Origin of the sequence: Chitinophaga barathri (assembly GCF_003807585.1) — a bacterium.
Classification (GTDB): Bacteria; Bacteroidota; Bacteroidia; order Chitinophagales; family Chitinophagaceae; genus Chitinophaga; species Chitinophaga barathri.
This window is the reverse complement of sequence record NZ_RMBX01000008.1, coordinates 230,686-346,028: the sequence shown is the minus strand read 5'-3', so window position 1 is coordinate 346,028 and position 115,343 is coordinate 230,686. Positions and strand designations below refer to the sequence as shown.

Below are 115,343 nucleotides of genomic sequence, written 5' to 3'. Positions count from 1 at the left end.
GCTGGTAACCGATCTCGTTTGTACTGGTCACAACCGGGTTGTCTCCGTATTCGATGTCGGGGCCGGGCAGTCCGTTGGGCCAGCGGGCTGCTTCGGTGGGCCTTCCGCGCAGCAGCGCGCGGAAGATGGAGCCGGCGCTGCGGGGTGGGAAATTACGGTCTTCCAGCCTGCCCGCGAGATCAAGTTTGATAGTTAGGTACTTGTTCACGTTTGCGTCGAGGTTCACGCGGGCATTGTGCTGGCGGTACTTGGTGGCGCTGTTTTTGAAAATACCGTCCTGGAAAAGCGTGCCCATTGAAACGTAATAAATGAATTTGTCCGAGCCGCCGCGAAGGCTGAGGTCGTGGCGGTTCTGGCCGCTAAGCGGTTTCACCACTTCGTCCACCCAGTCTGTGTTCGGGTACTGCCATGGGTCTGAGCCGTCCGCGAATTGCTGGATCTTGTCTTCGGTAAAACTGGGCTGGTCTCCCGCATTGACGTTGATCTCATTCACAATGCGCGCATACGTGGGCGCATCGGCCATTTTGGGCATACGGGTAGGTTGGGTGAAGCCCTGGTTGAAACTATAGCTCAGCAGGGGTTTCCCGGTTTTACCGCGTTTGGTGGTGATGAGGATAACGCCGTTTGCCGCGCGGGACCCGAAGATGGCTGCGGAAGCATCTTTCAGCACGGAGATGTTTTCGATGTCATTCGGGTTCAGGCGTTGGAAGCCGTCCCTCGGGATGCCGTCGATCACTACCAGCGGGTCCGAATTCCCGTAGGTACTGCGGCCGCGGATGAGGATGCGGGAGCCGTCGTAGCCGGGCTCGCCGCTGCTGTTGATGGCCATAAGGCCGGAAACGCGCCCTACGAGGGCGTTGGATACATTCACGGTGGGCGCCTGCTTGATCTCAGAGCCTTTCACCGTGCTCACGGACCCGGTTTTTGTTACTTTTTTGGTAGTGCCGTAGCCGGTCACCACATACTCGTCCAACTGTTTTTCGGTTTCTTTCAAAAGGATGTTTACCGCCGTGAGCCCGTTCAGCGGAACCTCCTGGGTTTCATACCCGATGAATTGCAGCACCAGTACGGCCTGCGGGTCCACATCGGGGAGGGTGAATACGCCCTTTTCATCCGAGGCCGTACCTTTCGAGGTGCCTTTTACCACTACGGTCACGCCGGGTAAGGAAACGTTTTTGGCGTCCCTGATCCTGCCTTTTACCGTGATGTTTTTTGCGGATGATTGTTGGGTTACGTTTTGTGCCTTGGAGACGGGCATGCCTCCGGCAAATAAGGCGAAAGTGGCCATGAGCATGGCCCCGCCATAACGTGGAATGGTTTTCATAACTGTAACGTGTTGGGTTGGGTTAAGAAATGGTAACGTTCGAAATTATCCAGTCAAGTTATCTAGATTTTCATTAAATATTTTCTAAAATAAGCGTACAAAGTACCCGGCCCTTTAAACAAACTAGTGTCAATCCGACACTTTATAAAAAAATATTAATATGCTATCAGGAGCGGTTGCCCGGGTTATGGAAAGATTTCACGCTAAAAACCGGTAACTTAGAATACAGAATTCACCGGCTATGAAAAGGAAACCCCTGGCTGCCTTTGTCATTTCGTTACTGATATTCGCCGCCTGTAAAAAAGAAACGAGCTTCGAGGAACCTTTCAAAGGCAACACCTGCGATTATGCGCCGTATACAACAGGTTCTGTGTTTGAATACGAGATGGTGGATGTGGCCACGGGAGATACGCTGGATTATACGCTCCGTGTGGAGGGCGATACGGTGTATAATGGCGAGGATTTCCGGAAACTGACCGATGATTTTACCGGGGAATATTCCCTGTTCCGATGCGGCGGCGGAAATTACCAGCAGCTGCTGGATGTTTCGGCCATCCCCAATGCACCCGCCGATCCCATCAAGACCGATTACCTGAAAGATAACATGCGGCTGGGCGAGTCCTGGACGGAGCTGCTGCCCGTCACCCTACCCGTTATTGGTGATGTGAACATCAACATCGCCTATACCATTATTCAGAAAGGAACGGGTAAAACCGTACTCGGCGTGCAGTTCAGCGAAGTGATCGGCGTTCGTATGGAAGTGTCGGTCCCGCCGATATTACCGCCGGAAACACTCACGACCAACTATTATGCAAAGGGAGTGGGGCTGATACAGGTGGACAGGTTTGAGGATACCACCTATCTGAAAACCTACACGATCAAATAACTTCCGAGGAAATCATTTTGCATCTTTCCACATCCACAGGTACCGGCAGGCATGTGACCTGTATGGCGACCAGCGCGCGGAGAGCGACTGGAGTTTCGCACGGTAAGCTTTTTTATCGGTGGGGTCCAGTTTATAGAGTTTGGTCATGGCCTGCTGAAGCCCAAGATCATCCATGGCAAACACATCTTCGCGGCCGAGATAAAACATCAGCAGCATTTCCACGGTCCATCTGCCCACGCCTTTGATCTGTGTGAGATAAGTGAGCACCTCGGCGTCTTCCATCTTACGCAGTTTTGTATCCGTCAGTTTTTCTTCCACCACGAAGCGGGCTACGTTGTGCACATAACTCACCTTGGCATTGGAAAGCCCGATGGAGCGGAGGGTAGGGGCCGGGGTATCCAGGATCTGCTGCGGGCGCGGTTCTTTACCACCATATAATTGAAGGAAACGTTTGTAGATCACGTCAGCCACTTTTACCGACAGCTGCTGGCTCATGATGGAAGCGATCAGTTTCAGCGCGATGTTCTTTTTGACGGGTATCTCGCTCAGCGGCGCGGCGATAATGTTTTTGAACTTTTTGTCTTTACTGAGATGGGCGATATACACATCGTGGGGTGTCATAATCAGTATTTAAAAGGTTCTCCATATAGCAGGCCCAGCAAAGGCTGGCCCACGGCGGTAAGCGTCTGGCGGTCTATTACAGCAATATTGTCGTTCGTAGTGTGATGATGTTCCATCAGCTCGCCGCTGGGGCGGGTGGCAATGATGTCGAAAGTGGGTACTTTCAGGATGTTGTTCACGTAAGTGTGATCGTCTTCGATATAAGAGGGGCCGTTGCCGGGCGTTTCATACCGGAAATATTCCGAAAACCCGCTTTGGTGCGCTACTTCCCAAAACAATTTCATCTGCGCGGCCGCGTATTGCTGGGAAGTGCCTTCCATGTAAAAACGGGCATTGCGCGCGCCGACCATATCCAGCAGGATGCCGTAAGACGCGGTATAACCGGGCACATGCGGTGTACGCGCCCAATATTGGGTACCCATGCAATAATCCTCGCCGTAATCCTCCACATCCGTGAAGAGGATATCTATGCCATAACCGGGCTTTTTAGCCTTCAGGTGGCGCGCAACTTCCAGCAGCACAGCTGTGCCGCTGCCGCCATCGTCCGCCCCGTCAAAAGGCTTCTTTTTATCAAATGCGTCCTTGTCCGCAACGGGCCGAGTATCCCAATGGGTCAGCAGCAGGATGCGCCTTTTTTCGGAAGGGTTAAAGGAGGCGATGATATTGATGCAGGGGAGATTTTTACCGTCGGCATTCACATTCACGCGTTGTACATACACGGTATCCGCCAGGGGGCGCAGGCTGGAAATGAGCCATGTGGCGCAAGCCGTCTGTGCCTTGGTGCCGGGTATGCGCGGGCCAAACGCCACCTGTTTTTCGATGGAGGCATAAGCACTGTCCGCCGAAAATACCGGCGCGGCAACTACTGGTTTGTTTTCAGCAGCGTCCGTGGCCGCGGGTTGTTTGTTGCCGCTGTTGCAGGCCGTAAGCACGAGGGCGGCCCAGAGAATGTATTTCCGCATTATTTATTCAATGGCGTATGTGACGGTCCCGTCCTTTTCATCTTTCAGCTGGATGCCGATGGAAAGCAGCTGGTTCCTGATCTTGTCTGAAGTGGCGTAATCCTTTTTGCCTTTGGCTTCCTTGCGGATGTCTATCAGCAGTTGCAATACACCGTCCAGCTTGTTGCTGTCTTCCGGTTTTTCAGGCTGAAGGCCCAGTATGTCGATCATGTAGGTGTGCCAGGTGGTTTTCAGCAGGTCAAAGGTATCCTGGCTGATCTCGTGCATTTTGATCTGGCCGCCGCGGAGGGAATTGATCACGGGGGAAAGCTCAAAGAGATTGGCCAGCACTTTGGCGGTGCCGAGGTCGTCATTCATGGCGGTGGCGCAATCGCGGCACCATTCCTGTACCTGTTTGTCCAGCTCTTCGTTGATGCCCGCGCCATTGCTGCTGTAGCTGAGCTTTTCCAGTACTTCGTAGGCGTACCAGAGGCGGGCAAGACCTTTTTCCGCGGCCTGGAGTGCTTCGTTGGAGAAGTCCAGTGTGCTCCGGTAGTGGGTCTGGAGAATGAAGAAACGGATGGTCATGGGACTGTAGCCTTGTTCTAGTAAAGGATGGGTGCCGGCGAACAGTTCCGTGAGGCGGATCACGTTGCCATAACTTTTGCCCATCTTTTTCCCGTTGATGGTGATCATGTTGTTGTGCACCCAGTAACGGGCCATCATTTCACCGTGGGCAATTTCGCTCTGGGCAATTTCGCATTCGTGGTGGGGGAACTGGAGGTCCATACCGCCGCCGTGGATGTCGAATTGTTTGCCGAGATATTTGCTGCTCATCGCGGAGCACTCGATGTGCCATCCGGGGAAACCTTCGCCCCAGGGGCTGGGCCAGCGCATGAGGTGCTCGGCCGGCGCTTTTTTCCAGAGCGCGAAGTCTACTTTATTTTTCTTTTCATCCTGGTTTTCCAGCTCGCGGGTGGTTTCCAGCTGATCTTCGATCACGCGGCCGCTGAGGATACCATAATGATGATTTTCGGAATATTTTTTTACGTCGAAGTAAACGGAACCGTTTGCCTCATATGCATAACCGTCCGCCATGATCTTTTTGATCATTTCGATCTGCTCCACGATGTGGCCGGTAGCGGTGGGCTCTATGCTGGGTTTGAGGGTGTTGAACTGCTCCATGGCCCAATGGTAGAGATTGGTGTATTTCTGCACCAGCTCCATCGGCTCCAGTTTTTCGAGCAGCGCGCCTTTGGCGATCTTGTCTTCCGCGGCGCGGCCTTCTTCTTCAAAATGGCCCGCATCGGTGATGTTGCGCACATAACGCACTTTATAACCAAGATGCAGCAGGTAGCGGAACAGCACGTCGAAGGTGATGAACGGCCTGGCATGCCCCAGGTGCGATTCGCCGGATACAGTGGGTCCGCACACGTACATGCCCACATGCCCGGGATATAACGGAGTGAATACTTCTTTTTGTCGGCTTAGGGTATTGTGTAGTTTTAGCTGTTCTGACATATCAATTGGTTCGATCGGCGAATTTCGGATTTTATCACCCTAATTTCGAATTTTTTAGTCAAAAGGAGCACACAATTTACGAATGGCGGCTGTCAGCGGTTTAGCCGCAGGTTCGTGATGACGGGATAATGGTCGCTGAGGCCGGAATGGATCGTTCGGAAACCTTTTACGGTAAAGGCCTTGTCCGCGAAAATGTAATCTATCCGCAGTGTAGGTGAAATGCCGGAGAAAGTGCGCCCGATACCGCTGCCTTTTTGGAGGAAGGCGTCCTGGAGGTTGCCTTTTACGGTGAAGTAGGTGTAAGATGCGGGCGTATCGTTAAAATCCCCGCAGACGATCACGGGGTGTGGGCTGGTCCTGATGAAATCCGCTACTATATTGGCCTGGCGGCTGCGGCGGATGTATGCGTCGCGCATTTTGTAGATGATGCCTTTGGCCGCCACCAGCCCGGTATCTTCCCGTTTCCTCACCTTTTCGATGCTTTCATAGTCCTGCGCGTTGAAGCGGTAAGATTCCAGGTGCATATTCACGATGCGCACCGTGTCTTTCCCTTTGAGCACGTCCGCGTAGATGAGGCTTTCGCCCAGCGGGCCGGAGGAGAGCTTTACTTTGTCCGCTTTCAGGATGGTGTAACGGGAAAATATGATCGTGCCCCAATGCTGGCTGCCGCCACGGTTAAAATCGCTGGAAAAAAAACGGTGCGGCATATCCATCACCCGGCTGATGTCTTCGCGGTTATTAAAATCCCCCGGTTTTTCCGAGGTATAAAAGTCCTGGAGGCAGAGCACATCCGGCTGATGTTCTTCGATCAGTTTAAAAATGCCTTCGCGCACGGGTTTGCTGTCTTTTTTGGCGTAAAGGCCAAACAGGGCTACGTTATAGCTCATGACATTAAAGGTGCCTTCGGGTTTGTTTTGCGTTTCCCAGTTGGACGGCCAGCGCAGGGCAATAAAGGCGGACACGGACTTCCAGCCCAGCAGCAGCGCGATCAGGGGAATGAGGGCGTATTTCGGATGGAAGATCAGCCAGAATATCATAAAAAGCAGCAGCGCGATCAGCAGGAAAGGAAACCCGAGGGTAATGAAACTGATCGGCCAGAACCTCACCGGTGATATAAAAGGCACCAGGCAGGCAAGGAGAAAAAACAGAACAACAACAATGTTCACCGTAAGGAAAAACCCTTTTGTAAAAAGTCGTAAAAATTTCAACAAACAAGATATTTGGCCGCTATAAATTTAACGCATTAAAAGACAACGCGTTAATAAATTTAAACCTTCGTTGTGGAACAACCGTTTTTGTATTTGAATTCGTTTTATTGTGTGACGAATCAATGTTTCAGTGATAAACGCGCCATGACGGGGAAGTGTTGTAATCCTTTTTTGCGGAAGATCGAAAAGTCTTCCACGGCAAACTCCCGGCCGGGAAGCACGTAGTCTATGCGAAGGGTGGGCGAAAGGGCGGAAAACGTCCTCCCGAATCCGGAGCCCTGCTCCAGGAACGCATCCTGCAGCGCATTGCCGCGAATGGTGCGGTAAGTGTAGGAAAGGGGGATATCGTTAAAATCGCCGGTTACCACCAGGGGATATTGGCTCTTGCTGATCTCGGCGGCCATGATCTGCGCCTGGGTCACACGGTTGGCAAAGCTGCGGCGCATTTTACCCATCACGGATTTGATCTTTCCGCCGTCTGGGCTGCCCACGGCCTGGTAGTCTTTGCCGTTCAGCCTGTAGGAAGAAAGGTGGCCGGTAAGCACCTGCACCGTGTCCCCATGTACCAGCAGCTTCACTTTCAGGAGATCTTCATTGCCTTTATAACCCCCGTTGAAGGCGATGCGCGCGGTATCGATAATGGGGAAACGGGAAAAAATGGCGGTGCCGTAATGCCAGGTAGTCCATTGAGTATAGTGTTCGGCGAAATAATAATAAGGGTAAGCACCGTTGCTGAGGATGTTTTCCAGGTGCGGCTGCTGGTCCGGGTGCTCATTCGTGTAAAATTCCTGTATACAAAGCACATCCGGCCGGGCCTCCCGCACAATTTGATAAATATGTTCCCTCACCCGGGGAGTTTCCTTGTAGCCCAGCAGCCCCATGGAGCTGGAGTTGAAGCTCATGACGGTGAAAGATTGCGCGGTGTGTGTTTTGCCGGTGTTGAACAGGTTAAATCCCCAGGTTACGCCGATGCCCCTGAATGAAACGATGAGGGCGAACACGGAGATCAGCCAGTATTTTTTACGGACGATCAGCCAGCCGGGAATAAATATTACGGAGAGCACCCACAACAGCGGGAAAGCGAGCCCGGCAAAACCGGCGGGCCAGAATGAAGCAGGATTTACCATCGGTAAAAAAGCCGAACAGATCAGGCCGGCGGCGATGATCACATTTCCATACAGAAATAAACGGCGGAGTATAGCAGGCATGGGTTTCAATGGGGTCTATTGACGTTTACAAACGCTAATATACTCCTACGATCTGAGATTTTGTTTGAAAACCGGGTTAATTCTCGGTATCCTGTTCCCTGCTGGCACGTATCAGTGTTTCCTTTTCCTCGGGGCTGAGGCTCTGGAATCCCTGTTCATTGATCTTGTCCAGCAGTTCATTTACCTTATGTTCAGGAATATGCCCTACTCTCACATAAGGAACGGGATTGGCCTTGCGGGCCTGTTTGTCCGATTCCAGCATTTCTTCGCGGAGACTCGCGGTATCGGCTTTTGAGTGGAAAATATGGGAGATGTTGAAGAAAAAAGTGTTGATGCCAATGGCCCAGTTATGCCCTTTTTTGTATTGGGCGATAAACATAAAGCCCATGAAAGCGCCGCCCAGGAGGAACATCAGCGAGGTCATGCGGCCGCCGCCGGTGAGCACCGCGGTGATGTGAAGGCCGATATAAATAAGGGTGATGATCCATACGGGAATGCCGCCTTTCAGCAAAAGCGGGAATACGCGGTTGGTGGGGGCCAGGGTGGTGAGGCCGATAGCGATGGCCATTACGCCGGCTCCCGCGCCCATTATACCGGCTCCTGCGCTGGCAAGGGGTTTCAGGGCGGGCACGAGGTTCATGCCGGTTACATAAAAGACATAACCGCAAAGGCTGCCGAAAATATATAAAGGCACTACCAGCCGGAAGCCGGAAAACTGCTGTAACAGCGAACCGAAACAGTAAAGCCACACCATATTAGAGAAAATGTCCCAGAATGCGGTATGCGTGAACATGGCGGTGAGCAGGGTCCACGGTTTGGTGAGGAGGGTCATCGGCTGGGCTGACACTACCGTATTATGCAGGATGTCTCTGTCAAAATCCGCGATGGTGAAACCTTCCATCTGGTAAATGATCTTGATAAAGTACAGCAGGATATATACGGTAACGTTCAGGAGCAGTAGCTGGGTAACCATATTCCTCTCTTCCCCTAGAGACAGTCGGGGCATCCGTTCTTTTTCGGCCACTTCCATGGTTCTGGTGTTTGTATACAAATTTAAGATTTTGTGCTCAATAAAAATCCCGCCGGTTCCGCTTGTTCCAAATCTTCAAAAGTATGTAAGCAAATAACACGCCACCCAGGTGCGCAAAGTGGGCCACGTTGTCCCCGCTGGAGTTTTTGAACCCGAGGAACAGCTCCATGAGTATATATCCGCCGATAAAATATTTTGCTTTGATGGGGAACGGAATGGGCAGAATAAAAAGGTAGCTGTTGGGAAAAAGGTATCCAAAGGCGAATAAGACACCGAATACCGCACCCGAGGCTCCAACTGTAGGGATATTGCGGTACAGCTCCACGAAATTGGAGAGGTACAGCCTGGCTCTGAACACCATGTCGCCGGATTCGGGAGGCATGGCGGACCAGGCATCCCGGAAGCTTTGCATCGGGTATTCCTTTGCACCTTCGGTAATTGTGAAATTCTCGAGCCCGTATTTGTCATAGATCTTCACAAAACTGTCAAACGAGGGATTCACATTAAAATCCTGGATGGCCGAAGTAAGCCGCACATTGTCAATAGTCAGTACGCCCAGGTGGCACAAAGCCGCGCCAATGCCGCAGACCATATAAAATATCAGGAAACGTTTAGGGCCCCATCGGTTTTCGAGGGTGGCGCCAAACATCCACAGGGCGAACATGTTAAAAAACAGGTGAGGAAAGCTGCCGTGCATGAACAGGTGGGTAATGATCTGATGCGGGCGGAAAAGATCGGAACCCCAGTAGTGCAGGCCGAACATTACATCGAGGTCCACCTGCAGAAGAGGTTTTAGAGAAACCTGTGCAAGGAAAACCAATCCGTTTATGATAAGGAGATTTTTGATCACGAGGGGCAACATCTCAAATCTCCCGGGCCTGAATTCACTCATTGCGTGTGTACTTAATCGTTATGGTTACTGTTACGTTTCTCTGCTTTTAATACCTGCGCTGCAGCAGCGCCACATTTTCAATATGATGGGTATGCGGGAACATGTCCACTGCCTGTACTTTTTCCACGGTGTATTTTTCGTTCAGCAAGGCAAGATCTCTTGCCTGGGTAGCCGGGTTACACGATACGTATACGATCCGGGGTGCCGCCACTTCCAGCAGTTTTGCCGTCAGTTTTTCGTGCATGCCCGCCCTGGGAGGATCTGTAATGATCACATCGGGTGCGCCGTGCGTTGCAAAAAATGCATCGTCGCAGATATTGATCACATCCCCTGCAAAAAACGTGGCGTTATTCACGCCATTGGCCGCCGCATTCTCCCGGGCATCGTCTATCGCCTCGCTGATGAGCTCTATCCCCACCACTTTGGCCGCCTGCCGGCTCACAAATATACCAATGCTGCCGGTTCCGCAATACAGGTCATACACGGTTTCCGTACCGGTAAGCCCCGCAAACTCCCGGGTAATCCGGTACAGGGCCTCGCCCTGGTAAGTGTTTGTCTGGAAAAATGATTTGGGGCCTATTTTAAAGATAAAGTCCTCCAGTTTTTCCTCCACATAGCCTTTCCCGTAGAACACGCGGGGCTCCAGGTCAAAGATACTGTCATTCTTTTTCGGATTGATGGTGTAAAGGAGGGTAGTGATGGCCGGAACCTTTTCCAGCAGGTGATTCAGCAGGGCTTCGCGTTCTCCTTTATCTTCATGGTGGATCACCAGGTTCACCATTACTTCGCCCGTGGTACAGATGCGCAGCACCAGGTTGCGCAGCCAGCCCGTTTGCTGCCGGATGTCGAAGAACGACAGCCCGCGCGCTTCCGCCCAGCTGCGGATGGTATTTTTAATAAGGTTGGCCGGCTCTTCCTGCAAATGGCAGGTTTGAATATCCAGCACCTTATCGAAAAGTTTGGGTATGTGAAACCCCAAAGCGTTGCGGCGGGGCCAGTCTTCCCCGGCGGCGCGTATTTCTTCGTCCGTCAGGTAGGCTTTATTGGAGAAAGTGAATTCGAGTTTGTTCCGGTAGCGCCTTGTTTCCTTCGCACCCAGGATAGGGGGCATGGAAGGCAGCTCGAGGTGACCGATGCGGCGCAGATGATCTTCCACCTGCTGCTGCTTGTAAGCCAGCTGTTTTTCATACGGCAGCATCTGCCATTTACAGCCTCCGCACAGCCCGAAGTGGTCGCAGAATGGAGTTACACGGTCAGGAGATTGGGTGTGGATGCGGATGGCCTTGCCTTCGGCCCAGTCTTTTTTACTTTTACTGAGCTTTACGTCCACCACATCGCCGGGCACCACGCCGCCTTCAATAAAAACAACTTTACCGTCTACCCGCGCCAATGCCTTGCCTTCAGCAGCATAAGCGGTTACGGGCACATTTTCCAGAACAACATTTTTTTTCCTCACGGGTGCAAAGGTAGGACGGTTTTAGTTACTTTTATTGCACCTATGCAAAAACTGCTATATCTTCTTATTTGCTGCCTTGGTGGCGCTTCCGCCCTGCATGGACAGGGTTATAATATCTCCGTACAGCTGAAAGGATACACCGGCGGAACCGTATACCTGGGTCATTATATGGGGAAAACCACCTATGTGATGGACTCCGCGCAGCTCAGCCCGGCCGGCACAGCCGTATTGAAAGGGCCTGAAACCCAGCCCGGGGGGATTTACCTGGTCGTATTGCCGGGCAAACAAAGGTATTTTGAAATACTGCTTGATAAGATCCAGACCTTTTCGATCGTAGCCGATACGGCGAACCTGATCACAGGCACTGAATACCGCAATTCGCCGGACAATGCCATGTTCAGCGCATATAATAAGTTTATTGCCCAAAACTCGGCGGAGATCCAGCAGAAGCTGGGCGAGGCCCGCAACGCGGAAGATTCCGCCAAAGTGCGGCCGCTCATGGAATCGTTCAGCAAACAATTGAACGAGTACCGGGCCAAAGTAGTAACGGAGCAACCACAATCCTTATTGGCAAGCATTTTCAAAGCCATGCGCGAGCCGGTCATCCCAGATATGCCCAAAAAAGCGGACGGCTCCCTTGACTCCACCTACCCTTACCGCGTATATAAAAGCAATTACTGGAAAGATGTGAACCTGGCGGATGGCAGGCTGGCGCGCACGCCCGTGCTGGAAACCCGCCTGGAACGGTACTTCAACCAGCTGGTGGCGCCCGTGCCGGATTCCGCGATCGTGGATGCGGACGCGGTTATCGCCAAAACAAAAAAGGACAAAGAAAGCTTCAAGTTTGTATTGTGGTGGATCACGCGTAATTATGAAAACTCTTCCATCATGGGAATGGACGCGGTGTTTGTGCACCTCGTGGAGAAATATTACATGAAAGGGGACGCTTACTGGCTGAGCGAAGAACAGAAAAACAAGATCGTTGAGCGGGCGGTGACCATCGCGCCGAACCTGATCGGGCAGCAGGCCGCGCAGCTGGTATTGCAGGACACGGCCTCCAAACGCGCCTCGCTGTACGATATCAAATCAAAATATACCGTAGTGGTGTTCTGGGACCCCACCTGCGGGCATTGTATCACGGAGGTGCCTAAACTGGATTCCGCATTCAACGCCAGCTGGAAGAAAAAAGGGGTGGTGATGTACGGTGTAAGGACGGACGGCACCAAAGATGAGTGGACAAAGTTCATCAAAGAAAAACATCTCAACGGCTGGATACATGCCTGGGACCCGGAGTACAAAAGCAATTACCGCAAGTTCTACGATGTGTATGCCACACCGGTAGTTTATCTGCTGGATGAACATAAAAAGATACTCGCAAAACGCCTTGGCGTAACACAATTAGATGAATTCCTTCAACGTGAATTAAACGGAAAACCACAGCAGTAGCCCTTACAAATTATTCATTTTCAACATGATAGGAATGTCAATTTGCCCTTTGGCACGTTCTTTGGATTTGGTACGTCATCACCAAAACTAAGGTTATGACGAAAAAGATTGTTCTCTCATGTATGGCTATCGGTTTATCCGTAGCTGCAATGGCGCAGGTCAGAGTAGGTGTAAAAGGCGGTTGGAACATCGCTAATGTTACCAACACCAACAGCGGCGGTGTAGACAACAGCCGCTCCTTAAATTCTTTCCATGTAGGCGCTATCGCGGATTTTCCGCTTTCTGAAATAATCTCTATCCAGCCGGGGGTATTTTATACCGGCAAAGGGGCTAAGATAGAAGAAGGAGAAGCCGGCAGTGCTGTTTATTACAAAACAACCACTAACCCCCAATACATCGAAATTCCCGTAAACTTCGTAGGTAAAATCCCCGTAGGGCAGAACACCAGGATCTTCCTTGGCGCAGGCCCCTATGCGGCATTTGGCGTAGCCGGCAAAAACAAGTATGAAACGACTATCGCGGGTGTGCACACCAGTGGGGAGTCCAATATCAAATGGGATGACGATACCCCGTTGAACGCCGGCGACCCCAACCAGGGTTTTGACAAATACAAACGTTTTGACTACGGTGGCAACCTGCTGGCCGGTGTTGAATTCAGCAACTTCCTGGTATCCGCACAGTATGGTATGGGCTTCGGTAAACTGTATTCCGGTTCGGACGACAGCCGTGACGACAAGAGTAAAAACCGTGTGTGGAGTTTCTCCGTAGGTTATCTTTTTGGAGGCACGAAGTAAACAATTTTGCCCGAAGAGAGTTTTTTATAGGGACACCATTTCATCCTAATGCATATATATATTTTTAAAAACAAAAACAGAACATGAAAAAAGCACTCTTATCCGTTGCTGCCTTGCTGATTGCCGGCGCTACGTTTGCCCAGACAAAATTCGGGATTGTAGCAGGCCCCAGCTGGTCAAGTTATACTGAAAAAGTTGGCGGAGATAAGGAGACCAGTGATCTTCTGACAGGATTCAGAGCCGGTATTACGGCGGATCTTCAGCTGGCAGATGAATTTTACATCCAACCGAGCCTGTTGTATACCGGCAAAGGCGGTAAGGACGAAATACTTGGTTTTGACACCAGGCTCCGCATTAATTACCTTGAGCTGCCCATCAACTTCATGTATAAACCCGAAGTGGGCAACGGCAACCTGTTTATTGGCCTTGGACCTTACCTTGCTGTCGGCTTAAGCGGTAAAAATAAAACCGTGTTAGGCAACAATTTGGTGGAGAACGACATTGAATTTGGAGACGAAATCGACGAAATAAAGAGATTTGACGCCGGTGCAAACTTCCAGGTAGGTTATGAACTGCCCATGGGCCTCAACTTTGGTTTGTTCACAGACCTTGGCCTGATTAACCTCCGTGGCAACGGGGACAGCGACAATTCCTTCCGGAACACCGCTTTTGGCGTGAACGTAGGATATAAGTTCGGCGGACAATAAACCGCATTTCATCGCAACTATCGGATAGACCGGTGGGTTATGCATAAAGGTTAACCTGAATGCATTTCCCGCCGGTTTTTTTTATGCCCATGGATGAACAATACGGCACACTTCAATGTTAATTTTCTCGCCGTGATCCATGAATACCGACAGCTCAGTGTTAATTTCCGATGAATCCCACCATTTCATTTCCAACAGATTGTGAATTTGAGGAAGTTTGCAGTATGTTTGCGCCGCATATTTTAAGAATGCGAGAGACTGATTGTGTAAGAGCGCTTAATATACCCCGTTGCTTTCTCCAATAGCTCAAGGATCCCCTGTAAAAAAATCATTTTATGAGAACTATTGCCTTGTTGCTTGTGGTCTTACTCGGCTGTATTATCCCGGCATCTTCACAGGTCAGCCTGGGTATCCGTACCGGCTATACGGCATCAAACATGTATATTTCGGGCGAAGCGCCGGGAGATCTTGCCAGTTCCCATAGTTCTATGGAGACGTTTCATGGCTGGCACCTGGAGTTATTGATAAACGTTCCCCTTGCCCCCGGTCTTTATTTCCAGCCCGGTTTCCGTTACGTCACCAAAGGCACGGGCCTGAAAGAAACCACCGATCCCAAAGCCGGGCTTTCCGGGGTGTATATGCCCCGGGGAAACAGCCTCAGGCTGAATTACCTGGAAATGCCGCTGAACGTCGTGTATAAATACCCGTTAGGAAAAGGCCGGATCACCGCGGGCCTTGGCCCTTACATCGCACTGGGGCTGAACGGCACTTATACTTACAACATCATGCAGGACGGGCGCACCCTCACAAAACACTCAAAGGACGTACAGTTCACCCGCAAAGACAATGACAACCTCGCCGTATTGAGAATGCATCCCTGGGATGCGGGGGCTAACTTTGCGGTAGGATACGAATTCGAAAACGGCCTGATGCTGGGAGCCAACTACAGCCTGGGCATGACGGACAACGACCGCAGCGAGTTCACTTCCAGCAAAAACAGGTATGTGGGCCTCACCCTCGGATTTCTTTTCAGCAGGGAAGATTACTGATAACTACCTTTTACTTCAGCCTTCATACCATTTTACCATTTCTTCTCCTATAGTGACCCTATAGCGATCTTATAGCGATCCTATACCGATCGTATAGGATGGGGTTCAGGAAATTTCATCACCACTTTCTGCTTCTATCGGGGCATGGCTTTGATATGTCCTTACCAGGGGGCTTTAACTCCCCTCTAGCCGGCCTCTTATCTCCCTCAAACCTTTATCTTACCGGCCTCTCTTCCCCCTGTAACAGGGGTGTAAAAGCGGGGTAAAAGCGTTCTAACCCCGTTGACGCAGCGTCAGGATGGAGGTAAAAAGCAATTAAGATGATGAGAGTACCGGGGCCGTGGGAGTTCAAAATATAACGTCAAAAAAATGCCGTCTCGTTATTGGAGGCGGCTTTTTTTTGATGCCAATAGGGGTAAGTTATTTTACCCGCGTCATAATATCAGCAATACATCACCAATAAGTTCTAAACAAAGGTGTGACAGTTATAGGGAAATTATACCATTGCGTGTCAACGCAATGGTTTTTTTATGTGTTTGCGGGAAAGATGCCTAGATCACCGCGGAAACCACCTGCTGGATCACATGCGGTTTGCCCAGCGTGTAATAGTGCAGTACGGGAGAGCCGGCGGCTTTCAGTTCTTTGGACTGCTGTATCAGCCATTCGGTGCCTACAATTTCCACGTCCTTGTCCGTCTTGCATTTCAGTACTTCCGTAGCCAGGTCTTCCGGCATATCCACATGGAAAGTACGGGGGAGTATGGTAAGCTGCTTACGGGTGGTAAGCGGTTTCAGGCCCGGGATAATGGGGACAGTGATACCGTTCTCGCGGCATTTTGCCACGAAGTCGAAGAATTTTTTGTTGTCGAAGAACATCTGGGTGACGATATAATCGGCTCCGCCCTCTACTTTTTTCCGGAGGTAAGCCATATCTGTCTGGAGGTTGGGGGCTTCGAAGTGTTTTTCGGGATAGCCGGCCACGCCGATGCAGAACTTGGTTTTGATACCGCCCATCAGGTCGTCTTCCAGGTAAATGCCGTTATTCATGTTCAGCACCTGCTGAAGCAGCTCCTGCGCATAACGGTGGCCGTTGGGATGAGCTTCAAAGAAGGTCTCGTTTTTGGGCGCATCCCCGCGCAGCACCAGTACATTGTCTATACCGAGGAAATTGAGGTCGATAAGGGCGTTTTCCGTCTCTTCCTTGCTAAACCCGCCACAGATGAGGTGGGGCACGGCGTCGATCTGGTAATGGTTCATGATGGCGGCGCAAATGCCTACGGTACCGGGGCGCTTGCGGATCTCCACCTTGTCGAATGAGCCATCCGCGCGTTTCTTGAACATATGTTCGCTACGGTGATAGGTCACATTGATGTAAGAAGGCTTGAACTCCATCAGCGGGTCCAGGTGGTCATAAATAGATTCAATGCTTTTACCTTTCAGGGGTGGCAGGATTTCGAAGGAGATTAAAGTTCCCTGTGCCTGCTTAATATGTTCCGTAACTTTCATATATGGAGTTATCTTTAGAAAACCTCGCAAAAATAATATATCCCCTACTATTTATCTAATAGCAAATAAATGGTTAAAATAATTTATCTGAGCGGGTGAAACCGTTGTCCATTCGCCGATTTTATTATTTTTGCTAAGATTCAACTTATGGCATTAAGAATACATACGCAGCAACTGGTTAAGCGTTACCGGACCAGGACCGTGGTAAATCACGTGTCGGTGGAGGTTACGCAGGGTGAGATCGTGGGCCTCCTGGGGCCCAACGGGGCGGGTAAAACCACCACGTTCTACATGGTGGTAGGTCTTATTAAGCCCGACGAAGGGGAAGTTTTCCTCAATGATCTGAATATTACCAAGCTGCCTATGTACAAACGTGCGCAGATGGGGATAGGCTACCTGCCGCAGGAAGCCAGCGTATTCAGGAAACTGAGCGTGGAAGACAATATTGCCGCCGTGCTGGAAATGACGAAGCTGAAAAAGGCGGAACAAAAAGAAAAACTGGAGACGTTGCTCAGCGAATTCCGCCTGCAGCACGTACGGAAAAGCCCCGGGGACGTACTCAGCGGCGGCGAACGCCGCAGAACGGAGATCGCCCGCGCCCTGGCCGTAGACCCGAAGTTCATCCTGCTGGATGAGCCCTTTGCCGGCATCGACCCCATTGCGGTGGAAGATATCCAGGGCATCGTAGCCAAACTCAAATACCGTAATATCGGCATCCTCATCACAGACCATAACGTGCAGGAAACCCTTTCCATCACAGACAGGGCGTATTTATTGTTTGAAGGCAAAATCCTCAAGGCCGGCACCGCTGAAGAACTGGCAGAAGACGAACAGGTTAGAAAAGTGTATCTTGGCCAGAATTTCGTTCTTCGCAGGAAAGATTACCTGGACGAAGCAGCTAAACAATAATCACTATCAAACCCTAGTTAAAACCTGGTATGAAGATTTTAAGTCCAGCGCTGTCACAACTAGCCAGATTAAGGATGGGGCGCATCGAGCACTTTATGCAATACCCGCTGCAGGTTCAGCAGCAGGTGTTCCAAAACCTGCTCAGCGCGGCCCAGTACACCGAATTTGGCAAACAGTACGGCTTTTCCAATATTTTTAAAGTAGACGAGTTCAAACAAAGGGTGCCGGTACACAACTATGAATCCATCAAACCTTATATCCAGCGCGTGATGGAAGGCGAGCAGAACGTGATCTGGAACACACCCATCAAATGGTTCGCCAAAAGCAGCGGCACCACGGCAGACAAAAGCAAGTTCATCCCCGTATCCGTGGAAAGCCTTGATGAATGCCACTACCGCGCCGGCCGCGACGTTTTTTCCCTTTATTATAACAACTTCCCTGACTCAGACGTGCTCACCGGCAAATCGCTGGTGATCGGCGGCAGCCACCAGGTGAATAAACTGTCCGCGGACAGCGACAGCTATTTTGGCGACCTGAGCGCCGTGATGCTGCAAAACATGCCTTTTTACGGCAACCTCGTACGCACCCCCGATCTTTCCATCGCCCTGATGGACGAATGGGAAGAGAAGATCGAACGCATGGCGCAGGCCGTGATCCATGAAAACGTCACTTCCATAGCCGGTGTGCCCACCTGGACCATCGTGCTCATCAAACGTATATTTGAACTGACCGGCACGGACAACCTCGCGGAAGTCTGGCCCAACCTCGAAGTGTACATGCACGGCGGGGTGAGCTTCACGCCTTACCGCGAGCAGTTCAAACGCCTGATCCGCAAGCCGGGTATGAATTACCTGGAATCCTACAACGCATCCGAAGGATTTTTTGCCGCGCAGGACGTGATCGGCGAAGAAGGCCTGCTGCTGTTCCTGAACCATGGCATATTCTACGAATTCATGCCCATGGAGGAATATGGCAAGGAATTCCCCCGCACGCTGCAGCTCCACGAAGTGGAAGCCGGCAAAAACTACGCGCTCATCATCAGTACAAACGGCGGCCTGTGGCGTTACCTCGTGGGCGATACCATACAATTCGTGTCCATGGCGCCTTACCGCATACGCGTGAGCGGCAGGACGAAATCTTTTATCAATGCTTTCGGCGAAGAGCTGATCGTGGACAATACAGATAAAGCCATCGCGCAGGCCTGCGAAGCTACCGGCGCGATCGTGAATGACTATACCGCGGCGCCGATCTACTTCAGCGAAACCGGGAACGGCGGCCATGAATGGCTGATCGAATTTGAACAGCAGCCGGCCAACCTGGAGCAGTTCATTACCGTATTGGATGGAACGCTGAAGTCCATCAATTCGGATTATGAAGCCAAACGCCATAAAGATATGGCGCTGTGCCGCCCCACCATTCACGTAATGGCGCAGGGCACTTTCACCGAATGGCTGAAAAGCAAAGGAAAACTAGGCGGGCAGCATAAAGTTCCGCGTTTGAATAACGAAAGGAATGTACTGGAGGAAATTCTCCGGTTTGTCGGAAAACACTAGGCGGAGGGATAATTTCTATTAACTTCGTCCATCATACTAAAGCTAAAACCTATCAGACAAAAATGAAATTACTTAACAACAAAGTAGCCATCGTAACGGGAGCCAGCCGCGGAATTGGTGAGGCTATTGCGCTGAAATTCGCAGAAGAAGGCGCCAATGTTGCTTTTACTTATGTGAGTTCGGATGAAAAAGCAAAAGCCCTGGAAGCCAGGCTGATCGAAAAAGGCGTGAAAGCAAAAGCTTACAAAAGCAATGCCGGCATATTTGAGGACTGCGAAGCGCTGGTGAACGATGTGGTGAAAGAGTTTGGTACAGTAGATATCTGTGTGAACAACGCGGGTATTTCAAAAGATAACCTGCTGCTGCGCATGAGCCAGGAGCAATGGGATGAAGTGATGGATGTGAACCTGAAAAGTGTGTTCAATATGACCAAACTGGTGATGCGCCCGATGATGAAAGCCAAAAGCGGCAGCATCATCAACATGAGCTCTATCATCGGTATGAAAGGCAACGCCGGCCAGAGCAGCTACGCCGCTTCCAAAGCCGGTATCATCGGTTTCTCCAAATCCATCGCCCAGGAAATAGGCAGCCGGAACATCCGTGTGAATGCCGTAGCCCCGGGTTTCGTGGAAACGGACATGACCCATTACCTGAAAGACGGCGAAGGCGCTAAAGTTTACCTGGACAAAATTCCCCTGGGTAAATTCGGCTCCCCGGAAGACATTGCGAACGTATGCCTCTTCCTCGCATCCGATCTGTCCGCTTACGTAACCGGCCAGGTACTCAGCGTTTGCGGTGGATTAAATACCTGATCTTTTTTCGACTGAAAATAAAAGAAGGCCATCTCATCTGAGATGGCCTTCTTTATAATAGGATTTTAACATTTCTTATCCTATATCACTCGTATATCTTGCCTATATCTATCCTATATGCTCCGTATATCCTGGGCTTATGTGAATAAAGTACCGGTTTAGAATTTTTTCCCCGCAACCTCCACCCGGAAGGTTTCGATACATTTCCTGTCCTGCAGGGTTACAAACACGGTTTTACCGTCTTTCCCGCCAAACACAAGATTGCTGCATGATTTGCCTTTCAGCGGGATTTCCCGCAACTGTTCCCCCGACGGAGAAAGCACTACGATCGTGCCTTTGCCGTAACGGGTCAGGTAAAGATTACCTGTTTTGTCGCATTTCATGCCATCAAACCCGTGATCCGGGAATTCAGCGAAGAGCCGTTTATTGGAGATATTGCCCTGCGCGTCCACATCAAATTTCCAGACCTTGCGCTGCGCGCTTTCATTCACATAAAGGGTCTTTTCGTCCGGGCTCAGCTCGATGCCGTTTGTAGTGCCCATGTCCGCCGCCAGCAGCGTCACTTTCCCGCCTTTGTCCACGCGCCAGAGCTGGCCGGTGCTTTTTTTCCAGTTGGGATCCGAAGCAAAAACCTGGTCCTTGCTGTTGATGCAAAGGTCGTTTGGCTGGCTGAACCGATCGGAATGAGCATATACGGAGATCTTCCGTGTTTTCATATCCACCTTCAGCACGTTGTGCCCTTTGAAATCCGCCAGCAGCATGTCTCCTTTGGAGGTAAACTGGATGCTGTTCGCAATGCTGCTGTCCGGCAGGGTGACGAACACTTCGCCGCTTCCGTCTTTGGTACTGATCCTGCCAATGGTGCCGTCTTTGAGGAAGTTCACCACATAAAGATTGCCCGCCTTGTCAAAGTTCGGGCCTTCGATATTGGTGGAGAACATATTTTCTTTGGTCAGGTCTTTGGCGGTGTACAGCGGTTCCTGGGCGCAGGCGGTAGCCGTGGCAAGTAGCAGCAGGGCGGAGGGTATACGTTTCATTCCGGGAAATTAATTTTTTTCGTCGAAAAAGTTAAATGCCCCTAATTTGCAGCCCGTATGATTCACGTATCAGATATAAAAGACCTGGAAAGGCTCACGATCCATAAAGTGGGAAATGCGTCCAATGAAGACCCCTTGGTGCTGTCGCAGCAGCCGCTGGAGCTGAAGGACGAAACCATCGGCAACCTGCTGCTGAGTTATTTCATCCAGCCGTTCACCAACAACGCCGAGTATTTTCGCTTCACCCACGATGCGGACCTGCACCTGAACGAGGTTTTTAAATATTGCAGCCTCATTTTCGGGGATAAGGAAAGTTTCCAGGAGCAATCCGTCAACATCGCCAAACATCTTTATAAAGTGTCCACCCACCCGAAGATCAAGGGCGGGGAACTGTATATCGTTCATTTTTCTCAATGCCAGGTGGATGGGGAAGATGTGGAAGCCATCGGCATATTCAAGTCCGAGAACCGCGATACCTACCTGAAAGTATTCCTCAGCGACGAAAACTACGAGCTGAACTACGACGACGGTATCAATATCAACAAGCTGGATAAAGGCTGCCTCGTGTTCAACATCGGGCAGGAAGACGGCTACAAGGTGAGTATCGTGGACAGCAACAGCAAAAATGAAGCGGTGTACTGGAAAGACGCGTTCCTCCAGGTGGAGCGGAAGGCCGACAGTTATCACCAGACGGAAACGATGGTGACGCTTTGCCAGCAGTTCATCCAGCAAAAGCTGCCCGAGGAGTTTGAAATGAACCGCGTGGATCAGATCGACCTGTTAAAAAAATCCGCGACCTATTTCAAGGAAAAGGAACAGTTCCAGATGGATGAATTCGCGGAAGAAGTGCTGGGTCACCCGGATGCGGTGGATGCTTTCCGCAATTACCGCGAAAACTTCCGCGACGAAATACCTGATGAATTTGATATCTCCAACCCGGCCGTAAAAAAGCAGCAAAAGTTCTTCAAGAGCATTCTCAAGCTGGACAAGAACTTCCACGTATATGTACATGGCAACCGTGAAATGATCGAGCGGGGGTATGACGAAGAACGGAATATGAATTATTACAAGCTCTATTTCCAGGACGAAAAGTAGGATCAGTAATTCAGTTGCCGGTGCATTTTTTCAAGATCATGCATGGCTTCCAGGATTTGTTTGTCGTACCTGTTGCGGCCTTCGTGGAGGGTTTGGTAGTTCCAGGTGAAAAGCTGTTTGCGGGTGTTGTACAGCTTGCGCAGCAGCTTGTTCTGTTGTTTTGAATCAATGCTGAGCGAGAGCCTGTCGATCTCATCCATGATGCGGAGGTTCTCATCCATGTAATAAATGGAGTAGTTCTTCAGCCATTTCATTCTTTCTTCATCGTTCCGGGCGTGATATACCCCCGAGGCCAGGATATAATTCTCGTCCAGCCTGGCCCGTTTGGCCATATAATCCGTCACATCCCTGGGCAGCAGCACATACACCGCTGAAATGATGACCAGCATTAACGCTGTGGCCAAGGCCGTGCTGCGCACCATTACACTGCGGGTGGCATTTTTCTGAAGACCGGCATAAAGCAGCTGAGCCAGCAGCATGCCCGCCAGCAGCCCGCCGATATGCGAGGCATGGTCGAAGTTGGTGGAAAGGAAGATGGTGGAAAAACTCAGTACGATATAAAGCCCGATGCTGGTGAGCAGCGCCCTTCTTTCGCCTGGTTCCAGGAAATGATGCAGGGATAAGGTAAGAATGAAACCGAACAGGCCGAACACCGCGCCGGACGCGCCGAGGGTGGGCGTGATGTCGTACCACCAGAGGCTGCTGAGGCTGGCCATGATGCCGCATAAGATATACACCAGCAGGAACCGCCAGCGGCCGAGCAAGGGCTCCAGGTAGATGCCGCAGACCATGATGCCATACATGTTGAAGAAAAGGTGAAGTACGTCCGCATGCAAAAACGATGATGTAACCAGCCGCCAGGGCTCGCCGAAAAGCGTCAGCGGTTTGAAGCTGGCGCCGGCCCGCTCCAGTACGTCCTGGTGGGGCGCCCAGCCGCTGCTTTCCGGGAAGAGCCATTTATTGGTGAGCAGTAAAAAGATAAATACGTTCAGTACGATGATGATAGGCGTAATAAAATAACCCTTTACCGGCCTGAATACCTGCATGAAACCGGCTACCACCGGCCTGCTGCGTGTGAGATGGATTGTTTCGCCTTCCGGGCGGATGCGGTGCTGCCGTTCTTCGTATACCGTTGTTAAAGTTTCCCCGGGAGTTTCCGCTGCAATTGCAGCAACAGCTTTCAGCAGGCGTTTAATATTCTGCCTGTTCCTGCCGAAATCCAGCACCTGTACGCCGGTGGAGACGCTGAACAGGTTGATCTCTTCAGGGGTAAAACGGATGCTCACCTGCTCGTTCCAGGAGCGGAGGCTGAAATTGGTAAATGCGGTGATACTGTTGGACGTTACTTCGCTGAGCTGCCAGCCCATTTTTTCCACGGCCAGCCAGAAAATAACAAGCTGTTCCGCGGCGCTGCGGTTTTCAAGGAAGTAGGTGGTGCCGTATCGGGGAGGAAATCCGATCATGATGGGATAATAAACGTAGAGACGCTACAAAGAGCGCCTCTACTATATACGGTACAATAACAGTTTTATTGTTTGTTATCCGGTTGTTTATTGTCTGGTTTCCGCGGGGGGCGGTTCCGGTTCTGGTTGCGCTGGCCGCCTCCACCACCTTGCTGTGGCGGTTTGGGTCCGCCTTCGCGCGGTTCGCGGGGATTCTGCTCGCCGCCTTGTGGCCTTGGTCCGCCTTCCCTGGGCTCACGTGGTTTCTGATCTCCACGGGGCTGGTTTTCGTTGCGGGGCGGGCGCTGTTCCCTCGGTTCACGGGGCTTTTGTTCGCCGCGTGGCTCGCCGCTTCTTTCGCCGCGGGGCTTCTGGTCACCGCGCTGCTCGCGTGGTTTCTGGTCGCCGCGTGGTTTTTGTTCCTGTCTTGGAGGACGGTCGCCTTGCGGGCGCTGCTCCTTTTGAGGGCGTGCCTGCTGCTGGCCTTGCGGTGCGCCACCGGACTGCCCGGGCTGCTGCTGGTTGCCGCCGCCTTTAGGTTTGTCCTTCTGGTGATGTTCTTTATGTTTTTCCTTCGTTTTCTGTTTACGTTTCTGCGAAGCTTTTTCCAGCGAGCGGAGGCTGATCTGGCCCACGACGTCCGCAAACCCGAGGTCCACGTCTTTGTTGGGTTTGGAGGTCACCACCTCAACGGCTTTCAACTCTTCCGGCTTGACGCCCTGCCTGTTCAGCTGGCGTATTTCCTTCACGCGGGTGATGGTAAGCGGGTATTGTTTATTGCTGTTGTCGTAGGAATACCACATGAGGTTCTTGAAAATGTCGCGCTTTTGCAGGGTTGCATTGCCGCCGGCAGTTTCAATCATATCGCAGTCGTCCGGGAAGTCTTTCAGGGCGTCCAGGTAGGTATCCAGTTCGTAGTTGAGGCAGCATTTGAGGCGGCCGCACTGACCGGATAATTTGGCCTGGTTGATAGAAAGGTTCTGATATCTTGCCGCGGTAGTGTTCACAGATTTAAAATCCGTGAGCCAGGTGGAGCAGCAAAGCTCGCGGCCGCAACTGCCGATACCACCCACTTTCCCGGCTTCCTGGCGGGCGCCGATCTGGCGCATTTCCACCTTCACCCTGAATTCGGAGGCATATATCTTGATCAGTTCACGGAAATCGACACGGTCATCAGCCGTATAAAAGAAGGTAGCCTTACGGCCGTCCGCCTGGATCTCCACTTCTGCAAGCTTCATTTCCAGGCCTATGCTGCGGGCGATCGCCCTGGCTTTAATAAGTGCTTCGGTCTCGCGTTTTTTGTTATCGGACATGCGGTTCATGTCTTCAGTGGAGGCGCGGCGCAGGAGTTTTTTCACTTCGGGAGTATCTTCCACCCGTCGTTTTTTCATCTGCAACTTTACCAGTTCCCCGGTAAGGTTCACCATCCCCACGTCAAAACCGCTGACCCCTTCCACAGCCACCATTTCGCCCTTCTCGAAAAGCTGTTTGGTGGAGTTTCTGAAGAAATCTTTGCGACTACCGTTATTAAAACTTACTTCTATGATGTCAAATGGTGCTAAACTATCAGTCAAGGGAATGTTGGACAGCCAGTCAAATACGTTCAACCTGTTACAACCTCCGCTGCTGCAACCTCCATTACTCTTGCATCCCGCCGGCTTCCCATCCGCACCCGTACCACATCCGGCACAAGCCATATTATTTTGGTTTATTATTTTAAAAAATAGTCATTCCTGCAATCCCAAGTCACTAAAAGTACATATTTACTTCCAGATTCACAAAGACGTACAGGGAAATAAGGGCCAAAGGTACGGTAAATAGTTGACAGCTATACCGGCAGAGGCCGGCCCTTAAAGATGTACTGGAGCCTTATAGACAGCGCATGGAAGAGTATTTTACCATTCGCGTTCCGTTCGATATGGTAATAAGCATTGTCCAGTTCTTCGGTGATCTGCTCCATCTGACCAAGATTCGCCAGCTTCCTGAGTTTCTCCGCAAAGTCCACCTCTTCGTCCGAAAAGGCCAGCTGGCTGCGGTCCATGTACTGCACACGCAGGCTATGCTCCAGCACGTTGATAAAATACCGGAGGAACTGCTTTTGGTTCTCGCGGCCCATTTTGGCGCTGGCAATATGCTCCACCCAATCCTGCAGGCCCTGCCTGTTTTGCATAAAAATGCAATTCAACCAGGTACGCAACAATTCATGATAATCGTTTTCGGCATGTTGCAGCAATTGCAAAGCCTCCCGGTAATTGCCCGAGGCAATGGTTGCAATCTGCCTGGCCCGGGGCTCAGGCACCTGGTTGCGTTCCTTCAGCGCATCCACGACCTCCTGTTTGGAAAGCGGGTTGATCCTGACCAGCTGGGTGCGGGAAAGGATGGTGGCCAGTATCTGCTCCTGGTTTTCCGCCACGAGGATAAAAATGGTATTGGCCGGCGGCTCCTCGATCAGTTTCAACAGGCGGTTGCCCTCGTTGCCGAGGTATTCCGGCATCCACATGAGCAGGATCTTGTAATCGCTTTCAAAACTTTTGAGGTTCAGCTTGCGGATGATGTCGGAACATTCGTGGGCGGTGATGTTGCCCTGTTTATTTTCCGCGCCGATGAACTGCAGCCAGTCATAGGCATTACCATAGGGCTGCTGCGCGATGTATTCCCGCCATTCCGTGATGTAATCCGTGCTCACGGGTTTGTCTCCGGGCTTGCGGGGGATTACGGGATAAGAGAAGTGAATATCCGGGTGAATATACTGTGCTGCTTTTTTGCAGGCGGAGCATTGCCCGCAGGCGTCCTGCGGCTGGCGGTCTTCGCAGACGAGATATTGTGCGAACGCCAGCCCGACGGGTAACCCGCCGGCGCCTTCCGGGGCCAGCAGTATCATGGCGTGGCTGAGGCGGTTCTGTTCCACGGCGTGCAGCAACTGGTGCCTCGCCGCTTCCTGCCCTATGATATCAGTGAAAAACATAGCCGTAAAAATACAGCATTATTATTGGATGGACAGAAAACACACTTTGCTGAAACCGCCGTGCATTTTCATCGCGGGATTCACGGTTTCCACATAGTAGGACCCTGAAATAGTGCGGTTTATCACGTCTACTTCGAAGATGGTGATGGAGGAAGTATCGGTGGTGAGGAACTTGTAATCCTTTCCGTTTTTAACTCCCAGCACTACTTTGCCGGATGAGGCATTCACCTGGCGGGTGGAAAAGAGATAACTGCCGGTATGCAGGCTATCGTGCTGAAGGCCCGCACTGTTGTACCCGGCATCCGCCACGTTCAATACGACCCTTACACTGTCTTTAAAATATGCCTCTATGCTCAGGAGTTTTAAGTTCTGATTGCGTAACATGTTGGCACTAAGTAGTTTAAGGGAATTAACACCGTTGCTGTCCGCCAGGTTAAAAGCAGCTTTTTCACAATTCAGCAATGCCGCGGGATCGTAATCGGAGCAGGCTGAAAACAATAAAACACTGCAGCCAATGGCTGTAAAAAGTTTCAGTAGAATTTTACGCATATCCGGTTAGTGTTTTTCTATCGCTTCGATCACTTCCGGCGAAGAAGGCTGTGTGCGGGGCTTAAAAACAGCCACCAGCTCACCTTTCTCATTCAGAAGATACTTCTGGAAGTTCCAGGTCACTTCTTCGGGAGATAATTGTTTGGCCTTACTTTCGGCTATCAGCCACTGATACAGGGGATGAATGTCCGAGCCCTTTACGGAAACTTTGGCCGCCATCGGGAAAGTCACCGCATATTCTTTCGAACAGAATGCCTTGATCTCTTCATTGGAGCCCGGCTCCTGTCCGCCGAAGTTATTGGCGGGGAACCCTATGATGACCAGTTTGCCCTTGTATTTTTTATATAATTTTTCCAGCTCGGCGTATTGCGGGGTGTTGCCGCACATAGAAGCCGTATTCACGATAAGGATCTTTTTCCCTTTGTATTTTGAAAAATCAATTTTGCCTCCTTCCAGCGCATCAACTTTAAAGTCGTACACATTGCCAAAAGCAAAGGAGAAAAAAATGGAGAGCAGTGCTAATTTGAACATGATCTGGATATTTGGAGTATGAGCGGTTTGAATATGATTACCAGGACATAAAGATAGCTATCCTGACGGAATTTGAAAGTGAACTTACTATTTCCCCTGCTGCAGATAATTTTCCAGCGGCAGGCGGTTTGTGAGGGAGCGGGCCAGCGTCATCTCGTCCGCATATTCCAGCTCTCCGCCGAAGGCGATGCCTCTCGCTATCGTGGTGATTTTCACGGGGTAATCCTTTAGTTTTTTCGACAGGTAATAGATGGTGGTGTCTCCTTCGATGGTGGGGCTGAGGGCCATGATGACTTCTTCCACGCCCTGCTGCTGCACTCTTTCCACGAGCGAGTGGATCTGCAACTGGTCCGGCCCGATGCCGTCAATGGGGGAGATGATGCCTCCCAGTACATGATACACGCCGTTGAACTGCTGGGTATTTTCGATGGCGATCACATCGCGGATGCTTTCCACCACGCACACCACCTGGTTGTTACGGGAAGCGTTTGCGCAGATGCTGCAGGTATCTTCGTCGGACACATTGTGGCAATACCGGCAGAATTTGATCTGGCGGCGCATACGGGCGATCGTTTCAGAAAACAGCTCTACCTGTGCTGTATCCTGCTTCAACAGGTGCAGCACCAGCCTCAGAGCGGTTTTTTTACCGACGCCCGGCAGCCTTGCAAATTCATTTACGGCATTTTCAATCAATGCAGAGGAGAAGATCATTATGCAAAATTACGGATAAAGGCTATAGTTTGACCGATGGGCTTACCGTCCAGTTCTTTTTGATGTTGATAGGGTCCTTGAACGAAAATACGGTTTCGGGCTGCTTCCTGGGCACACCGTAATAGACGCCCGTATCCCAGGCGCCGTTTTTATTCCGGTCCACGATCACCCTGATCTGGTATTCACCCGGCTGTATCAGGCCTTTTTCCCATTTGCCGTTGCTGATCACGCCGGAATATTTGATCTCCGTGCCTGAAACCAGCTGTATCACAAACTGGTAGCTGGTATCCTCGGCGGGGAGCACGTTCCGGGCGCTGTCGCTCACGGTAAGGGCTATTTTAACGGTACCGTAGTCATCCAGGTCTTTGGCCTCGAAGGTAACAGTGTCCGTTTTGGCGGTCTGAAGGCCGGAGGTGTCTGTGGCAAAACCGGCGGGAAGAATGAGTTCGTAAGGTTTGCCGGGTTTCCAGCTGTAAACGAGCTTATACGCTTTTGCGGTTGTATCGGCCTGGTGGAGGGTGAAAGCTACTTTTTTGCGTGTGGTGTCCTCATACAGCCCTATCTGCGCGGAATCGAGGCTGCGGATGGGGAAATTGAAGGTCATGGTGAGAGAGTCGCCCAGTTCCTGCTGGCCCCCGTTGAGGTCAAAACCAACCTGCAAACGCGGTTTGCGGGGCTTTTTATCCTTGTCCTTTTCCGGCGGGGCCTGGGTCACTTCCGGCTCTTCTTCCAGCTTTACGGTATCTATTTCGTTGAACAGCGCCAGGTTCATGTCGGACATGTTTTCGCTCAGCCTTACCAGGCTGTCCGAAAATGCGATCAGCTCCTCCGGCTGCGTATATTGGTAATCCCGGTCTTCTTCTTTTAACGCAAAAAGCCGGTAGGTGCCGGGTTTCAGGTTCCTGAAGCGGTAACTGCCGTCGCCTTTGGTTTTGGAGAGGTACAGCGGTTTTTCCTTGGACACTACGGAATCTTCGAGGTTTCCGTACAGCATCACCGCCACGTTACTGTCCGGTTTGCCCGTTTCGGCGATCAGCACCTTGCCCGTCAGCTGGAGGGAGTCCATATAGGAGCCGGTGGACACCACGTACTGGAAATCCTCGATAGGATTACGCTCGTTCACGTCCTTTATGGCGTCGCCGAAGTTAAAGGTGTAAGTAGTATTGGGCTGAAGGGAATCCTTGATCTCCAGGGTCACCACGCGAAGTTTGGCGGTGATCACCGGGGTCCGTTTCATGGTAGGGGACACAATGAGCTTTTCGATCACATTGTCCAGTTCCACGAACTCATTGAAATGGAAAACAACCTTGTTCGAGTTGAAATTCAGTGTGGAATCCAAGGGGGAAACATTGACCAGCCTGGGCGGCAGGGTGTCCCTTGAGCCGCCTCCCGGAGGTACGATATTCGCGCATTGGGTAAAAAAGCTGCACAAAGCCAATACGATCAGTGAGCCTATCCAGCCCCGCATGTTCTGATTCATGAGTCCTAACCTGTGAATTAAATTATTTGCAAACTTACTGTTTGTTGTCCATTATTCATCTTCCTCCTCTTCCACGAGGGAATGCAGGGCTATTTCCAGCTTGTTGTCCTTCACAAACCCGCACCATTTGCAATCTTCCTTGCCGCAGCCGGTATAAAACTCCTTGTTCTGTATCCTGATCCAGCTGTCTTTGATCTGCTGGGTGACCGTGGTGATATCCTCGGGGAGGATCGCGATCTTTTCCCGGAAATACTCCTTTTGTTTGTCGGGCTCAATAAAATCAAATTCCGTGCTAACTACCTGCCAGTTCTTCTGTTTATAATTATCTAACAAAATTTTATAAAATACCGCCTGGCGCCAGTAGTCCCCGCCATTTGGGTCGCGCTGGTTCGGGCGGTCAAATTTGCGATAGTTGTTTTTCGTCTTTTCGTAATCCCCGGTTTTGTAATCCACCACGTTCACCTCGTTGCCGTTGAACTCCAGCTTGTCGATCTTGCCTTTGAGCGGCACGCCGTTCACCACCACGTTCCTTACATTCCGCTCGATGCTCACCACCGTGTTCCAGGTGTGAATGTATTTATCATAATATGCGCTCAGGATGTCTTCCCCATATTCCATCCTTCTTTTAAAGGCTTCTTTGGTAAAACATTCCCGGTTGCGCAGCATGCTGTATTTGAAGTCTTTAACAAACTCCTCCCTTGGCGGGAAAGCGTTCCGCTCCTGCATTTTCTGAAAGAGTTTTTCCAGCGCAAAGTGCACCGCGGAGCCGAATTCCGTGTTTTCTGATCGGCCTGAAGGCACCCGCACGAGGTTCTGGTAATAAAATGAAAGCGGGCAGCGGAGGTAATTATTCAGCGCGGTCACGTTCATGGTAAAACCGTTCAGCAGGGTGTCTATGAACAGCTGGTCCACTTTTTCGATCTCGGGGGCCAGTTCCTTGCCGTATTGCAGGGCTTCGAACTCAAATAGCTTTTCCTCTGGCATTTCCACCTTGTGCTGGGGAAGGATGTGGGCCTGGAGGATTTCGCTGATGAACATGCTCGGTTCCAGCGGTTTGCCATCCTGCCGGAACTCGGGGTAGCTGATGAACAGGTGTTTTTCCGCGCGGGTAATGGCCACATAAAAGAGGCGGCGCAGTTCCTGCTCGTCCGTGGACGTGGCTTCCGTTGTAAACACCGTGTCCGGGAAGGAAAAACCGGCGGCGCTTTTTTTCTTCTTTTCCCAAAGATGGGAATTGGTGCCGGCCACAAACACATATTCAAACTCCAGCCCTTTGGCGCCATGGGCGGTAAGGAGGTTCACGCCTTTTTCGTTGCCGGATACCTGGACCAGCGGAATGGCCAGGGAATTGCTTTCCATGAGGTCCACCGTTTCCATGATGGACATGATGTTCATCTCCGGGTGACGGTGCGTTTCGTCTTTGATGAAGTCGAACAGGGCCTGGAGGATCTTCATGAGCCAGATCTTCTCCGGCGAAGCCATGATGTATGCCAGGATGCCGCCCTCGCTGATGATGTTGGAAAACAGCTGCTGGAGGGTCAGGTTGTGCGCGTCCGCGATCCACTTTTCCAGGAGGTTGCCCAGGCGCATGGCCTCTTCGTCGGGAGCCAGCGAAAAGAGCGTCGGGTTGCGGGTTTTGTTCCAGTCCTGGAGGTATTTGCGGATGGAAAATTTTTCGCTGTAACCTTTCTCCGCCACTTCGATGCTGATGCGGGCCGCTTCGATGGGCGGCACTTTGTAGAAATCATAGTGCATGATCTCGAACAGCAGATCGTCGCCACTATAAGGCGTTTCCAGCTCGCATGCAATGTAGCGCAGGATGTGGATGATCTTTTTGGCGAAGGGCAGCTCAAACAGGTTGATGTTCCGTTTGGAATAAAAAGGGAGTTTTTTGAGCCGGAAATATTGCGCCAGCTCTTCCCCGTATTTGTTCTCTTTATAAATGATCGCGATCCTGCCCGGCATTACGCCTTCCGCGAGTATCTGCTCCACTTCGGTGGTGATGGCAACCATTTCGTCCCGCGGGGTATTGTAGCGGCGGATCACCGGGGGAATGTCCAGCGGGGTGAGTTTGCTGTTGGAAGCCAGCAGCTGTTTGCTGAGCCCGTCCAGTTTATCCACCAGCCGGGAGCCTTTGTTGTGGCTTATTACAGACATGCTCACGTCCAGGATATTCTGTACGGAGCGGTAGTTTTGCGTGAGCACGATCGTACGAAGGGCCTGCTCAAAATGCTCGCCGGCAAACTGCTCCATGTTCTCGATATTGGCGCCCTGGAAGCGGTAAATGGACTGATCATCGTCTCCCACTACGAATACGTTCGGTTTTTCCTCGCCGCTTGTCAGCAGCTGGATGAGCCGGTTCTGCGTACCGCTGGTATCCTGGTATTCGTCCACGAGGATGTACTGAAACCGTTCTTTGTAATCCAGCAGCAGGTTCGGGTTTTGCTCAAAGGCGCGGATCACCCAGTTGATCATATCGTCAAAGTCGTAGCGGTTGGCTTTATGCATCAGCTGCTGGAAGATGTCGAACTGCTCCACGGCGGCCAGCAGTCGCGCCATTTTTTCCTTTTCTCCCGCGAGTTTTTCTTCTTTCCGGTCCCCTTTTTTGAAGCGGCCGCTGGCGCGTTTGTAAATATAATCTTCGCGGTCGGGGAGGGAAGCCACATATTCTTCTACTTTTTCACGGATAAAAGGCACCGTCCAGCCTTCGCGTTTCATGGTGGAGAAAAGGTGGGCGAGGTTCCGCATATCGTAATACACGTCGCCGCGGTATCTTTTAAGCGGGTTGTCTTTGGTGAAACCGTCGATGAGCGTTTTGAGCAGCTGTATTTTCTCCAGGTCGGAGATCGGGTCCAGCACATTTTTTTCAAAAAGCGACAGGTTGTCCTGGATCACTTCGTTACAAAAAGAGTGGAAAGTATGGATGTTCACCCGGTAGGCATCCGGCCCGATGAAGTCGGTGAGACGCTTTCTCATGGCCACTGTTCCGGCATCGGTATAGGTAAGGCAGAGAATGTTGTGCGGTAAAAAATCCGTTTCATGCAGGATCTTGCCGATGCGCGAGGCGAGTATCTGGGTTTTGCCCGTGCCCGGCCCGGCAATCACCATCACAGGTCCTTCCGTGTTGTCCACTGCTTCGCGCTGGCGCTCATTCAGGCGTTCATATACTTCCTGGAACCGTTGGTTATATTGTTGGCTGTCTTTGTTGCTCATAGATTTACTGAAGGTACGTCTCCTTTACGATGCCTTTGATGTCTGAAAACGGGACAAATAAGGTGATCTGTCCCACGGCATAGGGGCCTATTTCGTAAGGAGTATAACTGAATACGGCGCCTTTGGGCGTGAGATAAAAATTGTCGTTCGGCTCAATGATCCTGGCGAAAAGATATTGTTTGTCCAGCGGCTCGCCTGCCGGTATGCTGTATTGTTTGCGGAAGGCCTTGTCCAGTGCGGCGGACAGCGCCTTTTTATAACCGGGCTTAAACACATCCGCCGGTTTGAGCACCTTTTTCGCGGAAAGGTCCAGCAGCTGGAAACCGGTGCCATGATTGCCATGCGCGCCGCCGGTGTAGGAGGAACTGAATGTTTCCAATGCCAGCAGCGGCCATTTGTTAATGACCACGTTTGTCCGGGAAGATTCGTCCCAGTTCCAGGAGAAGCCGCGGTCTTTCAGTTCCGTGGTATCCACATCGCCACGGATGCCATTATATTCCTTAAAAAATGCATCGGCCTGCTGTTTGAGGAACACGCCGGCATCATCGCCGGTTTTATATTTCGGCGCGATCGTTTTGCGGATAAAAACAAGCACGGCTTCGTCCGCTCCGCCGGTGGGCCATACGATGCTGCCGGTGGAGGTGCCTTGCGGCGAATCTTCGCGGCCGGGCAAAAGGTTCAGTGAATCCTCATGTGTGATAGTGGTAAAGCGGATGGTGCCCGTGGTATCTTCTTTCAGGTTAAAAGGGAAACTTTTACCCTTGCCGGTCCAGTGGCCCGTGAAGGTTCCGTCCGTATTAAAAGTACCGGTAAAAACACAGCTGTCGCTGTCCCTGTTATATTCCGTAAGGCTTATCCGGCCGTTGTTTTCGCGTCTTCCTTCCACCTGGATCGGTTCTCCCACGTTATCATAAAAGTACCAGCCGTCAAGGTTGTTTTCTTCAAAACTGGCGAGGTTCATGGTCACAGGTTGCCCGGCCAGGGTGCCTTTCAGGGACTGGTATTTTGCCAGCGCTTTGGGGGGCGCGGGTACATTCTCCGCGGGGGCAAACGAAGAACTGTCGTCCCCGGTTTTTTTCTGGTTAGCGCCTTTGGGCTGGCAGGCATTCAGGCATACCAGCATGGTGATCAGACAAGTCAGGATTCTCATGCTTTCCGGTTTAAAAACTGGTGTAAATTACCACTTATACAGATACCGGTCGCATCTGTGCCGGGATATGCCTTAATTTTGCAAAAACGGAAACAATGATCAATCAGAAGATAGCAGACCTCAGGCAGGATTACCGGAAGGCCACGCTCAACGAAAAGGAAGTGGCAACGGGTCCCGTGGAGCAGTTCAGCCGCTGGTGGCAGGATGTGGTACAAAGCGAGCTGGAAGAGCCCAATGCCATGACGCTGGCCAGCAGTACGGCGGACGGCAAACCATCGGCCAGGATCGTCTTGTTAAAGAGTTTCGACGAAAACGGCTTCCTTTTTTTCACCAATTACGAAAGCCGCAAGGGTCGTGAGCTGGCGGAAAACCCGTATGTCACGCTGCTGTTCTTCTGGAAGGAGTTGGAGCGCCAGGTGCGTATAGAAGGGACCGTTAGCAAAGCGCCCGGAAATATCAGTGACGAATATTTTAATTCCAGGCCGATAGGCAGCAGGATTGGCGCGATGGCGTCACCGCAGAGTGAGGTGATACCGGGCCGGGAATTCCTGGAAGAAAAGGTAAAAACACTGGAAGCCGAGCATTTGCAGCATGCTCCCGAACGCCCGGAGCATTGGGGCGGTTATATTGTAAAACCGACGCTGGTGGAGTTTTGGCAGGGCCGTAGCAGCCGTCTGCACGACAGGCTGAGATATACCCCGGATGGCGCGCAGGGCTGGAAAATAGACCGTTTGGCGCCCTGACCGGGCAGATTGCGACAAGGAAATAATGGAAGGACTACCCTGGAAAGGACAAAAAATAAAGGGATTCCGGGTTTTTGCGAGGCAAATAACCGGAATCCCCTATATCTGGCTTAATGTAATTAAGCCTTTTTTTCTGCCTTAGGAGCAGCAGTTTTCTTGGTTTTAGCCGGACGGCTTTTGCCGAAAGATCCGTTGGAAATCTTTCCCTTCTTGGTTTTGATATCTCCTCTACCCATTTTTTTATTGATTTTTAAGTAATGAATGTAGTGCAAAAATAAAAAAAGCAAGAAACAAATAATGTTCCTTGCTTAAATAAGTTGGGTCGCCAACTCTTAGAGCTTGTCAGACAGTGCTTTACCAGCTTTGAATTTAGCAACTTTTTTAGCTTTGATCTTGATGATCTGGCCAGTCTGGGGGTTTCTGCCGTTACGAGCAGCACGTTTGGAAACGGAGAAAGTACCGAAACCAACCAGAGTTACTTTACCGCCTTTTTTCAGGGTGTCGGCAACAGCTTTAGTGAAAGAATCCAGAGCATCGTTTGCTTGGGTTTTGGTAACGCCAGCGTCTTTGGCGAGTTTGTCGATCAATTCGGCTTTGTTCATAGTTAGTTAAGATTTAACTAGTGAGAAAATGTTTGATGTGAGCAAATATAGCGCGTTTTATAAGATTACCAAATTTTTAAAACTTTTTTTTGGAGGCTGAAAAACCCTACAGGTAACGTTTACAGCTGATTGGGCATTCCTCCGGTATAAGTTATGTGATCGGGTGTTTCCAGTGAAACGCGCTACTGCATTGACTTTTAATGTACTTCGTTATTAAACGCGTTCTTATACCAAGTATTGTACCAAAGCCGCGAGGCCTTGAAAATAGTGAATTTCCTGTGGATAAGTTTGGCGCGTTATACAACCTGCATCACCGTCCTGAAGGCTACAAACTGGTCTCCGAAAGCATCGAAGGCCTTTTGCCTGAGCATCGGGGCGTATTCCTGGAGGTAGGTATAATAGTTTTCAAGGGTGTCTGTAAAGTACTGGACGGTATAAGTAGGCCCGTCCGAATCGTCCTGTTCCAGCAGGCGGCAGAAACGGTAGTCGTGAAACAGGCCGGTGGCAATGATCTCCGGGATATGTTCCTGCTTCATCCATTCCACCCACCTGTCTTTGACCAGCACCGTTACTTTGGTGGTAACATTATATATGATCATGCCTTTTTGAGTTGAAGGTATACGGGGCAGTGGTCCGAATGTTTCACCTGTTGCCAGATAGCGGCATCCTGGAGCCTGTTTTTGAGCGGTTCTGTTACATTAATATAATCGATACGCCAGCCTTTATTATTGTTGCGGGCATTGGCGCGGAAGCTCCACCAGCTGTATTGATCGGGTTCCGGGTGAAACTGTCGGAAGGTATCCACGAAGCCGTTTTCAAGCAACTTGGTCATCCATGCCCTTTCTTCAGGCAGGAAGCCCGAGGAATCTTTATTGCTGACGGGATTGTGAATATCGATGGGCTGATGGGCAATATTATAATCACCTACTACCACGAGGTTGGGCCTTTCCTGGCGGAGGAGCTGGAGATATCCGTAGAACTCGTCCAGCCATTGGTATTTATAGGTCTGCCTTTCGTTTCCCGTGGTGCCGGACGGGAAATATGCGTTGATGAGCGTAACATCCCCGAAATCGGCTCTTATCACCCTTCCTTCGGCATCGCTTTGCATATATCCGTTCCCGTACTGAACATGATCGGGTTTTATTTTGGTAAGGATGGCCACCCCGCTGTAGCCTTTTTTCTGGGCGGGGTACCAGTAATCGGTGTAGCCAAGCTGTTCAAATTGCTGGAAATCTACATTCTCGCGGTGGGCTTTTACTTCCTGCAGGCAGATAACGTCCGCGGGATCGGTTTTGAGCCATTCGGTGAATCCTTTTGTCATGGCGGAGCGGAGCCCGTTGACATTGTAGGTGACGATCCTCATGATGAATTATTTCAGCAAAAATAAGGATTCGCATAAAAAAGACTGTACTGATGTATCAGTACAGTCTCAGGAAGATTGTTATGAAATGGTGTTTACAATGGATTAACAACTCCGCCGAGGCCACCGAGGAGGCTGTTCAGCAGGTTGGTAACGGGGGAGAGGATGTTGCCCAGGCCGCCCGTTCCGCCGCCGCCGGGTAAGCCGCCGAGGCCGTTGGGGTCGATGGTAATGCCGAGGTTGATCTTGCCGTCCGCGTTTACAAGATCGATTTTCAGGAAGCCGAGATCGATAAGGCCGCCGTTGATGTCATGGGCGTCTGCCTGTGAGAGCTCCTGGCATCCGAAGAGTTGTGGCTGCAGGTTTTGCATAAGCAATGGGTTTGTGAGGGTGAATGGAAAAAAGGTGGCGCTCTGTACCATGAGCGCCACCAGGTTTTAAACCGGTTTTACAGTTTCTTAGCCCAGTAAACCACCGCCGAGGCCGCCGAGGAGGCTGTTCAGCAGGTTGGTAACAGGGGCGAGTAAATTACCGAGGCCGCCTAAGCCGGGAACGCCGCCGCCGGTGCCGGGCAGGCCGGGAAGACCTGAAAGCAGGGCGTTGGTATCGAGCTGGGCTCCGAGAGTGATTTTACCGTTAACATTGGCGATACCCAGAGAGAGGAATCCTCCGTTAACGTCTTGGGTCGTGGTTGCATCCAGTTCCTGGCAACCATAGTTGTGTACTTGCAAGTTTTCCATATGATAGGAGGTTTGGTTAAAAAACGATTTTGTTGGCTGTCATTTTCCTGGTATCAGGAGTATATCGGCGATGAATCCCGGGGGCTTAGATCATTCATTGGTCAGGGTCTTTAGATGCTCTGTCGGGGAACAACCACGATAAAAATTTTATGACAGACTGTAAATTACAGAGCTGCAATCGATCTTTTGCTGTTCAGTTTGTTCATTTTCAAGGCCTTACTTTCTTTTTTGTTCATTTCCTGAACAAGCAGTTGTTAGCAATCGGTTAACATTTTATATGCGGAAAACCCTGCATATTGAAAAATCAATAATTCCACCGTTTTATGTAACTTATACTTGAAAAAAAACGGCCCAGGAGCCGTGCCCCTAAAGGATTTGAACAATGCCGCTTTATAATACTACCGGTTTGTCCGGATACACAATGTAGACCATGACAAAAAATTCCCTGCCCCGGATCTTCTCTGTCGGAAACAATATCCGCCTGCTTCCGCCGCTGTTTTGTTTTTTATTCCTTTTTTCCATTCCCGCATCCGGCCAGCAACAACTTGTACAATCCCTCAAAAACACCCTGTATAGCGGTAAAGTAACGGACAGCGCGCAGTACACAGACCTGCTCAACCGCATCAGCGCCCTCTCGCTCGTACATCAGCTGGACAGCTGTTTTGTATACGCCGAGCAGGCAAAGGCCCTTGCTATAAGAACGCGTTATCATAAAGGACTGGCGGATGCATACATGAACCTCGGCTCCAGCTTTTCCTTCCAGAACAACGGCAAGCTTGCTCACCGTTTTTACCTCGAAGGCCTCATGCGTTACCGCAACCTCGGCGATTCCGCGGGCATCTGCCAGGCTTTATATTGTATCGGCAGCTATTTCCATTATGAAGGTAAAGACGAGCTGGCTATCCCTTATATGGAGGAATCGATGGGCGTCGGCAGCCGGTTGCTGAAAGACTCCGTGTGGGCCAGTATGCTCGCCAATTATTACCTCGTCTTCGCAGAAGACAGCCTGCGCCAGGATTCCGCCCGCTGGGCGCTGAACAAAGCCCGCGACATTGCCACCCGTTACCACGACGATCGTATCATCACTTATACAGGCCTTTTTCTCGCGCATGAAGAAGTAAAGGCCGGCCGGATGGACAGGGCCATGGAAAACCTGAAGCGGCTGGCCGCGCATTCTTTCCGGGAAGGGTATTCTTATCTCGCGTTGTACGCCAATGCCCAGATGGATATTTATTCCACGTACGCGAAAATGCCCGATTCCATCAGCTACCGGAAACAGATGCTGGATGCTGCCATCCTTGGCGGGTATAAAAAACTGATGGTACGCCCGGTCACTTCATTGTACCAGTATTATAAAGCAATAGGCCCGGCCGCGGCCCTTCCGTACGCCGATGTGCTTTGCGAAATAGCCACGCACCAGGAAGACCTCCGCACGCAGGGCGAACAGGATTATATGGAATCTTTCCTGCAGGAGCAGGAGCTGCGGGCATTGCGGCTGAACAAGGAATTGCAGGAGCAGACGCTCGTTTCGGACAAACTCGTGAGCCGTCACAGGACCATGCTGATCCTCTTCCTCGTGGTTTGTACACTGCTGGCGGCGGGACTGGTATACATTTATTACAAATCCACCCGCGAATCACGCATGAGCGCCAAAAGGCTGAAAGAGATCAACCGCATGATGATGGACAAAAACAAACAGCTTCAGCGGCATGACGATTTTAAGAACAAACTCCTGTCCATCCTTGCACATGACTTCAGGCTCCCGCTCAGTCATATCATCAGCGTTACAAATCTTTTCCAGCAAAAAGATATCAGGCCTGATCAATTCCAGGAGATCGCCAACAGTATATCTTCCAGGGCGGTGGAAACGCTCCAGTTGTTCGAGACCGTGCTGAGCTGGATCAAATCACAGCTTGCCGGGTTTGAATATAAAGCCCAACCCTATTCGTTACAGGAGCTTTGGGATGAAGCGAGAGAGCCGATGATGGCGGATATCAGGGACAAGGCACTGGCCATGGACCTGCAGATCCCGTTCGGCCTTACCGTACGCGCGGACCGTGAAATGCTGCAATTCGTGAACCGTAACCTGCTGCACAACGCGGTTAAATATTCCCGGAGGGGAAGCCCTGTATCCATTGTCGCCCGCCAGTTCGGCGATCGTGTGATCGTCACCGTAACCAATGGCGGCAGCGGTATTACGGAGATTGATATGCCTTACATCTTTACTTATCGCGTGCCGGGTGCGATAACAAGGGAAACCGGTCGCGGTGCGGGTTTAGCGTTGATCATCTGCAAAGATTTTATTGAGAAGATGCAGGGAACGATTTCCGTGGCAAGTGACGGCGAGACATATACGTCGTTTGAATATACGCTGATGATCGAAGAGGAAGACCAGGCTGCCTGATCGTTTGTTGACGGCACATTGTGCCGGATTTTACACCCTCCGGGCTGACTTTTCAATACCGGTAAAGGTTTGCGCCCAGCTATCCTTTCAAAACATCTCACACATTTCCTTTCTTTTCAACCGGGTAGCCGGAAAAATTTCATGTGATTCTCTCCACAAAAACGATGAATACCTCAGCTTTCTTTATGTTCTCTCCGTGTGGTAACAGTCTATGTTGAAATGAAGAAGAAGCGCATTTTTTGTAATGATTTTGATTCTTAAATTGCGTGTGTTGTTATCAATGTTGACCTGAAATCATTGTTGCAATTTTTTGATTATCCTACTATTTCGCAGTGTTGTGACAGGAAAAAATAAGGATCGGAAAAAATACTGTTAACCGCATGTGATAATACAAACTATTATCACAACCACATCATGAGAATTCAATGAAAAACATCAGGCAAGACAGAAAAATTGCCGGTGGAAAACCGGCCCCTGCCATGGGTTATTCCCTTTGGAAGCCGCCATGGGAAAGGCAGGAAATTATCACAGCATTTTTAAGCCGGGAACTTTTCACCGGGAAAGTATCACCTGTTTATATTTCAGCCTGAAGAATCTGAGGGGTTAAAAATTGAGCCGGGTTATGGCAGGCTCCGGGTGGATGGCCGGCAGGACGATTGCCGCCGCTTACGTTCGACATACATCAGGGTTAGTATGTATCCCCGTTATACGCAAGTTTACATGGCACTTGCTCCCGGGGGAGAATATGCTAAGCAGGAGCAGCAAGACATCCCAGTACAACAACACATCTGCGCCGGCTATCCGCCAGGAGCTGCCGTTCCCGGCCAATTATATGATGACACCCGGTTAGGGAAACCGGGGCGGGGAAATTATGTTTTGACATGTGGTCATTACCAATTCAGTAATGATCCACCTTGCAAGTGCCAACAAGGTATATACAACCATCTTAAACAGCCGGAAAGGGAGGTAATACAACCGGAGAATCAACGACCATATGCTGATGTTCCGGAAAAAGGTCCATTGCTCTTTACGGGCATCAGAACACGGCCCTGGAGTTTTAATGATTTTTATCCAGGGAAATTATGGGAATAGTGAAGCATTTAGAGAGGCAGCTTCCGGCTGTTTTAAAAGCTTTAGCTCTGCCATGTTCGGCTATTTCGTTCATGACAAAACATAAGAATGGGTGAATAGTCCGGGGGATTCCTCCCCTGGAAATTTTTTCCACGAACCCGGTAGCAGCCGGTAGGGTGGGATGATCGGAGGCCGTATATCGAACACCTGGTAATCCCCGATATACTGGCCGCGACCGGAAATAAATAACGGATATTCATCGCGGAATGAGAAGCATCAAGCCCATAACCGGAACATCCCCCGGGGATTGATCTCCGGTGCGCTGCGGTATTTCGAAAAACACGAAAGCCGGAGCTAAACCCCGGCTTTCGTATATATATTTTCTGAAAATTATCCTTTCACAAGTGTACCCACATTCCTTCCCATGATCACGTGCAGGAGATTCCCGATCTTATTCATGTCAAACACGATGATGGGCAGGTTATTCTCCTGGCACAGCGTAAATGCCGTCATATCCATCACATTGAGGGATTTCTGGTATACTTCGCTGAAGGTGATGGTTTCAAATTTGGTGGCGGTAGGGTTTTTCTCCGGGTCGGCGGTATAGATACCGTCTACACGGGTGCCCTTCAGGATCACGTCCGCCTGTATCTCGATGGCACGGAGCGAGGCTGCGGTATCCGTCGTAAAATAAGGGTTGCCCGTGCCGGCCCCAAAGATCACCACACGGCCTTTTTCAAGATGACGGATGGCGCGGCGGCGGATGTAAGGTTCGGCAATCTGTTCCATTTTGATGGCAGATTGAAGCCTGGTATACATCCCGGCGCGTTCCAGGCCGCTCTGCATTGCCATGCCGTTAATCACGGTGGCCAGCATGCCCATATAGTCACCCTGCGCCCGTTCAATACCGGTTTCCGCTTCATTCATCCCGCGGTAGATATTTCCCCCGCCAATAACAATGGCAACCTGTACTCCAAGGTCCGTTACCGCCTTAATATCCACTGCATACTGGGATATCACTTTCGGGTCAATTCCATAATTGCTATCTCCCATCAGGGATTCACCACTCAGCTTGAGCAAAATTCGTTTGTACTTTGGCAACATGTCAGCTATGATTATTGTAAAATCTAATTCTCCTTATTCTCGAATAGTGCTAATATACAATTCCGATCCCAAAATTATCCCCTGAATACGTATATGCAAAAAAAAGGAGAGAATTTTTCATTTCTCTCCTTTTATATCATTAAAAGTTATTATCCCAAAGCGATGCGCTTGAAGGTATTTACCTTCAGCTCGGCATCGATGCTCTTCAGGTGGTCTGCTACGGATTTGTTACCATCCTTTACAAACGCCTGCTGCAGCAGGGTGCTCTCTTTGTAGAATTTCTGGATCTTACCGGCAGCGATCTTCTCAGCCATTTCAGCAGGTTTGCCTTCAGCTTTGATCTGCTCGATAGCGATCTCTTTCTCACGTGCCACCAGGTCAGCGGAAATACCGTCTGCATCTACAGCGAGAGGATTCATAGCTGCGATCTGCATAGCGATGTCTTTACCCACTTCTTCAGAAACGGGTTTGCTGAAACCAACCAGTACGCCCATGCGGTAGTTACCGTGGATGTAAGCGGTAACGGCAGCGCCTTCCACTCTTTCAAAACGGCTCAGGGTGATTTTTTCGCCGATCTTGGCTACCTGGTCGTTCACTTTATCTGCAACTGTAGCGCCGTCAAGAGGAGCAGCGTTCAGTTCTTCTACGGTCTGGATGTTGTTTGCCAGCGCCAGGTCTGCAATAGACTGGCCGAACTTCACAAAATCTTCGTTTTTGGCTACGAAGTCGGTTTCGCAGCTCAGCAGGATCACCACGCCGGCTTTAGCGTCAGCGGTGGTTTTTGCGATCACAACGCCTTCTTTGGTTTCGCGGTCTGAACGCAGCGCAGCTACTTTCTGACCTTTTTTACGCAGGTAATCCACTGCTTTTTCGAAATCGCCGTCTGTTTCAACCAGCGCCTTCCTGCAATCCATCATTCCGGCTCCTGTTTGCTGACGCAGTTTATTTACATCAGCTGCTGTAATTGTTGCCATCGTATATAATCAGTTTATATGTTATTGTTTTATGAAAATTTCTACCGGTGGGGTATAATGTGAATCGTGAACGACGAGTATCATTCACGATTCACTATTGATATTGAGTATGTTCAATTATCTGGCCGGACCAGGTCTGCCTGCACCGGAAGGACGGAATCCACCGCCGCCGCCGGGACGATTGCCACCAGGACGGTTACCACCGCCACCAGGACGATTGCCGCCGCCGCCGCTTCTGCCGCCACCGCCACCAGGACGGTTACCGCCGCCGCCGCCACGGTTACCACCGGGGCCGCCAGGACCGCGTTGACCACCAGGACCGCCGGTTCTGCCACCGGGGCCACCAGGCCTGCGTCCGCGTTCACCACGCTCGTCGCCGCCTTCCAGCTCGAACTTGCGCAGTTTGTTGTCGGTTTCTTCTTCTTCAATCTCGTCGGTTTTTTCAACGGCTCTCTCAGCCAGGCCGTCAGCGATCGCTGCTGCAATGTAGCTAACGATGATAGCGATGGATTTGGTAGCGTCATCGTTCGCGGGGATCGCGAAGTCAACCTTGGTAGGATCGGAGTTGGTATCAACCATACCGAAAGTAGATACACCGAGTCGTTTTGCTTCTGCCAGGGCGATGTGCTCGTGGCTGATGTCTACGATGAACAGGGCAGCCGGAACACGCGCCAGTTGGGCAATACCACCCAGCACTTTTTCCATTTTGTCCTTATCGCGGGAGAGCGTCAGACGCTCTTTTTTGGTGATGTTGTCGAAAGTACCGTCCGCCAGCATTTTTTCGATGCTCTGCATCTTCTTAACGCTTTTACGGATAGTAGCGAAGTTGGTCAGCATGCCACCCAGCCACCTTTCGGTAACGTAGGGCATGTTCACACGTTTTGCAGCTTCTGCAACGATCTCTTTCGCCTGCTTTTTGGTAGCAACGAACATGATCTTTTTACCGCTTTTCGCGATAGATTTCAGCGCAGCGGCTGTTTCCTGCAGACCTTCAACGGTTTTGTTCAGGTCAATGATGTGAATACCTTTCTTTTCAGCGAAAATATAAGGCAGCATCTTCGGGTTCCATTTCTTCTTCAGGTGACCGAAGTGTACACCGGCTTCCAGTAACTGCTGCTGTAATGAAGTATTATTTTCCATGTTGTTTTAATCAAATTGATGTTCAAAAATTGAATGATACAATCATTAACGTTTAGAGAACTGGAAGCTTCTTCTAGCTTTAGCTTTACCGGGTTTCTTACGTTCCACTTGTCTCGGATCACGTTTCAGCAGGCCGGCAGCTTTCAGTGCAGGGCGAAACTCGGGGTTGATCTCGCACAGTGCGCGGGCGATACCCAGTTTTACAGCTTCAGCCTGACCTTTGATACCACCACCCTGTGCATTCACTTTTACATCGAATTTATCCAGCGCGTCAATGGTCTTAAAAGGCGCTTCAACCTGGTTCTGCAGGTAAATCAGCGCGAAGTATGTTTTATAATCCTTGTCGTTCACCAGAATGGTGCCGGTACCTTTGCTCACGTATACGCGGGCAACTGCTTCCTTACGACGACCGATAGTATTTTTTTGTTTTTCCATTATTCAGGTGTGATTAGAAAGTTAAAGACTGCGGTTTCTGAGCAGCATGCGGATGTTCCGCACCGGCATAAACGAAGAGTTTTTTGTACATCGCACGGCCCAGACGGTTTTTAGGGAGCATACCCTTTACCGCTCTTTCGATCACCACCTCAGGACGGCGCTTCAGCAGGTCCTTGGCAGTTTCGCCTTTCTGACCACCGGGGTAACCGGAGTAAGTCAGGTATTCCTTGTCGTTGAGCTTGTTGCCTGTGAAAACAACCTTCTCAGCGTTGATCACGATGATATTGTCGCCACAGTCGGTGTGAGGTGTGTAGTAAGGTTTGTTCTTACCTCTCAGGATCGCCGCGATCTTGGCGCTCATTCTGCCTACTGTCTGGTTGGTAGCATCTACAATGTACCAGTCACGCTTTACGTAAGCGTCGTTAGCAGATTTTGTTTTAAAGCTTAAAGTATTCATTGCTTAATAGAATAAAATTTAATCTCGCCCTATTTGGGAGTGCAAAGCTAAGTCGGAAAATGAAAATAACCATCAGTTTGAACGACTTTTTTCGTGAGAGTGCTTGTAATTAATTGATTTTCAATAAAAATTTTGACAAACAATTATCAACACCTTATCCATAGCCCGGTTTTACTGGCCTCCCACATACAAAAAGGACCGCAAGCGCGGCCCTTTCTATATTTATTTTCCCGGGAAACAGCATTAATCTCTCCTGCTGGCGCCCAGATATATCATTAAGTATTGTAATAAGATCACCACGGAAGACACAGCGGCTACCACATAGGTCATCGCGGCCCACCAAAGCGCGTCTTTGGCCATATCGTGCTCCTGCTTATAAGTAATGCCCGCGCTGTCCAGCCATTTTAAGGCCCTGTTGGACGCGTCGAACTCCACGGGGAGGGTAATAATGGAAAAGACCGTTGTAACGGCAAACAGGATAATACCCACCAGCAACAGCTGGGGAAATACGTTTACCAGCAGGATGCCCGCTATCAGGGCCAGTTGGACGATGTAGGAGCTGAATTGCACCGCAGGCACCAGTTTGGAGCGCATAGTGAGCCAGGGATAAGCCGTGGCGTGCTGTACGGCGTGGCCGCACTCGTGGGCAGCCACCGCGGCGGCGGCCACACTGGCCGTTCCATATACCTCAGGGCTCAGGTTCACGGTTTTGGTACCAGGGTTATAATGGTCGCTGAGGAACCCCTGGCCCTGAACCACCTTCACATCGTAGATCCCGTTGTCCTTCAGCATCTTTTCGGCAATTTCCCGCCCGGTAAAGCCGGAAGAAGTCGCTACCTCACTGTATTTCTTGAATTTGCTCTTCAGGCGGTAGCTGACCAGCGCACTGATACCCACGAAGATCAGGGAAATAATCATTATACCAGGTGTCATCTTATATTGTTGTTTTAATTGTCGTTTGGATTCGTTCGCACTATAAAATTACCCATAATTCTTATCAAATCCCTTACCAGTTGGTAAAATTGACAGTTCTGTCATGTAACCTGACGGTTACACATGGAATTTGTCAGCACAAAAATTTAACACTGCCACTTTGGCCGGACCGCCCCCTTTTCATCCCTATTTTCCAGGTAATATTAATGGTTATTTTAAATTATAATATGTTCGATTTTTAATATATCAAAGCCCATATTACCACCCCTCTCTATCAATAATTTACGAAAGTTTATAGAAAATAATTTGCAGGCGAAACAGGCTACAACAGGGGGTTCCAGCCGACTGACTGCCAAAGGAATTAACACTTTAAAAGTTATTAACATCCATTAAATAAACTTTTTTATTCTGAACCCATTTAGTAATTTAGTCCTGAATTTAATGGGTTAGTAAGTAGAAAGAGTCAGCGGAATCTTCCGTTGGCTCTTTTCTCATTTTAGCACTTTTCCACGAAAAGAAACACGCATTTTTATCCTTCGTTTCATCAAAAATCAACAATCACTCTCTTCTCCTTTTTTTCATTTTACTTTGTTGCATGAGTAAAATCAGAACAGCTTTTTTTTGCCAGAACTGCGGACATGAATCAGCGAAGTGGACAGGTAAATGTCCTTCGTGTAATCAATGGAACACTTTTGTAGAGGAAAAGGTGCAGAAAGATATTCCTATGCGCCAGATGGAATGGAAAGCGGAGACGCCAAGCGCATATAAAGCACCCAAAACAGTCCATCTCGATGCAGTGGAAGGCCTTGAAGAAAAACGCTGGCTTACACCCGACGCCGAACTGAACAGAGTGCTGGGAGGCGGTATAGTAGCGGGTTCGCTGGTATTGGTAGGTGGAGAGCCGGGCATTGGCAAATCAACTTTGTTCCTGCAGATTGCATTGCTGCTGAAGGACATTAAAACACTGTATATCAGCGGCGAAGAAAGTGAACAACAGATCAAAATGCGGGCGGACAGGCTGAAGATCCGCAACGATCAGTTTTACCTGCTCACAGAAACATCCACACAGGTTATTTTCCAGGAGATCAAAAAACTGGAACCACAACTTGTGATCATCGATTCTATACAAACCCTTCAATCTCCGTTGATTGAATCAGCTCCGGGAAGCGTATCGCAGATACGCGAAACAGCTGCGGAAATGCAACGTTTCGCAAAGGAAACAAATACACCTGTTTTTCTCATCGGCCATATCACCAAAGACGGCGCAATTGCCGGCCCGAAGATACTGGAACATATGGTGGACACGGTTTTGCAGTTCGAAGGCGACCAGCACTATGCCTACCGCATCCTGCGCACCATCAAGAACCGCTTTGGGTCTACCGCCGAGCTGGGTATTTATGAAATGACGGGAGCCGGGCTCAGGCAGGTAAACAATCCATCTGAAATACTCATCTCCCAGCGGGACGATATGCTGAGCGGTGTGGCCATTGCCTCCACCATCGAAGGTCTCAGGCCGATGCTCGTGGAAGTACAGGCACTGGTGACGCAATCCGTGTATGGCACGCCACAGCGTACCGCTACAGGCTTTGACCTGCGCAGGCTGCAGCTGTTGCTCGCCGTGCTGGAAAAACGCGGAGGGTTTCATTTCGGGGTGAAGGATGTGTTCCTCAATATCGCCGGCGGCTTGAGGATCGAAGACCCATCCATCGATCTGGCGGTGCTGGTGGCGCTGTTGTCTTCGTTTGAAGATGTGGGCGTATCCCACAAAAACTGTTTCGCGGGCGAAGTAGGCCTCAGCGGGGAGATCAGGGCGGTGAACCGCATCGAGCAGCGTATTGCGGAAGCGGAGAAGCTGGGCTTTGAAAAGATTTTTATCTCCAAGTATCACAAAAAAGGGCTTGATTTCAGTAAATTGGGTATAGAAGTGGTGCCGCTGGGAAGGGTGGAAGAAGTATACCGTCTCCTCTTCTGATCCGGCGCCTGTTTGTTAACCTGAAATCTTCCATTATGCTGCAGGCCCTCTTGCACCTGTTTTACCCGCATGCCTGCGAAGGCTGCGGGCATGAGCTTAGCCGTACCGAAAAGATATTGTGCATCCGCTGCTCGCTCCGGCTACCGGTCACCGGCTTTCAGAAATTTGCACAAAATCCCGTTGAAAGGATATTCTGGGGCCGTGTGCCCATACAACATGCTACGGCCGGGTACTTTTTTAACCAGCAGGGTATTTTGCAAAGCCTCATTCATGGTTTTAAGTACAGGAAACGCGAAGACATCGCCCTGTTTCTCGGCCGCCAGCTGGGTTTCCAGTTGAAAGAAAGTGCCTGGTGGAAGGATATCACCGCCCTCGTGCCGGTACCGCTCCATGCCGCGAAGTTCCGGCACAGGGGTTATAACCAGGCCGCCCTGCTGGCGGAAGGGATGGCTGAAGTGCTGAAGTGCGGGGTTTGGGCAAACGGGCTTAAAAGGACCGTCTTTACAGACACCCAGACGCGTAAGTCCCGGACGGACCGCTGGGACAATGTGGAGAACATCTTTGCCTGGAACCGGAAAGAGCCGAACGGCCGGGAGCATCTGTTGCTGGTGGACGATGTGATGACCACCGGGGCAACGTTGGAAGCCTGCGCTCATGCGGTTTTGCAGGCAGGGGAGCAAGCGAAGATAAGCGTATGTGCTTTGGCTTGTGGCGGCCGCTAGGCCTGAATTGGCGCAGGCCAGGCACAAAAAAATACAGGTGTTCGAAAACACCTGTCTCTGGTAACTATTCCACGTTATGAATACGCAATTGTTGCATTATGTCAACTACAGCTTAGAGGAAGTCTTGTTGTTGTTCCCTTTGCGGGGAGTTTGCGGCTCAGGGGCCTGCTGCACTTTTGCATTTTTGTTCACATAAACGACCCTGAAAGATTCGTTTGCGGCGCTTCTTTCGGCCACAACCTGTTCCAGTCCAAGCTCTGCGAGCCGGAGGCTTAACTGCCTTAAATCATTCTCAATGTTCATTGCTAAAAGTTTTCGGTTATTGTAATGTGTTGCCTGACGGGTTAATCAGCAGCAGCGCATTGAACAACATCCGGCAGCGGCGCGGTGGTGGTAGGGGTATGCCCGCTGTACCTGATATGAGCCTTGTTGCATCTCCTTTAAAAGCATAGTCTTAAAAGTTAAACGGTTGGTTTCTGGTTTTTTGATCTCGTTGTAATTCCCTACAAAAATAATAGGATTTGTAGACTATCCAAAAATATTTTGAGGAGAAAAGTTGAATGGCAATGCAATATCCTGATTATCAAATAAATATAACCGTAAATTTTTTCATGCGGGCAAATAGGAGGCTCGCGGATAAGGAATGAACATTATTAACCGGGACTTTTCTATCTTTGCAAATGCCCGCGGGTAGATTTGTTTATTGTTCGGCCCCCGGGTTCATTGTAAACCGTAACTAATAAACGTTATTGCCATGAAATCATTACAAGAGTGCGCCCGCGAGCGCATATTGATCATTGACGGTGCTATGGGCACCATGATCCAACGCTACAAACTCCAGGAATCCGATTACAGAGGGGAACGATTTGCGGACTATCACAGCGATGTGAAAGGTAACAGCGATCTGCTGTCCCTCACCCAACCCGGCATCATTGAAGCCATTCACAGGGAATACCTGGAAGCCGGCGCGGACATTATCGAGACCAATACCTTCAGCAGTACCGTTATTGCACAGGCAGACTACGACATGCAGAGCCTCGCCTTTGAAATGAACGTCGCCGCCGTACAGATCGCTAAACGCGCCGCACAGGACTATACCCGCCGGACCCCGGACAAACCAAGGTTCGTAGCCGGCGCCATCGGCCCGCTGAACAAAACCCTGTCCATCTCCCCCGATGTGAACAACCCCGGCTTCCGCTCCGTTACCTTCGACGAAGTGGTGGACGCTTATTATGACCAGGTGAAAGCCTTGTCTGAAGCCGGTGCGGACGTACTTCTCATCGAGACCATCTTTGATACCCTGAACTGTAAAGGCGCCATCTTCGCCATTAAAAAATACTTCCGCGATTCAGGCAAACCTGAGCTACCCATCATGATCTCCGGTACCATCACCGATGCTTCCGGCCGCACGCTGAGCGGGCAGACGCTGGAAGCGTTCTACATCTCCGTGATGCACGCCAAACCGTTCTCCATCGGTTTGAACTGCGCACTGGGCGGTAGCCAGATGAGGCCTTATGTGGAAGAACTGGCAAACATCGCCAGCTGTTACGTAAGCTGTTACCCTAACGCGGGGCTCCCGAACACCTTTGGCGAATACGACGAACAACCGCATGAAACGGCGCACATCATCGAAGACTTTGCCCGCGAGGGTTTCGTAAATATCGTAGGCGGCTGCTGCGGCACCACGCCTGATCACATTCGTCACATCGCTGAAAATGTAAAGACCATTACCCCGCGCCCCCTGCCGGTAGTGGAAACTGCTCTGGCATAAGAAGAACGAGGAAATTAGCATGAACACAACGCATACGATCAAGCCTTACCTGAGACTTAGCGGCCTGGAGCCGCTGGTGGTAAGACCTGAAACCAACTTTATCAACGTCGGTGAAAGAACCAACGTTACCGGCTCCAAAAAATTTGCAAGGCTCATCCGCGAAGGGCTGTATGAAGAAGCACTGTCCGTTGCCCGCCAACAGGTGGAAAGCGGTGCGCAGATACTGGACGTGAACATGGACGATGCGCTGCTGGACGGCGAAAAGGCCATGAGCACTTTCCTGAACCTGCTCGCTTCCGAACCGGACATCTCCCGCATCCCCGTGATGATCGATTCCAGTAAGTTCAGCGTGATCGAAGCAGGCCTGAAATGTCTGCAGGGCAAATGTATCGTAAACTCCATCAGCCTGAAAGAAGGTGAAGAGAAATTCATCGAGCATGCCATCATCTGCCAGAGCTACGGCGCTTCCGTGGTAGTTATGGCCTTTGATGAAAACGGCCAGGCGGACACGCTGGAAAAACGCGTATCCTTCTGCCACCGGGCTTACAACATCCTTGTGGACAAAGTCGGCTTCGATCCGCAGGACATCATCTTCGACCCGAACATTTTCGCCATTGCCACCGGCATTGAAGAACATAACAACTACGCGGTAGAATTCATCGAAGCCTGCCGCCGGATCAAAGAACTCATGCCCCTCGCCAAGATCAGCGGCGGTGTGAGCAACGTATCTTTCTCCTTCAGGGGCAACGACGCCGTGCGCGAAGCTATGCACGCGGTGTTCCTGTTCCACGCCATCAGGGCCGGGCTGGATATGGGTATCGTAAACGCCGGTATGATCCAGATCTACGACGAGATCGAACCGCAGCTGCGTGAGCTTTGTGAAGACGCCATCCTGAACCGCCGCGAAGACGCCACCGAACGCCTCATCTCGTTTGCGGAAACCGTAAAGGCCAAGGGAAAAGTGATTGAAAAAGATGAAGCCTGGCGCAACGGCACGGTAGAGCAAAGGCTCAGCCACGCCCTGGTGAACGGCATCACTGATTATATCGAACTGGATACTGAAGAAGCCCGCCAGAAATATCCCCGCCCGCTTGAAGTGATCGAAGGACCGCTGATGGATGGCATGAACATCGTAGGCGATCTTTTCGGCAGCGGTAAAATGTTCCTCCCGCAGGTAGTAAAAAGCGCCCGCGTGATGAAAAAATCCGTAGCTGTGCTCACGCCTTTCATCGAGGCTGAAAAACTGGAACTACAGGCGAAGAACGGCGGAGAGATCAAGTCCGCCGGGAGAATATTGCTCGCCACCGTTAAAGGCGACGTGCACGACATCGGTAAAAACATTGTAGGCGTGGTACTCGGCTGTAACGGCTACGACATCATCGACCTTGGTGTAATGGTACCCGCGGAAAAAATATTACAGGCCGCACGCGAACAGAAAGTGGACATCATCGGCCTCAGCGGCCTCATCACGCCCAGCCTTGATGAAATGGTGCACATCGCGCGCGAACTGAAACGCCAGCAGTTCAACATCCCGCTGCTGATCGGCGGCGCCACTACCTCCCGTACGCATACGGCCGTGAAGATCGCGCCGGAGTATGAAAACGGTGTGGTGCACGTACTGGACGCTTCACGCAGCGTGACCGTGACGGGCAACCTGCTGAACAAAGCGCTCAGCAAAAACTTCCTCACAGACGTAAAAGAAGAATACGTAAAACTGAATGACCAGTTCAGGAACAAACGTCCCGTTAAACAATACCATCCCATTGCGGAAGCCCGTAAACAGAAAGTGACAATCGACTGGGCCGCGTTTAACCCCGTGAAGCCCGCACAGCTGGGAACACAGGTATTTGACAACTACGATCTCGGCGAGATCGCGAAATACATCGACTGGCAGCCTTTCTTCATTGCCTGGGAACTGCACGGCAAATTCCCGCAGATACTTACAGACGAAGTAGTGGGCAAAGAAGCCACCCGTCTCTTCAACGATGCGCAGGACATGTTGAAAAAACTGATCGATGAAAAATGGCTGAGAGCAAGAGCAGTGATCGGTCTATTCCCGGCCAATGCCACAGCGGACGACACGGTGACAGTTACGGCCATAGACGGCGCGGAAGTGCCCCTGGAGTTCCTGCGCCAGCAGATCAAAAAGGCGCCAGGCCAGCCGAATATCAGCCTTGCGGATTATATAGCTCCCGCTGAAACAAAAAAACAGGACTACATTGGCGGCTTTGCCGTTACCGCGGGCGAAGGCATCGAGGAGCACCTGGAGCGATTCAAAAAAGAACATGACGATTATAGCAGCATTATGCTGAAAGCCCTGGCAGACCGTCTTGCCGAAGCCTTCACCGAACTGCTGCACGAACGCGTGCGTAAAGAATTCTGGGCATATGCGACGGACGAACATCTTTCCAACGAAGACCTGATCAAAGAAGAATATCTCGGCATCCGCCCCGCACCCGGTTACCCGGCCTGCCCGGAGCATACGGAGAAATACAAACTTTTCGACCTGCTCAGCGCAACGGAGGCCACCGGCATCACGCTCACCGAATCGCTCGCGATGTATCCCGCGGCAAGCGTTAGCGGCTGGTATTTCGCAAACCCCCAGTCAAGATACTTCGGCCTCGGTAAGATCGAAAAAGACCAGGTGGAAGATTACGCGGAGCGTAAAGGCTGGCCCGTTGAAGAAGCAGAGAGATGGTTGCGGCCAAACCTTGAATATGATATGTAATCAATAACTGACAATAAAAAAGCTGACCTGCCAGGTCAGCTTTTTTTATAATGTTATCTATCGATTCTCATCACTCACATCCACCCGCTTGATCAACTGATCTCCCTTATAGAACTTCACAGTCTTCACACCTGTTTTCGGAATCGCTCCCAGCCAGGCCATGGCACTGGTAAACGATCTGGGCTCTCCTTCTTCCATAATGATGAAATGTAATTCCACCGTATTGCCATCCTGTTTGCTGCTGCTCAGTTCTATTTTCTGTTCAAGACTACTGAGCCTGAGCGTAACCGCCGTGAGCAAATGACTGCTGAAATCCACGGTATCGATCGTATTGGAAACGGTTTTAGCCATTCCAAACACGTCTTTCATCTCCTGCGCATCGTTGATCACCCAGCAGGCAATACTATCGGATTGTTTGACTGTGTTTTTGACAAAATAACCGCTCAAAGGCGTGACCACAACGTCTTTCTGGAAGTTCACCACTTCATTGGTAGTGTCCGCCTGTTCCTCCTCCCGGGTAACAGTGTTTTGCGAGGTGTTGGGGCCGCAGGCAACGAGTAGAATAAGCCCTCCGGCATATAGCAGGTTCTTCATAAATCACAATTTGGTTTGTAAAGGAATTACCGCAATCTGGATACCAAACTTTTGAGGACAGGGAAAATAGTATTATAGCAATAAGTTGATTTACAGGGGAAATACGCAGCAAATTGCGTAAAACTACGCTTGATATACCCTCTGGAGGGTAGTAGTTTTGTGACATGCTTAAGGATTGCATTTAACCCCAAATAAGCAGTTCAGAATTAAGAAAAGTTAAGGTACACACTGTTCTGTTAACCCCAGTTACAGTTTTAGGGCTGTCCCGGGCTTGCCCCGGGACGGCCCGCTTTTTTACCTGTTATTCGTTTAATATCGTTACCCCTGGATTAAAACGGTTTCTTTCACATCTACCCACATCCCGTTATCCTTGATCAGGTTGATCAGTTCTTTCACGGCTACATCGCTGCTGAGGCCGCGTTTTACTACTTCCTTACCGCGGTACAGCGTGATCTTGCCCACGCCGCTGCCCACGTAGCCGAAGTCCGCGTCGGCCATTTCACCGGGCCCGTTCACGATACAGCCCATGATGGCGATCTTCACGCCTTTGAGGTGATTGGTCACCGCGCGGATGCGGGCGGTTGTTTCCTGCAGGTCAAAGAGCGTCCTGCCACAGGAAGGGCAGGAGATATATTCCGTTTTGGAGATCCTGGAGCGGGTGGCCTGGAGGATACCAAAAGCAATGTTGTTGATCAGTTCCAGCGATTCTTTTACACTGCCCGGCTGCCTGTTCAGCGACTGCTCAGGCAGGGCCTTCAGCCAGAGGCCTTCGCCAAAGCCGTCCAGCAGCAGCGCGCCGGTTTCGGTGGCGTAGTGGACCAGGTCGTCTTCCGCGTTATCATGACCGCTGTTGCACATTAAAACAACCGGTTGGGCAATTTGTTGCTCCATCATGGCGATCAACGCGCGCCTTACCATGGCCATCGCGTGGGCGGAATTGGAATAGAGCACCGGTATCACGTCCTGCGCCGTGCGGAGCGTTTCCAGGAATGTGGTGAATGCAGGCGTGCCGAAGTCGTCCGCATGAGCGGCCACGAAGTTCATCTTTGCAAGACGGCCTTCTTTGGCGGCGGCCTGGTAGCCGTGTACGTCCAGGTAGGGGAAATACTTCTCTTTATCTTCCGCGTGCAGCCATGCCGGATGTTGTACGATCACCTTCAGCGTGCCCGGCAAAGCGAATGGCAGCACATGATCCCCGGTGAAGATATAATCCGCGGCGGCATCGCCAATGTTCCATTTGTCGGTGGTTTCGTCGTAGTGATAACCGATACCGCGAAGGTCGTGGTGGGTGATGGTGTGGAGGTGGCTGAGGTCCGCCACTACAACGGGCACCTGTTTGCCCCCGATATTGTCCACCGCGATGCTTTCCCTTTTGGCAAAGTTGAAGGGGGAATAAGGCAGTTTGGCCGGATCGGTGAGCGGCTGGATGGGTGCGTGGGAAATGCGGCTGGTATAACGTTTTACGATATCGCGGCATACGGGCAGTTCAAATTCCGGGTCTTCCGTGAGAGATACGCGGATCGTGTCGCCCACACCGTCTTCCAGGAGGGTGCCGATGCCCACGGCAGATTTAATGCGGCCGTCTTCCCCGTCGCCGGCTTCGGTAACGCCCAGGTGAAGGGGATAACAGTGGCCCAGCTCCTGCTGCATCGTGTTCACCAGCAGGCGGTAGGCCTGTACCATTACCTGGGGATTGCTGGCTTTCATGCTCAGCACGATGTTCCGGTAATGCAGGTCTTCCGCGATGCGGAGGAATTCCATGGCGCTTTCCACCATTCCCATGGGGGTATCGCCATAGCGGCTCATGATGCGGTCGCTGAGGGAACCGTGGTTTGTGCCGATGCGCATGGCCGTACCGTATTCTTTGCAGATGTTCACCAGTGGTGTGAAACGTTCGCGGATGCGGTCTATCTCTTCCTGGTATTCGGCATCGGTGTATTCCAGCAGTTCAAATTTCTTTTTATCCACGTAATTGCCCGGGTTCACACGCACTTTTTCAACGATGCGGGCGGCCACTTCGGCGGCATTGGGCGTGAAGTGGATATCCGCCACCAGTGGGGTGTTATAACCTCTTTTACGTAATTCGTTTTTGATATTCAGCAGGTTCTCCGCTTCAGTTTTGCTGGGGGCGGTAATGCGCACCAGCTCCGCGCCGGCTTCGATACAACGGATAGACTGTTCCACGGTGCCTTTGGTATCCATGGTGTCTGTAGTTGTCATCGTCTGAATGCGGATGGGGTTAAAATTCCCGATGGTAAGGTCCCCCACTTTAACTTCCAGTGTGGCCAGGCGCTCGTATTTTGTCAGTGAAGGGCAATATAATTGCATGAAATTGATATCTAAGTTGTTCAACAAAATTAAGCAAATTATTCCCCGATCCATCCTGCTCATATTTTGTTATTTTATATGAGCGGTAACGCACACGGCGTTAATTTCCCTAGTTTTATCGCGTCAATTTGTTTGTAACCAGCTATTTAACCTAACAATGCAGCAAAATATTACCGTGGATACCATACCCTATCAACAATTACCTCTTACCGGGCAATTCAGCGTGTTCGAGCTGGAGAGCTTCAAAACGGAACTGGCGGGCATTCCCCACCGGCATCACGATTTCCAGATACTGTGGTTCACCAAAGCCGCGGGCGATCATATCGTGGACTTCGTGACCTATGAGCTGAAAAATAACACGATCTTCCTGCTGAGGCCCGGCCAGGTGCACCAGTTGCCCGCTAAAGGCATCTTCGGGTTCAGCATCACGTTCACCGAGAAATTTTACTTTACCAATAAACACGAACGCGAGACATTATACGATTTCACCACCCTGTTCGACGACTCGCAGGAGTACGCCCCCATCTTTATCAGCAAACCTTCGGCGGAAAACCTGGGAATGATCATCACGCTCATGCGGCAGGAACTGTCCGCACAGTTCGAAGGCAGCAGCAGCAGCGTGATCAAACATTACCTGAACGCTTTCCTGCTGCTGGCCGAGCGGGAGAAAAAACACAATGTGGCCAATTCGCCCGCCCTCCTGAACCACGATCCCCGGATCATCCAGCTGCGCAGGCTGGTGGACAAACATTTCAGGATGGAGCACCAGGCGGGATTTTACGCACAGCAGTTCTCACTTACGCCCAAACGGTTGAACGAGATCACGCGGGACGCCATCAGTAAAACGGTGACAGATATGGTGCACGACCGCCTCGTACTCGAAGCGAAGCGCCAGCTGGCTTTCAGCAACCGTAGCGTAAAAGAGATCTGTTATGAACTGGGATTTGAAGATCCGGCTTATTTCAGCCGCTTTTTCCGGAACCATGCCGGCACCTCCCCCCACGAATTCAGGGAAACAATGTTCAAATAATACCAGTTAATCTTCCCTTTGTCCAAACCGGGAGGGTAAATGCGGAGTAATTTTACATTCTCGTTTTAACGGAACCCATGCTTTTGACGCGTTTAGGACGCGTTTTTTATTTGGAAAGGAAAGTAGAAATAAAAACCCGCCCTTTTTTAGAGCGGGTTTTTTATGCGGTTAAAGAGATGATGATAACTTACCAGTCCTTCTCAACGGAGCCGGGTGTGCCTTTCACCTTTTTCATTTTATCTTCCTGGAGTTTCTTTTCCTGCTGCGCAAGATTTTGCAGCAGGCGTTTGGCCTCTTCCGGCGTCAGTTTGCTGGGCTTGGGCTGCGGCTGTTGCTGCTGATCTTTGTCCTGTTCTTTCTGCTCGTCCTGGTTCTGTTTCTGATCCTTTTTCTCCTGCTCTTTTTTCTCCTGGTCCTTTTTATCTTTCTGATCTTTCTGTTTGTCTTTGTTCTCTTTATCATCTTTGCCGCCGCCCTGCTGCTGCTGTTTTTTCAGCATAGCCTGCGCATAGGCCAGGTTGTAGCGGGCCTGCTCGTCATGGGGATTGGCTTTGAGGGAGGTCTTATAATTTTTGATGCTTTCTTCCCACTTTTTATCTTCCATAAAAGAGTTGCCGATGTTGTAGCTGGCGTCCGCCTTCACTTCTTTGCCGGTGGCAGATTTGATGGTGTTGGAATATTGCTGGCGGGCGGCGTCGAAACGTTTTTGTTCGTAGAGGGAATTACCGAGATTGTAATTTCCTTCAACGGACTTGTTGTTCCGCTCCAGCGCTTTTTTGTAGCTGGCTTCGGCATCGGCATACTGCTGCTTTTTGTACTGGGCGTTGCCCTGGCGGATCAGTTTACTGGTGCCTTCCTGTGCCTGCGCCTGCATCTGTACGGATAGCAGCGTTATAACGGCAAGGGTTATATGAAAAATATGTTTCCTCATTTTGCTTCCACGGTTTTAAGCCCCGGCATATCTGCATCTTCCGCTCTTTTTTTACGGCCTTCCGGCACAAAAAACTCCAGCAGTATCAGTATCAGGCAGATGCCCAGGAAGTATTGGAAATAACTGTTGTAATCGGTAAATACGTTCTCGCCGAATTCTTTCTGCTCCATCTTGTCGATCTTATCCGCCAGCGCATCCACCACTTCGTCCGTATTGTTCATGAGGTGCAGGTACATGCCTTTGCCGGTGGAGGCGAGGGATTTGAGCGCGTCTTCATTGAGTTTGGATACCACGGTGTTGCCCTCATTATCTTTTTTCAGCCCGCCCGTTTCAGGATCGGGGAGGGGCGAGCCGGTGGGGGAGCCGATACCGACGGTATTGATCACCACGCCGTTTTCCAGTGCTTTTTTCGCTTCGTTGATGGCGCCTTCGTTATGGTCCTCGCCATCGGAAATGATGATGAGGGCTTTATGTTTGCGTTCTTTTTTATTAAATGCCTCGTCTGATACGCGGATGGCTTCGTTGATCTCGGTACCCTGGCGGGGAATGAGGTCCGGGGTGATGCTGCCCAGGTACATCCTCGCGGCGGAATAATCGATGGTGAGGGGCATCTGGAGATAGGCGTTGCCGGCAAAAACCACCAGGCCTACACGGTCGTTGTCCAGCTTTTCCATCAGCCTGGTCACCAGCTGTTTGGCGCGGGTAAGCCGGTCCGGCTTGGCATCCGTGGCCAGCATGCTTTTGCTCACGTCCAGCGCAATGATCACATCCACGCCTTTGCGGGTGATCTTATCCACCCGGCTGCCCTTTTGCAGGTTCGCCAGCCCGATCACACCAAAAAAGAAGGCGATGAAAAGGAGCAGGAACTTGAAGGTGAAAAGGCGGCGGGAATACCCGCTGAAGAGTTTTTCCACCATTACGGGATCGCCCATACGGCGGATGGACCGGCGTTTCCACCAGGTTACCCAGGCAAAGGCCAGCACCAGTATGATCAGCAGGGCAAAAGCCCAGAGGTATTCAGTATGTTGAAATCTTAACATGGTTAAAACGACAACCCCGGCTCATGCCGGGGAGCAGTTCAAAAATAATTTTTTTATAACGTATTACAAGGGTGTTTTGAAATGATTTAGGAGTTTTTTAACAGCAGCCTATCTTTCGCCTTTAAAAAAACCTTCTTCCGCCAGGATATTGCGGGTGATCTCCAGGCGCATTCCCTCGATATCCGGGTTCGGATCTTCTGTTTCGAAGTTCAGCACAAAAAAGGTGGGATGCAGGTTCTCCTCGATCCAGCCTACCAGCCAGCCGATATGTTTTTTGCCGGAGATGCCCCAGCCGCCTTTCCAGGCGAAAATGTATTTGTCTGTCTTTTCCCGGATCATCATGCCGCAAACCAGCTGTTGGGCGCGTTTCTGGTAGGGTAACTGGTTGAAATACAACTGTTTCACGAATCCCAGCTGCTCGTCCGGCGATATCTGGAGGGAGTTGTCCAGCCAGAAGGTATCTATTTTGCTGATCTTTTTATTGCCATAACCCACGGAGTCCAGCCAGGTCTGCATGGTGTCTTTGCCGATGCGGCGGGCTATTTCCTGGAAATAAGGCACGGAGGAAACGCGGAAAGCCTGCGCCATGGTCAGATCATGGTTCCAGGGAGTGTCCGGCCGCACGATGCTGTCCCAGCGGATGACCATATTGGTATCGCTGGCCGCGCCGGTATGAAGCGCGGTGAGGGAGTTAAATATTTTAAAAGTGGAAGCCGGGCTGAAACGTTGCTTTGCCCGGTCGATGTTATATACTTTAAAGGAGCCCTGGCCATTGTCAAACATCATGAAAGTGCCTTCCAGTTTATGTTTGGCGAAATATTTCTCCCATTCTTTAGCATCTTTCACATTGTTTGGAGAGCAGGCGCCGAAAAGGATGGCGATGGTCAGCAGCAGCAGGCCGGGCAATTTCATCTGTATTCAAGTTTTTTGTTAGACGGGGCAAAAGTAAGCTAAGCGCGTATAAAAAAGAATGACGGGCGTTTGTTTTCGCCCGTCATCATTATAATGGGTATGGTACTTTTTGAACATGAAGGTTTTAGCATAACCCTCAAAACCGTGTATTCTTTCCCCAATCTGATACTATTTTCAAGTTTTTCTCCTTCGACTCTCCTTCGACGATGGTTCGACGATCCTATATCCCTCGTATATCCTGCCGTTTTTAAGAAAATACTATCAGGGCGGGGAAGTCCCGGCTGGTACTTTTTAAACGTGCGCGGCGGTTTTCAGCACGCCCAGTTCTTTCCCTACTTTGGTAAAGGCGGCAATGGCCTTGTCCAGGTGGGCCTGCGTATGCGCGGCGCTCAGCTGCACGCGGATGCGGGCCTGGCCTTTGGGCACTACCGGGAAGAAGAACCCGATCACATAAATGCCTTCCTGGAGGAGTTTGTCCGCAAATTCCTGGCTCAGCTTGGCGTCGTAGAGCATTACCGGCACAATGGGATGGTCACCGGGTTTGATGTCGAAGCCGGCGGCGGTTATTTTTTCCCGGAAGTAGCGGGTGTTGAATTCCAGTTTGTCGCGCAGCTCGGTGGTGTCGCTGAGCATGTCCAGCACGGCGATGGAAGCGCCTACGATGCTGGGGGCCACGGAGTTGGAGAAAAGATAGGGGCGGCTGCGCTGGCGGAGCATGTCTATCACTTCTTTTTTACCGCTGGTGAAGCCGCCGGAAGCGCCGCCGAGGGCCTTGCCGAGGGTGCCGGTGATAATGTCTACCCGGCCCATCACGCCGCGGTATTCGTGGGTGCCGCGGCCTGTTTTGCCCAGGAAACCGCTGCTGTGGCTTTCGTCGCTCATCACGATGGCGTCGTATTTATCCGCCAAGTCGCAGATCTTGTCCAGCTGGGCGATGGTGCCGTCCATGCTGAAAGAGCCGTCTGTCACGATAATGCGGCTGCGGGCGCCGGAGGCTTCCTGGAGTTTGGCTTCCAGGTCTGCCATGTTGTTATGTTCGTAACGGAAGCGCTGGGCCTTGCAAAGGCGCACCCCGTCTATGATGGAAGCATGGTTGAGGGCGTCGGAAATGATGGCGTCCTGCTCGGAGAACAGGGGCTCGAATACCCCGCCGTTCGCGTCAAAAGCAGCCACGTACAGGATGGTATCCTCGGTGCCGAGGAATTTGGATATCTTTTTTTCCAGCTCGGCGTGAATGTCCTGCGTGCCGCAGATGAAACGGACGCTGCTCATGCCGTAGCCGTGAGTATCAATGGCTTCTTTGGCTGCCGACACCACTTTCGGGTGGGAGGAAAGGCCAAGATAGTTATTGGCGCAGAGGTTGATCACGGTCTTACCGCCTACGGTAATTTCCGCGCCCTGCTCCGAGGTAATGATCCTTTCCCGTTTATACAGCCCGGCATTATTGATTTCATCCAGCTCGGTTTGTAAACGTTTGATGAAATTTTGGTTCATGAGTTTGAGTGTTTTTGTCTGTCACTAACAAAGTTAGGGCAATAAATGTATCAAGCTTTAAACAGGGTAGGGCGGGTAATTGCCCTAAGGATAAAAAGTTTGACCGAGGTGTAACATTTGTTTGCCGGTTTGCGTCATACAATTATCATAGACGGTAGATTATGACGAAAAGTACTGTTCGCCCCATGATCCGGTGGTTTGTTCTGTCCGCCTTCAATTTCCCCGGCCGTAAACGCTGCAGGGAGGCTGAATGTCCGTCAGGCGGCCGCTAAAGGTGCGCTGATACCCTGGTTGTTGCTGAGCGGGGTATCGTTTAAAGCGTGGCGTATAGTGGAATTTCTGTCATGAAACTGGTGATAACACGGCCGTTCCGGTCCTGTTCCGAAGGGAAAGGCGGCGCTATCAACAATTTGTCGGAAATTAGCACTCTAAAGAACCTATCGCCGGATGACGGAAAAGGAGTACAACAAATGCGTGGATCTGTATAGCGATAATCTCTTCCGTTTTATCGTCAAAAACCTGGAACACACGGAAGATGCCAGGGATGTAGTACAGAATGCGTTTGAAATATTATGGAAACATTGTAATGATGTGCCTTTCGAAAAGGCCAAAAGTTACCTGTTTACCGTAGCGTACCATAATATGATCGATCATGTGCGGAAAGTGAAAAGAGTGTCGCTGGTGGAAGAATTCAGGGAAGAAGCAAAGGTGACGGAACAGAAAATACACAATGCCAGGGCCATTATAGAGAAAGCGCTGAACCGGCTTAGTGATGTACAGCGGTCCCTGATCGTCCTCAAGGACTACGAAGGGTACAGCTACGAAGAAATAGGGGAGATCATGAAGCTCAACCCCTCGCAGGTGAAGGTTTACCTGCACAGGGCAAGGGCCCACCTCAAGGAATATCTCGTGAAAATGGAAAACGTGATTTAAGAAAAGGTATTCAAAATCAGTCTTTTATGTCAACAGACATTCACATATCAAACTACGAAGAGTTCCTCTACAGTTATGTAGACGGGGAGCTGACGCCGGAGGAAACCCTGGCGCTGGAGCTTTTCCTTGACCAGCACCCGCACCTCCGCACGGAACTGGACCAGCTGATGGCTACCCGCCTGCAGCCGGAAGACCTGGTTTTCAACAGCAAAGCTGCTCTTTACAGGAGTAGCCAGCTGTCCGAAGAAAACTACGAAAGCCAGCTGCTCAGCTATATGGACGGTGAGCTGGATGCAACAGCCGCCAGAGAGCTGGAGCATTTTATGGAAGCGCACCCGCAGCTCCGGCAGGAACTGGCCGTTTGGGAAAAGACCCGCCTGGTGCCCGACCTGTCCGTTCGTTTTGAGAACAAACCGTCCCTTTACCGCCATACCGCCACCCGTACTGTACGCATGCGCCCCGCTTACTGGTGGGCCGCAGCCGCTATGCTGGCCGGCTCCCTTTTCCTGCTGAGGAATACCTTTAACCAGGAAGATACCGCCGCTCCGCAGTTCGCCGCTGCCAAACCTTCCCCCGCCCCGGCAGGGAATGAACCGGTTCCGGCCGCACCGCAGGCAAACACACCGGGCGCTTCCGGGAATGAAAACACCGCACAGCCCGATGCCGACCAGCTGGTGCAGGAGCGTACGAATACAGCCGCTGAAGAGCAAAGCAACACACCGGCGCCTTCCCGCCCCACATTGGCCCAGGCGTCTTCCAATAATGTGAACAATACGGAAACTGTTTCCACCCGCGAACCGGAACAGTCCGTTGCCGCCGCGGACCTTTCCAGCCTCCGCACACAGGCTGCACAGGACCCCGCCGCCCGCCCGGCTGTGAGCACGGACCTGGCAAACAGCATCCCGAAAGTGAAAGAGAACGAAACAGTGCTGGCTATGAACAACAAGCCATCCATCGATATACAGGCCGCCGCCGCGCTCGCCACCCCGCCCCCCGCAAAAGAGCCGGGAGAGCTGATCATGTCAGTGACAGGCAACGGGCTGGAAAGCAAAGTGTTGGATAAAGTGACGAACGTGGCCAAATTATTTTCAAGAAAAAGGAATACCAATAAATAACGGACCGTCTAAAACGGCACAGTCATATGAAGTATAGAATTTTACTCACCCTCCTTACCATCTTCCTGTCTGCGGGCGCTTTCGCCCAACAGGCGGCTATAGATACCATACAGATCAAGGGATTGATCATCGTAAAGGGAAAAACCGCCGAGGGGAAGAGTGTTTTCAAAGCCTACCAGGACACGGCCTATGCCCGCCAGAAGCTGAAAAAGAACCTCCATACCAAATGGCTGGTGCTGGACCTTGGCTTTAACAATTACCGTGACAAAAGCGACTACCCCGCCGCGATGATCATGTCCCTGCACCCGGGGAACGGTCAGCAATACTATCCGGGGGGAAGCTATATTCAGTCGTATGCGAACAAAAGTTTCGATTATTCCGGTCAGGCGCTGAATAATTTCGCCCCAAGGATGGCCAGTGAACCTTTGTCCCCTGCGGAGTTTAAGCTCATACCCTCCAAGTCGATCAACTTCAACGTGTGGGTGATCATGCAAAGGCTGAATCTGGTGAAACACAAGCTGAACCTGATCTACGCCCTGGGCCTGGAGATGAATAACTACCGCTTTGCGCGTAATATTACTTACGTACCCGGCTATTCCACCACTGTTATCCGCGACTCGGTGGATTTCTCCAAGAACAAACTGTTCGCTCAATATGTTTCTATACCACTGATGCTGAACTTTAATTCCAACCCGGCAAGGCCTGGCAGGAGTTTTGAAGTAAGTTTAGGTGTTCAGGGCGGTTACCTGCTTAAGTCCCGTACCAAACAGGTGAGCGAAGAACGCGGGAAAGTGAGACTGACGGATGATTTCAGCCTGAATAAGTGGAGGTTTGGCCTTACCGGCGAGGTCGCTTACGGACCCATCAAACTGTACAGTAATTTCGCATTAACCCCGTTGCACGATTACGGGCTGGAACAGTACCCTTTTTCAGTCGGTTTTCGGTTTAACGGATTCTAATACTTACCTTTACAGCCCGTATAAAAAGCAAAAAGTAAGGAAACCAGAAAAGTATGAATAGGTTGGGTAACAATCCTGTGATTTGAGTTATCCTATTAAAACTGTACACAACCAAACTTGAGAAGTATGAGATCCATCTTGTCATTTGTTGCTGTCGTGAGTGGTATTGTGTTTATGCATGCAAGCAAATTGAAATTACCGGTCAATCCTACGGAACTGAGCGAAACTGCAAGCCCCGCGGCCGAAGTGAACATCCCCGGAAGCACCCCCAAATTACCTGTTCCCCAGGCCACTGAATCCCTGGTTTACATGCCGGACAGCCTTTTTCAGGCTTATCACGGCGATCATAACCTGTACGTTACCAATCATTACCATGTACTGTACATCAAAATGGATTCGGTTTTCCAAACTGCCGCAAGCCCCCTGGTGCCCCATCGCGTGTTCGCTACCAGCCTGATGCACCGGTAACCGGTCACAAAGGCATTTTTTGACCGTTCATCCCGTCGGGACACATATTTTCCCGGTTTCAACACCGAATGTGGCTGCGCATTTTTATATTTGGTTTGAAAATCTTCAAACCAACTGTATGAGAATTATCCACCTGTTCCTCGTCCTGGTACTTGCCGCTTCCCTTCAGGGCAAAGCCCAGTCAAAACACGAATGGAAAGAAGCCTCCTCCGGAGGATATTCCTACCGTTATATTTCCGGAGACCCCATGCAGGCCCGCTTTTACACCCTTAAAAACGGCCTGACCGTGATGCTCAGCGTCAATAAAAAAGACCCGCGCATCCAAACCCTCATTGGCGTACGCGCCGGCAGCAACAACGATCCGAAAGACCATACCGGCCTTGCCCACTACCTGGAGCACCTGCTCTTTAAAGGCACCACCCACTTCGGATCGCTGGACTGGACCAAAGAAAAACCCTACCTGGACCAGATCACCAACCTGTACGACAAATACAACAAAACCACCGGTGCGGACGCGCGTAAAGCCGTTTACCACCAGATAGACAGTATCTCCGGCCTCGCCGCCAAATACGCGATCGCCAACGAGTACGATAAAATGATGACCAATATGGGCGCCCAGGGCACCAATGCCCATACCTGGGTGGAAGAAACCGTGTACGAGGAAGACATTCCCTCCACCGCCGTGGACAAGTTCCTGGCCGTGCAGGCGGAGCGTTTCAAAGATCCCGTGTTCCGCATCTTCCATACGGAACTGGAAGCTGTATATGAAGAAAAGAACCGTGGGCTGGACAATGACGGCCGCAAGATGTATGAAACCATGCTGGCCACCCTGTTCCCGACCCACAACTACGGCCAGCAGTCCACCATCGGTACTGTTGATCACCTCAAAAACCCGTCGCTCGTCGCTATCCGCAAGTTTTACAACGAATATTACGTGCCGAACAACATGGCCATCGTAATGGCCGGCGACTTCGACCCGGATTATGTGATCAAACGCATCGACGAAGCGTTTTCCTACATGCAGAAAAAGCCGGTGGTGGAATACAAAGCCCCGGTGGAAAAGCTCATCACCAGCCCCATCGTGAAAGAAGTGTTCGGGCCTGACGCGGAGAACGTGAACATTGCATACCGAATGTCCGGCGCGCTGGACACCAAAAATGCGGTAGTGCTCACAGTATTGTCGCAAATACTGTCCAATGGTAAAGCCGGCCTGCTGGACCTGAACCTCAACAAACAACAGAAAGTACTGGGCGCCGGCGTAAGCACCCTGCCCTGGAAAGATTATACCGTATTTGCCCTGAGCGGCCGCGCCAAACAAGGCCAGTCGCTGGACGACGTGAAAGACCTCCTGCTTGCACAGGTGGATATCCTGCGCAAAGGCGAATTTGACGAAAGCCTGATCACCGCGATAGTGAATAACTTCAAGCTGTTCGAGATACAAGGCCTGGAAAGCAACGGCAACCGCGCGAACAGCCTGATGGACGCCTTTATCAAACACCGCGGCCAGAACTGGCTGTACGATGTGGCCTACATCGAGGATATGAGCAAGGTGACCAAAAAGCAGATCATGGACTTCGCCAATAAATACCTGGCGAACAATTACGTGCTGCTGTACAAACGCAAAGGCGAGGACAAAAGCATCGTGAAAGTGGAAAAACCGCCGATCACCCCGGTGGAAGTGAACCGCGACGCACAGTCCGAGTTCCTGAAAAAAGTAGCGGACATGCCTGAAACCGCTGTGAAACCCCAGTGGCTGGATTATAACAAAGACATCCAGAAAGGCAAAGCCGGTAATGCGGACCTGTTGTATGTGCAGAACAAAGACAACGGCCTGTTCCGCCTCTACTACCGTTTCAACATGGGCAGCTGGAACAACAAAAAACTGCCGCTGGCCGCGCAATACCTGCAATACCTCGGTACGGATAAATACTCTTCCGAAGAGATCAGCAAACAGTTTTACAACATCGCCTGCAACTTCAGCGTACAACCCGGCAACGAGGAAACCACAATTTCCATTACGGGCTTGCAGGAAAACTTTGACAAAGCCGTTGAACTGTTCGACCACCTGATCAATAACTGCAAAGCAGACGAACAGGTATTGGCGGGCATGAAGAACAGGATGCAGAAAGCACGTTCGGACAACAAGCTGAACAAAGCCCAGATCCTGAGCGGCCTGCGCTCCTACGCAACATATGGCGCGAAAAATCCGTTCAATAACCAGTTGAGCACCGAGGAGCTGAACAGCCTTACCGCGGCGGAACTGGTGGCCATCCTGCATGAGCTGCCTGCTTACCGTCATACGGTGATCTACTACGGCCCGGATGAACTGAGCACCGCTTCCGCGAAGATCACCAAACTGCACCAGCAGCCCGGCTCGTTCAAAGAAGACATGCCGCAGCTGAAGTTTGAAAAAACCGTGATGGCGAATAACAAAGTGTTGTTTGCCGATTACGACATGGTGCAGGCGGAAGTGAACTGGGTGCGCAACGGCGATGTATTTGACCCGGGTCAGTCCGCCGTGGTGAACCTGTTTAACAATTATTTCGGCGGCGGTATGGGCTCCATCGTGTTCCAGACCATCCGTGAATCCAAAGCGCTGGCATATTCCACTTACGCGGTATACGCACAGCCCAATAAAAAAGCAGACCGTTACGCCATGCTCGCCTACGTAGGCAGCCAGGCGGACAAGATCAACGAAGCGATCGCCGGTATGAACGAACTGCTGAATGTGATTCCCGAATCCGAAAAGAATTTTGAGACCGCGCGCAGCAGCCTCAAAAAAGACCTGGAAACAGAAAGGATCACGCAGGACGGCATCGTGTTCAGCTACCTCAATGCGCAGAAACTCGGGCTGGATACGGATATCCGTAAGAACGTGTACGAAACGGTGGACAACCTGAAATTTGATGACGTGAAAAAACTCCACCAACAAAATATTGCGGGTAAACCTTATTCCTACTGCATCCTGGCTTCCGAGAAAAAAGTGAGCCTCGATGATCTGAAGAAATACGGGGAAGTACAGAAAGTATCGCTGGAGGAAATCTTCGGTTACTGATCTTTGCGGCCAATAAAAATAGAGGAATGAGACGCGCTGGCCGCGTCTCATTTTTTTAACACAATATTCACAGTTTCTCCGCCGTTCTAGAAATCGATAAACCACCTATGTTACCATGTGGCGCTATTGCTTTCTGATTGTCGTATTACCGCTTTTTGCGTTTGAGCACAATATTTCCGACCTGTATTCCGTTAGGCTGAACCCTTCCAGGATAGATGTGGACAAGGTTTTCCTGCTCGTCGATAAAAGCGACTATCGTATGTACGTTTATGAAGACGTGACATTGATCAAGATCTACAAAGTTGTATTCGGCAGTAATACAACCGCGGATAAATTTATGCAGGGAGACAAACGGACTCCCGACGGCACTTTCCGCATCCTCTCCAAGCGGTATGACAACCGGTGGAGCCGGTTCCTGCTGCTGGATTATCCCAACGCCGAATCGTATTCAAAATTCCAGCAGCGCCAGGCCACCGGCCAGATATCGCGCGGCGCGGATATCGGCGGGGGTATTGGGTTGCACGGTGTGGAGTACGCCTCCGGCATCCGCGACAATTATGTGGACCAGCGCATCAACTGGACGCTTGGATGTGTGAGCCTGAAGAATGGAGATATCAATGAAATTTATGATGTCGTGAAAGTGGGAACGCCCGTGGTGATACGGCCGTAACCGCGGATATGGAAAATAAGAAAACGGTTGTTCCTGAAAAAGGAGCAGCCGTTTATTTTTTAATACGAAATGAATAAAAAAGGGTTTCAAAGCCTTGCGACCTTGAAACCCTTTATATGTTCTAACGGATAATTACAACCTGCCTGTCTTGATCTCTTCTACAACAGCGGGATCGAGGAGGGTAGTGGTATCGCCGAGATTGTCCATTTCACCTTCGGCAATTTTGCGCAGGATGCGGCGCATGATCTTGCCTGAGCGTGTTTTGGGAAGGCCGCTCACAAACTGGATCTTGTCCGGTTTGGCAATAGGGCCGATGATGCGGGATACTGTCTGCATGATGTCTTTCCGGGTAAGCTCCGGGTCTTTCACCTGCTTTTCAGCGATCACAAATGCATAAATACCCTGGCCTTTGATCTCGTGCGGGTAACCTACCACCGCGCTTTCCACTACACCCGCGTGCATATTGATCGCGTTTTCCACTTCGGCGGTGCCAATGCGGTGACCGCTTACGTTCAGCACATCGTCCACGCGGCCGGTGATGCGGTAATAACCGTCTTCGTCACGGAGACAGCCGTCGCCGGTGAAGTAAAGATTTTCGTAAGTGGAGAAATACGTGGTGCGGCAACGTTCATGATCGCCATAAGTAGTGCGTATCATGCCGGGCCATGGGAACTTGATGCAGAGGTTCCCGTTCACACCGTTCCCTTCGATCTCTTTCCCGGTTTCGTCCACGAGTATGGGCTGAATGCCGGGAAGCGGGAGCGTGGCGTAGCCTGGTTTTTCAGGCGTGATGCCCGCGATGGGCGCTATCATGATGCCACCGGTCTCGGTTTGCCACCAGGTATCGGTGATGGGGCATTTACCTTTCCCGATCTGGTCTTTGTACCAATGCCATGCTTCTTCATTGATAGGCTCGCCCACGGTGCCAAGTGTGGTGAGAGAGCTGAGGTCTTTATGATTTACCGGCCCAAGCCCGTAGCCCATGAGGCTGCGGATAGCTGTAGGGGCGGTGTACAGGATGTTCACCCTGAATTTGTCCACGATATCCCAGAAACGCCCTGCGTCAGGATATGTGGGCACGCCTTCGAACATCAGCGTGGTGGCGCCCGCGCTCAGCGGGCCGTACACGATGTAGCTGTGGCCGGTGATCCAGCCGATATCCGCCGTACAGAAATAAACCTGTCCCGGTTTGTATTGGAATGAGTTGATAAAAGTATAATTCGCGTATACCATGTAGCCGCCGCAGGTGTGTACCACACCTTTGGGTTTGCCGGTGGAGCCGGAAGTGTAGAGGATGAAGAGCATGTCTTCCGCTTCCATTTCTTCAGCGGGCACAGGCGGATTGCCCATCGTTTCCACTTGTTTGATCTCGTCTTCCCACCATACGTCGCGGCCTTTGAGCATGCTCACGGGCGTGCGGGTACGGGTGCATACGATCACTCTTTTTACGGATGGGCAGGCCATCAGCGCATCGTCTATCACGGATTTAAGCGGGATATCTTTTGCGCCGCGGAATGCACCGTCGCAGGTGATCACGAGGTTACACTGCGCATCCTGGATACGGTCGGCAATGGACTGCGCGCTGAAGCCGCCGAATACCACGGAGTGGATGGCGCCGATGCGTGCACACGCCAGTACGGCAATAGCCAGCTCAGGGATCATGCCCATGTAGATGCACACCCTGTCGCCTTTTTTAACGCCGTTGTTTTTGAGCACATTGGCAAACTGGCAAACCTTGTTGTATAATTCCCTGTAAGTAAGAATGCGGTGCCTTTCTTCCGGATCGTTCGGCTCCCAGATGATGGCGGGTTGGTTGCCGAGCGTGCCCAGGTGCCTGTCAAGGCAGTTTTCAGTGATGTTGAGACGTGCGCCGGAAAACCATTTTACATCAGGGGTTTTAAAATCCCATTCCAGCACTTTATCCCATTTACGGCGCCAGTAAAAATGATCTGCTACGTTTGCCCAGAATCCTTCCGGGTCTGTTACACTGTGCTGCCAGGCTTGCTGATAATCTTCGAAGCTCTTGAGTTGGTATGGGTACGACATGATTCCCAAAAAGATTTATATGTTATCGGTTTTTTTAACGGGGCTTAAATTTAATGATTTATGATTGAACAATATCAAATAATGTCAGAATAACATTGAATTAATTCAAATTGAAATATAAAACCCAGCCACAGGGGCCGGGTTTATGGGGTTGAATAATAGCGGAAGTTTATAAGCTCTTTACCCGTTCTTTCACATAAGCCTGGATGTCCCTTTCATCTTTGCTCTCCGGTTTGGAGTTTTTGAGGAATAACTCATAATATCTTTTCGCTTTCTGCGGGTCCTGTACATACTGATCGTAAATGCGCGCTATACCGTAGTGGCGCATCGGGTCTTTGAAGAGGTAATAAGCCGTGTCGTAGTTGGAAATAGCGGCGCGGTACTGTTTCATTGCCTCATAATTGCCGGCAAGGGCGGTGTAAAAGGCATCCAGCGTAGGGCTTTTGGCGGCGGCAATACATTGTTCCAGCATCTCGTTGCTCTTATCGTATTGTTTGAGTTGAGCGTACGATAGAGCCGCATAATATTTTAATGTTTCCGGCTCATTCTGCGCCAGCTCCACCAATTTATCATATACCCTGATGGTGCTGTCGTAATGCTCCAGCGTATAATGAGAAATCGCCAGAAAGGTAAATGAGACCATGTTTACAGTATTGGAGCTGACCAGTTGTTCACCATAGGTCACTACGTCCCGGTGTTTTTTCTGCTGATAGGAAGATTTTATAATGGCGGCTATCACAAGCGTGTTGGTAGAATCGAGCAGGTAATATTGTTTCAGCAAACTATCCGCATGCAGGTAATCTTTGCGGTCCAGGTATTCTTCAGCAAGGAACGTTACCACGGAAGCGTCTTTCTGATTCAGCTGATAGGAAACTTTCATGAGTGCGAAAGCAGTGTCCTGCAGGCCTACGAGATTGGAAGCGGTATTCGCCAGTTGTTTAAAATAGATGGCATTAGAGGGCCGCAGCTCCACCAGTTTTGAATAATGACCCAGCGCTTTGGCATACTGCTGCTGAGCCCTGGCGATATTGCCCAGCTGCTGAAGCACGGCAATGTTAATCGAATCTTTTTCCAGCACCAGCTGATAGGTTTTCTCCGCGTCCGCCGTCTGCCCGTTTTGCAGGTAAGCATTGGCGAGTATGGCCAGCCCGTTCACATGCGAAGGTTTTACTGTTTCCTGCATATAACGGATCACTTTATCGTACTGCTGTTCCTGTAAATAGTCCATCAGCAGGCTTTTGTCCAGCTGGTCCTGTGCTTTTGCAATGACTGCGCTGCATAACAGCAGGCATAATGCGGAAAATCTGCGGAGCATATCGATCTGTTTTTATAAAACTAAGCATTTAGTTTTATAAAACGAACGCTTTAGTTAACATCTTTTGCCCTGTTGGTTGCAAGGGTCATAAATTTTGGGCAGCAGGGTGATGGAGCGGCATATTTTAAAAAACAGGGGCATCATACCAGGATTAATCTCCGGGATGCCCCTGATGTTCAAAATGGGGACAGGGATAACGCAAATACATGCCACGGTACTTCACGGATGGCGGATGTGAGCTATAACCGGGGATGTGACGCGGGTTGCGCGGATCTTATGTAGCGCGGCCGGTAACGGTTGGCATACGGCTTTTAAGTGCCAGGGGGCCGCCTGCTGGTGGCTATCAGCGTCACCATGTTATCGATCGGCCCTTCTACCTGCAAAGACTGGTAATAAAGCGATTTTGCGCCTGGCATTTTACAGGTAGCCAATTGTTCAGTATACCGGCCATCCTCTAAATGGTACAGCTGACCATGAACGGTAACCGAGATGTGTTTGATGGAATCGCCCGCCTCAGCGTGCACGTGCCGGAGAAAGCCGGAGATCAGTTTTCGTAGGCTGGTTTCTGTTTGTTGCATGGTGTGGGTTTGGGTGTTAAAACAGGGGTGTTGTCACTTAAAATCATTCATACCGCAGAAAATGTTTACACTGTTGTGCAGTTAACGTGGGCGGTATTTGTTGCACCTTTCCCGGATACGTTTGAGAAGGCCGTCCCCCACAGCCAGGATCTTGTCCCTTTCCGCGTTGCTGAACGGGTACATGCCCTTTGCTTTCCGGTAAAATGTGGCCTCGCTCCAGCCACATTCCTTACATACGCTGTCACGAAAGGTTTTTGGCAGCTGGATCATCTCAGCATGCAGGTCCAGTAGGAGGTTGTTGGATGAAAGTTGGTTTGTTTCCATTAGCAGTTAAATTTGTCATTTTGATTCAGTTTTTCTCAAAATGTCAATAAAAATGTTATATTGATAATAGAAGCATCACACTATTTATTGACACCTGTTACAAGTATAACAAAAATTATTTACAGTGGAGGTAATTCCCAAAAATATTATCCATGAAGGCGCCCGGTTAAAACAGATCGTGCGGGACAAGCATATCAAGATCCTGGACTTTGCCAAAAGGGCTGGTTTCTCCAACCAGATAGCTCATTACTATTTCCGCAAAGAAGCCATCAAAAGAGCCACCCTGCTTGAGTTCTGCACGCTCCTCGGCATCAGCCTCGACGAATTTTACGCCTGGACGCATCCCCGCCGCGTGCCTTCGCAGCCGGTGTCGGACCTTCACCAGGGCCATCGCCTGGATGAACTGATCGAAGAAAAGGGGCTGAACAAAACCCGCCTAGCGGATCGGATGAACCTCAGCCGCCGTGCGTTGTACAACCTGATAGAAAAACCGCAGTTCACCCCCGAGCAGTTAAAAAAGGTCTGCCAGGTGCTGGAGATCACGGCAAAAGAATTCCTGGGTACCAACCATGTGGAGGACAATCCGGAAGTGCCGGAACTGGAAAGCTGGAAAGACAAGTATTACAAGCTGCTGGAAGAATATAACAAAGCCCTGGTAGAGATCTCCAGGCTGAGAGGGCAGCCGCCCCTCTAGTCACATATGCCCCAAAAAGAAAGATGCCACCGCCAACGGCAGCAGCATCCCTAGGGTTTCAAAGGTCAGGAATTTACGGGTTCTGATGTTAACAAGCCGGGATGATAGTAGCAGCAAATTTACCTGCCCCAACATTCATAATCAGTACATATCGGGAAAATAATTTGCGGATTAGGGAAAAATCCCTGGCCAGAACTTCCTTTTCTCCTTTATAATACATATATTAGCATTTTTATATTTATAACAAGCTATCCCTGGAACTATGAAAAAAAGCCTGCTATCCCTGGCCATGTGCCTGTGCCTGCTGGTGGTAAAAGCCCAGCCAGCCTCCGCTCCCGAAGTGAAAGAGTTTGAAGCATTCTGGAAAAAGCTGTACACCGCGATCGTTAAAAAAGACTACAACGCCGTTTGCCAATATATCGAATTCCCCCTGGTGGTTAAAAAGAGCCTGGCGGATACCTCCGTGCAGACCATCGGCCGGCAGGAATTCCCCGGTTTTTTTTCCGTTTACCTCGAAATGCCAGCCAAAGACGACTTCATCAATAAATACGGCATGCTGCGCGCCCGCAAAGCCCTCAGCGAAGACGACAAGACGATGGTGGACGAAGATTCCGCCACGATTGAAGACTTCGAATTCCAGAAAGTGGACGGCCAGTGGAAGCTCGTATACGTGTATGCCACTGATAACGGCTAAAAGATTCAGGATTATTTAAATATAAAATAAACCCACACCGATACTTTCTTTCCGGCATCTCCAAATTTCTCCGGGGAATTAATTAATTATTCCCGTAACTTTGCACGATTTTTTAGTTCGCAGGAGCGCTGAAAAATCGCATGGTTTTTCATTATAAAAAGCTAATAAAAAAGATGCCCAAAGACACATCTATCAAATCAGTTCTCATTATCGGTTCCGGTCCCATTATTATTGGTCAGGCCTGTGAATTTGACTATTCCGGTTCCCAGGCGGCACGTTCGCTTAGGGAAGAAGGAATCAAGGTGATTTTGATCAACAGCAATCCCGCTACGATCATGACGGACCCTATGATGGCTGACAAGGTATATCTGTTGCCTCTTACCGTGGAAAGCATTGAGCAGATCCTGGAAGAAAACCAGATCGATGCCGTACTTCCCACCATGGGCGGCCAGACGGCCCTCAACCTTTGTAAAGATGTGGACGAGCTCGGTATCTGGGAAAAGTTTAATGTAAAACTGATCGGGGTGGACATCAAGGCCATCGACAAAGCCGAAGACCGCGAGCAGTTCCGCCAGTGGATGATCCAGATGGGCATCTCCGTGGCCCCCGCCCGCACTGCAAACTCCCTGCTGGAAGGCAAGGAATTCGCACAGGAGATCGGTTTCCCCCTCGTTATACGCCCATCTTTTACGCTTGGCGGCACCGGCGGTGGTTTTGTACATGGCAAAGAAGACCTGGACGAAGCGCTGGACCGTGGCCTGAAAGCCTCCCCCGTACACGAAGTGCTCGTGGAAAAAGCAGTGCTCGGCTGGAAAGAATATGAGCTGGAGCTGCTCCGCGACATGAACGATAACGTGGTGATCATCTGTACCGTGGAAAACCTCGACCCGATGGGCATCCACACCGGCGATTCCATCACCGTGGCCCCGGCCATGACCCTCAGCGATACCGCTTTCCAGGACATGCGCAACAAGGCCATCAGGATGATGCGCGAGCTGGGCAACTTCGCAGGCGGCTGTAACGTGCAGTTTGCGATGAATCCTGAAAATGAAGAGCTGATCGCCATCGAGATCAACCCCCGCGTAAGCCGCTCTTCCGCTCTTGCATCCAAAGCCACCGGTTACCCGATCGCAAAGATCGCTTCCAAACTCGCCATCGGTTATTCCCTGGACGAACTGGAAAACCAGATCACCCGCACCACTTCCGCATATTTTGAACCCGCGCTGGATTACGTGATCGTAAAAATGCCGCGCTGGAACTTCGATAAATTCAAAGGCGCAGACGATACCCTCGGCCTGCAGATGAAATCGGTAGGTGAAGTAATGGCCATCGGCCGCACTTTCCCCGAAGCCATCCAGAAAGCCTGCCAGAGCCTTGAGAACGAAGCCGTTGGCCTCGGTTATTACGGCAAATCCCTCATGAAAAGCGAACAATTGATAGAGAAGCTGAAGCGCCCCACCTGGGATCGCATCTTCCGCATCAAAGACGCGCTCATGGAAGGCATGTCCGTAAAATCCATTCACCAGGCTACGCAGATCGACCGCTGGTTCCTCCACCAGATCAACGATATCGTGACGCTGGAAAAACAGCTGATGGAACACGACCTCGATTCCGTACCCGCCTCCATGCTGAAAGAAGCCAAAGAAATGGGCTTCTCCGACAAACAGCTGGCGCTCATCTTCACCAACTGTGAAGAAGATGAAGTGTACGAGAAACGTAAATCCCTCGGCATTACCCGTACTTACAAAATGGTGGACACCTGCTCCGCGGAGTTCGAAGCCAAAACACCGTACTTCTATTCCACTTTCGATACAGAGAACGAAAGCATCCCTTCCGATAAAAAGAAAGTGATCGTGCTCGGTTCCGGCCCTAACAGGATCGGCCAGGGTATTGAGTTCGATTACTGCTGTACCCACGGCCTGCAAGCCATCCAGGAGTGCGGTTACGAAGCCATCATGGTGAACTGTAACCCCGAAACGGTGTCTACAGACTTCGACATGGCGGATAAACTGTATTTCGAGCCGGTATACTGGGAGCATCTCTGGGACATCATCGAGCTGGAAAAACCGGAAGGCGTGATCGTGCAGCTCGGCGGCCAGACGGCCCTGAAACTTGCCAAAAAACTCACCGAAAAAGGCGTCCGCATTATCGGTACTTCCTTTGACAACATGGACATCGCGGAAGACCGCGGCCGATTCTCCGACCTGTTGAAAGAACTGGGCATTCCTTATCCTAAATATGGCACCGCTTACAATACAGACGATGCGATAGAAGTGGCGAAAGAAGTGGGTTACCCCGTACTGGTGCGCCCCTCCTACGTACTCGGCGGCCAGCGTATGCGTATCGTGATCAACGAGGAAGAGCTGGAAGCATCCGTGCTGAGCCTGCTGAAACACCTTCCCGGCAATAAGATCCTGATCGACCACTTCCTGGACCGTTGCCAGGAGGCTGAGATAGACGCCATTTTTGACGGGGAGAACTTCCATGTGATGGGCGTGATGGAACACATCGAGCCCGCTGGTATCCACAGTGGCGACAGCAACGCGGTGCTGCCTGCGTTTAACCTGAGCCAGCTGGTTGTGACCACGATGGAATATTACGCTGAGAAGATCGCGCGCGCGCTCGATATCCGCGGACTGATCAACATCCAGTACGCGATCAAAGACGGCAAGGTAGCCGTGATCGAAGCGAACCCGCGTGCATCACGCACCACGCCTTTCATCGCGAAAGCCTACCAGGTACCTTACCTGAACATCGCTACCAAAGTGATGCTCGGCGCAAATAAACTCACTGATTTTAAGATCGAGAAAAAACTGAAAGGTTTTGCGATCAAAGAACCGGTGTTCTCCTTCAACAAATTCCCGGGCGTGAACAAGGAGCTGGGCCCCGAAATGAAATCTACCGGTGAGGCTATCCGCTTCATCAAAGATCTCCGCGATCCTTACTTCCGCACGCTTTACAAAGAAAGAAGCATGCACCTGAGCAAATAAACCAGGTTCAAAAAAATATAAAAAAGAGGTTGCTCCGTTTCAGGGGCAGCCTCTTTTTTCGTTACATTCGGGGAGTATCATTGTTTGTAACCGATGTTTGTTAACCTTTGGCGCACCGCGCCATTCCTTCGTTTGCTGCTGCCTTTCGCGGCGGGCATCACAGGCGGGATGTATTACCCGCTTATTCCCTGGGAGTGTATGATCATTTGTGTGATCGTCTGGCTGGTCCCTGTGTTTTTTAATATCCGGAAACAGTTTGCCTGGCGACAATACCGTGGCGCCGCAGTGTTGGGGCTGCTGTGCTGTCTTGGTTTTTCGCTGATGTGTATATCGGATGTGAAACGGCGGGATGATTGGCTGGGGCACGTTGTAAAAGACAGTATGTATTGCGTGGCTGTGCTAAAAGAGCCGCCTGTGAAGAAAAAACAATCCTGGAAAGCGGAAGCGGAGGTATTGATGGTGCATAATGGTGAATGGAAAGAGGTGACAGGGAAATTACTGTTGTATTTCCGCGAGGCGCCGCCGCTGGATTACGGAAGCAGGATATTGTTCCGCGGAGGGCCGCAAAGGATCAGGAGCTCCGGCAATCCCGGCGCATTTGATTATGCGCGGTATTGTGCCTACAGGAATATCTATCACCAGGTTTTCCTGGATAAAGCTGCATGGCGGATGCTACCGGGGAAAGGAGGGAACCGGCTGGGCCGCTGGCTAAATGCCGCCCGGTCTTATTCATTGAACGCATTAAAAAGATATATCCCGGGAAAAGAAGAATACGGCGTCGCGCAGGCTTTGCTGATCGGCTATCGTGATGAGCTGGATAAAGAGATTGTGCAGGCATATACGAATACAGGCGTGGTGCATATCATTGCTATCTCCGGCCTGCACCTGGGGCTGATCTATGTGAGTTTGCTGCAACTGTTGAAGTGGCTGCCGCGCAAACGATGGGCAGATTTCCTGAAGGCTTTCCTGCTGATAACAGTGTTGTGGGGATTTTCCCTGCTGACGGGCGCTTCTGCATCAGTGCTCCGCTCAGCCGTGATGTTTACGACTATTGCGCTCGGGCAATTCGTGATCGCCAGGCATTCCAATATCTTTAATACGCTAGCCGCGGCGGCTTTCCTGTTGTTGTGTTATAATCCATATTTCCTGGTGGACGCAGGTTTTCAGCTTTCCTTCCTGGCGGTGGCGGGTATTGTGTTGTGTTACCAGCCGCTATATGATCTTTGGATGATAGAAAATAAGTGGGCGGATAAATTGTGGCAAATGGTGGCAGTTTCAATGGCTGCGCAGGCTTTCACCTGGCCTGTTTGCCTGTTTTATTTTCACCAGTTCCCGAATTATTTCCTGCTGGCGAATATCGTGGCGGTGCCGTTGTCCACCTTATTGCTGTATGGAGAAATAGGGCTGATGATGTTAGTGGAAGTGCCGTTGCTGGCGGAGTTTATGGGGAAGGCGCTGGAGTATGGCATCTTTGTGATGAATACGCTCATCCGGTGGATAGACCGGATCCCGGGGGCGGTGGTGAACGGGATAGCGCTTAGCATGGAACAGATGTTCCTGCTGTATGTCGTTACGGTAGCCTGCCTGGTGATGTGGCTGCTGAAGAAAAAGGGTGCGTTGTGGTGGGCTTTGGGAGGGATGTTTGTTTTTGTTTTCCTGGGCGCTGCGCGGCGTATCCGCTGGCAGGAACAAAAACTGCTGGTGATCTACAACCTTCCGAAGCTGACGGCTGTTGAATATATTGAAGGAAGGAAAAGTACCCTGGCGGGGGATAGCGCGGGATTGATTCATCCGCAACTGGCCGCTTCACAGTTGGAACTGGGCGTGAAGGATGTTGTCCGTATTTCGTATATCCGCGATGGTTGCCTGCTGAGTGCGGGGAACAAACGCATGTTGATCCTCAGGGGCAACCTTCAGCACGCGCCACCCGTATCAAAAAAGATCAAAATAGATTACATATTGTTTTCACATAATCCAAAGGTCGATATCAGCCGTTTGCAGGAATTTTTTATATACGACCAGCTCATTTTTGATGCATCAAACACAGCTTTCCTGCTCAGAAAGTGGAAAAATGCCTGCAACGAACTACCTTTGCGCTGCTTTTCGGTTCCGGACCAAGGAGCCTTTGTTGTAAATCTCTAATTATTACTGTGCATGCAAAAGCAAATCAAATCAGCTTTGATCTCCGTTTTCTATAAGGATAACCTGGAGAATATCGTTAAAACATTGGGCCAGCAAGGCGTAACTATTTACTCTACCGGCGGAACGCAGAAGTTCATCGAAGAGCTGGGTGTAAAATGTGTGGCCGTGGAAGACCTCACCGCTTATCCCTCCATCTTGGGCGGCCGTGTTAAAACCCTCCACCCCAAAGTATTTGGCGGTATCCTCGCCCGCAGGGAAAATCCCCAGGACCTGGAGCAGCTTGCCCAGTACGAGATACCCGAGATAGACCTCGTGATCGTAGACCTTTACCCCTTTGAAGAAACCGTTAAAAGCACCACAGAAGAACAAACCATCATCGAAAAGATCGATATCGGCGGCGTTTCCCTGATCCGTGCGGCCGGTAAAAACTATAAAGATGTAGTGATCGTAGCTTCCAAAAACCAGTATGCGGACCTTGAGAAGGCACTGGTGGACGGCAACGGCGCTACCAGCCTGGAGCAGCGCAGGAACTTCGCCGCGAAGGCATTTGAAGTGTGCGCGCATTACGATGTGGCCATTGCCGGTTATTTCCTGAAAAACCAGGAGCAGGATTACTTCCAGCTCTCCGTGCCCCAGGGCCAGGTATGCCGCTACGGCGAAAACCCACACCAGAAAGGCGTTTTCTATGGCAACCTGAACGACCTGTTCGACAAACTGCATGGCAAAGAACTTTCCTATAACAACCTAGTAGACGTAGACGCTGCCGTACAGCTGATCGCCGAGTTCCAGGAAACCACTTTCGCCGTGATCAAACATACCAACGTATGCGGCATCGCCAGCAGGCCCACGCTGGCGGAAGCCTGGGAAGCCGCCCTGGCAGGCGATAAAGAAAGCGCATTTGGTGGCGTACTGGTATGTAACAAACCGGTAGATGCCGAATCAGCCAAAGCCATCAACGAAATTTTCTTCGAAATTCTCATTGCGCCCGGGTTTGAGCCCGCAGCGCTGGAAATACTCCAGGCGAAAAAGAACCGCATCCTGCTGCTGCAAAAACAGCCGCTGAAGACGGACAAAATGTTCAAGAACGTGCTGAACGGCGTACTCGTACAGGACAACGACGAAGGCAGCTTCATCACCTGGAACGATACCGGCGCACAGCCCGCTACCGCAGCACAGAAATCTGACCTGGAGTTTGCCAACATCGTGTGTAAACACCTGAAATCCAATGCCATCGCACTGGTAAAAGACCGTCAGCTCGTAGGGAAAGGCTGCGGCCAGACCTCCCGCATCGACGCGCTGCGCCACGCCATCGAAAAGGCCAAACAGTTCAGTTTTGAACTGAAAGGCGCTGTGATGGCTTCGGATGCTTTCTTCCCCTTCGACGATTGCGTACGCATCGCGCATGAGGAAGGCATCAACGCTGTGATCCAGCCAGGCGGCTCCATCCGCGACAATGATTCCATCACCTTCGCCAAAGAGAACGGCATGGTCATGGTGATCACCGGCATGAGGCACTTCCGTCACTAAACACATTTTTACCTTATAAAACAGGGCTGCATCTGGAGAGGATGCAGCCTTTTTTTTGTAGTATTGCCAACGTAGATGCCCTTTTTGCAGCAACATATGATGAAGGAAGCCGATGACGCCACTCTGATCCGGGAATACAAAGAATCCGGTCGGCTGGACTACCTGGCGGCATTGTATGAACGCTACATGAACCTCGTATATGGGGTGTGCCTCAAGTACTTAGACGAAGAAAGCAGCAAAGACGCGGTCATGCAGATATTTGAGGAGCTGATCGAAAAGGTGAAAAATCACGAAGTACAGAATTTCCGGGGCTGGCTACATGTGCTCAGCCGCAACCATTGCCTGATGAAGATCAGGGCCAGCAAGGGCAGGATTGTTTCCATGGACGACAATGGATTTATGGAATCAGGCGAAAATATTCATCCTGAAAACGGATTTAACCTGGAAGCGAACCTCCAGGTGATGGAGCGGTGCCTGGAAACCTTGCCGGAAGAGCAGAAACGCAGTGTGAACCTGTTTTACCTGCAGGAAAAAAGCTACCGCGAGGTAGCCGAGATCACCGGCTATGAAATGACAAAGGTCAAAAGCTATATACAGAACGGGAAAAGGAACCTGAAAATTTGTATGGAAAAGAATTAATGGCTGATAATCAAGGACATATTAAACCAACTGCGGACCTGATCCGCCGGTACCTGGCAGGCGAGCTGGATGATAAAACCATGCACGCCCTCGAAAAACAGGCGCTGGATGATCCTTTCCTGGCGGATGCGCTGGAAGGGTATGCCATGCATGAGCCTGACCAGTCCGCCGCGTTATCGGATCTTGGGGCTCGTTTGGGGGAAAGGGTGAGCGCCGGTAAAAAAGACGCCATCGTTGTTCCGGCAGCCGCTGCTGTTCAGTCCGATACCCCGCCGGAAAAAGGCAAAGTGCGCCGCCTGGATTACCGCTGGGCTGCGGCAGCCGTTATCCTGGTCATTTTAACGGTAGGCGGGCTGATGATGCTGAATAAAGGCCCTGGTGAGCAGGATATTGCCCAGGTGCCCAAGGCCAAAAGGGATACGGCCGTTGTTCAGCCCGGCCTGATCAATTCGGCGGATTCAATCAGTACTCCGGCTGCCGATGAAGCGAAGGATTCCGCACCCGCCGGGGCGCTGAGTGCAGTTCCCGCAATTGAAGAAGCGGAAGCTCCCGCGAAAACAAAAGATGTTGCCAAACCGGCCCTTCCAAATACCAGTAAAAACGGCCTGGACGCACAGAGCCGCCAGGAAATCGCTAAAGCAGAGAAAAGATCGGACGCCGCCAGGCAGACCGAGGCAAGGGCAAAACCAGCTGCGGCACCACCTCCCCCGCCTGCGGTGAAAGAGGCTGAAACATCCGGATATGCTGTTGCTTCCCGCGCCACGCCTGCGCCTTTGGTAGCCAAGGAAGAGGTACATTTAAATGATAAGATCGATACGATACTAATAGGCCGTGCGCAGGCCGATACTACCTCCTACGCTTTCGGCGCTGATGCCGCAAGACGGAAAGCACTGGCACAGGGAAACAAAGTGGAGGGCGTTGTAACAGGCACTGAAGCCAAATACCGCCGCTACTCCGAGGAAAACGACCTCCGCATACTCAGCGGCCAGGTAATAGACGCGGAAAGCGGCCAGCGCCTGACAGGAGTAGCGATCCGCATACGTGGCACCAATAAGGGCGCTGTAACGGACACTGCCGGTAACTTCGCACTGAAGGTAGAGCCCAACAAAAAACTGGACCTCGATTTTTCATATGTGGGCTATGAACAGGTGAACCTTGCCGTGGCAAGCAATCAAAGCAACCTGAACGTACGCCTGCCCGCGGACAGCAAAGCGCTGAACGATGTGGTGGTCGTGGGTTACGGCTCCGTCCGCAAAAAAGCCGTGCTGGCGGCCACACCCTATTACGGAGACACCGCGTACCGTAGATACCTCGATGGCATCAAAATAGTACCGGTAAAAGGCCTGAAAGAAAAAATGGCCGGTGACGTGGAGATATCTTTCACCGTAATGCCCAACGGCTCAATGAAAAACTTCAAGGCAAACAATCCTTTCCATGAAGAAGCCGGCAAAGCCGCCATCAGGAATGTGGAAGAAGGGCCGGAGTGGATACCCGCATCAAACGGCAAAAAGTCCACCGTGCACCTGAGAGTGCCGATAGAACTGGTTCCCGCGCAATAACCTGATAAATCCTTAACAAGCCGCTTCCGCACAATAAAAAGGGGCTGATCTCTCAGCCCCTGTATCAAAAATATCTGTCGGTTTATTTTTTCTTTTCTTTCCACATCTGGTTGAACGACTTGGGCGCAAATACAGGCAGCCCTCTTTCATCGTCACCCCAGGCGCTTCCGAACAGTTTCCCGATCACCAGGTTTTTGGTTTTACCGCCCACCAGGTTCATCATGCGCCTGCTGAGGCAAGCCTGTTTCCAGCCAAACCATCCGATCTTTTCAGCACCGGTGGTATGATGTTCTTCTACTGCTTTATGACGGTTGTGCAGCAGCAGCTCGTGCAGGTTGATGCGCACGGGGCACACCTCGGTGCAGTTGCCGCAAAGGGAAGAAGCAAAGCTGAGGTGCATGTATTTTTCTATCCCTTGCAGGTGCGGTGTGATCACTGCGCCGATGGGGCCGCTATAGGTAGTTTTGTAAGTATGGCCGCCGATGTTTTTGTACACGGGGCAGGCGTTGAGGCAGGAGCCGCAGCGGATGCAATAGAGGCTTTCGCGGGCCTCTACGTCTTGCAGGATGTTCGTGCGGCCATTGTCCAGGAAGATCACATACATCTCTTCCGGCCCGTCTGTTTCGCCTTCCTGGCGGGGGCCGGTGAAGATGGTATTGTAAGACGTGATCTGCTGACCGGTGCCGTACGTGGCCAGCAGCGGCCAGAATAGCGCAAGGTCGTTGATGGACGGCAGTACTTTTTCAATCCCGATCAGCGCGATATGCGTTTTGGGGAAAGAAGTGGTGAGCCGCGCATTGCCTTCATTTTCGGTAACGGCGATGCCGCCGATATCCGCAATGATGAAGTTGGCGCCGGTGATGCCCACTTCCGCGTCCAGGTATTTCTGGCGGAGTTTGTCGCGGGCTACGAGCGTGAGTTCTTCAGGCGTAAGCGTGGGAGAGGAGCCGAGTTTTTCGTGAAAGAGCTGCGCTACCTGCTCTTTGCTTTTATGCATGGCGGGCGTCACGATGTGATAAGGCGGTTCATCGTCCAGCTGCTGGATATATTCGCCGAGATCGGTCTCTACGCTTTCGATATTGTTTTCGTGCAGGAAATCGTTCAGGTGTATTTCTTCCGTGGCCATGGATTTGCTCTTCACCACGGTCTTGCAGTTCTTCGCTTTGCAGATGGCGAGGATTTCTTCACGCGCCTGTTCAGCCGTTTCCGCCCAGATCACTTTGCCGCCCCGTTTGATGAAGTTCATCTCGAAATCTTCCAGGTGTTTATCCAGGTTCTCGATGGCTTTCCACTTCACGTTTTTGGCGCGCTCACGTGCCGTAGGCAGGTCTGCGAACTGAAGTTTGCCGTTCTTCACGGCGGCATTGTACTTGCCTATATTGAAGTTGATCGTCTTGCGGTGACCCAGATCAGCCGCTTTGTTTTCGCTTTCGGAAAGAAAGGTGCTTGCCGTCTTGTTCATATGCCTGTAAAGATAGTCAAAAAGTGTTCGGGTGTTTTTGCAGGGCAAAGATTGCGCCTATTCTATCAATATTCAGAAAAATTATATCATTCCTGTCCTGTACTATCCTGCTCCCGGGGATAGCCTGTTATTAGTCTTCCGTTTCTTCAAGGTGTTTTTTGTTCGCGATCTTGTCCAGCACTTCGTAAAACTCTTCGCCGTATTTCCGGGTGATGGCTTCTTTCAGGAACTTGTACACCGGTACCTGTAGTTGGTTGCCCAGTTTGCAGGCGGGTTTGCAGACGCTCCATTTGTCGTAGTTCACCGCTTCAAAACTCTCGTATCTGGTAATGCGGATGGGGTAGAGGTGGCAGGAAATGGGCTTGCGGTAATCGATCACACCGGCCTTCCAGGCCTTTTCGATGCCGCAGCCTACAATGCCGTTATCGTCTATGGTAGCGTAGGCGCAGATGGCGCCGTTTACGATCGGGGTTACGTGTCCGTGCTCATCGTCCCAGGTATGCAGGCCGGTACGTTCTATTTCTTCGATGCCCTGCGGGCGGAGAAAGGGCTTTACTTTGGGATAGATCTTTTTCAGGATTTTCAGTTCAGCCTCTTCCAGTGGCGCGCCGCAATCGCCGGCAACGCAACAGGCGCCTTTGCATGCGTTCAGGTTGCATACAAAGTTCTTTTCGATTACATCGTCACTGATGTATTTATCATCTATCACTATCATCTTTCGCTCAGTTAGCTTTCCATTTCAGCGTTTCGACCAGGTGGCGCATATCCTCTTCCAGGAATTTATTGACCGGCGCCAGGGAATCCGCATTAGGCGGTGCATAAAAGTACAAAGCTCCGCGCAAAAAATGCGCGCTGGAATCCGTGGCGTAAAATTGTTTGGCGGATGCCGCATTGCCGCCTACTTCGTAAAACAGGCCGTGCACGTTGTTCGGCGTGTGGATGTCCTGTTCTTCAATGGATTCTGCTTTGTAGGTATGTTTGTAAGTCAGTTTAAAAGCATCGTTGATGAGCTTGTCCAATGCGTTTTTCGGGCCTACGACCTTATAGCTCAGGTAAATTTTACCGTTCAGTCCGGGGATGTCCACGTTGATCCACCAGGGATTTTCCGCTTTTTCATCAAAAAAGAGGGTGTCTTTCACGATGTTCGCGTATACGGGATATTCGAATGAGTAAGGATAACCGGGCTCGTCGAACAGGCGGTATTGTTTTTCCGGCAGATCTATGCGGAAATAACCCCTGGGTTTGGGCGTGGTGCCCTGTTGCCCGCAGGCGGCTAAAATAGGCAGAATGGCTGCCAGTAATAAATAGCGGAAATTTTTCACGACCGGTCTCATTCAGTTTCTATACCAGATTTAATGCTCACCTGTACTTTCTGGATGCGCATTTTGGTCACTTCCAGGATGGTGAAATCGAAGTTCCCAAAGCTGATCACGCTGTTTTCCTCCGGGAATTTCCCCGAAAGCTCCAGGATGAGCCCGCCGATGGAGTCGCTTTCGCCTTTTACGGTCTCAAAGGTGTCCGGTGCGATGTTCAGGATGCGGCAAACGTCATTCAGCATGGTTTTGCCTTCGAACACGTAGGTATGATCGTTTACCTTGTTGTAATTGAATTCTTCCTCGTCAAACTCGTCTTTGATATCCCCGATCACCTCTTCCATAATGTCCTCCAGCGTCACGATGCCCGAGGTGCCCCCGAACTCGTCCACTACCACGGCAAAATGCATATGCCGGGTCTGGAACTCATTCAGGAGGTCTTCTATCAGTTTATGTTCATGCACAAAAAAGGGCTGGCGCAATACTTCGTGCCAGTCGAAATCATCCCCTTTGTCCAGGTGTTGTAAAAGGTCTTTGGTGTGTACCACGCCCACGATCGTGTCCAGGTTCACTTTGTACACGGGGAGGCGGGAATAGTGGAGGTCTGCCACCTGTTTTACGACGGCGCTGAAGGGCATGTCGTACTCCAGGCCGTTCACGTCCAGGCGGGTGCGCATGATCTGTTTCACGGCGATGTTGCCGAATTTGAGAATGCCCCGCACAATATTTTTTTCTTCCTGCGAAGCGCCCGGCTCCACGCTCATTTCAATCACTTCGTCTATTTCGTGGTAGTTGATGGGGCGGGTGTTCCGATGGAACAGGCGGGCTTCTATGCCTTCGCTCATACTCACAAAAAAGTCGCTTACCGGCTCCAGCGTGGCGTAAATGATATGGACGAACCACGCAAAATAGGTGGCAAAGCGCATATTATTCTGGGTGGCCCACACGCGCGGGAGTATCTGGCCAAAGAACAGCAATACGAAAGTGATGATGGCAATCCTTACCACGAAAGACACGACGGCCAGTTCCTGGAGGGATTCCACCTGGTATATGAGGTAATTGGTAATAAAAATGAAGGCGATGTTGAACAGGATGTTCGCTATCTGGAGGGAGGCGAGCAGTGATTTGGGTTTTTCCAGGAGCCTGGTGATCATTTTACCGGCGTTGCTTTGCCGGGTTTTGAGTACGTTCAGGTCTTTGTAATTCAGGGAAAAAAAGGCCACTTCTGCTCCGGAAACAATGAAAGTGAGCAGTAACAAAATGAATATAACCAGCAGGAACACAACGATATTCAGGTTAGGTGCGTTCGATGCCAGCTCTTGTAACAAAACACTCTTGATCGGTAAAATGCTAGCCGGTAGGTAAGCCAAGTTATTTATGTATTGGTCAAAAATAATGGGAAAGTAATTCAGGTCTGTAATGATTGAATCGCTTTCCCGCATGCAAATATAAAGAATGTACCGTTACGGGCGGATAGTCTTGAAGATTTAACCTGCCGGGTTGGCATTAAAAAGGCAGGTCGTCCGCCGGTTCGCTCATCGGGGGGATATCCAGGCCTGCATAACCTTCCCCGTGATGCGGGGCTCCTGTGGGAGTGGTAGCCGGGCCGGTGGTATGGTGGTGGGAAACAGGGTGGTCGCCGTTGTTAACATCCATCCTTTTGTCCAGCATCACCAGGTTGTCACCTACTACTTCCGTGGCGAATTTTTTGTTGCCTTCCTTGTCTTCCCAGCTGCGGGTCCGGAGGCGGCCCTCAATATAGACGAGGCTGCCTTTGTGGAGATACTTCTGGGCCAGTTCCGCCAGTCCTCTCCAAAGAACAACCGTATGCCATTCTGTTTGGGAAATCAACTTGCCGGCTCTGTCTTTAAACGTTTCGGTAGTGGCGAGGGAGAATTTAGCCACTGCAATATTACCTTCCAGGAATTGAACATCGGGGTCTCTGCCAAGATTGCCAATCAGGATTACTTTATTAACACCTCTCATAATTGTAGGTTTTAATCTGTCCTATTATAAATTATTCATCTCACGGTCAACCTTACTAAAGTTAATATTTTTTTCCAATCAAGGCATAGAATTTTTACCTTTTCCGTTGACAGGTAAGGCTTACGGATACGGTTACGTATTTGTATGGTACTAAAGCCGTTCCGGCACGTCTAACGTTTCAGGTAATCGGTGATGATCTTCGGGAAGGCATATTTGTCCAACTGGTTTGCCGGCACCAGCATATAATCTTCCGGCAGGGTAAAATCCGGGGAAAGGCTGAAACGGATAAAGCTGGCGTGAATGGTCTGGTGGGTAAGCTGCTGCTTCAGTTCGATGCCGGGCGCCGTGGTCTTTGTTTTTATAGGCAGCAGGCGCTGAAAACCAGGAGTTTGACGAAGGGTTTCCAGGTCGGCAGGGGCCGGGGTTTCCACGAGGGGGAACTCGTGAAGGTTCTGCCAGATGTCTTTGGCGGTACGTTTGCGGATCCAGATCTTTCCGTCCTGTTCGAGCAGTAAAAAATGGAAATATCTTTTTTTTATGATTAATTTTTTGGATTTTACAGGAACAAGATCTGTTAATCCTTTTTGAAAGGCCTCGCAATGAGGCGAGAGCGTACAAGTTTTGCAGAGTGGTTGCTGAGGTTTGCAGACTACGGCCCCGAAATCCATAATCGCCTGATTATAAATGCCAGCCTGGTTTTTGGGGAGCAAATCATTGGCAAGGAAGGTGAAGCGTTTTTTGCCTGCAGTAGTGTCTATAGGAGTATCAATGCCAAAATAGCGGGCAAGCACACGGTAAACATTTCCGTCAAGCACAGCGTGGGGAAGGTTATAGGCAAAAGAAGCGATGGCGGCTGCCGTATAGGCGCCTACGCCTTTGAGCGCGGCAATGCCTTCGTAGGTATCGGGAAATTTGCCGGAATGGGCGATGGAGCGGGCTGCGGCGAGCATATTTTTGCAGCGGGCGTAGTAGCCGAGCCCTTGCCAGAGGCGGAAAACCTCTTCCTCCGGGGCTTTGGCGAGATCGTTCACGGTGGGGTATGCGGCGATGAACCTTTCATAATAGGGCCGGCCTTGTTCCACCCGGGTTTGTTGAAGAATGATCTCGGATAACCAGATGAAATATGGATTTTTTTCGTTCTTCCAGGGCATGGTCCGGTCGTTGTGGGAGCGGTTCCAGGTCAGGATACGGTCAGTAAAAAATCTTTTTGTATCGGTCATTTGGGCAAAATAATTTATATATGTTGAGATTTTTTTATATATTCGTGTTCCCAAAGCCTTTATTAGTGCTGAATTGCAGTGATTTAGGCATTAGCGGGAGCACAAATAAACGTATTTTTAGAACGCAGTATCTATAACAAAAAAAGATAAATTTTATTTGCTTGAAAATTCAGCAATTAAATTTTTTTTAATAACTTTGGAAAACAAGTAATCCTCCGCTTCATTATGAGAAAAGCTGATTTGATTAACAACATTGCTGAAAAAACCGGCATCCCCAAAGTAGATGTGTTAGTAACACTCGAAGCCATGTTCAAGGAAGTTAAGGAGGCGTTAGCAAATGGCGAGCATATCTACATCCGCGGGTTCGGTAGCTTTATCACCAAGAAAAGAGCTGCCAAGATTGGCCGTAACATCAAGAAGAACGTGGCCGTGGAGATCCCGGAACACTTCATTCCAGCATTTAAGCCATCTAAAGAGTTTGTAGCAGAAGTTAAAAAGCTCAAAAGTTCTTAGATTTGCATCCTAACATTTATTAGGTGCAAAGAAATCAACTACTCCTTATTGGCCTTGCTGTTGCCGTAATCTCGGTACTGTTTGCGTTTGGCCGGATATCGCCGAAAGTGCATGGGCACGATCATGAAGGTCATGACCACGCCGCTGAAGGCGCTCCCATGGCGGAAACAAAGGCTGCCGATTTTAACGATCTGCTCAAAAAGGCCAAAGAAAAGGTTCCTGCTGACAAGCTGGTGGAAATCACCGGGCTTGAAAATACTGTCGTACGCGGTGATGTTCAGACCCAACAGATCACCGCTTACCGGCAATTGTACACCATCTGGGACAATCTAAACGAGCTCCCCATCGCCGCACATTATGCCGCCGAAGCCGCTAAGTTGGAAAATTCGGGAAAAAGCCTCACCTTTGCAGCCAATTTATTTTTAGACCATCTCTCGCACACCCAGGACGCGGGCGTAAGACAGTGGGAGGCCGAAAAGGCTAAAGAGTTGCTTGACAGGGCTATCGCGCTTGAACCAAACAATGACACGCTGAAAGTAAAGAAAGGTACGCTGCTTGTAATCAGCAATAGCTCGGCGCCTATGGAAGGCATCGGCATTCTGAGGGAAGTAGCGGAGCGGAATCCTGATTTCCTGGATGCCCAGCTCACACTGGCCAATTTCAGTATCACCTCCGGCCAGTTCGACAAAGCGATCGAACGGATGGAAAAAGTACTGGAACGCAAGCCTGACGAGCCCAAAGCAATGTTCCTGCTGGCCGTGGCCCATCAGAGCAAAGGAGAAAATGAGAAAGCTATCGATCTGCTCCGTCAATGCCGCAAGCTGATCAAAGATCCGGCGCTGGCTGCTGAGATAGACGAGTATATAAAGAGCATTAAGTAATATATTATAAAACATTAAAAACAAAAAAAGGTATGCCCTGCGGAAAGAAAAGAAAAAGACATAAAATCGCAACCCACAAACGCAAAAAAAGGTTGAGAAAAAACCGTCATAAGAAAGGTAAGAAATAATTCTCCTGTTTCCCCGCCATTTATACTAACAGGTATAAGTAGACGGTAGGGCCCGACACGATAAATTTTTTTAGACGATCCTGCATGATTTTAGCTTTAATTGTTAAATTGCTAAAGTCATGCAGGTTGTTTTCGTAGTTCGGCCTACAGATTCCGGAACTTATCCTGTATATCACTAGAACCCTTTGCACAATCCTCTCCTCGTAGTGAATCGCCGGTCCCAGACCCCGGCCTCTCATTTGGGCATGTTGTATTCCCGTGTTAACACTGCGGGTGCACTAAAGTGAAGTATTTATGGATAAAATTTTGACGCTTGAATAAGGAATTGATTATAAATGCAGCACCATCCGGTGTAGAAATAGCATTGCTGGAAGATAAAAAATTAGTGGAGCTGCATCATGAAAGCGGTAACCCTAATTTTGCGGTGGGCGACCTTTATTTGGGCAAAGTAAAGAAACTCATTCCCGGCCTGAACGCGGCCTTTGTAGATGTTGGCTTCGAAAAAGACGCCTTCCTGCACTATACGGACCTCAGCCCCTACATCCGGTCACTCTTAAAGTTCACCCAACAATCCATCTCGGACAAGTCAGAGACCTTCGATTTCGGAAAGTTCAAGAATGAACCGGAAATCGTAAAAACAGGTAAGATCACCGAAGTGCTCGGCGGAAAACCCAACATCCTCGTACAGATCCTAAAAGAACCCATTTCTTCCAAAGGCCCCAGGCTCAGCTGCGAAATATCGCTCCCGGGGCGCTTCATCGTTATCACCCCTTTCAACAATATTGTAGCCGTATCCAAAAAGATACACTCATCGGAAGAAAGGAAAAGACTACAGAAGATCGTTGAGGCCATCAAACCGCCCAATTTTGGAGTGATCGTACGTACCGCCGCCGAAGGAAAAAAGACCGCCGAACTACACGAAGACCTGACCACCCTCGTCAGCACCTGGAAAACCATCCAGGAAAACCTGCGAAACGGCCAGGCCCCGCAAAAAATACTGAGCGAACAGACCAAAACAACCAGCATCCTGCGCGACCTGTTGAACGAGAGCTTTAACCGCATCGTCATCAACGATAAAAATATTTATACGGACACCAAGACGTATATCCAGAAGATCGCGCCGGAAAAGCAGGACATTGTTACCTATTACCACAACGGCGCTCCCATCTTCGATCACTTCGGCGTCACCCGCCAGGTGAAAGCATCTTTCGGCAAAACCGTGAACCTGGACAGCGGGGTCTATCTCATCATCGAAGCCACCGAAGCCCTGCACGTCATAGACGTGAACAGCGGCTATAAAAGCTCCAGCAACAACCAGGAACAGAACGCCCTCGCCTCCAACCTGGAAGCGGCGGCCGAGATCGCACGCCAGCTAAGGCTCCGCGACCTGGGCGGCATCATCATCATCGACTTCATCGATATGAAACTGCCGGAGAACAAAAAAACGGTGTACGAAGCCATGGAAAAATTCATGGCGCCGGACCGGGCAAAACATACCATCCTGCCCATTTCCAAGTTCGGCCTGATGCAGATCACCCGCCAGCGCGTGAAACCGGAGATCACCATTTCCGTTGCGGAAGATTGCCCGGCCTGCAAAGGCACCGGCAAGATCGGCGCTTCCATGCTCATTGTCGAAGACATCGAGAAGAACCTCCTGTATCTCCTCAATCACCAGCACAAAGGCCTCACCATCCGCGTACACCCGATACTGTACGCCTTCCTCAACAAAGGCTGGTTCATGCGCAGCCGGCAGTGGAAATGGTACTTCGCCCACAAAAAATGGATCAAACTCAAAGCGGATTCCAATTATCATCTTACGGAATACCACTTCTTTGATGCCAACGACGAAGAAATCAAATTGTAAAAAAAGATATTGCAAAGGGCTTACTGGAAAAACAGTAGGCCCTTTTGCATGATTGTTGCTTTCCTAACGCAACATACCCGGTATTCAATTGTTATACCTCGTAAACCGTTCTGTGCTATGCTGAAAAATTATCTGCTGCCCGTACTCGTTATCCTCGCTTTCGCCGCCTGTAAACAGGGTGGCAGATCCGGAAAATCCGAAGCCATCAACAGGGACACCACCCACTACACCAAACAGGAATATATTGCCCAGTCGCTGGACAGCAACCAGGTTGGCGACTTCCTGGCACGGCATGCGGAATTTGCGCCCTATACGGACCTGATCAAAGAGTTTTACCGCAAACGCGACTTCCACTACGCCTGGATCAACGAAGAAGGGATCACGGAACAGGCGGGCGGCCTGCTGAACATGATGCGGCAGGACGAAGAAAGCGGCATCAAAGATAGTGTGCTGAATAAAAGCCGGGTAAACGCCCTGTATGATTCCATCGCGCTGATGGGCGACAGCCTCAACCGGCAGGATACCCTCATCTCCATAGCAGAGCTGAGCCTCACCGGGCAGTTTTTCGTATATGCGAACAAAGTATGGGGCGGCATGACGAAGGATGCCAAAGACCTGGAATGGTTCATTCCCCGAAAGAAGATCAATGTGGAAAGCCTGCTGGATTCCATCATCCGCTACCCGAAACGCGCCCTGGCGTCCGACGAGCCGGTGAACCGCCAGTATAAGCTCCTCCGCGATGAGCTCACCAAAGTAGGCGAACTGGTGAAAAAACACCCGCAGCATGATTCCATCAGGCTGGCGGATAAAAAGAAAACATTCAAATCCGGCGACTCCTCTGACGTGATCGCCGCCGTAAAAAAACGGCTGACTATCTGGGGCGATTACAAGGAAAACGATACCACCACGAAATTCACTCCCCTGCTGGATTCCGCCCTGCGAAACTATCAAACCCGCATGGGACAGAAACCCGATGGCATCATCCGCCAGCAGACCGTGGACGCCCTCAACCGCCCGACGGAACACTATATGCAGCAGCTGCTGCTGAACATGGAGCGCCTCCGCTGGGTACCCGTGGAAGTAACGACGGATTACCTGCTTGTAAATATCCCCGAATTCCGGCTGCACGCATATGAAGATGGCAAACTTGCCTGGAGCTGCAACGTAGTGGTGGGCACACCCGGCGCCAGCACGGTAATTTTCAGCAAGGAAATGCAATACGTGGTATTCAGCCCCTACTGGAATGTACCGCCTGGTATCCTGAAAAAAGAAGTACTGCCGGGCATCCGCCGCAGCGGCAAAGCCTACCTGGCGCGCCACAACATGGAAATGACCGGCAGCGGCAACAATATTTCTGTAAGGCAGAAGCCGGGCCCGAGCAATTCCCTCGGCAAAGTGAAATTCCTTTTTCCGAACGAATACAACATTTACCTGCACGATACCCCGTCCAAAGGACTGTTCAACGAAACAAAACGTTCCTTCAGCCACGGCTGCATCCGCGTAGCGGAACCCAAACATCTCGCACAGTGGGTACTGCGTAAAGATTCCAGCTGGACGGAACAGAAAATAGACGCCGCGATGAACGCAGGGAAAGAAAAGTATGTGACGCTGAAAACCAAACTCCCGGTGTATATCGGGTATTTCACCGCCTGGGTGGACAGCCAGGGCCGCCTCAACTTCCGTGACGACGTATACGGCCACGACGCCAAACTGGCGAAGCTCTTATTTGGTAAGTAACATGGCCTTTGGGCGGATCTTTTCCGGCAGCGGTTTAATGACGCTTGCCGGTTTAAGTTTCATGACCATAAAATAACCGGCCGTGAGCACCACGATACATCCCGCGATGATCATCAGGTACATGACCGGCGAAGCGGCCATGAACTGGAAGGTGCCCGCGGAAATAAGCAGGGCGGTGGCGACGTTATGGGTGAGGTGGATGAGGAAACAGGAGCAGAGGTCGCGGAGGCGGAGATAAAAAAAGCCGGTGAGCAGCCCCAGGAGGAAAGTACCGGGCATCTGCGCAGGGTCGGGGTGGGCGAGCATAAAAAGCAGCGAGCTTTGCAGCAGCGCCACGCCACCGGAATATCTTTGCATCAGCGCTTCCATCATAATACCGCGGAAAAGCAACTCTTCCATAAAAGCCGCCAGCATCACGGAAACAATGATCGCATAACCGGAACCGGTATGAATGGAGGTAAAAGAAAGCTCCGGCCAGGTGGGGAAGGGGAGCAGGTATCCCAGCCCGTCTTTCACCATGACCAGCGCAAGCGCCATGGAAAAAGCCAGCAGAAAGGTTTCAACAGAAATATTGATCTTCGGGATGAGGCGGAAATTATCTTTTTTGTTGATCAGCGTACAAAGGATGACGCTGACGCCGCTCAGGAGGTAGATAGTGACGAGTAACGAGGAGTACAGCAAGATGTTGCTCCCGGTAAACAAGTAGAGAAGGCCAGCGCCCGCAATCCAGCCCGCGTACAAGCTGATCTGCATCTTCCAGGCGCCATTTAACGAAAGACCATTCAGGGTTTTGACATACATAATCGGAAAGATAATGTTGCGGGATATGGTACTTCTTTGGTTGACACTATAATGCTAATATAAGGAATTTGCGTATCTAAAATCTTATTTTTGCCGCATATGGAAAAACAGATCATCAACACAAACAATGCCCCGGCGCCTATCGGACCGTATAACCAGGCCATCAAAGCCGGCAGTATGCTTTTTATTTCAGGCCAGATTGCCCTGAACCCTGAAAGCGGGCAGCTGGAAAAAGATGATATCATCACCGAAACGCACCGCGTGATGCAGAACCTGCGGAATATCCTCACCGAAGCCGGCATGGACTTTTCCGATGTAGTGAAAAGCACCATTTTTATCATGAACATGGATGATTTTTCACAGATCAACGAAGTGTACGGCAAGTATTTTTCCGGCTACTTCCCCGCCCGGGAAACCGTGCAGGTGGCTGCTTTGCCCAAAGGCGTGAATGTTGAGATTTCCATGATCGCAGTTAAATAAACCTATGGATATTCTCATAACAGGCGACGCCCGGCGATGGGAAGAGTTTCAGGCCACCAGGAATACTGACGGCCACAATTGTGTGTGGGAACCCGAACTGCAGCTTATCCGTGGTGAAACCGATGTGGTGATAGACCTCTCCCTGGACGAGCGGCCTGAAAATCTCATGTTGTACTCCATGAAGCCGGAAGTGCCCGTGCTGGGCTGCCTGGTGAAAACCTCGCCGTCGGTATGGGAGCAATATCCTCATATTTACGGCGTGAACTGGCTGCTTGGTTTTATCGGCATGAGCCCGCTGGAAACAGCATTGTCCGCCGCGGGCGAAGCCCCGGCACTGGAGGCGCTGATGAAAACACTGGGCTGGGCATACGAAACTGTCAGGGCCGCCACGGGAATGGTTACGCCAAGAGTAGTAGCCATGATCATCAACGAAGCATATTTTACCGCGGCGGAAGGCACCGCCTCGCGGGAAGACATAGATATTTCCATGAAACTGGGCACGAACTATCCTTACGGCCCTTTTGAATGGAGCAAAAAGGCCGGCATCCGCAACATATACGAAGTATTGCAGGCCGTTTACCGGGAAACAGGCAACGAACGTTACAAACCCGCCCCGCTTTTGCGGGAGGAATACGAAGCACTGCCGTTTTAAAAATATTATCGTTTGGCACTTATTTTACATATCGACACCGCCACTTCGTTTGGCTCCGTTTGTTTATCGCAGGACGGGAAAGAACTGGAAACGCTGCACAACGCGGATCAGAAAGATCATGCAGCCACTATCGGCCTGTTTATACAGCGCCTGCTGAACAATCACGGTATCCGCCACGAAGAGCTGGACGCCATCGCGGTGAGCGCCGGGCCCGGTTCGTATACAGGTCTGCGTGTGGGCGCCGCCACGGTGAAAGGATTGTGTTATACCTGGAAAAAACCCCTGATCGCAGTCTCCACTTTGCAGATGATGGCATCAGGTTTACAGGCTGAGCACCAGGAAGATGCATTTTATGTACCGATGATAGACGCCCGCCGCATGGAAGTGTTCACGGCGGTGTATAACAGCTCATTACACGCGGAAATGCCCCCGCAGGCTATGATACTGGCACCTGATTCTTTCAGCGCGTATATGGGCCTGAAAACGGCGTTTTTCTTTGGCGACGGCGCCGCAAAATGGCGGCCTTTTTTAGGATCGCCTACCAATGCTGTTTTTCCCACATATCAGATTTCCGCCGCACATATGATCCCTCTGGCAGATAAAGCCTTTGCCAGCAAGCATTTTCAGGATGTGGCCTACTTCGCTCCCCACTATCTCAAAGCCTTCTTTACCCCTGGAAAACCGTAACATCCTCTAATTTTTTAGCAGATTTTTAGCATTTCGCCGCATCATATTACGCATTGAAACGCGTTATAATCTGTGGACGGCAGGATTGACAGTAAAACGCACCCGGAAATGTCAGAGAAGTGTCAAATTGTGGAAAAAAGAGGCATATTCCGGTTTATATATTAAAAAAGAAGGTATAGAAATTTTTTTTATTGTGACAGATATTATAATTTTGTATAATCAATATCCGTGATTGTTGTCTAATAGTCGCGTTTTACTGTCCGTTGATCCCTGTCATTTCATTTATTTTTAAAACTATTTTGCGATGGAAAAACAATTATTAACTACCTCTTCTAATACTCTTATTATTTCTAGAGGTAACAATGAAAAAGATCAGATCAAATTGGATTACATTGCCGTTAAAAAGGCCGCGATGGTGTTGAGAGCAATCAACCACAAACTGCGCCAGCAAATGATCAAGCTGCTGGAAGACCATAAGCGCATGACTGTAACGGAGATCTATGTGAAATTGCGTTTGGAACAGTCTGTAGCAAGCCAGCACCTGGCCATCCTGAGGCGCGCAGGCATCGTGATTACCGAAAGAGACGGTAAGTTTATCCACTATACTATCAACAAGCAACGTATTGCTGAGGTAGCTAAGTTTGTCGAGGAACTGGTGGGATAATCCATCTACAATCTTTTCTTTTAAGTGGCCGGAAGAGCGGCCCTGCACCATACTGAACTGGCTGTCTTCTCCTGTTGGGAAGACAGCCTTTTTTATGCCTTTTAATCCCCTTATCCTACCGGATAACAGTTTGACGGACCCCTGACATCCGTCAACCCGCATTGCCTAACTTCTTCGTATTTTTGCAAAAATCAAAAACCACTATGTTCATTAAGCAGTTGTATACAGGTTGCTTATCCGAAGCAGCATATTATATAGAATCCGAAGGGGAAGCCGCTATAATAGATCCGCTGAGAGACATCGAGCCGTACCTGGAGCTTGCACATGAAAGGAACGCCTCCATCAAATATATTTTCGAGACACATTTTCATGCAGACTTCGTGTCTGGCCACCTGGACCTTGCGGCAGCCACTAAAGCGCCCATCGTGTACGGGCCTGAAACTACGACCAGTTTTCCCGTGCATATCGCGAAAGACGGCGAGGATTTTAAGATCGGCAAACTCACCGTGAGGGCCCTGCACACGCCCGGCCATACCATGGAATCCACCTGCTACCTGCTGCTGGACGAAAAAGGCGAGCCGAATGCCATCTTCACCGGCGATACTTTGTTTGTAGGCGATGTGGGCAGGCCCGACCTGTTCAGCGGAAACCTCAGCAAGGAAGAGCTGGCCGGTTACCTGTTCGAGTCACTAAAAAATAAGATCAAAATCCTGCCCGATCATGTAACGGTATATCCTGCGCATGGCCCCGGTTCAGCCTGCGGCAAAAATCTTGGCCCGAACACTTACAGCACCATCGGCGATGAAAAAAGCGGGAATTATGCCCTGCTGGCCGAAGACAAAGCCGATTTTATCAGGCAGGTGACGGACGGGCTGGCTACACCCCCGCAATATTTCCCCATCAACGCGCAGATCAACAAGGAAGGTTACGATGCCATGAACACTATCATGGAAAGAAGCCTGAAACCTTTGTCCATAAAAGAATTCAAGGAAAAGGCAGCCGAAGGCGCCGTGATCCTGGATACCCGCCACGCGAACGTTTTCACGGAAGGATATGTGCCCGGTTCCATCAGCATTGGCCTGGAGGGCCGCTTTGCGGAATGGGCGGGCAGCCTGCTGCCGTTCGACCAGCCGATGCTGCTGGTAACAGCGGCCGGGCAGGAAGAAGAAACGATCGTAAGACTGGCCCGTGTCGGTTTTGATAAAGTACAGGGTTACCTCGAAGGCGGTTTTGAAGCCTGGCAGGCAGCCGGTGAAAAGATCGACCTGATCATCTCCGTAGATCCGGACGAACTGGCCATGGACATACCCCACGACCCGAACCTGGTGGTAGTGGATGTACGCAAGCCGGCTGAATACGCGGACGGCCACATCGAAAGCGCGATCAACATGACCCTCAGCGAAATGACCGATCCTGGTACCCTCGCGGACCTGGACGATCATATGAACCTGTATGTTCACTGCCAGGGCGGTTACCGCAGCGTGATAGCCTGTTCCATCATGAAACGCGAGGGCATTCACAATCTCCGCAACATCAACGGCGGCTTTGGCAAAATGAAAGACCAGAAAGGGCTGACCGTGGTGCAGGAAAAAAATATCTTGAACTAAGCTTTTTCATTGAATACTGGAAAACGCCGGAAACATTGTTTCCGGCGTTTTTTTATGCCCCCTTCTGATTCAGGTCGTTGTAAATCAATTATTTACAATTCTTCCCCCGTAATACTGCTACCTAACAATAGTCGTAAAGCCTTACTGCTACTATGTTAGAGTAGGGATAAGGCATATATGTCCCATAGATATCCCATATATATCCCATAGATAAGGCATATCTATAAGATATGCCTTATCTATGCTTTATCTATGCTTCATCTTTGGTTTATTTATACTATATCCTGAAAACACGACAGTATTACCAGTACTTGGAGAAGGCGGTATCTATCTGGTAAATATCTATCTGGTAAAATAGAAAAGCAGGAAGTTCACGGGAAGGGTTTTCAATTGACCATATATTCCAACCGGCCACTTCTTCTTTTTTGCTGCGATAATTCCGCTGCCGCCTGCACGCTTTGTCAACCTTTATGTAATAGTTTGCGGTTAAAACACATATAAATTTATACACTTACATTTTATATTTGTTATTGCATAAATTGTTGCTTAACAATTAATTAAAGGCAGAAATAATTGTCACTTAGGCCGGAATTGGCTAAATTCCTATAAAATTCTAATCATATGAAACAACGCAAACCCATTTTGCTCGCCTTGTTCCTGTTGGGGATGGGCGTGTTCCTTTACGCTTGTAAGCCAAGCGATGCAAAGCTTCAGAAGGAAGTGAATGATAAGCTGTCCACAGCCGCCCCCGGCGTGATTGCGGAAGTAAAGGGAGGCGTTGCTACCCTCAGTGGAGAAGTGATGGACGATGCCGCCAAAACCACCGCTGAAGATGCCGCCAAAAGTGTAAAAGGCGTTAAATCCGTTGTGAACAACGTGATGCTGACCCCGCCCCCTCCGCCGCCCGCCGCCCCGGTGGCCATCAACCCTGACGACATCCTGAAATCCAGCGTGGATTCAGCCATCAGCGCAGCAGGCATCACCGGAGTGACCGCCACCATTGCAAACGGCGAAGTAACCCTCACCGGCACCATCAAAAAAGCGGACCTGCGCAAAGTGATGCAGGCAGCCAATGAAGCCAAGCCGAAAAAGGTGAACAACAAACTCACCCTGCAATAAGCGCCGGCTTTTCAATCCACCATTAACCTTAAAAAAGTACGAACATGGCATTACAAGATAAATACGCGGAACTCGTTCAGGCGGCCAACAGTGGCGGCGTTACCGGTTTGCAGGTAGCAGAGCAGAACGGCGTGCTGTACGTAACGGGCACAGCTCCGTCCTCAGCGGTAAAAGACCAGATCTGGGGCATTTACGAAAAGCTGGATCCTGAAATGCGCGCCGGAGACCTGGTGCTGAATATTTCCCTGGCCGAAGGCGCCGAACAGGAATATGAAGTGCAGGCAGGCGACAATCTGAGTAAGATCGCCAAAAAATACCCCGGCCTCACCTGGCAAAAGATCTTCGAAGCAAACAAAGACAAAATAAAAGACCCCGATATGATCCAGCCCGGCTGGAAACTGAAGATACCTTCGGCATAACCTGGTCACGTATAAAAACAAGACCCCGGCTGCATTAGCCGGGGTCTTTTAATTTCTTTTATTCGTCTCCATTCTCAAACTCGTACTCCGCTTTGTATTCATGTTTCCAGCGGCGGTGGCTCCACACCCACACTTCGGGTTGCTCGCGGATATTTTTTTCAAGGTATTTTACAAACTCTTCCGTGATGCGGCCCACCGGCTCTTCAGCCGGATTCTCGAACGCGAGCTTAAGTACCGCTTTGTAATACCCTCTTTTCACTTTGCGCACATCCGCGAACACTACAGGAATGTTGTACCGGCGCGCGCTCATTTCCGGACCTTTATAAAAAGCGGTCATCTTGTTCAGGAACGGATACCAGTAACAGCGGCGCGGGTTACCGGGGTTCTGATCGGCTACGAGGCCCAGCAGGTATTGTTTCCCGATCCAGGGGGCCATACCGTTGCGCATATCGTTCGCGGGTATCAGTACAGAGCCGAATTTTTCCCGGAAGTGCCTGAACATACGGCTCACCGCGGAATTGCTGATGGGCATGAACACGACAAGGAAAGAATAATCCACCCCGTTCTTTGCAAAAAGGTTCGCCCACTCCCAGTTGAAGTTATGCCCGAGGTGAAGCTGCACGCTGCGGCCTTCCGCATAAAGTTTGTGAAAAATAGAAAGGTCGCATTCAAAACGTTTGTCCAGCGATTTGCGGCTCATCGTCAGCAGCTTGATGGTTTCTACCATCATGTCCGTCAGGTTGCGGTAGTATTTGCGGGCCAGCCGCCTGAGTTCTTTGTCTGTTTTTTCGGGAAAAGCCTGGTGAAGATTTTCCAGCACCACCTGGCGGCGGTATCTGAATATATGGTACACGAGCACGTAAAGCCCGTCGCTGATGCGGTAGAGCAGCCACAGGGGGAGAATGGAAATGCTGTAACAGAATGCCAGTAGAATATAATACATGAATCGTTTTCTCTTTTAGAACTACAGGATAATATTCTCCACGAGGTCGCTTTTGTATGGATAATCCGTGTTGTAATGCAGGCCCCTGCTTTCTTTGCGGAAGGCGGCCCCTTTCACGATAAGGTACCCGGCGGTGATCAGGTTGCGTAGCTCGCAAAGCTGCGGCGAAACGGCCGTTTCCTTGTAAAGCGCTTCCGTTTCAAGATGCAGTATGTCCAGCCGGCGCATGGCGCGCTCCAGGCGGACGTTTGTGCGTACGATACCCACGTAATCGCTCATGATCTGTTTCAGCTCTTTCAGGCTTTGTGTGATCAGGATCATTTCACGGGGGGCGTTTGTACCCAGCGTATTCCAGTCCGGCACATTTTCCTTGAAGCTGATCGAATCGATCACCTTTACGGCGTCCAGGTAACAACGGTGGGCAAATACCATGGCTTCCAGCAGTGAGTTGGAGGCGAGGCGGTTTGCGCCGTGAAGCCCCGTGCTGGCGCACTCGCCGGCCGCGTAAAGGTTCCGGATGGAGGTATGGCCATATTCGTCCGTTTTGATGCCGCCGCAGCTGTAATGGGCTGCAGGCGCTACGGGGATCATGTCCTTACTCACATCTATGCCGATGGATTTACATTTTTCGTAGATGTTCGGGAAATGGTGGACAAACTTCTCCATGTCCATATGCCGGCAGTCGAGGTATACGTGCTCGGTACCGGTGATCTTCATTTCGCTGTCTATGGCGCGGGCCACGATGTCGCGGGGGGCGAGGCTGAGGCGTTCATCGTATTTGTGCATGAAGTCCTCGCCGTTTTTGTTGCGGAGAATGCCGCCATCGCCGCGCACGGCTTCCGTGATCAGGAAGGAAGGACTTTCCCCGGGCTGGTACAGCGCGGTGGGATGGAACTGGATAAACTCCATGTTCTCGATCCTGCCTTTGGCGCGGTAGACCATGGCCACACCGTCTCCCGTGGCGATCACGGGATTGGTGGTAGTGCGGTATACCTGCCCGTTGCCGCCCGTGGCCAGTAAAGTGAGCCGCGACAATATCTTTTCGATCTTATTGGTCTTGAGATTAAGGACGTACATGCCGTAACATTCTATGTCCTGTGTGGATTTGGTAACGAGGTAACCAAGATGGTGCTGGGTGATGATCTCCACCACGAAGCAGTGGGTGATGAGCTCGATATTTTTTTTGCGGCGGATAGCTTCCAGCAGTGCGCGCTCTATTTCGCGGCCGGTCACGTCTTTGTGATGGATCACGCGGAACTCGGAGTGACCGCCTTCCTTACCAAGGGCATAATCCCCGTCCGGCGACTTGTCGAACTGAGCGCCCCAGGAGATCAGCTCGTTCACACGATCCGGCCCTTCTTTTACCACTATCTCCACCACCTGTTCGTTGCAAAGCCCATCGCCCGCAATCAGCGTGTCTTCGATATGCTTTTCAAAGCTGTCGTTCTCGAGGTCATTCACCACGGCTACGCCGCCCTGTGCATATTTGGTATTGGTTTCGTCTTCCCGGGTTTTGGTAATGATGGTTACCTTTTTATCCGGACATTGCTCGGCCACTTTCAGGGCGTACGTGAGCCCCGCAATTCCTGAGCCTACTACCAGGAAATCTGTTTGATGCATAGAACATCAAAATTAGGCAATTATACCCGTTTATTTAACCTTTACGAAGGGGACATTCCGCGCCCTGCCCAGCGACACTTTAAAGCCGGATATTTTGTTCTGCGCATCCCGCTCGAAGTACACCGGCCCATAGGGGCTGTCAAACCCGTCCCGGTAAAGGGGCGTGAGCTGGACTTTTTCATCAGGCTTCTGTATCGCCCAGATGGCGGTACCTTCCACTTTCACGGTTACACGCGAATCGGCTTCCTCGGAGTAATATTCGCCGGCATAGCGGGCCGCGGCGCCTTCGTTGATATTGGAGAATTCAACGGATTTATACTGTAGGCTGTCGCTGTTAGGCGTCACCACTACGATCTGGCCTTCGGAAAACAGAAGGTTGGCGCCGCCAGGGGTTTTGAAGGTATTGTTCGCGGTTGCCTGCAAAGGCGTGGAGCCAAACAGCAGCTTGCCGTCTTTCGCGGATAATTTCACACCCTGGCCGTCCAGGCTGCGTTTGTACCAGCCCGTATAGGTCCGGAGGGTTTCTTCCGTTACTTTAAAAGAAGCGGCGGCAGCCGGTTTTTTGGCAGCGGGCGGCTCAGGCACGAAGATGTTGCGCACCACGGCCTGGGCGGCGGTGGAATCCCTGTCGAAGGCGGAGGTATTGCTCAGGAAAGCGAACACCAGTCCAAGTTTCGGGAAAAATTCCAGGTTGGCGCGGTAGCTGGCGGTGGCGCCGCTGTGCACGATGGCATCCTGGCCGTTGAACGGGCCTACTACCAGGCCTGCCGCGTAGTTGTGAGGGCGGCCGTTATTGAAATTGTTAGTTTTGATCTGTTGAGGGTAAAGAGAAGGAGAGCCGAATTTCCCGCCGCTGTAAAACTCCGTCCATTTGATAAGTTCTTCGGCGGTGGTGAGCAGGCCGCCCTGGCCATACACGCTTTCGTTCGGCATATCGTTCTCAAACCCGTCTTTAGCGCGGGAATATGCCATGGTACGGCCGGGCACCAGCAGCCTGTAGCTGGAGCGCCATACGGTGAGGGGCATACCGGCGGGGCTGAAGATCGCGGGGCCTGAAAATTCGGAGAGTTCTTTTCCGCTCACGCGTTTCACCACGATCGCCAGCAGGTTGTAATTCGAGTTGCTATAGATGTACTCCGCGCCGGGCACATTGTTCAGGGTCTTCTGCCTGATCATGATGGCGAGGGCGTCATCGTTGTTATATCCTTTTGTGCCGCGCGGCCAGCCGCTCAGCGAGGCCATGCTTCCCCAATCCTTCAGGCCGCTCGTATGCTGCATCATCTGGCGCAGCGTGATGGGAGCGCCGTAATCCGGCAGCTCGGGAACGTATTTATGTACATCGTCTTCAAGGGAAAGTTTGCCCTGCTGCTCCAGCAGCAGGATGGCGGCGGCGGTGAATTGTTTGCTCACGGAGCCGGCTTCGATGAGGGAGGTGGTGCTCATGGGGATGCCATGCTCCAGGTCCGCCATACCCCATGCTTTTGAAAAGATCACTTTACCGTTCCGGCTAATGGCCATTTGTGCGCCGGGGCCATCGGGTTTGTATTTCGCGAATGCAGCTTCGATGCGGGTGAGCGTATCCTGCCAGGTTTGCGCGTAGGTTACAGAGCCGGAAAAGGCCGCCAGGAAGAGGAGAACAAATCTTTTCATGTTAAAAGCGGGTTTCTATAAATGTAAAAAGTTATTTCGCGGTTTTCAGGTGCCGCAGGCTCCCGTCTACGATCATCCACTGCGCTATGCCATAGGTAAGCATCACGAGGATGCCGCTCCCAGGAAAGGGCGTAAGGAATTTTTCTATAGCCAGGATGGAATCCGATAACACAAACAGTAAAGCGCCCCCGATGCAGAGCCTTCCGGCCTTGCTGCTGTTCAGCCCGAAAGCGCGCACGGCGGAAAGGAACATCAGCGATATCACGGCAGTGTAAACGATCACGGCTGGTTTCATATCGCCGAGGTTCGCGACGAGCCGCTGTACTAACCTTACCGCATATATGATGATCACCACCAGTACCGCGCCTTCTTTCCAGCCGGGTTTTGGTTTGGGCTGAACGGTCAGGAAAAAGCCGGTGTACAGGAGGTGCGCCGTCAGGAAACTCACCAGTCCCGCGATGAAATAATGCGGGAAAAGCAGGAATACGTCTCCGGACCAGGAGAATATGATGGCGGCTAAAATGAAATTTTTGCTGCGGTGAGGCAGGCAGCCTGCCTGGGACCATCCGTAGAAGCCCAGCAGGATCATGATCAGTGGTTTTGTGGCGAATCGGGCATAGGGAATGTCAAATGCTATCACACACAAATCGGCCAGCAGTATGAGGAAATATAAGGCTCCCCAGTGTTTAGGTTGCATACGCTTGTGGAATTCGGCAGGCAACATACGCTGTTTTTAATTAGTGAGCAATACATAAAACGTTGTACCCTTTGCCGGGGGGCTTACGACTTTAAGCTGACCGCCATGCGATTGGATAATTTGCTGCGAAAGGCTCAGCCCGATGCCGGAGCCTTTCTTTTTGGTGGTAAAGAAAGGAATGAAGATCTTTTCCATCGCTTCCGATTCTATGCCGGGCCCGTTGTCCGTGATCTCTATCACGATCTGCTGTGCGTTGCCCAGGGAACCTTTTACGTGAATAAAAGGTTTATCTGTATGTTCCAGCGCGTCCATCGCGTTTTTGATCAGGTTGATGAGCACCATCTGCAATTGCGTTTCGTCCGCGTGTATTTCTATATTATCCGGCGAAACGTGCGCGCGGTAAGAGATACCGGCCGCTTTCATATCCGCCAGCAGCAGGCTGCTCACGGACTGTATCAGCTGCTTGAGGTTGAGGGTGGTGAATTGCGGTTTGGGTAAAGTGGTGTAATCGCGGTAAGCGTTTACGAAGTTCATGATGCCTTTGCTCCGGCTTTCGATGGTTTCCAGCGCTTCTTTCAGGTCTTCGAAGGCTTCCACCTGGTCTTCGGCGGGCTGGATGTCGTGCTGCACGATTTCCTGCATGGTTCCTATCAGGCTCACGATGGGCGTTACGGAATTCATGATCTCGTGGCGGAGGATCTTGGTCAGGTTCTGCCAGGCTTCCAGTTCTTTTTGTTGCAGTTCCGCGTGGATGTTCTGCAAAGAGATCAGCTTCACCAGCCTTCCCTGCAACCGCACGGTGGCGGCGTGAATGGATAGCTGCTGGCCGTTTTGGGTGGCATACAACGACTTATGCCCGGCGGGCAGTTGCATTAAAAGCCCGGCGAGATCGGGATGGGCGTTTTTTAATTCGTCCAGGTAACGGAGGCGGTAGATGCCCATCAGCCGGAATGCCGCGGGATTGATCAGTTCTATCTTCCCGTCGGAGTCAAAAGACAACACGCCGATGCTGATATGCTGAATGATGGTATCGATATATTTCAGGTTCGCCTCTCTTTCCGCGCGCGTTTGGCGGAATGCTTCCAGCACTTCGTTGAACTGGTGGTTGAGGGCGCTGAAACTCTTTCCCAGCTTATTGTCCGCGCTGAACCGTATGGAGAAGTCTTCGTAGCGGATCGCTTCCAGGAACAGCGTGAGTTTCCTGTTCACCCGGTTCAGGTAATAATACAGGTTAAGTATCTGTGCAATGAGGAAGGGCACCAGCAGGATAACGACCAGCGGGAATCCGTTCCACCACAGCCAGCAGCCGGCCATGATCGTAACGATCAGTACCACAATGCGTAAAAGGATATTGAGGCTAAACCGGTTCATCAGAGATTATATTTTTCCATGCGCCTGTACAGGGCGGCGCGGCTCAAACCCAGCTCCTTTGCAGCGTCCGTGATATTTCCATTGCATTTTTTTAAAGCCTGGGCAATCATGTTGCGCTCCATTTCCTCGAGGTTGAACCCGGTGTCCAGCGATTCGGTGGCGGTGTTCGTTTTTACAAATACATCTTTGGGCATGAGGGTTTTGCCCTGGCAGAGGATCACGGCTCTTTCGATGGCGTGCTGCAGCTCGCGGATGTTTCCCGGCCAGTCGTATTTCTCCAGCTGTGCGATCAGCGTTTCATGGAGGAATGCCACGGGGCGGTTATATTTTTTGCGGTAAAGACCCAGGAAATATTCGGCCAGCGGCACGATGTCTTCGCGTCTTTCCCGCAGCGGGGGGAGTTGTATTTCGATGGTGTTCACCCGGTACAGCAAGTCCTGGCGGAACAGCTGCTGGGCAGCCATCTGGTTGATGTTCCGGTTTGTTGCGCAGATCAGGCGCACGTCCACGTTCTGCGCTTTGTTGGAGCCCACGCGGGTAACGGACCTGTTTTGCAGTACGGTGAGCAGTTTGGCCTGGAAGGGAATGGAGATGTTGCCGATCTCGTCCAGGAAAATGGAGCCGCCGTTCGCTTCTTCAAAACGGCCGCTGCGGTCTTCGCGGGCATCGGTGAAGGCGCCTTTGACGTGACCGAACAGTTCGCTTTCGAAAAGCGTTTCGCTGAGTGCGCCGAGGTCCACGCTCACGAATGATTTTTCGCGGCGGTGGCTCAGGGAATGGATATGCCGGGCGAGCAGGTCTTTACCAGTGCCGTTTTCGCCGAGGATGAGGATGTTCGCATCCGTTCCGGCCACGCGCGATACGGTTTCCATCACTTCCTGCATGGCGGGGCTGTCCCCGATCAATACATTATCCGTATGCAGGGTGGCGCCGCCGGCTTTCTTTTCCTGTTTAGACTGGTGGGTTTGTACGGCTGTCTGCAGGGTAGCGAGCAGTTTATCGTTTTCCCAGGGTTTCAGCACAAAATCCACCGCGCCCGCTTTGATGGCGCGCACGGCCATTTCCACATCGCCGTAGGCGGTGAAGAGCACGACAGTGGCTTTGGGATTGATATCAAGAATACGGTCCAGCCATTCAAAACCTTCCTTGCCGCTGCTGAGGTCGCGGGTGAAGTTCATATCCAGCAGGATCACGTCATATTCAAAATTGCTGACCAGGTAGGGGATCTTTTGCGGATTTTTTTCGAAATCCACCTGTGCAAAATGGCGTTTCAGCAGCAGGCGCGCTGCCCGTAATACATCTACATCATCGTCTACGATCAGAATTTTTCCTTGCTGGGTACTCATGTGGGTAAAAATTAAATGCTTGGTTAGCGATATGCTGCAAAAACGTTTTTCCGGCCGTTTACCGGGCATATCTGCAATAAACAGAATGTTTTGCAAACGGCATACTGCAAAACGTATTCCGGCTATGTGCCGGAAGCAGGTTCAGATGAGTGCCGGAATGGTCCAAAACCGGCCCGGGAGCAATATTAAACAAAGATTTTATTGCCCGGCTGGATTTTTCGCAGGGGCGGGGCGTCCGGTGAAATGTCCGTATTCGGACACCGCCTGTCCGCTTTGGAACAGGGGCGGACAGGGCTACTGGCTTACGGTCCGCCATGGTGGGGCTTTTGGCGAATTGGCACGGCTTGGCACATGGATTGACTTACGGGGGACAGCAATTACTAACATGGACAGACAACTCAAAAAGAAATTCTGGAACAAACAAAGGATATTCCTGTTCGGAGGCGGTGGCGCCCTGGTGCTGCTCGTGCTGTGGAGCTTTATTTTCGCGGACAAACGGAGCAAGCTGAACGTGGAAAAGGACAAGATCACTATTTCTCCCGTTACCAAAGGTTCCTTTGACGAATACATCGCCGTGACGGCGGTGGTGCACCCCCTGAAAACCATCCGCCTGGACGCCATCGAAGGCGGTTATGTAGCCCGCAAATTCCTGGAAGGCGGCAGTATGGTAAAAAGGGGTGATTCCATCCTTGCCCTTGAAAACCAACGGCTCATGATGGACTTCGTAAACCGTGAAACGGAAATGTACCGTCTTATCAACGAACTTCAGAATACCCGCCTCCGCCTGAAACAGGACCGTTTTGCCCTGGAAAAGACGCTCAGCGACCTTGATTACCAGGTGGACCAGGCCAAAGACCTTTACGACAGGAATAATAAACTGTGGAAAGACAAAGTGGTGGCCGAACAGGAGTACCTGAAAACCAAAAGGGAATACGAACGCCTGGTACGCCAGCGGCAGATCGAAGTGCAGAGCCAGGAATACCAGCTGGACAATGCCCGTACCCAGATCATCCAGCTGGAAGGCACCATTGCCCGTACCCAGCGGAACCTGACGCTGATGAAGGACAACCTGAGCAACCTGGTGGTACGCGCCCCGGTGGACGGGCAGCTTTCTTCCATCAACGTGGAAGTGGGTACCAGCATCCAGGCCGGGCAGAACATTGGCCAGATAGACGATATGAACGGGTTCAAGATGCGCGCCGAAGTGGACGAACATTATGTGAACAGGGTATTCGCCGGCCTGAAGGCCAGTTTTGAATTCAACGGCACCGCCAATGAAATGGAGATCACGAAAGTGTACCCCGAAGTAAAGAACGGCCGTTTTGAAGTAGATATGAACTTTGTGAAAGCCGCACCAGAGGGCATCCGCCGCGGACAATCCTCTCCTATCCGCCTCGAGCTCGGGAAATCTTCCGAAGCATTACTTTTGCCTGCGGGCGGGTTCTTCTCTGATACCGGCGGCAACTGGGTATATGTAGTGGAAAAAGGCGGCAGCCGAGCCATCAAACGTAAAATATCCCTGGGCCGGAAAAACCCTGTATACTTCGAAGTGCTGGAAGGCCTCAATGTAGGCGACCAGGTAATCACCTCAACTTATGAGAACTTCGGGGATAAGGAAGTATTAGAATTTTAACCCGCTCACCCATCCAATCACTAACAAACTACAACAATGATCAGAACAGTCAACTTACAAAAGCTCTTTACTACGGAAGAAGTAGAAACAACGGCCCTCAACGGCATCAACATGGACGTGCAGGATGGTGAGTTTGTAGCCATCATGGGGCCTTCAGGCTGTGGTAAATCCACCCTGCTGAATATCCTTGGCCTGCTGGACAATCCCAGCCATGGCGAATATCATTTCTGGGACAAGGAAGTAGCCCGCATGAGCGAGCGCCAGCGCGCGCAGTTGCGCAAGGGGGCTATCGGCTTCGTATTCCAGAGCTTTAACCTGATAGACGAACTGACCGTTTTCGAAAACGTGGAACTGCCGCTCCTGTACCTGAAAGTACCCGCCGCTGACCGTAAAAAAAGAGTGGAAGAAGTGCTGGAGCGCATGAATATCATGCACCGCCGCAACCACTTCCCGCAACAGCTTTCCGGTGGCCAGCAGCAGCGTGTGGCGATTGCCCGCGCAGTAGTGGCAAAACCCAAGCTGATCCTCGCGGATGAACCGACCGGTAACCTGGATTCCACCAACGGTGAAGAAGTAATGAAACTCCTCCAGGAACTGAACGACGCCGGCACCACCCTCATCATGGTGACACACTCCCCCTACGACGCAGGTTTTGCACACCGCATTGTGAACCTGTTTGACGGTAAGGTGGTAACTGAAAACATCAAGGAACAATTTCACGTATAAATAAACGCCGCTTCATGTTTCGTAATATTAAAGTCGCATTCAGGACGCTTTTCTCGCAGAAGTTATACGCCTTCATCATCGTTGTGGGGCTGGCTATCGGCCTGGCTATCAGTACGCTGCTGCTTAGCTGGGTGCAGGACGAGCGGAGTTTCGACTCCTTTCATTCGAAAGGGAAAGATATTTACAAAGTAAGCAGCCAATTCATGAGCGGCACCAAATTGCAGAACTGGGAGGCTACACAGGCAGCCATTGGCCCGCACGCGAAAAGTTCGGTTCCCGGCGTGACAGATATGGTGCGCATCGCACAGGCCTGGGACCTGTCCAAATTCGAAAGCGGCGGGAAAACTTTTTATGAAACGCAGGTCGCTTATGTAGACACGACTTTCTTCACCGTATTCGATTTCCCTGTCCTGAAAGGGAGCGCCTTCCCGAACAATACCTCCATCGTACTCACGGAATCTACCGCGAAAAAATATTTCGGTAACGAAGAGCCTCTTGGAAAAGTGATCACGGTAGAACGGGAATTCCAGTTCATCGTAAGCGGCATCATTGCGGACATGCCACGCAATTCCAGCATCCGGTTCGACATGCTGGTGCCGATAAAATTGCGCAATGACAATTACCAGTCCGGTTATTGGAAATCCATGAACGACGACTGGGGCAATTTTTACGCTTCCACTTACCTGCTGATGCAGCCGAATCCGGACATTGCAAAGACCAATAAGCTGCTGGGTGAAGAATGGGTGAAAGGAAGCCCGAACGAAAACACGCAGAGCCGCGGATACTCCATTCAGCCGCTGAGAGATGTACATCTTTACGAGGTCACCGGTGAAGAAGGGCTGATGAAAATAGTACGCATCTTTTTTCTCGTTGCCATTGTGATATTGCTTATTGCCGGCATCAATTATGTGAACCTGGCTACCGCCCGCGCACATCAGCGGGCTGTAGAGATCAGCGTGCGCAAGCTGATCGGGGCGAACCGCTGGCAGCTTTTCCGCCAGTTCATGACGGAGTCTTCCATTGTATTCGTACTTGCGGTCATTCTTTCCGTATTCCTGATGTGGCTGCTGCTGCCGTTCTACAATGAGCTTACCGGTAAAACCACCGGTTTTAACGAAGTAAGCGGTCAGATACTGCTGATATTACTGATCAGCAGCGTGGTCATGTTATTGCTGGCAGCGGTTTATCCCGCGTTCCATCTCATGCGTTTTAATCCCATCCAGTCGTTGAAAGGCAAAGCGGCCATGAGCGGCGGCATGTTCAGGAAAACGCTGGTCGTGGCGCAGTTCTTTATTTCCATTGTGCTGATAGGCTGTACACTGGCCATAGGTATGCAGCTGAAATATATCAACAGCAAACCGCTCGGTTACAATAAAGATAACCTGCTGACCTTTTCCGCGCGCAACATGCAGGACCACCCAGAGGCTGTGAAAGACAGGCTGGGAAAGATCCCCGGCGTGAAAGCGGTATTTTTCGGCAACGCAAATATCACCGCTCTGGGCAACAGCACCAGCGATACGGACTGGGAAGGCAAAGCCCCGGAAATGAGCCTCAACATCAAACACATCAGCGTGGACGAAAACTTTATGCCCGCCATGGAAATGAAAATGAAGGAAGGCCGGATGTTCCGTGGGGGTAAAGCCGATTCCACCAGCTACATCCTCAACGAGGAAGCCGTTAAAGTAACAGGCTTAAAAGACCCTATCGGCAAACGTTTTAAACTCCTGGACGTAGACGGCACGATCATCGGTGTGGTGAAAGATTTTCACATCGGCTCGATGCATGACAAGATCCCGTCGGTTATCATGCGGTACAGGCCCAGTAGCTGGAAACTGTATATGAAAACCACGGGAGAAAATACACCGGCCATCATAGCAGCCGTCGGGAAGATATGGAAAGAATATAATCCTGAATATCGCTTCGATCATGAGTTTGTGGAAGATACTTTTATGCAGCTGTACGACCAGGAGACACGCACCGGCAAACTGTTCACATGGTTTGCGGGCGTAGCTGTTTTCCTGTCGTGCCTGGGATTGTTCGGTCTCGCAACTTTCACCATCCTGCAGCGCACCAAAGAGATCGGCATCCGCAAAGTGCTGGGCGCTTCCGTTGCAGGCATCGTCCGGCTTATAACAAAAGACTTTCTGAAACTGGTATTCATCGCCATCCTGCTGGCCACTCCGCTTAGCTGGTACGCCACGGACCAATGGCTGCAGGGCTATGAATATCGTACCAATATACCCATATGGGTTTTCCTCGTGGCAGGAGCGGCAGCTGTATTGGTGGCCATCGTCACCATCGGCACCCAATCCGTAAAAGCCGCGCTGGCAAACCCTGTGCGCACCCTGAAAACTGAGTAGTTATGGACAAGATGAATTGTTTAATCAACAAGGTGCTGGATTTCCAGCTAAGTACCGGCACATTCACCGGTCACTCCGGTTCTGTATCCGGATATGACCAGATGACGTTTATGCCGTATTTGATCATCCCTTTTCTTATGGTGCTGATAGCAGGTCTTTACCTGATAGACCAGTACCGCAGGAAAACATCAGTTTAACCGTTCGGAATTATGATCAGGAATTACATCAAAGTGGCGCTGCGCCACCTTATGCGCAACAAAGGGATCACTGCCATTAATATTGCAGGGCTTGCCATCGGTATGGCCTGTTGTATCCTGATCGTGCTTTTCGTCAAAGACGAATTAAGTTATAATAGTTTTCATACGAACGCACCATCCGTATACCGGCTCAATTGCATGATCAAGGAGAATAACGGATGGGAGGGGCAGATGAGCATTTCCCAGTTTGGCGCCGCACCCACTTTGAAGCGTGAGTTAAGCCGGGTAAAAGAAGCCCTGCGTTTTTACCAGGCGAATGAGGTGATCGTGTCTGTTAACAATGAAAAGTTCCGGCAGGAGAATACGGTATTTGCGGATGAAGGGTTTTTCCGTTTGTTCGACTTTCCGTTGCTGAGTGGTAATGCGGCGTCTGTGCTGAAAGAACCTTATACAGCCGTACTATCTGAGCGGACCGCAAAGAAATTTTTCGGAAACGAAAGCCCTATCGGTAAAATGATTCGTGTGCAGGATGATTATGACTGCATGGTGACCGGTGTTGCAAAGGATGTACCCGCCAATAGCGATCTTCAGTTTGACATGGTGTTTTCTTTCTCCACCTATATGCAGAACAATGCGAAGATCGGCCGTGATCCGGAGACCATCTGGTTCGGGTTCACTTCAAACCAGACCTTCGTGCAGCTGGCACCCGGTGTTACGCCTGCAGCTATGGACAAAGAACTGAAGGCGTTTGCGGATAAACACGTTGGCCCGCTGGCAAAAAATCTGGGAACTCAGTTCCAATACCGCCTGCAGCCGCTGGCGGACATCCATTTATACCCTGACGGAGACACGGGTACACATGAAAACCTTTCGCGTCTTTACATCTACGGGTGCATTGGTTTTTTCATCATCCTGATCGCCTGCATCAACTTTATGAACCTCGTGACTGCAAGGGCCAGCGAACGCGCCATGGAAGTGGGATTGCGTAAAGTGATGGGAGCGGAGCGCAAAGCGCTGATCATGCAGTTCCTGGTAGAATCCGTGATGGTATGTATCATGTCGTTTGTGCTGGCTATTCTGCTGGCTGCCATCCTGATGCCCGGGTTCAACTACGTGACCGATAAAACTATGGCGCTTTTCGGAACGGGTCAGATCCCGATGTTTACCACACTGTTACTGATAGCGGTGGCAGTAGGTTTGTTCGCCGGGAGTTATCCCGCATTATATCTTTCCAGCTTCCTGCCTGTAAGAATATTAAAAGGTGGCCTTAAGTCTTCCGGCCATCGTTCCCTTTTCCGAAAAACACTCGTGGTATCCCAGTTTACCATAGCTATTGCGCTGATCATCGCCACGGTGGTGATCTATTCCCAGTTGCGGTACATGCAGCAGAAAGACCTGGGTTATAACAAAAACGGCCTGCTGACGCTATACCTGAATAACAGTAAACAAGCGCCTTACAGGGAACCGTTTAAGAACGAATTATCAAGGCTGCCTTTCGTAAAACAGACGGCGTATACCAATATGCCGTTGGGCGGGCAAAGTGTGAGCAATAACCCCGTAGGCAGGGAAGGCACCCGCGAAGATGAAAGCGTGAGCTCCATCATCGTAAATGCGGATTTCAATTACTTTACCAATATCGGCGCGAAGTTCGTAGCTGGAAGGGATTTCTCCGAAAAGTACCCCTCCGACTCGCTGGACGCTTTTGTGATCAACAAAACCGCCGTGGCCAAACTCCAGCTGAAAGAACCGGTGATCGGCAGCAGGATAGAATGGCGCGGAGGCTCCAAGCCCCGTAAAGGCCAGGTGATAGGTGTAGTGGAAGACTTTAACATGCAAAACCTCCGTCTGCCCATCGAACCGATGGTGTCCATGATACGCAACGGCGCCGCGGGAATGCTCACGATCCGCCTGGAGCCCGGCGAAAGGCAGGCGCAACTGGCGCGGATAGAGCAGATATGGAAAAAGCTCATGCCCACTTTCCCGTTCAACTACCGTTTTGTGGAAGATGAACTGGGTAATGAATACCGCGCTGAACAGCG

At 50.9% G+C, this 115,343-nt stretch carries 102 protein-coding genes (2 of these 102 only partly in view); 46 read left to right on the top strand and 56 right to left on the bottom strand.

Annotation, left to right across the window (positions count from 1 at the left end; translation table 11 throughout):
- Nucleotides 1–1,324, bottom strand: the 5' end (the start) of a protein-coding gene (locus EG028_RS16580) for a SusC/RagA family TonB-linked outer membrane protein (RefSeq protein WP_206614465.1). Its footprint begins 1,760 nt before the window's first position; only the first 1,324 of its 3,084 coding nucleotides appear in the window; it begins with the start codon at nucleotides 1,322–1,324; its stop codon lies beyond the left edge, outside the window.
- 241 nt (nucleotides 1,325–1,565) lie between these two features.
- On the opposite strand from EG028_RS16580, the gene EG028_RS16575 reads away from it, so the two are divergent.
- Nucleotides 1,566–2,210, top strand: a complete 645-nt coding sequence (locus EG028_RS16575; RefSeq protein WP_120517664.1) for a hypothetical protein — start codon at nucleotides 1,566–1,568, stop codon at nucleotides 2,208–2,210.
- A gap of 12 nt (nucleotides 2,211–2,222) precedes the next feature.
- Here the strand turns inward: EG028_RS16575 and EG028_RS16570 are convergent, their stop codons facing one another.
- The 8 genes from EG028_RS16570 to rlmD all read right to left on the bottom strand — a co-directional run bounded on the left by EG028_RS16570 (nucleotide 2,223) and on the right by rlmD (nucleotide 11,087).
- Nucleotides 2,223–2,831: a DNA-3-methyladenine glycosylase family protein gene (locus EG028_RS16570; RefSeq protein ID WP_120517663.1), complete on the bottom strand. Its 609-nt coding sequence runs from the start codon at nucleotides 2,829–2,831 to the stop codon at nucleotides 2,223–2,225.
- A gap of 2 nt (nucleotides 2,832–2,833) precedes the next feature.
- Nucleotides 2,834–3,793, bottom strand: coding sequence for a M28 family peptidase (locus EG028_RS16565; RefSeq protein WP_120517662.1), 960 nt, complete (start codon nucleotides 3,791–3,793; stop codon nucleotides 2,834–2,836).
- 3 nt (nucleotides 3,794–3,796) lie between these two features.
- Complete coding sequence (cysS, locus tag EG028_RS16560) at nucleotides 3,797–5,293, bottom strand: cysteine--tRNA ligase (RefSeq protein WP_120517661.1); 1,497 nt, start codon at nucleotides 5,291–5,293, stop codon at nucleotides 3,797–3,799.
- 92 nt (nucleotides 5,294–5,385) lie between these two features.
- Nucleotides 5,386–6,501, bottom strand: coding sequence for an endonuclease/exonuclease/phosphatase family protein (locus EG028_RS16555; RefSeq protein ID WP_120517660.1), 1,116 nt, complete (start codon nucleotides 6,499–6,501; stop codon nucleotides 5,386–5,388).
- Between the two features lie 119 nt (nucleotides 6,502–6,620).
- Nucleotides 6,621–7,709 (bottom strand): endonuclease/exonuclease/phosphatase family protein, encoded by a 1,089-nt coding sequence (locus tag EG028_RS16550; RefSeq protein ID WP_120517659.1) that lies wholly within the window; start codon nucleotides 7,707–7,709, stop codon nucleotides 6,621–6,623.
- A gap of 76 nt (nucleotides 7,710–7,785) precedes the next feature.
- Nucleotides 7,786–8,760 carry a rhomboid family intramembrane serine protease gene (locus EG028_RS16545; RefSeq protein WP_120517658.1) on the bottom strand — a complete coding sequence of 325 codons (975 nt, stop codon included), beginning with the start codon at nucleotides 8,758–8,760 and terminating at the stop codon, nucleotides 7,786–7,788.
- A gap of 16 nt (nucleotides 8,761–8,776) precedes the next feature.
- On the bottom strand, nucleotides 8,777–9,517 hold the full coding sequence (locus EG028_RS16540) for a rhomboid family intramembrane serine protease (RefSeq protein WP_241559160.1): 741 nt from the start codon (nucleotides 9,515–9,517) through the stop codon (nucleotides 8,777–8,779).
- Nucleotides 9,518–9,677: 160 nt separating this feature from the next.
- On the bottom strand, nucleotides 9,678–11,087 hold the full coding sequence (gene rlmD / locus EG028_RS16535; protein WP_120517656.1) for a 23S rRNA (uracil(1939)-C(5))-methyltransferase RlmD: 1,410 nt from the start codon (nucleotides 11,085–11,087) through the stop codon (nucleotides 9,678–9,680).
- Between the two features lie 42 nt (nucleotides 11,088–11,129).
- On the opposite strand from rlmD, the gene EG028_RS16530 reads away from it, so the two are divergent.
- The 4 genes from EG028_RS16530 to EG028_RS16515 all read left to right on the top strand — a co-directional run bounded on the left by EG028_RS16530 (nucleotide 11,130) and on the right by EG028_RS16515 (nucleotide 15,083).
- Nucleotides 11,130–12,533, top strand: coding sequence for a TlpA family protein disulfide reductase (locus EG028_RS16530; protein WP_120517655.1), 1,404 nt, complete (start codon nucleotides 11,130–11,132; stop codon nucleotides 12,531–12,533).
- A gap of 95 nt (nucleotides 12,534–12,628) precedes the next feature.
- Nucleotides 12,629–13,327, top strand: a complete 699-nt coding sequence (locus tag EG028_RS16525) for a porin family protein (protein ID WP_120517654.1) — start codon at nucleotides 12,629–12,631, stop codon at nucleotides 13,325–13,327.
- 83 nt (nucleotides 13,328–13,410) lie between these two features.
- Nucleotides 13,411–14,034: a porin family protein gene (locus tag EG028_RS16520; protein ID WP_120517653.1), complete on the top strand. Its 624-nt coding sequence runs from the start codon at nucleotides 13,411–13,413 to the stop codon at nucleotides 14,032–14,034.
- A gap of 335 nt (nucleotides 14,035–14,369) precedes the next feature.
- On the top strand, nucleotides 14,370–15,083 hold the full coding sequence (locus tag EG028_RS16515; RefSeq protein WP_120517652.1) for a porin family protein: 714 nt from the start codon (nucleotides 14,370–14,372) through the stop codon (nucleotides 15,081–15,083).
- A 551-nt stretch (nucleotides 15,084–15,634) separates the two neighbouring features.
- Here the strand turns inward: EG028_RS16515 and EG028_RS16510 are convergent.
- Entirely contained in the window at nucleotides 15,635–16,588 is a 954-nt protein-coding gene (locus tag EG028_RS16510) for a methylenetetrahydrofolate reductase (protein ID WP_120517651.1), read from the bottom strand.
- 147 nt (nucleotides 16,589–16,735) lie between these two features.
- On the opposite strand from EG028_RS16510, the gene lptB reads away from it, so the two are divergent.
- The 3 genes from lptB to fabG all read left to right on the top strand — a co-directional run bounded on the left by lptB (nucleotide 16,736) and on the right by fabG (nucleotide 19,862).
- On the top strand, nucleotides 16,736–17,497 hold the full coding sequence (gene lptB / locus EG028_RS16505) for an LPS export ABC transporter ATP-binding protein (protein ID WP_120517650.1): 762 nt from the start codon (nucleotides 16,736–16,738) through the stop codon (nucleotides 17,495–17,497).
- A 29-nt stretch (nucleotides 17,498–17,526) separates the two neighbouring features.
- Entirely contained in the window at nucleotides 17,527–19,050 is a 1,524-nt protein-coding gene (locus tag EG028_RS16500; RefSeq protein ID WP_120517649.1) for a GH3 auxin-responsive promoter family protein, read from the top strand.
- A 62-nt stretch (nucleotides 19,051–19,112) separates the two neighbouring features.
- Nucleotides 19,113–19,862, top strand: a complete 750-nt coding sequence (gene fabG / locus EG028_RS16495) for a 3-oxoacyl-[acyl-carrier-protein] reductase (protein WP_120517648.1) — start codon at nucleotides 19,113–19,115, stop codon at nucleotides 19,860–19,862.
- 158 nt (nucleotides 19,863–20,020) lie between these two features.
- Here the strand turns inward: fabG and EG028_RS16490 are convergent, their stop codons facing one another.
- Entirely contained in the window at nucleotides 20,021–20,899 is an 879-nt protein-coding gene (locus EG028_RS16490) for an SMP-30/gluconolactonase/LRE family protein (RefSeq protein WP_120517647.1), read from the bottom strand.
- A gap of 57 nt (nucleotides 20,900–20,956) precedes the next feature.
- Here EG028_RS16490 and EG028_RS16485 point away from each other — a divergent pair, with 57 nt between their 5' ends.
- The gene (locus EG028_RS16485) at nucleotides 20,957–21,994 is read left to right on the top strand and encodes a nucleoid-associated protein (RefSeq protein ID WP_120517646.1); all 1,038 of its coding nucleotides are present in this window, start codon (nucleotides 20,957–20,959) and stop codon (nucleotides 21,992–21,994) included.
- Between the two features lie 2 nt (nucleotides 21,995–21,996).
- Here EG028_RS16485 and EG028_RS16480 read toward each other — a convergent pair whose 3' ends face one another.
- The 9 genes from EG028_RS16480 to EG028_RS16440 form a co-directional block, all read right to left on the bottom strand.
- Nucleotides 21,997–23,457 carry a rhomboid family intramembrane serine protease gene (locus tag EG028_RS16480; protein WP_120517645.1) on the bottom strand — a complete coding sequence of 487 codons (1,461 nt, stop codon included), beginning with the start codon at nucleotides 23,455–23,457 and terminating at the stop codon, nucleotides 21,997–21,999.
- A gap of 65 nt (nucleotides 23,458–23,522) precedes the next feature.
- Nucleotides 23,523–25,010 (bottom strand): PSP1 domain-containing protein, encoded by a 1,488-nt coding sequence (gene ricT, locus EG028_RS16475; RefSeq protein WP_241559159.1) that lies wholly within the window; start codon nucleotides 25,008–25,010, stop codon nucleotides 23,523–23,525.
- Between the two features lie 254 nt (nucleotides 25,011–25,264).
- Nucleotides 25,265–26,401: a DNA polymerase III subunit gene (locus tag EG028_RS16470; RefSeq protein WP_120517643.1), complete on the bottom strand. Its 1,137-nt coding sequence runs from the start codon at nucleotides 26,399–26,401 to the stop codon at nucleotides 25,265–25,267.
- Nucleotides 26,402–26,422: 21 nt separating this feature from the next.
- The gene (locus EG028_RS16465) at nucleotides 26,423–26,950 is read right to left on the bottom strand and encodes a hypothetical protein (protein ID WP_123864692.1); all 528 of its coding nucleotides are present in this window, start codon (nucleotides 26,948–26,950) and stop codon (nucleotides 26,423–26,425) included.
- 6 nt (nucleotides 26,951–26,956) lie between these two features.
- Nucleotides 26,957–27,481, bottom strand: a complete 525-nt coding sequence (locus EG028_RS16460; protein ID WP_120517641.1) for a glutathione peroxidase — start codon at nucleotides 27,479–27,481, stop codon at nucleotides 26,957–26,959.
- A gap of 87 nt (nucleotides 27,482–27,568) precedes the next feature.
- Nucleotides 27,569–28,192 carry a recombination mediator RecR gene (gene recR, locus EG028_RS16455; protein WP_120517640.1) on the bottom strand — a complete coding sequence of 208 codons (624 nt, stop codon included), beginning with the start codon at nucleotides 28,190–28,192 and terminating at the stop codon, nucleotides 27,569–27,571.
- Between the two features lie 22 nt (nucleotides 28,193–28,214).
- Complete coding sequence (locus EG028_RS16450) at nucleotides 28,215–29,672, bottom strand: Ig-like domain-containing protein (RefSeq protein ID WP_120517639.1); 1,458 nt, start codon at nucleotides 29,670–29,672, stop codon at nucleotides 28,215–28,217.
- 51 nt (nucleotides 29,673–29,723) lie between these two features.
- Nucleotides 29,724–32,885: an ATP-dependent helicase gene (locus tag EG028_RS16445; protein WP_120517638.1), complete on the bottom strand. Its 3,162-nt coding sequence runs from the start codon at nucleotides 32,883–32,885 to the stop codon at nucleotides 29,724–29,726.
- 4 nt (nucleotides 32,886–32,889) lie between these two features.
- Nucleotides 32,890–34,035, bottom strand: a complete 1,146-nt coding sequence (locus tag EG028_RS16440) for a DUF3298 domain-containing protein (RefSeq protein ID WP_120517637.1) — start codon at nucleotides 34,033–34,035, stop codon at nucleotides 32,890–32,892.
- 95 nt (nucleotides 34,036–34,130) lie between these two features.
- On the opposite strand from EG028_RS16440, the gene pdxH reads away from it, so the two are divergent.
- Nucleotides 34,131–34,778: a pyridoxamine 5'-phosphate oxidase gene (gene pdxH, locus EG028_RS16435; RefSeq protein WP_120517636.1), complete on the top strand. Its 648-nt coding sequence runs from the start codon at nucleotides 34,131–34,133 to the stop codon at nucleotides 34,776–34,778.
- A 119-nt stretch (nucleotides 34,779–34,897) separates the two neighbouring features.
- Here the strand turns inward: pdxH and EG028_RS16430 are convergent, their stop codons facing one another.
- The 6 genes from EG028_RS16430 to EG028_RS16405 all read right to left on the bottom strand — a co-directional run bounded on the left by EG028_RS16430 (nucleotide 34,898) and on the right by EG028_RS16405 (nucleotide 37,480).
- Nucleotides 34,898–35,014, bottom strand: a complete 117-nt coding sequence (locus tag EG028_RS16430) for a 30S ribosomal protein THX (RefSeq protein ID WP_120517705.1) — start codon at nucleotides 35,012–35,014, stop codon at nucleotides 34,898–34,900.
- A gap of 96 nt (nucleotides 35,015–35,110) precedes the next feature.
- Complete coding sequence (locus EG028_RS16425) at nucleotides 35,111–35,380, bottom strand: HU family DNA-binding protein (RefSeq protein WP_074241463.1); 270 nt, start codon at nucleotides 35,378–35,380, stop codon at nucleotides 35,111–35,113.
- A gap of 296 nt (nucleotides 35,381–35,676) precedes the next feature.
- Entirely contained in the window at nucleotides 35,677–35,979 is a 303-nt protein-coding gene (locus EG028_RS16420; protein WP_120517635.1) for a DUF4286 family protein, read from the bottom strand.
- Nucleotides 35,976–36,743: an exodeoxyribonuclease III gene (locus tag EG028_RS16415; protein ID WP_120517634.1), complete on the bottom strand. Its 768-nt coding sequence runs from the start codon at nucleotides 36,741–36,743 to the stop codon at nucleotides 35,976–35,978. Before EG028_RS16415 ends, EG028_RS16420 begins: the two co-directional genes overlap by 4 nt.
- Nucleotides 36,744–36,835: 92 nt before the next feature.
- Nucleotides 36,836–37,111, bottom strand: a complete 276-nt coding sequence (locus EG028_RS16410) for a hypothetical protein (protein ID WP_120517633.1) — start codon at nucleotides 37,109–37,111, stop codon at nucleotides 36,836–36,838.
- An 87-nt stretch (nucleotides 37,112–37,198) separates the two neighbouring features.
- On the bottom strand, nucleotides 37,199–37,480 hold the full coding sequence (locus EG028_RS16405) for a hypothetical protein (protein WP_120517632.1): 282 nt from the start codon (nucleotides 37,478–37,480) through the stop codon (nucleotides 37,199–37,201).
- Between the two features lie 430 nt (nucleotides 37,481–37,910).
- On the opposite strand from EG028_RS16405, the gene EG028_RS16400 reads away from it, so the two are divergent.
- Together EG028_RS16400 and EG028_RS27735 are read left to right on the top strand one after the other, a co-directional pair.
- Nucleotides 37,911–39,884 carry a sensor histidine kinase gene (locus tag EG028_RS16400; RefSeq protein ID WP_120517631.1) on the top strand — a complete coding sequence of 658 codons (1,974 nt, stop codon included), beginning with the start codon at nucleotides 37,911–37,913 and terminating at the stop codon, nucleotides 39,882–39,884.
- A 425-nt stretch (nucleotides 39,885–40,309) separates the two neighbouring features.
- The gene (locus EG028_RS27735) at nucleotides 40,310–40,474 is read left to right on the top strand and encodes a hypothetical protein (protein WP_162946549.1); all 165 of its coding nucleotides are present in this window, start codon (nucleotides 40,310–40,312) and stop codon (nucleotides 40,472–40,474) included.
- Nucleotides 40,475–41,345: 871 nt separating this feature from the next.
- Here the strand turns inward: EG028_RS27735 and pyrH are convergent.
- The 6 genes from pyrH to EG028_RS16370 form a co-directional block, all read right to left on the bottom strand.
- Nucleotides 41,346–42,059 (bottom strand): UMP kinase, encoded by a 714-nt coding sequence (gene pyrH, locus EG028_RS16395; protein WP_120517630.1) that lies wholly within the window; start codon nucleotides 42,057–42,059, stop codon nucleotides 41,346–41,348.
- A 149-nt stretch (nucleotides 42,060–42,208) separates the two neighbouring features.
- Nucleotides 42,209–43,033, bottom strand: a complete 825-nt coding sequence (gene tsf, locus EG028_RS16390; RefSeq protein ID WP_120517629.1) for a translation elongation factor Ts — start codon at nucleotides 43,031–43,033, stop codon at nucleotides 42,209–42,211.
- 117 nt (nucleotides 43,034–43,150) lie between these two features.
- On the bottom strand, nucleotides 43,151–44,173 hold the full coding sequence (gene rpsB, locus EG028_RS16385; RefSeq protein ID WP_120517628.1) for a 30S ribosomal protein S2: 1,023 nt from the start codon (nucleotides 44,171–44,173) through the stop codon (nucleotides 43,151–43,153).
- A gap of 45 nt (nucleotides 44,174–44,218) precedes the next feature.
- Nucleotides 44,219–44,608 (bottom strand): 30S ribosomal protein S9, encoded by a 390-nt coding sequence (rpsI, locus tag EG028_RS16380; protein ID WP_120517627.1) that lies wholly within the window; start codon nucleotides 44,606–44,608, stop codon nucleotides 44,219–44,221.
- A gap of 13 nt (nucleotides 44,609–44,621) precedes the next feature.
- Nucleotides 44,622–45,065, bottom strand: a complete 444-nt coding sequence (rplM, locus tag EG028_RS16375; RefSeq protein ID WP_120517626.1) for a 50S ribosomal protein L13 — start codon at nucleotides 45,063–45,065, stop codon at nucleotides 44,622–44,624.
- A gap of 243 nt (nucleotides 45,066–45,308) precedes the next feature.
- Complete coding sequence (locus EG028_RS16370; RefSeq protein WP_120517625.1) at nucleotides 45,309–45,998, bottom strand: zinc metallopeptidase; 690 nt, start codon at nucleotides 45,996–45,998, stop codon at nucleotides 45,309–45,311.
- 595 nt (nucleotides 45,999–46,593) lie between these two features.
- Here EG028_RS16370 and radA point away from each other — a divergent pair.
- Both radA and EG028_RS16360 read left to right on the top strand, forming a co-directional pair.
- Nucleotides 46,594–47,970 (top strand): DNA repair protein RadA, encoded by a 1,377-nt coding sequence (gene radA / locus EG028_RS16365; RefSeq protein WP_120517624.1) that lies wholly within the window; start codon nucleotides 46,594–46,596, stop codon nucleotides 47,968–47,970.
- A gap of 35 nt (nucleotides 47,971–48,005) precedes the next feature.
- Nucleotides 48,006–48,692 (top strand): ComF family protein, encoded by a 687-nt coding sequence (locus tag EG028_RS16360; RefSeq protein WP_120517623.1) that lies wholly within the window; start codon nucleotides 48,006–48,008, stop codon nucleotides 48,690–48,692.
- 105 nt (nucleotides 48,693–48,797) lie between these two features.
- On the opposite strand, the gene EG028_RS16355 is transcribed toward EG028_RS16360, so the two are convergent.
- Nucleotides 48,798–48,995 (bottom strand): hypothetical protein, encoded by a 198-nt coding sequence (locus EG028_RS16355; protein ID WP_120517622.1) that lies wholly within the window; start codon nucleotides 48,993–48,995, stop codon nucleotides 48,798–48,800.
- 451 nt (nucleotides 48,996–49,446) lie between these two features.
- Here EG028_RS16355 and EG028_RS27730 point away from each other — a divergent pair, with 451 nt between their 5' ends.
- Nucleotides 49,447–50,463 carry a homocysteine S-methyltransferase family protein gene (locus EG028_RS27730; protein ID WP_174235431.1) on the top strand — a complete coding sequence of 339 codons (1,017 nt, stop codon included), beginning with the start codon at nucleotides 49,447–49,449 and terminating at the stop codon, nucleotides 50,461–50,463.
- A 19-nt stretch (nucleotides 50,464–50,482) separates the two neighbouring features.
- Complete coding sequence (metH, locus tag EG028_RS16350) at nucleotides 50,483–53,191, top strand: methionine synthase (RefSeq protein WP_174235430.1); 2,709 nt, start codon at nucleotides 50,483–50,485, stop codon at nucleotides 53,189–53,191.
- Between the two features lie 57 nt (nucleotides 53,192–53,248).
- On the opposite strand, the gene EG028_RS16345 is transcribed toward metH, so the two are convergent.
- Nucleotides 53,249–53,785 carry a hypothetical protein gene (locus EG028_RS16345; RefSeq protein WP_120517621.1) on the bottom strand — a complete coding sequence of 179 codons (537 nt, stop codon included), beginning with the start codon at nucleotides 53,783–53,785 and terminating at the stop codon, nucleotides 53,249–53,251.
- A gap of 318 nt (nucleotides 53,786–54,103) precedes the next feature.
- Entirely contained in the window at nucleotides 54,104–56,113 is a 2,010-nt protein-coding gene (gene ispG, locus EG028_RS16340) for a (E)-4-hydroxy-3-methylbut-2-enyl-diphosphate synthase (RefSeq protein WP_120517704.1), read from the bottom strand.
- Between the two features lie 157 nt (nucleotides 56,114–56,270).
- On the opposite strand from ispG, the gene EG028_RS16335 reads away from it, so the two are divergent.
- Nucleotides 56,271–57,143, top strand: a complete 873-nt coding sequence (locus EG028_RS16335) for a helix-turn-helix domain-containing protein (protein ID WP_120517620.1) — start codon at nucleotides 56,271–56,273, stop codon at nucleotides 57,141–57,143.
- Nucleotides 57,144–57,330: 187 nt separating this feature from the next.
- On the opposite strand, the gene EG028_RS16330 is transcribed toward EG028_RS16335, so the two are convergent.
- The 4 genes from EG028_RS16330 to kbl form a co-directional block, all read right to left on the bottom strand.
- Nucleotides 57,331–58,074: a tetratricopeptide repeat protein gene (locus tag EG028_RS16330; RefSeq protein WP_206614464.1), complete on the bottom strand. Its 744-nt coding sequence runs from the start codon at nucleotides 58,072–58,074 to the stop codon at nucleotides 57,331–57,333.
- Nucleotides 58,071–59,114 (bottom strand): VWA domain-containing protein, encoded by a 1,044-nt coding sequence (locus EG028_RS16325; protein ID WP_120517619.1) that lies wholly within the window; start codon nucleotides 59,112–59,114, stop codon nucleotides 58,071–58,073. The genes EG028_RS16330 and EG028_RS16325 overlap by 4 nt, the downstream gene beginning before the upstream one ends.
- A gap of 108 nt (nucleotides 59,115–59,222) precedes the next feature.
- Complete coding sequence (locus EG028_RS16320; RefSeq protein ID WP_120517618.1) at nucleotides 59,223–60,026, bottom strand: class D beta-lactamase; 804 nt, start codon at nucleotides 60,024–60,026, stop codon at nucleotides 59,223–59,225.
- Between the two features lie 291 nt (nucleotides 60,027–60,317).
- Nucleotides 60,318–61,520: a glycine C-acetyltransferase gene (gene kbl / locus EG028_RS16315; protein WP_120517617.1), complete on the bottom strand. Its 1,203-nt coding sequence runs from the start codon at nucleotides 61,518–61,520 to the stop codon at nucleotides 60,318–60,320.
- 447 nt (nucleotides 61,521–61,967) lie between these two features.
- Between kbl and EG028_RS16310 the strand changes: the two genes are divergently transcribed.
- The 6 genes from EG028_RS16310 (at nucleotide 61,968) to EG028_RS16285 (ending at nucleotide 68,720) form a co-directional block, all read left to right on the top strand.
- Complete coding sequence (locus EG028_RS16310; protein WP_120517616.1) at nucleotides 61,968–62,453, top strand: RNA polymerase sigma factor; 486 nt, start codon at nucleotides 61,968–61,970, stop codon at nucleotides 62,451–62,453.
- 26 nt (nucleotides 62,454–62,479) lie between these two features.
- Nucleotides 62,480–63,568, top strand: a complete 1,089-nt coding sequence (locus EG028_RS16305; RefSeq protein ID WP_120517615.1) for an anti-sigma factor family protein — start codon at nucleotides 62,480–62,482, stop codon at nucleotides 63,566–63,568.
- Nucleotides 63,569–63,594: 26 nt separating this feature from the next.
- Nucleotides 63,595–64,527, top strand: a complete 933-nt coding sequence (locus EG028_RS16300; protein WP_120517614.1) for an outer membrane beta-barrel protein — start codon at nucleotides 63,595–63,597, stop codon at nucleotides 64,525–64,527.
- Nucleotides 64,528–64,653: 126 nt separating this feature from the next.
- Complete coding sequence (locus tag EG028_RS16295) at nucleotides 64,654–64,995, top strand: hypothetical protein (RefSeq protein ID WP_123864691.1); 342 nt, start codon at nucleotides 64,654–64,656, stop codon at nucleotides 64,993–64,995.
- A gap of 118 nt (nucleotides 64,996–65,113) precedes the next feature.
- Complete coding sequence (locus EG028_RS16290) at nucleotides 65,114–68,050, top strand: M16 family metallopeptidase (protein ID WP_120517612.1); 2,937 nt, start codon at nucleotides 65,114–65,116, stop codon at nucleotides 68,048–68,050.
- 115 nt (nucleotides 68,051–68,165) lie between these two features.
- A complete protein-coding gene (locus EG028_RS16285; RefSeq protein WP_120517611.1) occupies nucleotides 68,166–68,720 on the top strand; it encodes a L,D-transpeptidase family protein in 555 nt (184 codons plus the stop codon).
- Nucleotides 68,721–68,852: 132 nt separating this feature from the next.
- Here the strand turns inward: EG028_RS16285 and acs are convergent, their stop codons facing one another.
- The 4 genes from acs to EG028_RS16265 form a co-directional block, all read right to left on the bottom strand.
- On the bottom strand, nucleotides 68,853–70,766 hold the full coding sequence (gene acs, locus EG028_RS16280) for an acetate--CoA ligase (protein ID WP_120517610.1): 1,914 nt from the start codon (nucleotides 70,764–70,766) through the stop codon (nucleotides 68,853–68,855).
- A gap of 169 nt (nucleotides 70,767–70,935) precedes the next feature.
- Entirely contained in the window at nucleotides 70,936–72,081 is a 1,146-nt protein-coding gene (locus EG028_RS16275; RefSeq protein WP_120517609.1) for a tetratricopeptide repeat protein, read from the bottom strand.
- A gap of 311 nt (nucleotides 72,082–72,392) precedes the next feature.
- Complete coding sequence (locus EG028_RS16270) at nucleotides 72,393–72,659, bottom strand: hypothetical protein (protein ID WP_123864690.1); 267 nt, start codon at nucleotides 72,657–72,659, stop codon at nucleotides 72,393–72,395.
- Between the two features lie 81 nt (nucleotides 72,660–72,740).
- A complete protein-coding gene (locus tag EG028_RS16265; protein ID WP_120517608.1) occupies nucleotides 72,741–72,983 on the bottom strand; it encodes a hypothetical protein in 243 nt (80 codons plus the stop codon).
- 124 nt (nucleotides 72,984–73,107) lie between these two features.
- On the opposite strand from EG028_RS16265, the gene EG028_RS16260 reads away from it, so the two are divergent.
- From EG028_RS16260 to EG028_RS16230, 7 genes are all read left to right on the top strand, one after another.
- Nucleotides 73,108–73,677 (top strand): helix-turn-helix transcriptional regulator, encoded by a 570-nt coding sequence (locus EG028_RS16260; RefSeq protein ID WP_120517607.1) that lies wholly within the window; start codon nucleotides 73,108–73,110, stop codon nucleotides 73,675–73,677.
- A gap of 262 nt (nucleotides 73,678–73,939) precedes the next feature.
- Nucleotides 73,940–74,371 carry a hypothetical protein gene (locus EG028_RS16255; RefSeq protein WP_120517606.1) on the top strand — a complete coding sequence of 144 codons (432 nt, stop codon included), beginning with the start codon at nucleotides 73,940–73,942 and terminating at the stop codon, nucleotides 74,369–74,371.
- A gap of 173 nt (nucleotides 74,372–74,544) precedes the next feature.
- Entirely contained in the window at nucleotides 74,545–77,361 is a 2,817-nt protein-coding gene (gene carB / locus EG028_RS16250; RefSeq protein WP_120517702.1) for a carbamoyl-phosphate synthase large subunit, read from the top strand.
- Between the two features lie 93 nt (nucleotides 77,362–77,454).
- Complete coding sequence (locus EG028_RS16245) at nucleotides 77,455–79,503, top strand: ComEC/Rec2 family competence protein (RefSeq protein ID WP_120517605.1); 2,049 nt, start codon at nucleotides 77,455–77,457, stop codon at nucleotides 79,501–79,503.
- 12 nt (nucleotides 79,504–79,515) lie between these two features.
- Nucleotides 79,516–81,030 (top strand): bifunctional phosphoribosylaminoimidazolecarboxamide formyltransferase/IMP cyclohydrolase, encoded by a 1,515-nt coding sequence (purH, locus tag EG028_RS16240; RefSeq protein ID WP_120517604.1) that lies wholly within the window; start codon nucleotides 79,516–79,518, stop codon nucleotides 81,028–81,030.
- A gap of 96 nt (nucleotides 81,031–81,126) precedes the next feature.
- Nucleotides 81,127–81,669, top strand: a complete 543-nt coding sequence (locus tag EG028_RS16235) for an RNA polymerase sigma factor (protein ID WP_241559157.1) — start codon at nucleotides 81,127–81,129, stop codon at nucleotides 81,667–81,669.
- Nucleotides 81,669–83,228: a carboxypeptidase-like regulatory domain-containing protein gene (locus EG028_RS16230; RefSeq protein WP_120517602.1), complete on the top strand. Its 1,560-nt coding sequence runs from the start codon at nucleotides 81,669–81,671 to the stop codon at nucleotides 83,226–83,228. Before EG028_RS16235 ends, EG028_RS16230 begins: the two co-directional genes overlap by 1 nt.
- Before the next feature lie 82 nt (nucleotides 83,229–83,310).
- Here the strand turns inward: EG028_RS16230 and EG028_RS16225 are convergent, their stop codons facing one another.
- The 6 genes from EG028_RS16225 to mutY form a co-directional block, all read right to left on the bottom strand.
- The gene (locus tag EG028_RS16225) at nucleotides 83,311–84,690 is read right to left on the bottom strand and encodes a LutB/LldF family L-lactate oxidation iron-sulfur protein (RefSeq protein ID WP_120517601.1); all 1,380 of its coding nucleotides are present in this window, start codon (nucleotides 84,688–84,690) and stop codon (nucleotides 83,311–83,313) included.
- A 130-nt stretch (nucleotides 84,691–84,820) separates the two neighbouring features.
- Nucleotides 84,821–85,405, bottom strand: coding sequence for a DUF3109 family protein (locus EG028_RS16220; RefSeq protein ID WP_120517600.1), 585 nt, complete (start codon nucleotides 85,403–85,405; stop codon nucleotides 84,821–84,823).
- A gap of 7 nt (nucleotides 85,406–85,412) precedes the next feature.
- Nucleotides 85,413–86,012: a gliding motility lipoprotein GldD gene (gene gldD, locus EG028_RS16215; protein WP_241559156.1), complete on the bottom strand. Its 600-nt coding sequence runs from the start codon at nucleotides 86,010–86,012 to the stop codon at nucleotides 85,413–85,415.
- An 8-nt stretch (nucleotides 86,013–86,020) separates the two neighbouring features.
- Nucleotides 86,021–87,331 carry a gliding motility-associated protein GldE gene (gene gldE, locus EG028_RS16210; RefSeq protein WP_241559155.1) on the bottom strand — a complete coding sequence of 437 codons (1,311 nt, stop codon included), beginning with the start codon at nucleotides 87,329–87,331 and terminating at the stop codon, nucleotides 86,021–86,023.
- Nucleotides 87,332–87,509: 178 nt separating this feature from the next.
- Nucleotides 87,510–87,989: a single-stranded DNA-binding protein gene (locus tag EG028_RS16205; RefSeq protein ID WP_120517597.1), complete on the bottom strand. Its 480-nt coding sequence runs from the start codon at nucleotides 87,987–87,989 to the stop codon at nucleotides 87,510–87,512.
- A gap of 170 nt (nucleotides 87,990–88,159) precedes the next feature.
- Nucleotides 88,160–89,209 carry an A/G-specific adenine glycosylase gene (mutY, locus tag EG028_RS16200; protein ID WP_120517596.1) on the bottom strand — a complete coding sequence of 350 codons (1,050 nt, stop codon included), beginning with the start codon at nucleotides 89,207–89,209 and terminating at the stop codon, nucleotides 88,160–88,162.
- Between the two features lie 225 nt (nucleotides 89,210–89,434).
- Between mutY and EG028_RS16195 the strand changes: the two genes are divergently transcribed.
- From EG028_RS16195 to EG028_RS16180, 4 genes are all read left to right on the top strand, one after another.
- Nucleotides 89,435–89,722 (top strand): HU family DNA-binding protein, encoded by a 288-nt coding sequence (locus tag EG028_RS16195; RefSeq protein ID WP_073084475.1) that lies wholly within the window; start codon nucleotides 89,435–89,437, stop codon nucleotides 89,720–89,722.
- Nucleotides 89,723–89,745: 23 nt separating this feature from the next.
- Entirely contained in the window at nucleotides 89,746–90,603 is an 858-nt protein-coding gene (locus EG028_RS16190; protein WP_120517595.1) for a tetratricopeptide repeat protein, read from the top strand.
- Between the two features lie 441 nt (nucleotides 90,604–91,044).
- Nucleotides 91,045–92,595: an Rne/Rng family ribonuclease gene (locus EG028_RS16185; RefSeq protein ID WP_120517594.1), complete on the top strand. Its 1,551-nt coding sequence runs from the start codon at nucleotides 91,045–91,047 to the stop codon at nucleotides 92,593–92,595.
- Between the two features lie 117 nt (nucleotides 92,596–92,712).
- The gene (locus EG028_RS16180; RefSeq protein ID WP_162946548.1) at nucleotides 92,713–94,332 is read left to right on the top strand and encodes a L,D-transpeptidase family protein; all 1,620 of its coding nucleotides are present in this window, start codon (nucleotides 92,713–92,715) and stop codon (nucleotides 94,330–94,332) included.
- On the opposite strand, the gene EG028_RS16175 is transcribed toward EG028_RS16180, so the two are convergent.
- The gene (locus tag EG028_RS16175; RefSeq protein WP_120517592.1) at nucleotides 94,318–95,133 is read right to left on the bottom strand and encodes a CPBP family intramembrane glutamic endopeptidase; all 816 of its coding nucleotides are present in this window, start codon (nucleotides 95,131–95,133) and stop codon (nucleotides 94,318–94,320) included. The two genes, EG028_RS16180 and EG028_RS16175, sit on opposite strands and share 15 nt — an antisense overlap.
- Before the next feature lie 99 nt (nucleotides 95,134–95,232).
- On the opposite strand from EG028_RS16175, the gene EG028_RS16170 reads away from it, so the two are divergent.
- The 7 genes from EG028_RS16170 (at nucleotide 95,233) to EG028_RS16140 (ending at nucleotide 100,761) form a co-directional block, all read left to right on the top strand.
- Nucleotides 95,233–95,613 carry a RidA family protein gene (locus EG028_RS16170; protein WP_120517591.1) on the top strand — a complete coding sequence of 127 codons (381 nt, stop codon included), beginning with the start codon at nucleotides 95,233–95,235 and terminating at the stop codon, nucleotides 95,611–95,613.
- Between the two features lie 4 nt (nucleotides 95,614–95,617).
- A complete protein-coding gene (locus EG028_RS16165) occupies nucleotides 95,618–96,265 on the top strand; it encodes a 3-hydroxyacyl-CoA dehydrogenase family protein (RefSeq protein WP_120517590.1) in 648 nt (215 codons plus the stop codon).
- A 12-nt stretch (nucleotides 96,266–96,277) separates the two neighbouring features.
- The gene (tsaB, locus tag EG028_RS16160; protein WP_120517589.1) at nucleotides 96,278–96,952 is read left to right on the top strand and encodes a tRNA (adenosine(37)-N6)-threonylcarbamoyltransferase complex dimerization subunit type 1 TsaB; all 675 of its coding nucleotides are present in this window, start codon (nucleotides 96,278–96,280) and stop codon (nucleotides 96,950–96,952) included.
- Nucleotides 96,953–97,256: 304 nt separating this feature from the next.
- A complete protein-coding gene (locus tag EG028_RS16155) occupies nucleotides 97,257–97,616 on the top strand; it encodes an ArsR/SmtB family transcription factor (protein WP_074241384.1) in 360 nt (119 codons plus the stop codon).
- 203 nt (nucleotides 97,617–97,819) lie between these two features.
- Nucleotides 97,820–99,223 (top strand): MBL fold metallo-hydrolase, encoded by a 1,404-nt coding sequence (locus EG028_RS16150; protein ID WP_120517588.1) that lies wholly within the window; start codon nucleotides 97,820–97,822, stop codon nucleotides 99,221–99,223.
- 621 nt (nucleotides 99,224–99,844) lie between these two features.
- Nucleotides 99,845–100,342, top strand: a complete 498-nt coding sequence (locus EG028_RS16145; RefSeq protein WP_241559154.1) for a BON domain-containing protein — start codon at nucleotides 99,845–99,847, stop codon at nucleotides 100,340–100,342.
- 44 nt (nucleotides 100,343–100,386) lie between these two features.
- Nucleotides 100,387–100,761, top strand: coding sequence for a LysM peptidoglycan-binding domain-containing protein (locus EG028_RS16140; RefSeq protein WP_120517585.1), 375 nt, complete (start codon nucleotides 100,387–100,389; stop codon nucleotides 100,759–100,761).
- 58 nt (nucleotides 100,762–100,819) lie between these two features.
- Here EG028_RS16140 and EG028_RS16135 read toward each other — a convergent pair whose 3' ends face one another.
- The 6 genes from EG028_RS16135 to EG028_RS16110 are packed head-to-tail and all read right to left on the bottom strand — an operon-like array spanning nucleotide 100,820 to nucleotide 108,388.
- The gene (locus EG028_RS16135) at nucleotides 100,820–101,704 is read right to left on the bottom strand and encodes a lysophospholipid acyltransferase family protein (protein ID WP_120517584.1); all 885 of its coding nucleotides are present in this window, start codon (nucleotides 101,702–101,704) and stop codon (nucleotides 100,820–100,822) included.
- A gap of 21 nt (nucleotides 101,705–101,725) precedes the next feature.
- Nucleotides 101,726–103,324 carry an L-aspartate oxidase gene (gene nadB, locus EG028_RS16130; protein WP_120517583.1) on the bottom strand — a complete coding sequence of 533 codons (1,599 nt, stop codon included), beginning with the start codon at nucleotides 103,322–103,324 and terminating at the stop codon, nucleotides 101,726–101,728.
- A 30-nt stretch (nucleotides 103,325–103,354) separates the two neighbouring features.
- A complete protein-coding gene (locus tag EG028_RS16125) occupies nucleotides 103,355–104,974 on the bottom strand; it encodes a serine hydrolase domain-containing protein (protein ID WP_120517582.1) in 1,620 nt (539 codons plus the stop codon).
- Nucleotides 104,975–105,005: 31 nt separating this feature from the next.
- The gene (locus EG028_RS16120; protein ID WP_162946547.1) at nucleotides 105,006–105,671 is read right to left on the bottom strand and encodes a lysoplasmalogenase; all 666 of its coding nucleotides are present in this window, start codon (nucleotides 105,669–105,671) and stop codon (nucleotides 105,006–105,008) included.
- A 36-nt stretch (nucleotides 105,672–105,707) separates the two neighbouring features.
- Nucleotides 105,708–107,042, bottom strand: a complete 1,335-nt coding sequence (locus tag EG028_RS16115) for a sensor histidine kinase (protein ID WP_120517580.1) — start codon at nucleotides 107,040–107,042, stop codon at nucleotides 105,708–105,710.
- Nucleotides 107,042–108,388 carry a sigma-54-dependent transcriptional regulator gene (locus tag EG028_RS16110; protein ID WP_120517579.1) on the bottom strand — a complete coding sequence of 449 codons (1,347 nt, stop codon included), beginning with the start codon at nucleotides 108,386–108,388 and terminating at the stop codon, nucleotides 107,042–107,044. The genes EG028_RS16115 and EG028_RS16110 overlap by 1 nt, the downstream gene beginning before the upstream one ends.
- 385 nt (nucleotides 108,389–108,773) lie before the next feature.
- On the opposite strand from EG028_RS16110, the gene EG028_RS16105 reads away from it, so the two are divergent.
- The 5 genes in view from EG028_RS16105 to EG028_RS16085 are tightly spaced (at most 36 nt apart) and all read left to right on the top strand, a layout consistent with a single transcriptional unit that may run on beyond the window.
- The gene (locus tag EG028_RS16105; protein WP_120517578.1) at nucleotides 108,774–110,021 is read left to right on the top strand and encodes an efflux RND transporter periplasmic adaptor subunit; all 1,248 of its coding nucleotides are present in this window, start codon (nucleotides 108,774–108,776) and stop codon (nucleotides 110,019–110,021) included.
- A gap of 36 nt (nucleotides 110,022–110,057) precedes the next feature.
- Complete coding sequence (locus EG028_RS16100) at nucleotides 110,058–110,747, top strand: ABC transporter ATP-binding protein (protein ID WP_120517577.1); 690 nt, start codon at nucleotides 110,058–110,060, stop codon at nucleotides 110,745–110,747.
- Nucleotides 110,748–110,761: 14 nt separating this feature from the next.
- Entirely contained in the window at nucleotides 110,762–113,107 is a 2,346-nt protein-coding gene (locus tag EG028_RS16095) for an ABC transporter permease (protein ID WP_120517576.1), read from the top strand.
- 2 nt (nucleotides 113,108–113,109) lie between these two features.
- Nucleotides 113,110–113,304 (top strand): hypothetical protein, encoded by a 195-nt coding sequence (locus EG028_RS16090; protein WP_120517575.1) that lies wholly within the window; start codon nucleotides 113,110–113,112, stop codon nucleotides 113,302–113,304.
- Between the two features lie 12 nt (nucleotides 113,305–113,316).
- On the top strand, nucleotides 113,317–115,343 hold the 5' portion of the coding sequence (locus tag EG028_RS16085) for an ABC transporter permease (protein ID WP_120517574.1). Its footprint extends 385 nt past the window's final position; only the first 2,027 of its 2,412 coding nucleotides appear in the window; the start codon lies at nucleotides 113,317–113,319; its stop codon lies beyond the right edge, outside the window.

Bases quoted from the DNA above. Each gene is read 5' to 3' on its own strand.
- EG028_RS16575 (WP_120517664.1), top strand. From the start codon at position 1,566: ATGAAAAGGAAACCCCTGGCTGCCTTTGTCATTTCGTTACTGATATTC.
- EG028_RS16570 (WP_120517663.1), bottom strand. From the start codon at position 2,831: ATGACACCCCACGATGTGTATATCGCCCATCTCAGTAAAGACAAAAAG.
- EG028_RS16565 (WP_120517662.1), bottom strand. From the start codon at position 3,793: ATGCGGAAATACATTCTCTGGGCCGCCCTCGTGCTTACGGCCTGCAAC.
- cysS (WP_120517661.1), bottom strand. From the start codon at position 5,293: ATGTCAGAACAGCTAAAACTACACAATACCCTAAGCCGACAAAAAGAA.
- EG028_RS16550 (WP_120517659.1), bottom strand. From the start codon at position 7,709: ATGCCTGCTATACTCCGCCGTTTATTTCTGTATGGAAATGTGATCATC.
- EG028_RS16530 (WP_120517655.1), top strand. From the start codon at position 11,130: ATGCAAAAACTGCTATATCTTCTTATTTGCTGCCTTGGTGGCGCTTCC.
- EG028_RS16525 (WP_120517654.1), top strand. From the start codon at position 12,629: ATGACGAAAAAGATTGTTCTCTCATGTATGGCTATCGGTTTATCCGTA.
- EG028_RS16520 (WP_120517653.1), top strand. From the start codon at position 13,411: ATGAAAAAAGCACTCTTATCCGTTGCTGCCTTGCTGATTGCCGGCGCT.
- EG028_RS16515 (WP_120517652.1), top strand. From the start codon at position 14,370: ATGAGAACTATTGCCTTGTTGCTTGTGGTCTTACTCGGCTGTATTATC.
- EG028_RS16510 (WP_120517651.1), bottom strand. From the start codon at position 16,588: ATGAAAGTTACGGAACATATTAAGCAGGCACAGGGAACTTTAATCTCC.
- lptB (WP_120517650.1), top strand. From the start codon at position 16,736: ATGGCATTAAGAATACATACGCAGCAACTGGTTAAGCGTTACCGGACC.
- EG028_RS16500 (WP_120517649.1), top strand. From the start codon at position 17,527: ATGAAGATTTTAAGTCCAGCGCTGTCACAACTAGCCAGATTAAGGATG.
- fabG (WP_120517648.1), top strand. From the start codon at position 19,113: ATGAAATTACTTAACAACAAAGTAGCCATCGTAACGGGAGCCAGCCGC.
- EG028_RS16490 (WP_120517647.1), bottom strand. From the start codon at position 20,899: ATGAAACGTATACCCTCCGCCCTGCTGCTACTTGCCACGGCTACCGCC.
- EG028_RS16485 (WP_120517646.1), top strand. From the start codon at position 20,957: ATGATTCACGTATCAGATATAAAAGACCTGGAAAGGCTCACGATCCAT.
- EG028_RS16480 (WP_120517645.1), bottom strand. From the start codon at position 23,457: ATGATCGGATTTCCTCCCCGATACGGCACCACCTACTTCCTTGAAAAC.
- EG028_RS16470 (WP_120517643.1), bottom strand. From the start codon at position 26,401: ATGTTTTTCACTGATATCATAGGGCAGGAAGCGGCGAGGCACCAGTTG.
- EG028_RS16465 (WP_123864692.1), bottom strand. From the start codon at position 26,950: ATGCGTAAAATTCTACTGAAACTTTTTACAGCCATTGGCTGCAGTGTT.
- EG028_RS16460 (WP_120517641.1), bottom strand. From the start codon at position 27,481: ATGTTCAAATTAGCACTGCTCTCCATTTTTTTCTCCTTTGCTTTTGGC.
- recR (WP_120517640.1), bottom strand. From the start codon at position 28,192: ATGATCTTCTCCTCTGCATTGATTGAAAATGCCGTAAATGAATTTGCA.
- EG028_RS16450 (WP_120517639.1), bottom strand. From the start codon at position 29,672: ATGAATCAGAACATGCGGGGCTGGATAGGCTCACTGATCGTATTGGCT.
- EG028_RS16445 (WP_120517638.1), bottom strand. From the start codon at position 32,885: ATGAGCAACAAAGACAGCCAACAATATAACCAACGGTTCCAGGAAGTA.
- EG028_RS16440 (WP_120517637.1), bottom strand. From the start codon at position 34,035: ATGAGAATCCTGACTTGTCTGATCACCATGCTGGTATGCCTGAATGCC.
- pdxH (WP_120517636.1), top strand. From the start codon at position 34,131: ATGATCAATCAGAAGATAGCAGACCTCAGGCAGGATTACCGGAAGGCC.
- EG028_RS16430 (WP_120517705.1), bottom strand. From the start codon at position 35,014: ATGGGTAGAGGAGATATCAAAACCAAGAAGGGAAAGATTTCCAACGGA.
- EG028_RS16425 (WP_074241463.1), bottom strand. From the start codon at position 35,380: ATGAACAAAGCCGAATTGATCGACAAACTCGCCAAAGACGCTGGCGTT.
- EG028_RS16420 (WP_120517635.1), bottom strand. From the start codon at position 35,979: ATGATCATATATAATGTTACCACCAAAGTAACGGTGCTGGTCAAAGAC.
- EG028_RS16415 (WP_120517634.1), bottom strand. From the start codon at position 36,743: ATGAGGATCGTCACCTACAATGTCAACGGGCTCCGCTCCGCCATGACA.
- EG028_RS16410 (WP_120517633.1), bottom strand. From the start codon at position 37,111: ATGCAAAACCTGCAGCCACAACTCTTCGGATGCCAGGAGCTCTCACAG.
- EG028_RS16405 (WP_120517632.1), bottom strand. From the start codon at position 37,480: ATGGAAAACTTGCAAGTACACAACTATGGTTGCCAGGAACTGGATGCA.
- EG028_RS16400 (WP_120517631.1), top strand. From the start codon at position 37,911: ATGACAAAAAATTCCCTGCCCCGGATCTTCTCTGTCGGAAACAATATC.
- EG028_RS27735 (WP_162946549.1), top strand. From the start codon at position 40,310: ATGAAAAACATCAGGCAAGACAGAAAAATTGCCGGTGGAAAACCGGCC.
- pyrH (WP_120517630.1), bottom strand. From the start codon at position 42,059: ATGTTGCCAAAGTACAAACGAATTTTGCTCAAGCTGAGTGGTGAATCC.
- tsf (WP_120517629.1), bottom strand. From the start codon at position 43,033: ATGGCAACAATTACAGCAGCTGATGTAAATAAACTGCGTCAGCAAACA.
- rpsB (WP_120517628.1), bottom strand. From the start codon at position 44,173: ATGGAAAATAATACTTCATTACAGCAGCAGTTACTGGAAGCCGGTGTA.
- rpsI (WP_120517627.1), bottom strand. From the start codon at position 44,608: ATGGAAAAACAAAAAAATACTATCGGTCGTCGTAAGGAAGCAGTTGCC.
- rplM (WP_120517626.1), bottom strand. From the start codon at position 45,065: ATGAATACTTTAAGCTTTAAAACAAAATCTGCTAACGACGCTTACGTA.
- EG028_RS16370 (WP_120517625.1), bottom strand. From the start codon at position 45,998: ATGACACCTGGTATAATGATTATTTCCCTGATCTTCGTGGGTATCAGT.
- radA (WP_120517624.1), top strand. From the start codon at position 46,594: ATGAGTAAAATCAGAACAGCTTTTTTTTGCCAGAACTGCGGACATGAA.
- EG028_RS16360 (WP_120517623.1), top strand. From the start codon at position 48,006: ATGCTGCAGGCCCTCTTGCACCTGTTTTACCCGCATGCCTGCGAAGGC.
- EG028_RS16355 (WP_120517622.1), bottom strand. From the start codon at position 48,995: ATGAACATTGAGAATGATTTAAGGCAGTTAAGCCTCCGGCTCGCAGAG.
- EG028_RS27730 (WP_174235431.1), top strand. From the start codon at position 49,447: ATGAAATCATTACAAGAGTGCGCCCGCGAGCGCATATTGATCATTGAC.
- metH (WP_174235430.1), top strand. From the start codon at position 50,483: ATGAACACAACGCATACGATCAAGCCTTACCTGAGACTTAGCGGCCTG.
- EG028_RS16345 (WP_120517621.1), bottom strand. From the start codon at position 53,785: ATGAAGAACCTGCTATATGCCGGAGGGCTTATTCTACTCGTTGCCTGC.
- ispG (WP_120517704.1), bottom strand. From the start codon at position 56,113: ATGCAATTATATTGCCCTTCACTGACAAAATACGAGCGCCTGGCCACA.
- EG028_RS16335 (WP_120517620.1), top strand. From the start codon at position 56,271: ATGCAGCAAAATATTACCGTGGATACCATACCCTATCAACAATTACCT.
- EG028_RS16330 (WP_206614464.1), bottom strand. From the start codon at position 58,074: ATGAGGAAACATATTTTTCATATAACCCTTGCCGTTATAACGCTGCTA.
- EG028_RS16325 (WP_120517619.1), bottom strand. From the start codon at position 59,114: ATGTTAAGATTTCAACATACTGAATACCTCTGGGCTTTTGCCCTGCTG.
- EG028_RS16320 (WP_120517618.1), bottom strand. From the start codon at position 60,026: ATGAAATTGCCCGGCCTGCTGCTGCTGACCATCGCCATCCTTTTCGGC.
- kbl (WP_120517617.1), bottom strand. From the start codon at position 61,520: ATGAACCAAAATTTCATCAAACGTTTACAAACCGAGCTGGATGAAATC.
- EG028_RS16310 (WP_120517616.1), top strand. From the start codon at position 61,968: ATGACGGAAAAGGAGTACAACAAATGCGTGGATCTGTATAGCGATAAT.
- EG028_RS16305 (WP_120517615.1), top strand. From the start codon at position 62,480: ATGTCAACAGACATTCACATATCAAACTACGAAGAGTTCCTCTACAGT.
- EG028_RS16300 (WP_120517614.1), top strand. From the start codon at position 63,595: ATGAAGTATAGAATTTTACTCACCCTCCTTACCATCTTCCTGTCTGCG.
- EG028_RS16295 (WP_123864691.1), top strand. From the start codon at position 64,654: ATGAGATCCATCTTGTCATTTGTTGCTGTCGTGAGTGGTATTGTGTTT.
- EG028_RS16290 (WP_120517612.1), top strand. From the start codon at position 65,114: ATGAGAATTATCCACCTGTTCCTCGTCCTGGTACTTGCCGCTTCCCTT.
- EG028_RS16285 (WP_120517611.1), top strand. From the start codon at position 68,166: ATGTGGCGCTATTGCTTTCTGATTGTCGTATTACCGCTTTTTGCGTTT.
- acs (WP_120517610.1), bottom strand. From the start codon at position 70,766: ATGTCGTACCCATACCAACTCAAGAGCTTCGAAGATTATCAGCAAGCC.
- EG028_RS16275 (WP_120517609.1), bottom strand. From the start codon at position 72,081: ATGCTCCGCAGATTTTCCGCATTATGCCTGCTGTTATGCAGCGCAGTC.
- EG028_RS16270 (WP_123864690.1), bottom strand. From the start codon at position 72,659: ATGCAACAAACAGAAACCAGCCTACGAAAACTGATCTCCGGCTTTCTC.
- EG028_RS16265 (WP_120517608.1), bottom strand. From the start codon at position 72,983: ATGGAAACAAACCAACTTTCATCCAACAACCTCCTACTGGACCTGCAT.
- EG028_RS16255 (WP_120517606.1), top strand. From the start codon at position 73,940: ATGAAAAAAAGCCTGCTATCCCTGGCCATGTGCCTGTGCCTGCTGGTG.
- carB (WP_120517702.1), top strand. From the start codon at position 74,545: ATGCCCAAAGACACATCTATCAAATCAGTTCTCATTATCGGTTCCGGT.
- EG028_RS16245 (WP_120517605.1), top strand. From the start codon at position 77,455: ATGTTTGTTAACCTTTGGCGCACCGCGCCATTCCTTCGTTTGCTGCTG.
- purH (WP_120517604.1), top strand. From the start codon at position 79,516: ATGCAAAAGCAAATCAAATCAGCTTTGATCTCCGTTTTCTATAAGGAT.
- EG028_RS16235 (WP_241559157.1), top strand. From the start codon at position 81,127: ATGATGAAGGAAGCCGATGACGCCACTCTGATCCGGGAATACAAAGAA.
- EG028_RS16230 (WP_120517602.1), top strand. From the start codon at position 81,669: ATGGCTGATAATCAAGGACATATTAAACCAACTGCGGACCTGATCCGC.
- EG028_RS16225 (WP_120517601.1), bottom strand. From the start codon at position 84,690: ATGAACAAGACGGCAAGCACCTTTCTTTCCGAAAGCGAAAACAAAGCG.
- EG028_RS16220 (WP_120517600.1), bottom strand. From the start codon at position 85,405: ATGATAGTGATAGATGATAAATACATCAGTGACGATGTAATCGAAAAG.
- EG028_RS16205 (WP_120517597.1), bottom strand. From the start codon at position 87,989: ATGAGAGGTGTTAATAAAGTAATCCTGATTGGCAATCTTGGCAGAGAC.
- mutY (WP_120517596.1), bottom strand. From the start codon at position 89,209: ATGACCGATACAAAAAGATTTTTTACTGACCGTATCCTGACCTGGAAC.
- EG028_RS16195 (WP_073084475.1), top strand. From the start codon at position 89,435: ATGAGAAAAGCTGATTTGATTAACAACATTGCTGAAAAAACCGGCATC.
- EG028_RS16180 (WP_162946548.1), top strand. From the start codon at position 92,713: ATGCTGAAAAATTATCTGCTGCCCGTACTCGTTATCCTCGCTTTCGCC.
- EG028_RS16175 (WP_120517592.1), bottom strand. From the start codon at position 95,133: ATGTATGTCAAAACCCTGAATGGTCTTTCGTTAAATGGCGCCTGGAAG.
- EG028_RS16170 (WP_120517591.1), top strand. From the start codon at position 95,233: ATGGAAAAACAGATCATCAACACAAACAATGCCCCGGCGCCTATCGGA.
- EG028_RS16165 (WP_120517590.1), top strand. From the start codon at position 95,618: ATGGATATTCTCATAACAGGCGACGCCCGGCGATGGGAAGAGTTTCAG.
- EG028_RS16155 (WP_074241384.1), top strand. From the start codon at position 97,257: ATGGAAAAACAATTATTAACTACCTCTTCTAATACTCTTATTATTTCT.
- EG028_RS16150 (WP_120517588.1), top strand. From the start codon at position 97,820: ATGTTCATTAAGCAGTTGTATACAGGTTGCTTATCCGAAGCAGCATAT.
- EG028_RS16145 (WP_241559154.1), top strand. From the start codon at position 99,845: ATGAAACAACGCAAACCCATTTTGCTCGCCTTGTTCCTGTTGGGGATG.
- EG028_RS16140 (WP_120517585.1), top strand. From the start codon at position 100,387: ATGGCATTACAAGATAAATACGCGGAACTCGTTCAGGCGGCCAACAGT.
- EG028_RS16135 (WP_120517584.1), bottom strand. From the start codon at position 101,704: ATGTATTATATTCTACTGGCATTCTGTTACAGCATTTCCATTCTCCCC.
- nadB (WP_120517583.1), bottom strand. From the start codon at position 103,324: ATGCATCAAACAGATTTCCTGGTAGTAGGCTCAGGAATTGCGGGGCTC.
- EG028_RS16125 (WP_120517582.1), bottom strand. From the start codon at position 104,974: ATGAAAAGATTTGTTCTCCTCTTCCTGGCGGCCTTTTCCGGCTCTGTA.
- EG028_RS16120 (WP_162946547.1), bottom strand. From the start codon at position 105,671: ATGCAACCTAAACACTGGGGAGCCTTATATTTCCTCATACTGCTGGCC.
- EG028_RS16115 (WP_120517580.1), bottom strand. From the start codon at position 107,042: ATGAACCGGTTTAGCCTCAATATCCTTTTACGCATTGTGGTACTGATC.
- EG028_RS16110 (WP_120517579.1), bottom strand. From the start codon at position 108,388: ATGAGTACCCAGCAAGGAAAAATTCTGATCGTAGACGATGATGTAGAT.
- EG028_RS16105 (WP_120517578.1), top strand. From the start codon at position 108,774: ATGGACAGACAACTCAAAAAGAAATTCTGGAACAAACAAAGGATATTC.
- EG028_RS16100 (WP_120517577.1), top strand. From the start codon at position 110,058: ATGATCAGAACAGTCAACTTACAAAAGCTCTTTACTACGGAAGAAGTA.
- EG028_RS16095 (WP_120517576.1), top strand. From the start codon at position 110,762: ATGTTTCGTAATATTAAAGTCGCATTCAGGACGCTTTTCTCGCAGAAG.
- EG028_RS16090 (WP_120517575.1), top strand. From the start codon at position 113,110: ATGGACAAGATGAATTGTTTAATCAACAAGGTGCTGGATTTCCAGCTA.